Annotated in this window: 102 protein-coding genes, 3 tRNA genes and 1 riboswitch (1 of these 106 running past the window's edge); of the genes, 66 read left to right on the forward strand and 39 right to left on the reverse strand. The window is 73.7% G+C overall.

Translation table 11 applies throughout. The features are described from left to right. The first annotated feature begins 365 nt into the window (after window positions 1-365). From BXY45_RS05470 to BXY45_RS05480, 3 genes are read left to right on the forward strand one after another with little or no spacing between them, the layout of a single operon-like run. Window positions 366-1493, forward strand: a complete 1128-nt coding sequence (locus BXY45_RS05470; protein ID WP_109773325.1) for an SIS domain-containing protein — start codon at window positions 366-368, stop codon at window positions 1491-1493. Window positions 1494-1545: 52 nt separating this feature from the next. Continuing rightward, window positions 1546-1737, forward strand: coding sequence for a type II toxin-antitoxin system prevent-host-death family antitoxin (locus tag BXY45_RS05475; RefSeq protein WP_172601926.1), 192 nt, complete (start codon window positions 1546-1548; stop codon window positions 1735-1737). Next, entirely contained in the window at window positions 1734-2138 is a 405-nt protein-coding gene (locus tag BXY45_RS05480; RefSeq protein ID WP_342799513.1) for a type II toxin-antitoxin system VapC family toxin, read from the forward strand. The genes BXY45_RS05475 and BXY45_RS05480 overlap by 4 nt, the downstream gene beginning before the upstream one ends. 13 nt (window positions 2139-2151) lie before the next feature. Here the strand turns inward: BXY45_RS05480 and BXY45_RS05485 are convergent, their stop codons facing one another. Continuing rightward, entirely contained in the window at window positions 2152-3741 is a 1590-nt protein-coding gene (locus BXY45_RS05485; protein WP_109773327.1) for a methyl-accepting chemotaxis protein, read from the reverse strand. A 310-nt stretch (window positions 3742-4051) separates the two neighbouring features. Here BXY45_RS05485 and ahcY point away from each other — a divergent pair, with 310 nt between their 5' ends. Continuing rightward, window positions 4052-5488, forward strand: a complete 1437-nt coding sequence (gene ahcY / locus BXY45_RS05490; protein ID WP_109773328.1) for an adenosylhomocysteinase — start codon at window positions 4052-4054, stop codon at window positions 5486-5488. A gap of 169 nt (window positions 5489-5657) precedes the next feature. On the opposite strand, the gene BXY45_RS05495 is transcribed toward ahcY, so the two are convergent. Beyond that, entirely contained in the window at window positions 5658-6488 is an 831-nt protein-coding gene (locus BXY45_RS05495) for an RDD family protein (RefSeq protein WP_211319252.1), read from the reverse strand. 67 nt (window positions 6489-6555) lie between these two features. Between BXY45_RS05495 and BXY45_RS05500 the strand changes: the two genes are divergently transcribed. Further along, entirely contained in the window at window positions 6556-7551 is a 996-nt protein-coding gene (locus BXY45_RS05500; RefSeq protein ID WP_109773329.1) for a stage II sporulation protein M, read from the forward strand. A gap of 18 nt (window positions 7552-7569) precedes the next feature. Here BXY45_RS05500 and BXY45_RS05505 read toward each other — a convergent pair whose 3' ends face one another. The 5 genes from BXY45_RS05505 to BXY45_RS05525 are packed head-to-tail and all read right to left on the reverse strand — an operon-like array spanning window position 7570 to window position 13162. Further along, a complete protein-coding gene (locus tag BXY45_RS05505) occupies window positions 7570-8928 on the reverse strand; it encodes a DUF58 domain-containing protein (protein WP_109773330.1) in 1359 nt (452 codons plus the stop codon). Between the two features lie 22 nt (window positions 8929-8950). After that, complete coding sequence (locus BXY45_RS05510; RefSeq protein ID WP_109773331.1) at window positions 8951-9940, reverse strand: AAA family ATPase; 990 nt, start codon at window positions 9938-9940, stop codon at window positions 8951-8953. Further along, the gene (locus BXY45_RS05515) at window positions 9937-11415 is read right to left on the reverse strand and encodes a DUF4350 domain-containing protein (RefSeq protein ID WP_109773332.1); all 1479 of its coding nucleotides are present in this window, start codon (window positions 11413-11415) and stop codon (window positions 9937-9939) included. Before BXY45_RS05515 ends, BXY45_RS05510 begins: the two co-directional genes overlap by 4 nt. Then, window positions 11412-12059: a DUF4129 domain-containing protein gene (locus BXY45_RS05520; RefSeq protein WP_109773333.1), complete on the reverse strand. Its 648-nt coding sequence runs from the start codon at window positions 12057-12059 to the stop codon at window positions 11412-11414. The genes BXY45_RS05515 and BXY45_RS05520 overlap by 4 nt, the downstream gene beginning before the upstream one ends. Further along, a complete protein-coding gene (locus tag BXY45_RS05525) occupies window positions 12056-13162 on the reverse strand; it encodes a DUF7847 domain-containing protein (protein WP_170131327.1) in 1107 nt (368 codons plus the stop codon). The genes BXY45_RS05520 and BXY45_RS05525 overlap by 4 nt, the downstream gene beginning before the upstream one ends. Window positions 13163-13254: 92 nt before the next feature. Here BXY45_RS05525 and mtrA point away from each other — a divergent pair, with 92 nt between their 5' ends. The 8 genes from mtrA (at window position 13255) to BXY45_RS05565 (ending at window position 24756) form a co-directional block, all read left to right on the forward strand. Beyond that, window positions 13255-13932, forward strand: coding sequence for an MtrAB system response regulator MtrA (gene mtrA / locus BXY45_RS05530; protein WP_109773335.1), 678 nt, complete (start codon window positions 13255-13257; stop codon window positions 13930-13932). A gap of 11 nt (window positions 13933-13943) precedes the next feature. After that, complete coding sequence (mtrB, locus tag BXY45_RS05535) at window positions 13944-15629, forward strand: MtrAB system histidine kinase MtrB (RefSeq protein ID WP_211319253.1); 1686 nt, start codon at window positions 13944-13946, stop codon at window positions 15627-15629. Window positions 15630-15653: 24 nt separating this feature from the next. Continuing rightward, on the forward strand, window positions 15654-17477 hold the full coding sequence (locus BXY45_RS05540; RefSeq protein WP_109773337.1) for an LpqB family beta-propeller domain-containing protein: 1824 nt from the start codon (window positions 15654-15656) through the stop codon (window positions 17475-17477). Window positions 17478-17762: 285 nt separating this feature from the next. Then, entirely contained in the window at window positions 17763-18494 is a 732-nt protein-coding gene (locus tag BXY45_RS05545) for a ComF family protein (protein ID WP_146211093.1), read from the forward strand. Window positions 18495-18736: 242 nt separating this feature from the next. Further along, window positions 18737-19513 carry a ribosome hibernation-promoting factor, HPF/YfiA family gene (hpf, locus tag BXY45_RS05550; protein WP_109773339.1) on the forward strand — a complete coding sequence of 259 codons (777 nt, stop codon included), beginning with the start codon at window positions 18737-18739 and terminating at the stop codon, window positions 19511-19513. 294 nt (window positions 19514-19807) lie between these two features. After that, a complete protein-coding gene (locus tag BXY45_RS05555) occupies window positions 19808-20542 on the forward strand; it encodes a response regulator (protein ID WP_425468307.1) in 735 nt (244 codons plus the stop codon). Between the two features lie 92 nt (window positions 20543-20634). Further along, window positions 20635-21897, forward strand: coding sequence for a winged helix-turn-helix domain-containing protein (locus tag BXY45_RS05560; protein WP_109773340.1), 1263 nt, complete (start codon window positions 20635-20637; stop codon window positions 21895-21897). Between the two features lie 90 nt (window positions 21898-21987). Next, window positions 21988-24756, forward strand: coding sequence for a 13E12 repeat family protein (locus tag BXY45_RS05565; RefSeq protein WP_109773341.1), 2769 nt, complete (start codon window positions 21988-21990; stop codon window positions 24754-24756). 42 nt (window positions 24757-24798) lie between these two features. Here the strand turns inward: BXY45_RS05565 and BXY45_RS05570 are convergent, their stop codons facing one another. Beyond that, window positions 24799-25179 carry a hypothetical protein gene (locus BXY45_RS05570; RefSeq protein WP_109773342.1) on the reverse strand — a complete coding sequence of 127 codons (381 nt, stop codon included), beginning with the start codon at window positions 25177-25179 and terminating at the stop codon, window positions 24799-24801. A 75-nt stretch (window positions 25180-25254) separates the two neighbouring features. Next, on the reverse strand, window positions 25255-26445 hold the full coding sequence (locus BXY45_RS05575) for a GNAT family N-acetyltransferase (RefSeq protein WP_109773343.1): 1191 nt from the start codon (window positions 26443-26445) through the stop codon (window positions 25255-25257). A 137-nt stretch (window positions 26446-26582) separates the two neighbouring features. Here BXY45_RS05575 and secA point away from each other — a divergent pair, with 137 nt between their 5' ends. Continuing rightward, complete coding sequence (gene secA / locus BXY45_RS05580; RefSeq protein ID WP_109773344.1) at window positions 26583-29282, forward strand: preprotein translocase subunit SecA; 2700 nt, start codon at window positions 26583-26585, stop codon at window positions 29280-29282. 31 nt (window positions 29283-29313) lie between these two features. Here the strand turns inward: secA and BXY45_RS05585 are convergent, their stop codons facing one another. Then, complete coding sequence (locus BXY45_RS05585) at window positions 29314-29802, reverse strand: Rv3235 family protein (protein WP_146211094.1); 489 nt, start codon at window positions 29800-29802, stop codon at window positions 29314-29316. Between the two features lie 80 nt (window positions 29803-29882). Continuing rightward, on the reverse strand, window positions 29883-30611 hold the full coding sequence (locus BXY45_RS05590; protein ID WP_109773346.1) for a LysM peptidoglycan-binding domain-containing protein: 729 nt from the start codon (window positions 30609-30611) through the stop codon (window positions 29883-29885). 137 nt (window positions 30612-30748) lie between these two features. Between BXY45_RS05590 and BXY45_RS05595 the strand changes: the two genes are divergently transcribed. Beyond that, window positions 30749-31300: a hypothetical protein gene (locus BXY45_RS05595; RefSeq protein ID WP_109773347.1), complete on the forward strand. Its 552-nt coding sequence runs from the start codon at window positions 30749-30751 to the stop codon at window positions 31298-31300. Between the two features lie 12 nt (window positions 31301-31312). On the opposite strand, the gene BXY45_RS05600 is transcribed toward BXY45_RS05595, so the two are convergent. Continuing rightward, complete coding sequence (locus BXY45_RS05600) at window positions 31313-31543, reverse strand: helix-turn-helix domain-containing protein (protein ID WP_109773348.1); 231 nt, start codon at window positions 31541-31543, stop codon at window positions 31313-31315. Between the two features lie 216 nt (window positions 31544-31759). On the opposite strand from BXY45_RS05600, the gene BXY45_RS05605 reads away from it, so the two are divergent. Genes BXY45_RS05605 through BXY45_RS05615 form a run of 3 tightly spaced genes read left to right on the forward strand, consistent with a single transcriptional unit; the run spans window position 31760 to window position 34477 of the window. Next, on the forward strand, window positions 31760-32467 hold the full coding sequence (locus BXY45_RS05605) for an SAF domain-containing protein (protein ID WP_109773349.1): 708 nt from the start codon (window positions 31760-31762) through the stop codon (window positions 32465-32467). A 1-nt stretch (window position 32468) separates the two neighbouring features. Beyond that, a complete protein-coding gene (locus tag BXY45_RS05610; protein WP_109773350.1) occupies window positions 32469-33920 on the forward strand; it encodes a CpaE/TadZ family protein in 1452 nt (483 codons plus the stop codon). Continuing rightward, complete coding sequence (locus BXY45_RS05615; RefSeq protein ID WP_211319254.1) at window positions 33917-34477, forward strand: DUF6912 family protein; 561 nt, start codon at window positions 33917-33919, stop codon at window positions 34475-34477. Before BXY45_RS05610 ends, BXY45_RS05615 begins: the two co-directional genes overlap by 4 nt. Window positions 34478-34490: 13 nt before the next feature. Here the strand turns inward: BXY45_RS05615 and BXY45_RS05620 are convergent, their stop codons facing one another. After that, entirely contained in the window at window positions 34491-35006 is a 516-nt protein-coding gene (locus BXY45_RS05620) for a DUF2505 domain-containing protein (RefSeq protein ID WP_170131330.1), read from the reverse strand. A 91-nt stretch (window positions 35007-35097) separates the two neighbouring features. Here BXY45_RS05620 and BXY45_RS05625 point away from each other — a divergent pair, with 91 nt between their 5' ends. Continuing rightward, window positions 35098-36582 carry a sensor histidine kinase gene (locus BXY45_RS05625; protein WP_109773352.1) on the forward strand — a complete coding sequence of 495 codons (1485 nt, stop codon included), beginning with the start codon at window positions 35098-35100 and terminating at the stop codon, window positions 36580-36582. Between the two features lie 124 nt (window positions 36583-36706). Here the strand turns inward: BXY45_RS05625 and BXY45_RS05630 are convergent, their stop codons facing one another. After that, window positions 36707-36955 (reverse strand): WhiB family transcriptional regulator, encoded by a 249-nt coding sequence (locus tag BXY45_RS05630; RefSeq protein ID WP_109773353.1) that lies wholly within the window; start codon window positions 36953-36955, stop codon window positions 36707-36709. A gap of 352 nt (window positions 36956-37307) precedes the next feature. Between BXY45_RS05630 and BXY45_RS05635 the strand changes: the two genes are divergently transcribed. Continuing rightward, window positions 37308-37712: a hypothetical protein gene (locus tag BXY45_RS05635; RefSeq protein WP_146211095.1), complete on the forward strand. Its 405-nt coding sequence runs from the start codon at window positions 37308-37310 to the stop codon at window positions 37710-37712. A 10-nt stretch (window positions 37713-37722) separates the two neighbouring features. On the opposite strand, the gene BXY45_RS05640 is transcribed toward BXY45_RS05635, so the two are convergent. The 3 genes from BXY45_RS05640 to BXY45_RS05650 form a co-directional block, all read right to left on the reverse strand. Continuing rightward, the gene (locus tag BXY45_RS05640) at window positions 37723-38535 is read right to left on the reverse strand and encodes a SigB/SigF/SigG family RNA polymerase sigma factor (protein WP_109773355.1); all 813 of its coding nucleotides are present in this window, start codon (window positions 38533-38535) and stop codon (window positions 37723-37725) included. A 1-nt stretch (window position 38536) separates the two neighbouring features. Next, complete coding sequence (locus BXY45_RS05645; protein WP_342799516.1) at window positions 38537-38968, reverse strand: ATP-binding protein; 432 nt, start codon at window positions 38966-38968, stop codon at window positions 38537-38539. Between the two features lie 235 nt (window positions 38969-39203). Next, window positions 39204-39794, reverse strand: coding sequence for a GNAT family N-acetyltransferase (locus BXY45_RS05650; protein WP_109773480.1), 591 nt, complete (start codon window positions 39792-39794; stop codon window positions 39204-39206). Window positions 39795-39907: 113 nt separating this feature from the next. On the opposite strand from BXY45_RS05650, the gene BXY45_RS05655 reads away from it, so the two are divergent. Further along, on the forward strand, window positions 39908-40960 hold the full coding sequence (locus BXY45_RS05655; RefSeq protein WP_170131331.1) for an endonuclease/exonuclease/phosphatase family protein: 1053 nt from the start codon (window positions 39908-39910) through the stop codon (window positions 40958-40960). On the opposite strand, the gene BXY45_RS05660 is transcribed toward BXY45_RS05655, so the two are convergent. Further along, complete coding sequence (locus BXY45_RS05660; RefSeq protein WP_109773358.1) at window positions 40947-45293, reverse strand: FtsK/SpoIIIE domain-containing protein; 4347 nt, start codon at window positions 45291-45293, stop codon at window positions 40947-40949. The genes BXY45_RS05655 and BXY45_RS05660 overlap by 14 nt on opposite strands. Window positions 45294-45675: 382 nt before the next feature. On the opposite strand from BXY45_RS05660, the gene BXY45_RS05670 reads away from it, so the two are divergent. From BXY45_RS05670 to BXY45_RS05700, 7 genes are all read left to right on the forward strand, one after another. After that, entirely contained in the window at window positions 45676-46920 is a 1245-nt protein-coding gene (locus tag BXY45_RS05670; protein WP_109773360.1) for a TadA family conjugal transfer-associated ATPase, read from the forward strand. Next, window positions 46921-47793 carry a type II secretion system F family protein gene (locus BXY45_RS05675; RefSeq protein WP_109773361.1) on the forward strand — a complete coding sequence of 291 codons (873 nt, stop codon included), beginning with the start codon at window positions 46921-46923 and terminating at the stop codon, window positions 47791-47793. Beyond that, window positions 47790-48743, forward strand: coding sequence for a type II secretion system F family protein (locus BXY45_RS05680; RefSeq protein ID WP_211319256.1), 954 nt, complete (start codon window positions 47790-47792; stop codon window positions 48741-48743). The genes BXY45_RS05675 and BXY45_RS05680 overlap by 4 nt, the downstream gene beginning before the upstream one ends. Before the next feature lie 61 nt (window positions 48744-48804). Next, entirely contained in the window at window positions 48805-49026 is a 222-nt protein-coding gene (locus BXY45_RS05685; protein ID WP_211319257.1) for a hypothetical protein, read from the forward strand. Further along, window positions 49023-49424 carry a hypothetical protein gene (locus BXY45_RS05690; RefSeq protein WP_211319258.1) on the forward strand — a complete coding sequence of 134 codons (402 nt, stop codon included), beginning with the start codon at window positions 49023-49025 and terminating at the stop codon, window positions 49422-49424. Before BXY45_RS05685 ends, BXY45_RS05690 begins: the two co-directional genes overlap by 4 nt. Then, on the forward strand, window positions 49421-49936 hold the full coding sequence (locus BXY45_RS05695; RefSeq protein ID WP_245961663.1) for a pilus assembly protein: 516 nt from the start codon (window positions 49421-49423) through the stop codon (window positions 49934-49936). The genes BXY45_RS05690 and BXY45_RS05695 overlap by 4 nt, the downstream gene beginning before the upstream one ends. Before the next feature lie 50 nt (window positions 49937-49986). After that, window positions 49987-50415 (forward strand): hypothetical protein, encoded by a 429-nt coding sequence (locus tag BXY45_RS05700; RefSeq protein WP_109773362.1) that lies wholly within the window; start codon window positions 49987-49989, stop codon window positions 50413-50415. 77 nt (window positions 50416-50492) lie between these two features. Here BXY45_RS05700 and BXY45_RS05705 read toward each other — a convergent pair whose 3' ends face one another. The 4 genes from BXY45_RS05705 to BXY45_RS05720 all read right to left on the reverse strand — a co-directional run bounded on the left by BXY45_RS05705 (window position 50493) and on the right by BXY45_RS05720 (window position 53774). Further along, a complete protein-coding gene (locus BXY45_RS05705) occupies window positions 50493-50825 on the reverse strand; it encodes a histone-like nucleoid-structuring protein Lsr2 (RefSeq protein ID WP_109773363.1) in 333 nt (110 codons plus the stop codon). Between the two features lie 157 nt (window positions 50826-50982). Further along, the gene (locus BXY45_RS05710; protein ID WP_218566893.1) at window positions 50983-52359 is read right to left on the reverse strand and encodes an ABC1 kinase family protein; all 1377 of its coding nucleotides are present in this window, start codon (window positions 52357-52359) and stop codon (window positions 50983-50985) included. 118 nt (window positions 52360-52477) lie between these two features. Beyond that, window positions 52478-53458: a hypothetical protein gene (locus BXY45_RS05715; RefSeq protein ID WP_109773364.1), complete on the reverse strand. Its 981-nt coding sequence runs from the start codon at window positions 53456-53458 to the stop codon at window positions 52478-52480. 160 nt (window positions 53459-53618) lie between these two features. After that, window positions 53619-53774: a DUF5679 domain-containing protein gene (locus BXY45_RS05720; RefSeq protein WP_109773365.1), complete on the reverse strand. Its 156-nt coding sequence runs from the start codon at window positions 53772-53774 to the stop codon at window positions 53619-53621. A gap of 451 nt (window positions 53775-54225) precedes the next feature. On the opposite strand from BXY45_RS05720, the gene BXY45_RS05725 reads away from it, so the two are divergent. Together BXY45_RS05725 and BXY45_RS05730 are read left to right on the forward strand one after the other, a co-directional pair. Further along, the gene (locus tag BXY45_RS05725) at window positions 54226-54831 is read left to right on the forward strand and encodes a M48 metallopeptidase family protein (protein ID WP_211319259.1); all 606 of its coding nucleotides are present in this window, start codon (window positions 54226-54228) and stop codon (window positions 54829-54831) included. Between the two features lie 102 nt (window positions 54832-54933). Next, entirely contained in the window at window positions 54934-56379 is a 1446-nt protein-coding gene (locus BXY45_RS05730; RefSeq protein WP_170131332.1) for a serine hydrolase domain-containing protein, read from the forward strand. A gap of 18 nt (window positions 56380-56397) precedes the next feature. Here the strand turns inward: BXY45_RS05730 and BXY45_RS05735 are convergent, their stop codons facing one another. Continuing rightward, window positions 56398-56964, reverse strand: a complete 567-nt coding sequence (locus BXY45_RS05735) for an NUDIX domain-containing protein (RefSeq protein WP_109773368.1) — start codon at window positions 56962-56964, stop codon at window positions 56398-56400. Between the two features lie 30 nt (window positions 56965-56994). Then, window positions 56995-58488, reverse strand: a complete 1494-nt coding sequence (locus tag BXY45_RS05740; RefSeq protein ID WP_211319260.1) for a zinc-dependent metalloprotease — start codon at window positions 58486-58488, stop codon at window positions 56995-56997. Between the two features lie 248 nt (window positions 58489-58736). On the opposite strand from BXY45_RS05740, the gene BXY45_RS05745 reads away from it, so the two are divergent. The 6 genes from BXY45_RS05745 to BXY45_RS05770 all read left to right on the forward strand — a co-directional run bounded on the left by BXY45_RS05745 (window position 58737) and on the right by BXY45_RS05770 (window position 67667). Continuing rightward, on the forward strand, window positions 58737-60005 hold the full coding sequence (locus BXY45_RS05745; RefSeq protein ID WP_109773369.1) for an NAD-dependent epimerase/dehydratase family protein: 1269 nt from the start codon (window positions 58737-58739) through the stop codon (window positions 60003-60005). Then, on the forward strand, window positions 60002-61141 hold the full coding sequence (locus BXY45_RS05750; RefSeq protein ID WP_211319261.1) for a YlbL family protein: 1140 nt from the start codon (window positions 60002-60004) through the stop codon (window positions 61139-61141). The genes BXY45_RS05745 and BXY45_RS05750 overlap by 4 nt, the downstream gene beginning before the upstream one ends. A 214-nt stretch (window positions 61142-61355) precedes the next feature. Further along, entirely contained in the window at window positions 61356-64445 is a 3090-nt protein-coding gene (locus BXY45_RS05755; RefSeq protein WP_211319262.1) for a UPF0182 family membrane protein, read from the forward strand. Window positions 64446-64563: 118 nt separating this feature from the next. Next, window positions 64564-64640 (forward strand) — tRNA-Met (locus BXY45_RS05760). A gap of 58 nt (window positions 64641-64698) precedes the next feature. After that, the gene (locus tag BXY45_RS05765) at window positions 64699-65910 is read left to right on the forward strand and encodes an MFS transporter (RefSeq protein ID WP_211319263.1); all 1212 of its coding nucleotides are present in this window, start codon (window positions 64699-64701) and stop codon (window positions 65908-65910) included. Window positions 65911-65946: 36 nt separating this feature from the next. Further along, window positions 65947-66061: riboswitch (SAM riboswitch) on the forward strand. A gap of 241 nt (window positions 66062-66302) precedes the next feature. Continuing rightward, a complete protein-coding gene (locus BXY45_RS05770; protein WP_109773371.1) occupies window positions 66303-67667 on the forward strand; it encodes an acyl-CoA dehydrogenase family protein in 1365 nt (454 codons plus the stop codon). 88 nt (window positions 67668-67755) lie between these two features. Here BXY45_RS05770 and hisN read toward each other — a convergent pair whose 3' ends face one another. After that, a complete protein-coding gene (hisN, locus tag BXY45_RS05775; RefSeq protein WP_109773372.1) occupies window positions 67756-68553 on the reverse strand; it encodes a histidinol-phosphatase in 798 nt (265 codons plus the stop codon). 28 nt (window positions 68554-68581) lie between these two features. On the opposite strand from hisN, the gene BXY45_RS23710 reads away from it, so the two are divergent. Both BXY45_RS23710 and BXY45_RS05785 read left to right on the forward strand, forming a co-directional pair. Next, window positions 68582-68938, forward strand: coding sequence for a DUF2087 domain-containing protein (locus BXY45_RS23710; RefSeq protein WP_211319264.1), 357 nt, complete (start codon window positions 68582-68584; stop codon window positions 68936-68938). A gap of 98 nt (window positions 68939-69036) precedes the next feature. Next, window positions 69037-69681, forward strand: coding sequence for a hypothetical protein (locus BXY45_RS05785; RefSeq protein WP_109773374.1), 645 nt, complete (start codon window positions 69037-69039; stop codon window positions 69679-69681). A gap of 53 nt (window positions 69682-69734) precedes the next feature. Here the strand turns inward: BXY45_RS05785 and rsgA are convergent, their stop codons facing one another. From rsgA to BXY45_RS05800, 3 genes are all read right to left on the reverse strand, one after another. Then, complete coding sequence (gene rsgA, locus BXY45_RS05790; RefSeq protein ID WP_172601927.1) at window positions 69735-70811, reverse strand: ribosome small subunit-dependent GTPase A; 1077 nt, start codon at window positions 70809-70811, stop codon at window positions 69735-69737. 23 nt (window positions 70812-70834) lie between these two features. Continuing rightward, window positions 70835-72184, reverse strand: a complete 1350-nt coding sequence (gene aroA, locus BXY45_RS05795; RefSeq protein WP_109773375.1) for a 3-phosphoshikimate 1-carboxyvinyltransferase — start codon at window positions 72182-72184, stop codon at window positions 70835-70837. A gap of 131 nt (window positions 72185-72315) precedes the next feature. Continuing rightward, entirely contained in the window at window positions 72316-72882 is a 567-nt protein-coding gene (locus tag BXY45_RS05800; RefSeq protein WP_109773376.1) for a DoxX family protein, read from the reverse strand. 201 nt (window positions 72883-73083) lie between these two features. Between BXY45_RS05800 and BXY45_RS05805 the strand changes: the two genes are divergently transcribed. Together BXY45_RS05805 and rsrA are read left to right on the forward strand one after the other, a co-directional pair. Further along, the gene (locus tag BXY45_RS05805) at window positions 73084-73827 is read left to right on the forward strand and encodes a sigma-70 family RNA polymerase sigma factor (RefSeq protein ID WP_109773490.1); all 744 of its coding nucleotides are present in this window, start codon (window positions 73084-73086) and stop codon (window positions 73825-73827) included. Next, window positions 73824-74177, forward strand: coding sequence for a mycothiol system anti-sigma-R factor (rsrA, locus tag BXY45_RS05810; RefSeq protein WP_109773377.1), 354 nt, complete (start codon window positions 73824-73826; stop codon window positions 74175-74177). Before BXY45_RS05805 ends, rsrA begins: the two co-directional genes overlap by 4 nt. Before the next feature lie 116 nt (window positions 74178-74293). Here the strand turns inward: rsrA and BXY45_RS24815 are convergent, their stop codons facing one another. Further along, window positions 74294-74368 (reverse strand): 50S ribosomal protein bL37, encoded by a 75-nt coding sequence (locus BXY45_RS24815; protein ID WP_370591786.1) that lies wholly within the window; start codon window positions 74366-74368, stop codon window positions 74294-74296. A 113-nt stretch (window positions 74369-74481) separates the two neighbouring features. On the opposite strand from BXY45_RS24815, the gene BXY45_RS05815 reads away from it, so the two are divergent. The 3 genes from BXY45_RS05815 to BXY45_RS05825 all read left to right on the forward strand — a co-directional run bounded on the left by BXY45_RS05815 (window position 74482) and on the right by BXY45_RS05825 (window position 77578). Then, window positions 74482-75585 (forward strand): type IV pilus twitching motility protein PilT, encoded by a 1104-nt coding sequence (locus BXY45_RS05815; RefSeq protein ID WP_211319265.1) that lies wholly within the window; start codon window positions 74482-74484, stop codon window positions 75583-75585. An 81-nt stretch (window positions 75586-75666) separates the two neighbouring features. After that, a complete protein-coding gene (locus BXY45_RS05820) occupies window positions 75667-76581 on the forward strand; it encodes a YhjD/YihY/BrkB family envelope integrity protein (protein WP_170131334.1) in 915 nt (304 codons plus the stop codon). A 16-nt stretch (window positions 76582-76597) separates the two neighbouring features. Next, window positions 76598-77578: a zinc-binding dehydrogenase gene (locus BXY45_RS05825; RefSeq protein ID WP_109773380.1), complete on the forward strand. Its 981-nt coding sequence runs from the start codon at window positions 76598-76600 to the stop codon at window positions 77576-77578. A gap of 102 nt (window positions 77579-77680) precedes the next feature. Here BXY45_RS05825 and BXY45_RS05830 read toward each other — a convergent pair whose 3' ends face one another. Then, complete coding sequence (locus BXY45_RS05830; RefSeq protein WP_245961664.1) at window positions 77681-78259, reverse strand: GDSL-type esterase/lipase family protein; 579 nt, start codon at window positions 78257-78259, stop codon at window positions 77681-77683. A gap of 23 nt (window positions 78260-78282) precedes the next feature. Next, complete coding sequence (locus tag BXY45_RS05835; protein WP_109773382.1) at window positions 78283-82185, reverse strand: multifunctional oxoglutarate decarboxylase/oxoglutarate dehydrogenase thiamine pyrophosphate-binding subunit/dihydrolipoyllysine-residue succinyltransferase subunit; 3903 nt, start codon at window positions 82183-82185, stop codon at window positions 78283-78285. Between the two features lie 127 nt (window positions 82186-82312). Between BXY45_RS05835 and BXY45_RS05840 the strand changes: the two genes are divergently transcribed. From BXY45_RS05840 to BXY45_RS05870, 7 genes are all read left to right on the forward strand, one after another. Next, the gene (locus BXY45_RS05840; protein WP_109773383.1) at window positions 82313-83776 is read left to right on the forward strand and encodes a GuaB1 family IMP dehydrogenase-related protein; all 1464 of its coding nucleotides are present in this window, start codon (window positions 82313-82315) and stop codon (window positions 83774-83776) included. A 321-nt stretch (window positions 83777-84097) separates the two neighbouring features. Then, on the forward strand, window positions 84098-86002 hold the full coding sequence (locus BXY45_RS24685; protein ID WP_109773384.1) for a M15 family metallopeptidase: 1905 nt from the start codon (window positions 84098-84100) through the stop codon (window positions 86000-86002). A 62-nt stretch (window positions 86003-86064) separates the two neighbouring features. Then, a tRNA-Arg gene (locus BXY45_RS05850) sits at window positions 86065-86139 on the forward strand. Between the two features lie 75 nt (window positions 86140-86214). Beyond that, window positions 86215-86619: a hypothetical protein gene (locus tag BXY45_RS05855; protein WP_146211097.1), complete on the forward strand. Its 405-nt coding sequence runs from the start codon at window positions 86215-86217 to the stop codon at window positions 86617-86619. Window positions 86620-86842: 223 nt separating this feature from the next. Beyond that, a complete protein-coding gene (locus BXY45_RS05860) occupies window positions 86843-89380 on the forward strand; it encodes a DUF5724 domain-containing protein (RefSeq protein WP_109773386.1) in 2538 nt (845 codons plus the stop codon). A 113-nt stretch (window positions 89381-89493) separates the two neighbouring features. Further along, window positions 89494-91446 carry a DUF4132 domain-containing protein gene (locus BXY45_RS05865; protein ID WP_146211098.1) on the forward strand — a complete coding sequence of 651 codons (1953 nt, stop codon included), beginning with the start codon at window positions 89494-89496 and terminating at the stop codon, window positions 91444-91446. A gap of 305 nt (window positions 91447-91751) precedes the next feature. Then, window positions 91752-93143, forward strand: a complete 1392-nt coding sequence (locus BXY45_RS05870; RefSeq protein WP_109773388.1) for an NAD-dependent succinate-semialdehyde dehydrogenase — start codon at window positions 91752-91754, stop codon at window positions 93141-93143. A gap of 76 nt (window positions 93144-93219) precedes the next feature. On the opposite strand, the gene BXY45_RS05875 is transcribed toward BXY45_RS05870, so the two are convergent. The 3 genes from BXY45_RS05875 to BXY45_RS05885 form a co-directional block, all read right to left on the reverse strand. After that, window positions 93220-94416: a serine hydrolase domain-containing protein gene (locus BXY45_RS05875; protein WP_109773389.1), complete on the reverse strand. Its 1197-nt coding sequence runs from the start codon at window positions 94414-94416 to the stop codon at window positions 93220-93222. Then, a complete protein-coding gene (locus BXY45_RS05880) occupies window positions 94413-96044 on the reverse strand; it encodes a biotin carboxylase (protein WP_109773390.1) in 1632 nt (543 codons plus the stop codon). Before BXY45_RS05880 ends, BXY45_RS05875 begins: the two co-directional genes overlap by 4 nt. A gap of 111 nt (window positions 96045-96155) precedes the next feature. Continuing rightward, window positions 96156-97046 carry a LysR family transcriptional regulator gene (locus BXY45_RS05885; RefSeq protein ID WP_109773391.1) on the reverse strand — a complete coding sequence of 297 codons (891 nt, stop codon included), beginning with the start codon at window positions 97044-97046 and terminating at the stop codon, window positions 96156-96158. 172 nt (window positions 97047-97218) lie between these two features. Between BXY45_RS05885 and BXY45_RS05890 the strand changes: the two genes are divergently transcribed. The 5 genes from BXY45_RS05890 to BXY45_RS05915 all read left to right on the forward strand — a co-directional run bounded on the left by BXY45_RS05890 (window position 97219) and on the right by BXY45_RS05915 (window position 101909). After that, window positions 97219-97635: a response regulator gene (locus BXY45_RS05890; RefSeq protein WP_211319266.1), complete on the forward strand. Its 417-nt coding sequence runs from the start codon at window positions 97219-97221 to the stop codon at window positions 97633-97635. 9 nt (window positions 97636-97644) lie between these two features. Next, complete coding sequence (argS, locus tag BXY45_RS05895) at window positions 97645-99321, forward strand: arginine--tRNA ligase (protein WP_109773392.1); 1677 nt, start codon at window positions 97645-97647, stop codon at window positions 99319-99321. Further along, window positions 99318-100748 carry a diaminopimelate decarboxylase gene (gene lysA, locus BXY45_RS05900; protein ID WP_109773393.1) on the forward strand — a complete coding sequence of 477 codons (1431 nt, stop codon included), beginning with the start codon at window positions 99318-99320 and terminating at the stop codon, window positions 100746-100748. Before argS ends, lysA begins: the two co-directional genes overlap by 4 nt. A gap of 381 nt (window positions 100749-101129) precedes the next feature. Next, window positions 101130-101462, forward strand: coding sequence for a DUF6338 family protein (locus tag BXY45_RS24945; protein WP_109773395.1), 333 nt, complete (start codon window positions 101130-101132; stop codon window positions 101460-101462). Between the two features lie 204 nt (window positions 101463-101666). Beyond that, window positions 101667-101909, forward strand: a complete 243-nt coding sequence (locus BXY45_RS05915; protein ID WP_109773396.1) for a hypothetical protein — start codon at window positions 101667-101669, stop codon at window positions 101907-101909. A 60-nt stretch (window positions 101910-101969) separates the two neighbouring features. Here BXY45_RS05915 and BXY45_RS05920 read toward each other — a convergent pair whose 3' ends face one another. Continuing rightward, on the reverse strand, window positions 101970-103220 hold the full coding sequence (locus BXY45_RS05920; protein ID WP_109773492.1) for a nicotinate phosphoribosyltransferase: 1251 nt from the start codon (window positions 103218-103220) through the stop codon (window positions 101970-101972). A gap of 170 nt (window positions 103221-103390) precedes the next feature. Here BXY45_RS05920 and clpS point away from each other — a divergent pair, with 170 nt between their 5' ends. The 4 genes from clpS (at window position 103391) to BXY45_RS05940 (ending at window position 106095) form a co-directional block, all read left to right on the forward strand. Then, window positions 103391-103732: an ATP-dependent Clp protease adapter ClpS gene (gene clpS / locus BXY45_RS05925; protein WP_109773397.1), complete on the forward strand. Its 342-nt coding sequence runs from the start codon at window positions 103391-103393 to the stop codon at window positions 103730-103732. 1 nt (window position 103733) lies between these two features. Next, complete coding sequence (locus BXY45_RS05930) at window positions 103734-104300, forward strand: DUF2017 domain-containing protein (protein WP_109773398.1); 567 nt, start codon at window positions 103734-103736, stop codon at window positions 104298-104300. A gap of 66 nt (window positions 104301-104366) precedes the next feature. Beyond that, window positions 104367-105227 carry a glutamate racemase gene (gene murI, locus BXY45_RS05935; protein WP_109773399.1) on the forward strand — a complete coding sequence of 287 codons (861 nt, stop codon included), beginning with the start codon at window positions 104367-104369 and terminating at the stop codon, window positions 105225-105227. Window positions 105228-105282: 55 nt separating this feature from the next. Next, window positions 105283-106095, forward strand: coding sequence for an MBL fold metallo-hydrolase (locus BXY45_RS05940; RefSeq protein WP_109773400.1), 813 nt, complete (start codon window positions 105283-105285; stop codon window positions 106093-106095). A 108-nt stretch (window positions 106096-106203) separates the two neighbouring features. On the opposite strand, the gene BXY45_RS05945 is transcribed toward BXY45_RS05940, so the two are convergent. Both BXY45_RS05945 and BXY45_RS05950 read right to left on the reverse strand, forming a co-directional pair. Further along, window positions 106204-106839, reverse strand: a complete 636-nt coding sequence (locus BXY45_RS05945) for a LuxR C-terminal-related transcriptional regulator (RefSeq protein WP_109773401.1) — start codon at window positions 106837-106839, stop codon at window positions 106204-106206. Next, a complete protein-coding gene (locus BXY45_RS05950) occupies window positions 106827-108785 on the reverse strand; it encodes a sensor histidine kinase (RefSeq protein WP_109773402.1) in 1959 nt (652 codons plus the stop codon). Before BXY45_RS05950 ends, BXY45_RS05945 begins: the two co-directional genes overlap by 13 nt. 86 nt (window positions 108786-108871) lie before the next feature. Between BXY45_RS05950 and BXY45_RS05955 the strand changes: the two genes are divergently transcribed. From BXY45_RS05955 to BXY45_RS05970, 4 genes are all read left to right on the forward strand, one after another. Further along, window positions 108872-109591 carry a hypothetical protein gene (locus tag BXY45_RS05955; protein ID WP_109773403.1) on the forward strand — a complete coding sequence of 240 codons (720 nt, stop codon included), beginning with the start codon at window positions 108872-108874 and terminating at the stop codon, window positions 109589-109591. Between the two features lie 83 nt (window positions 109592-109674). Further along, window positions 109675-110406 carry a ribonuclease PH gene (gene rph / locus BXY45_RS05960; protein WP_109773404.1) on the forward strand — a complete coding sequence of 244 codons (732 nt, stop codon included), beginning with the start codon at window positions 109675-109677 and terminating at the stop codon, window positions 110404-110406. 20 nt (window positions 110407-110426) lie between these two features. Then, window positions 110427-111068 (forward strand): RdgB/HAM1 family non-canonical purine NTP pyrophosphatase, encoded by a 642-nt coding sequence (rdgB, locus tag BXY45_RS05965; RefSeq protein WP_211319267.1) that lies wholly within the window; start codon window positions 110427-110429, stop codon window positions 111066-111068. A 100-nt stretch (window positions 111069-111168) separates the two neighbouring features. Next, window positions 111169-112809 (forward strand): SpoIIE family protein phosphatase, encoded by a 1641-nt coding sequence (locus tag BXY45_RS05970; RefSeq protein ID WP_146211099.1) that lies wholly within the window; start codon window positions 111169-111171, stop codon window positions 112807-112809. A 249-nt stretch (window positions 112810-113058) separates the two neighbouring features. On the opposite strand, the gene BXY45_RS05975 is transcribed toward BXY45_RS05970, so the two are convergent. Together BXY45_RS05975 and BXY45_RS05980 are read right to left on the reverse strand one after the other, a co-directional pair. Then, a tRNA-Leu gene (locus tag BXY45_RS05975) sits at window positions 113059-113143 on the reverse strand. Window positions 113144-113192: 49 nt separating this feature from the next. Further along, window positions 113193-113663 carry a peroxiredoxin gene (locus BXY45_RS05980; RefSeq protein WP_109773407.1) on the reverse strand — a complete coding sequence of 157 codons (471 nt, stop codon included), beginning with the start codon at window positions 113661-113663 and terminating at the stop codon, window positions 113193-113195. Window positions 113664-113764: 101 nt separating this feature from the next. Here BXY45_RS05980 and BXY45_RS05985 point away from each other — a divergent pair, with 101 nt between their 5' ends. The 3 genes from BXY45_RS05985 to BXY45_RS05995 form a co-directional block, all read left to right on the forward strand. Next, entirely contained in the window at window positions 113765-114034 is a 270-nt protein-coding gene (locus BXY45_RS05985; RefSeq protein ID WP_109773408.1) for a DUF3618 domain-containing protein, read from the forward strand. A 164-nt stretch (window positions 114035-114198) separates the two neighbouring features. Continuing rightward, window positions 114199-114495, forward strand: coding sequence for a GroES family chaperonin (locus BXY45_RS05990; RefSeq protein ID WP_109773409.1), 297 nt, complete (start codon window positions 114199-114201; stop codon window positions 114493-114495). A gap of 14 nt (window positions 114496-114509) precedes the next feature. Continuing rightward, window positions 114510-115343, forward strand: partial view of a cytochrome P450 gene (locus BXY45_RS05995; RefSeq protein ID WP_109773410.1) — the 5' portion only. It continues 621 nt past the right edge of the window; the window shows 834 of its 1455 coding nt (coding positions 1-834); its start codon is at window positions 114510-114512; the stop codon falls past the right edge of the window.

The raw sequence follows: 115343 nt of genomic DNA on the forward strand, positions 1-115343 counted from the left end.
TTTGAGCGGACCGATCCATCCTCCGGAGTTCCATCCTCGACCCGCAACCCGAGGTCACGCAGCGTCACCGCAGACGCGCTAGTGGCAAAGGCTCATTGAGCGCCCCGCGGAGATCAGGGGCAGGCCTGTGCGGCGGTCGGTGCTGATGCTCACGGGGCCGGGGGCGCCGAGTGCACTGCGCAGCAGCTGGATCACCGCTTCGCTCAGCGTCGTCCCCGCGTCCCGTGCCACTGCTCTTGCTGCGCGGTGGACGTCGTCCGGCAGATCGATCGTCGTCCTCATGGGTCGAAGGTATGTCGGTGCGCAGTGGTGTCCAGGCGGACCCGAGGGGACGGCGCGCAGCATGATGGGGGCGTGATGGCGCGATGATCGACGAAGCCCTCCTCGACGACCCGGCCGGCCTCGAGGCCGGTGACCCGCTCGGTGTGCTCCGCGCACTGGCTGGCGCCGGTGCTCAGGTGCGCCGCGCGACCGACCACGCCCTCGAATCGGGCATTGCCAAGCTCGACCCGTCCGACCGGCCTCGCGCGGTGCTCGTCGCTGCCCGTGGCGGCTCGGAGGTCGTGGCCGACGCGGTGACGGCGCTCGCCGGGGCAGCCTCGCCGGTGCCGATCATCTCCCGCACCGGCGACGTGCTGCCCGGATGGGTCGGCCCGCTGGACATGGTCGTGTCGGTGTCTCTGTCCGGCTCCCAGAGCCCGGCGATCCCCGTCGTTGCCGAAGCAGGACGACGAGGGGCGCGCGTGCTCACTGTCTCCCGCGAGGGCTCCGCCCTGGCCCGCGTGAGCCAGCAGGTGCGTGGCCTGCACGTGGAGACCCCGTCGCCGGGGCGTGACGCCGTCGCAGTCCCCACCACCCGCACCGCGCTGTGGTCGTTGCTGACGCCGGTGCTGCTGGCCTTCGACCGGCTCGGGCTGCTCAGCGCGGGCCCGTCCGAGCTGACAGCGCTCGCTGACGCTCTCGACGAGGAGGCCCGCGAGAACCGCCCCTCCTCCGACACCTTCGTCAACCCCGCCAAGACCCTCGCGGTCGAGCTCGACGGCTCCGTGCCCGTGGTGCTCGGCGACGGTCCCGTCTCTGCCGTGGCCGCGCGCCGCGCCGCCACCGTGCTGGCTCGCTCAGCGCGCGTGCCGGCCCTCGCCGGGACGCTCCCGGACGACGCCGGCGACGTCGTCGCCACCTTCGGCGGTCCGTTCGCGACCACCCCGGACGACGTGTTTGCAGACCCGTTCCTCGACGGACCCGGCGGGCCCAAGCTGCGGCTCATGCTGCTGCGCGAGCACGAGGCCCCGGCCAGCTCCGCCGTCGTCAGCATTGCCGAGCGCGCCGGGGTGCGCGTCTCGCAGGTGTCCGTGGACGGCGAGACGCCGCTGCAGCGGTTGGGGCTGCTCATCGCCAGGACCGACTTTGCCGCCACCTACCTGGCGCTGGGGTCGGGCACCGACCCGGGTTCCAGCCCGCACGTCGCTGACCTGCGCGACTCCCTGCGCTGATCCTGGATCCAGCGTCTCACCGGTGATGCCGTGAGGGCGTGGAGAAGGTGACGTGCTCGACCGCGTCGCTCGCGGCGCCAGCATGACGATCACCCGCGACGGCGCGGAGGTCGCTGAGCTGCGTCCGCTGCGCAAGCGTGCCGTGCCCGCCGCCGAGCTCGTCGCTGCATGGCGCCTCCTGCCGTCGGTGGACGCCGACGAGCTGCGGCGTGACCTCGACGCTGTCGTCGACCCGTCGTGGTGACCTCGCCGCGGGGACTGCTGGACACCTCCGCGGTAGTCGACCTCGGCAAGCTGTCTGCGGAAGTGCTGCCTGACGAGTCGCTGATCAGCACGATCACGCTCGCCGAACTGTCCGTGGGTCCGCTCGTTGCCCGCACTGACCGGGAGCGCGAGGCCAGGCTGGCCCACGTTCAGCTCGCTGAGTCGATGTTCGACGCGGTGCCCTTCGACGCGGCGGCAGCTAGGGCGTTCGGTCGAGTCGCCGGTTCATTGCGGCGCAGCGGTCGCAAGGTGTCCGCACGTAGCTTCGATGCGCTCATTGCCGCCGTCGCGTTGGCGAATGACGTCCCGGTGTACACCGCACATCCGGACGACTTCCGAGGAATCGATGGTCTCGAGGTCCACGCCGTCGAGGTTGACTAGGCGATTCCGGGCGTCAGTAGCGGAACAGTGCCACCTGGGCGCGCAGCGCCGTCGCCATCGCCGCAAGGCCCTCGATGGAGCTGCTCGCCGCAGACACCGACGTGCTCGTGGTGTCCGCCGCAGAGGTGACCCCGCCGATGGTGGCCGCGATCTGCTGCGCGCCGTCCGCGGCCTCGCCCACCGAGCGGGACATCTCCTGCGTCGTCGCCGACTGTTCCTCCACCGCCGAGGCGATGGTGGTCTGGAAGGTGGAGATCTGCGAGATGACGTCGGTGATCTGAGAGATCGCGGTGGCCGCGCCGGCGGAGTCGGTCTGGATGGTCTCCACACGCCGGGCGATGTCCTCGGTGGCGCGGGCGGTCTCGCGGGCCAGGTCCTTGACCTCCCCGGCGACCACCGCGAAGCCCTTGCCGAGCTCCCCGGCACGAGCCGCTTCGATGGTGGCGTTCAACGCCAGCAGGTTGGTCTGCTCGGCGATGGAGGTGATGACCTTGACGACGTCCCCAATCTCCCGGCTGGACGCCGCCAGCTGGGTCACCGTGCCAGAGGCAGCCTCGGCGGCGCTGACCGCGTCGGAGGCCACCCGCGTCGCCTCCGACGTGGAGCGAGCGATCTCGCGGATCGCCGAGCCCATCTCGTCGGCGCCTGCGGCGACGGTCTGCACGCTCGCGGAGACCTCGTGGGCGGTACGGGCAACCTGACCCGACTGAGTGCTCGTCTGCCCGGCGGCGTCGGTGATGCGCGACGTGCTCGAGGCCAGTTCCGAGGAGGCTGCGGCGACCTGGTCGGCCGAACTCACGACAGACGCCATGACACCCCGCAGCGACTCCAGGGCGGAGGCCAGCGAGCGCGACACGTCGCCGAGCTCGTCACGGTCGTGCACTCGAGGCACCACGGTGAGGTCACCGGCGGCGAGCGCGTCGGTGGCGGTGCGCACGGACGCGAGCGCCCGCACCATGCGTCGCACCACGAGCAGCGCGATGGCCCCCGCGACGAGGATGCCCGCGACCAGTGCCGCCCACAGCGTCCGCTCCGCGGCCATGGCATCGGCGGAGCCGGCACCGGCGATGGTGCCGGCGACGTCACGGTTGTGGTCGGCCTCCGCCTGGATGTCGTCCATGACGGCGTCGACGGCGGCCTGGAGCGGACCGGTGATCACTGCTGACGCGGCACCGGGTTGGCCGTTCGTGGCAGCGGGCACCAGCTGCTGGGTGGCCACGACGTAGTAGGTGCCCAGGTCCTTGGACAGCTTCGTATAGGCAGCCGGGCTCGAGGCGTACGTCTCGAACCCCTTCAGCTGCCCGTCGATCTTGTCCTTCCGCTCGGCGAGCTCCGTGACCAGATCGGCGCGAGCGGCCGCGTCCAGGGAGTCATACGAGGCGTAGCGGGCGCGGTCGCCCTGGTAGGAGCGCTGCAGGTCGTTGAGCTTGCTCATCGGCACCACGGCCTCGGCGTACAGATGCTGCTCGCCCTCGGCCAAGGAGTGCAGCTTTGCGACGGCGAGCACCGTCAGGCCCGTGCTCACCACACCCAGCAGCGCCAGGGAGGTGCCCATCTTGACCGTGAGGGACCTGTCGGTGAAGAAGCGGAGGGCGGAGGGCATCGGTGCTCCTGCTCTGCGGCTGCTGCTCTGCTGCCTGTCGGCTCTCTGCTGAACCGTCCCGTCGTCATCGGCCACCAGCGCCCCGGCTTGAGCGTGAGCGCCGTCCCTGAGGAGAGGGACGACCTGCGCTCGCCTGTCCCGGCTCTCGTGTTCGGGATCGGCCGTCCGGGTGGGCGCGGTTACGATGGGTGTGCTCGGCGTCGGTGCTGACCGAGGCCCAGAGGGGCTGCGCCGGCAGGTCATCGACGGATGCTGCCCCCTTTGCGGCGCTGCAGCGTCCGTTCCTCGCCTACCCTCTGGAGACCCCCTGATGGCAGTGCAGCACCGCGTCCGCGACCTCTCCCTGGCAGAGTCCGGCCGCCACCAGATCCGCCTCGCCGAGCACGAGATGCCGGGCCTCATGGCCCTCCGCGAGCGCTACACCGCGTCTCAGCCGCTGGCCGGCGCCCGGATCGCCGGCTCCATCCACATGACCGTCCAGACGGCCGTCCTCATCGAGACCCTCGTGGCGCTCGGCGCCGAGGTCCGCTGGGCCAGCTGCAACATCTTCTCGACGCAGGACGAGGCCGCGGCCGCCGTCGTCGTCGGTGTCGAGGGAACGCCGGCCGACCCGAAGGGCGTGCCGGTGTTCGCTTGGAAGGGCGAGACCCTCGAGGAGTACTGGGACTGCACCGACGCGATCTTCCAGTGGGAGGGTCACGACGGCCCCAACATGATCCTCGACGACGGCGGCGACGCCACCCTGCTCGTCCACAAGGGTGTCGAGTTCGAGGCGGCTGGCGCGGTGCCGCAGCCCACCGAGGACGACAACGAGGAGTACCGCATCATCCTCGAGGTGCTGCGCCGCTCCCTGGCTGCTGACGGCTCGCGCTTCACGCGCATGGCGCCCGGCATCCGCGGCGTCACCGAGGAGACCACCACCGGCGTGCACCGCCTCTACGAGATGCAGCGCGCCGGCACGCTGCTCTTCCCGGCGATGAACGTCAACGACGCCGTCACCAAGAGCAAGTTCGACAACACCTACGGCTGCCGTCACTCGCTCATCGACGGCATCAACCGCGCCACCGACGTGCTCATCGGCGGCAAGACCGCTGTCGTCTGCGGCTATGGCGACGTCGGCAAGGGCTCCGCGGAGGCGCTGCGCGGGCAGGGGGCCCGCGTGCTCGTCACCGAGGTTGACCCGATCTGCGCGCTGCAGGCCGCCATGGACGGCTACCAGGTGGTGCGCCTGGAGGACGTCCTCGCCGACGCCCACATCGTCATCACGACGACGGGCTGCAAGGACGTGGTGACCGCCGAGCACCTCGCGGGGCTGCGTGACAAGGCGATCGTCGGGAATATCGGCCACTTCGACAACGAGATCGACATGGCTGGCCTCGCACGCATCCCGGGCGTGAAGCGCACCGAGATCAAGCCGCAGGTGCACGAGTGGACCTTCCCCGACGGCCACTCGATCATCATCCTGTCCGAGGGTCGTCTGCTGAACCTCGGCAACGCGACCGGGCACCCGTCGTTCGTCATGTCGAACTCGTTCTCGGACCAGACGATCGCCCAGATCGAGCTGTTCACCAAGCCCGAGGAGTACCCGACGGCCGTGCACCTGCTGCCCAAGCACCTGGACGAGGAGGTCGCACGTCTGCACCTCGACGCTCTTGGCGCGAAGCTCACCGAGCTGACGAAGTCGCAGGCCGAGTACCTCGGCGTCGACGTGGCCGGCCCGTACAAGCCGGACCACTACAAGTACTGAGCCGCTGATCAGCCGCTGGCCGGCTGACGCGCTCCCGGCGGGCCGTCCCCTCACCTCGAGGGGGCGGCCCGTCGTCGTCCCCGCCCCCTCTCTTCCCGCACTTTCCGCGGAAAGTGCGGGAAGAGAGGGGGACGACGACGGCGGAGGTGGGTCCTGCCGAGGGGGTCTCTCAGAGGCCGGTGAGACGGCGCGCCTGGTCGTGCAGGGCGTCCCGGCGGGCGCGCTCGCGCAGCGCACGGGCCGTGTCGCGGTCGCGCCGTTCCGCGAGCACCGCAGCCAGCAGCCGCTCGGGCGGTGTGCCGGGCGGCGGCGGGGGAGCGACCAGCGCGGAGACCTCCGCCGCGAGCGCCCCCAGCACCCGCTCCCGCGAGGACGGGTGCAGGCTCTCGGCGCGCGACAGGGCGGTGCGCGCCGCCACCGCGAGGCGCCCCGGCAGCATGCCGACGTCTGCGCTGCGCGCCCAGGCCGCCAGCTCGGGCGCCTGCGGCAGCGGTGTCGGTCGGGGGCGCGCGACCCTGTCGCGCACCACCACGGTGCCAGCGAGGTGGTCACCGACGCGCTTGCCGCGAGGGGACGCCAGCGACGCGATCGCGGCCACCGACCCGCCCGCGATCCACAGCTCGCCCACCCCCGCCAGCGCGCGCACCAGCGCCTGGCGGGCTCGGATGGGGCCGCCGTCGTCACGGACCACGCGCAACCCTGCGGCGGCCTTGCCGGGGGAGCGGCCGCGGCTGAGGGTCTCCCACGTCAGTGGCAGGACGACGAGCACGAGCACCGAGAGGGCCACGGCGGTGGCGGCCAGGGTCGCCTCGTCGGCGCCGTCGGTCGCGACCGTCACGACGATGATCCCGCCGACGAACGCTGCCAGTTGGATGGCGACGTCGAGCGCGAGTGCGAGCACCCGCGAGAGCAGACCGGCGGTGCGGACCTCCAGCTCCACCGCTTCGCCCGTGACGAGCGCCGGGGGCAGCGCGAGCAGGTCGTCGTCGTGCTCCGCCACGTGAGGCCCCTCCCGAGTGCGATCCCACCGGCAGTCTGACGGGTCGCCGGCACGGCACACTGGGCGGGTGGACGCCGAGGCCTTCGCGGCCGTGCACTCCGACGAGTGGGACGAGCTGGAGCAGCTGCTGCGGCGCCGGCACCTGACCGGTGCCCAGGCCGACCGGTTGGTGCTGCTGTACCAGCGCGCTGCGACGCACCTGTCGCAGGTGCGGTCCTCCGGTGCCGACCCCGCCGTCGTCGCGCACCTGTCCCGCCTCGTGGCCCGCGCCCGCACCCGCCTCGCGGGGGCGCGCGAGCCCGCCTGGCGCGACCTGGCCCGCTTCGTCACGACGTCCTTCCCCGCCGCGCTGTGGCGGGTGCGCTGGTGGACGGCGGGCGCGGCGGCCTTCACGGTGCTCGTGGGCACCGCGACGGCGGTGTGGATCGTGCGCGACCCCGCCGTCCTCGCGTCCCTCGGCACCGACGAGCAGCTGCGCCAGTACGTCGAGTCCGACTTCGCCGGGTACTACTCGGCTGACCCGGCGGCGGCGTTCTCGGCGCGCGTATGGACCAACAACGCGTGGATCGCGGCGCAGTGCGTGATCTTCGGTGTCAGTGGCATCTGGGTGCCGATCGTGCTGTTCCAGAACGCCGTGGGCATCGGCCAGGCCGCCGGCCTCATGATCAGCTACGGGCAGGGGCCGCTGTTCTTCGGGCTGATCATCCCGCACGGCCTGCTGGAGCTGACCTCGGTGTTCGTGGCCGCCGGCGCGGGGCTGAAGCTGTTCTGGGCGCTGGTCGACCCCGGCCCCCGGCCCCGGTCACAAGCACTCGCCGAGGAGGGCCGCGCCCTCGTGACGGTGGCGCTGGGCTTGGTGGTGGTGCTGGCGCTGTCGGGCCTCGTCGAGGGCTTCGTCACACCCAGCGGTCTGCCGACGTGGGCGCGCATCGGCATTGGCGCTCTCGCGCTGGCGGCCTTCCTCGTCTACGGCGGGGTGCTCGGGCGCCGCGCCACCCGTCGCGGTGAGACCGGCGACATCCGCGAGGAGCAGCGCGAAGCCGTGCAGCCCATCGCCGGCTGAGCTACTCCGCGGACCGGCTCACAGGCGTCCGGCGGCCTTGAGCGAGAGATACGCATCGGTGAGCGCAGGCGGTAGCCGTTCGGGGTCGGCGTCGACCACCACTGCGCCGGTGCGCCGTACGAGCGCCGTCAGCGCCGCGCGCTCCAGGCGGGTCCGCTCCGCGGCGGCCGCCGTGTACGCGTCGGTGGCGCTGACACCGGAAACGCCACGCTCGGCGGCCATCGCATCCAGCGCCGGGTCGGCCACCGACGCCACCACCACGGTGTGCAGCTCCGTGAGCGTGGCGAGCACCGGCAGCAGCCCCGCCTCCGCGGCGGGCTCCAGCGGCGTGAGCAGCACGAGCAGCCCGCGGTGCGGCATCCGTCGTCGCACCTGGGCGACCAGCGCCGGCCAGTCCGACTCCACCAGCGCCGGCTCCAGCGGCGCCATGGCCTGCACGAGCGCCGGCATGAGCGCCGGCGGCCGCTGCCCGGACACGGAGGCGCGCACCACCCTGTCGGCGGCGAGTAGGTCCACCCGGTCACCCGCCGTCGCCGCGACCGCCGCCAGCAGCAGCGCCGCGTCCATGGCGGCGTCCAGCCGCGGGGCGTCACCGATGCGCGCCGCCGCCGTCCGGGAGGTGTCGAGCACCACGAGCACCCGCCGGTCGCGCTCGGGCCGCCACGTCCGCACCACCAGCGAGCCGCGGCGCGCGGTGGCGCGCCAGTCGAGCGAGCGGGCGTCGTCGCCGTCCACCCACTCCCGCAGGCTGTCGAACTCCGTGCCCTGTCCGCGCACCTGCACGCTGGCCGATCCGTCCAGCTGCCGCAGCCGCTCCAGCGCCGCGGGCAGGTGCCGCCGCGAGGTGAACGGCGGCAGCACCCGCACCCGCCCCGGCGCGGGCAGCGTCCGCTGCCGCCCCGCGATCCCCAGCGGCCCGAGCGACCTCACCACCACGGACGCCACCTCACGGTCTCCGCGACGTCGCGGCTCCAGCTCGGTCACCAGCTGGCGCCGCTCCCCGGGGGGCACGTCGAGCCGGTGCCTGCCTCGATCGGGGACGACGACGCCCGCCGACGGCCCCCACGCGTCACGCAGCGCTCCGCGCACCCGGCGCCCTCCGGTGCTCTCCACCACGAGCGGCACGGCGGTCCGCTCCCCGAGGCGCACCGAGCCAGGTTCCTCGCGCCGCACGGTCAGCGACCGCGGCGAGCCCGCCAGCAGCAGGTCGAGCACGGTGAGCAGGACGACGACAGCGGCCCAGCCCAGCACGCCCGCCCAGCGCAGCCAGCCGCCCGCACCGTCCGGGGCAGCGGCCGGATCCACCAGGGCGGGCACGAGCGCCGCCGGCAGCACACCCAGCGCCACCAGCAGCACCCACCGGCCGGTCAGCACCACGGCAGGGCCCTCACCGCGCCGATCACCGGGGGACCGGGACGCCGGCCAGCACGCTCTCGAGCACCGCGTCGACGCTGGCGCCGTCCAGCTCGGCCTCCGGGCGCAGCTGCACGCGGTGGCGCAGCACGGGCAGGCTGAACGCCTTGACGTCGTCCGGCACCACGTAGTCGCGACCCGTGAGCCACGCCCAGGCACGCGCGGCGGCCAGCAGCGCGGTGGCCCCGCGGGGCGAGGCACCCAGGCGCAGCGACGGCGCCGTGCGGGTGGCCCGGGCCACGTCGACGACGTACTCCACCACCTCGCGAGCCACATGCACCCGCGCGACGGCCGCACGCGCCGCGGCCAGGTCGTCGGGACCGGCGACGGCCCGCACGCCCGCGGCGGCCAGGTCGCGCGGGTCGAACCCCGCGGCGTGCCGGGCCAGCACCTCCACCTCGGTGTCGCGCGGCGGCAATGGCACCACGAGCTTCAGCAGGAACCTGTCGAGCTGCGCCTCCGGCAGCGGGTAGGTGCCCTCCTGCTCGACGGGGTTCTGCGTGGCGGCCACGAGGAACGGCTCCGGCAGCCGGTGCGCGACGCCGTCGACGGTGACCTGACGCTCCTCCATCGCCTCCAGCAGCGACGCCTGTGTCTTCGGCGGCGTGCGGTTGATCTCGTCAGCCAGCAGCAGCTGAGTGAACACCGGCCCGGGGCGGAAGGTGAACTCCCCGGCGCGCGCGTCGAAGACGAGGGACCCGGTGACGTCACCGGGCATGAGGTCGGGCGTGAACTGCACGCGCTTGCTGTTCATCGACAGCGACGCCGACAGCGCCCTGACCAGCAGGGTCTTGGCAGTGCCGGGCACGCCCTCCAGGAGCACGTGGCCGCCGCACAGCAGGGCGACGACGACGCCGGTCACCACGCCCTCCTGGCCCACGACGGCCTTGCCGACCTCGGCGCGGACGGCGGCGAGCGCCGCTCGGGCGCGCTCGTCCGAGCCCTGGGGCGTCTGCTCGGCGGGGGAGTCGGTCACGGGTGGGCCTCCAGTGTCTGCTGGCTGGTCTGCTGGCTCAACGGCGGGCTCGCTGCCGGGCGGAGCGGTGCGCCGCGGTGGTCGCCGAGTGCGGCGTCGAGGTCGTCGAGGGCGCGCAGCAGCGTGGCCAGCTGCGCGTCGTCAGTGGGTGGGGGACCGGCCAGCAGTCGCTCCACGGCGGGGGCGGTCCAGCGGTCGGCGGTGGCGTGCGATCCGCTGGCGCGCAGGGCGTGGGCCGTTCCCGCGGCAAGCACCGACGCCTCCGTGCCCGGCGGGAGCCCCAGGCGCTGCTGCAGACGCCAGCGGAGGCCGGCGCGCAGGGCATCGCCGGCGGCGGCCGGGTCGCGGGAGGCGCGGTACAGGGCGGCGCGTCCGCGGGCGGTCTCCACCGAGCGCACCACCACGGGCAGCGGCTCGACGACGAGCGCCCCGAACCGCCGCGCCCGCCACACCACCGCGGCCACGGCGACGAGGCCGAGCTGTATCGCTAGGGGCACCACCCACCCGGGCAGCAGCTGCGCGGGGGAGGGCGCGGTGTCCGGTGCCGCGTCGAGGTAGGAGGCCATCAGCCACACCACGCGGGGCTGGGAGCCGGCCGCGCGCAACCCGAGGGCGGCGTCGCCTTCGACGTCGAGCAGTTCGTTGGAGACCAGCGCCGGCTGTGCGAGCACCCGCACGGGCACTCCGCTCGGCGACTCGCCGACGCCGTAGAGGCCGCCGAAGCACACCGCCCCGCCAGCTGTACCAGAGCCAGAGCCAGAGCCAGAGCCAGAGCCAGAGCCAGAGCCAGAGCCAGAGCCGGAGGCGGCCAGCGGTTCAGCGCCGGGGTCGTAGGCGGCGGCGCCGCTGATGTCGTCCGGGCTGGCGACGGTGCCCGCCGCGGCCGCCGCGGCGTCGTCACAGCGGGCGGGCACCGGCTCGTCGCCAGAGGGGGAGGCGTCCTCGGACGCGGCAGACCGCACCCGCGCGCTCGTCGTCGTCGTCGCCGCCGTCGTCGTGATGGTGGTGGTGCTCGTGGTCGCGGTGGCGTTCCCGCTGCCGTCGTCGTCCACCTTCAGCCCGGCGCCGGTGGCCTCCAGCGCCTCGGGCGAAGCCCCCAGCAGCACGACGGCTCCCGCGCGTCCGACGAGGTCGGACAGCAGCGTCGGGTCCAGCAGCTGCGGGTCGGTGACCACGAGCGTCGCCCGTCCGCCGGACCCGCTGTTGGAGCCGCTGCCGGAGTCGAGTGCGTCGGCGGCCCGCGCGGCGGTGGTGACGCGCTCCACCGGCACGCCGTCCTCTGTGAGCAGCGCCGCCAGCGCGCGGGCTCCGTCCGGCGCGGGGTTGTCGGGATCGAGCGCGCGTCCGCTGGAGCGGGTGCCGAACAGGCCCGCCACCACGGGCACCCCGACGAGCAGCACGACGAGCACGGCGACGAGCAACCGCCGGCGGGCGGTGGACATCTCGGGGGCGGTCATGCTGACGGCAGGGGTCACGGGGCGGTCGTCGCGGCGTCACGGGGCGCCGGGCGGGTCGAGGTCGCGGTGGCGTCGAGGGAGGCGATCGTGGCGGCGTCCTCGCGGTCCGCCCGCCGCCCTCCGTAGAGCACCCCGTCGAACAGGACGGCGGCTCCGGTGAGCCGGTCCGCCAGTCCCGGGAGCGACCGCCCGGCTTCCCGGGCCGCTTCGGCGGCGGTCAGGCCGGGGGCGGCGCCCACGAGGTCTCGCTCCTGCAGGGCGCGCACGAGCGCCCGGAAGCCGATGACGACGGCGTCGTCCCACCGCTCCTCCTGGGCGGCGCGCTGCGCGTCGCGGCGCAGGGAGGCCGCATCGACGGGGCCGGTGAGACCGGCTCCGTCGTCGGAGGTGGCGCGACGGGCGGCTGCGCCGGTGCGGCGCACGAGCAGGGCCACGACCACGACGACGGCCAGCACGAGCAGCGCCACCACGACCGCCTGCAGCACCCCGCCGCCGGAGGGCCCCTGGATGCGGGAGAGGGCGTCGAGGAGGGCATCCCACGCGCGCTGGAGCAGGCCGGGCTCGGCGTCGCGGTACACCTGCTTGGCGAGCTCGCGCTCGGCGGCGCGGCGCGCCTCGTCGGCGCTGGGCGCCAGCGGTGCCCCGGCGAGCAGCGGGATCACTGCGCCGCGGAGCGGGCGAGCTCGACGTCCAGGCCCTCCTGGCGCATCCTCTGGTCGACGTAGAGCAGCGCCGTCACCGCCGACTGCAGCGGGTAGACCACCGTGTAGACGAGCGCGCTGCCGACGCCCGTGATCGCCAGGGTGATGGGAAAGTACAGCGGGCTGCCGATCCCGACGACGGCGCCGACCACGGTGGCGATGAGGTTGAACGGCGCCAGCACGATGCTGGCGACGACGCCGATGCAGACGGCGGTGAGCAACCAGATGCCGAGGAGCCGCCAGAAACCCCGCCGCGACAGGGCCCAGGAGCGCTTGATCGCCCCGCCGACGCCCTGGCCCTCGAGCACGAGCGCGCAGGGAGCCAGCAGCAGGCGAACGGTCAGCCACAGCCCCAGCACGACGGCGCCGAGCGAACCCAGCAGTGTCAGGAGGACGCCGACGGTCGCGCCGTCGCCGTTGATCAGACTGACGGTAAGCAGCACGAGGCCTGGCGCCACCAGTGCGGCGACAGCGAGCCCCGGCACCAGGGAGAAGACCAGGGAGACGCCGACGAGGGACCAGAAGCGCTCGCGCACGCGGCGCCACAGCTCACCGCCGGGGGTGCGGCGTCCCAGCACGGCTGTGCTCACCGAGACGGTGACCAGGCCGCTGAGGGCGGCCGTGGCCACAAGCGACAGCACCACGCTGAGCAGCAGGCCACCGAGAAATCCCGGAAGCGAGGAGCCGAAGGAGTCGAGCACCTGGTCCGTGGGCGCCGTGGGGTCCGCCAAGGAGGAGAACAGCTCTCCCGCTGTCAGCCCCTGCACCACCGACTGCACGAGCACGATGGTGACGACGACGGCGGCCGAGCCGCCCAGCAGCGGCTTCGGGTTCGACCTCACCGCGCGGAAGGCGCCGTCCCACAGCTCACCGAGCGACAGCGGACGCAGCGGGATGATCCCCGGTCGTGGAGCCGGAGCCGCCCACGAGCCACCGCCGGGCACCGGCGCGGGCTGTCCCCAACCGCTGACGGGCTGCTGGGGCGCCGACGGCAGTGGCGGCGGAGGCGGCGGGGGCTGCTGACCCCCGGCACCGGGCGCCGTCCAGCCGGGGGACTCACTCATGCGTCCCATCGTGGCATCCCGCTGACGCCGTCCGGGTGCGGTGACGCCGCAGCCACCCGGGTGCACGCGGGGTGGTCGGGCAGACTGGTGGGGTGAAGGGACGCGTCCTCGTCGTGGACGACGACACCGCGCTCGCGGAGATGATCGGCATCGTGCTCGGGGCCGAGGGGCTGGAGGTCTCGTTCTGCGCCACCGGCGGCGGCGCCGTCGCGGCGTTCCGGGAGTCCCGACCCGACCTCGTGCTGCTCGACCTCATGCTCCCAGGCATCGACGGCATCGAAGTGTGCCGGCGCATCCGCGCGGAGTCGGGAGTGCCGATCGTCATGCTCACGGCGCGCACGGACAGCCTCGACGTCGTGGCGGGGCTGGAGTCCGGTGCTGACGACTACGTCGCCAAGCCGTTCAAGCCGAAGGAGCTCGTGGCGCGGGTGCGCGCCCGGCTGCGCCGCAACGACACCCCCGAGCAGGAGGTGCTGCGGATCGGTCCGGTGACCATCGACGTCGCCGGGCACGCCGTGCACCGCGGCGAGGAGCCGGTCAACCTCACCCCGCTGGAGTTCGACCTCCTGCTCGCGCTCGCGCGGCGCCCCTGGCAGGTGTTCAGCCGCGAGACGCTGCTGGAGCAGGTCTGGGGCTACCGGCACGCCGCCGACACCCGCCTGGTCAACGTCCACGTGCAGCGGCTTCGCTCCAAGGTCGAGGCAGACCCCGAGCACCCCGAGGTGGTGCTCACCGTGCGCGGCGTCGGCTACAAGGCCGGCCCGCCCTGACGGGGCTCCAGGTGCTTCCCCCCGCTGAGCCGACGCGGCGGTGGCCGTCCCGGCTGACCACTCGGCTGAGGGTCCGTCTGGCGAGGCTGACGTCGGGGCCGGGCCCGCGTCAGCGGTGGCGCCGCTCGCTGCAGCTGCGGGTGGTCGCCACCACCACGTTGCTGTCGCTGCTGGCGGTCGCGGTCGCGGGGGCCTACCTCGCCGGCCGCATCAGCGACCAGCTCTTCGACAGCCGCCGCGACCAGGCGCTGACCGAGGCCCGTCGGGGCGCGCTCGACGCGCAGACCCGCTTCGACCAGTTCACGGCTTCCAACACCTACGAGGTGCAGCTGCAGGCGCAGACACTGCTGGGCCAGCTGGAGGGCGTCGGCCTCGACCGAGACCGCACGGTGCTGCTGCTGCAACTGCCGCGCACGGATCCGAGCGTGTCGATCGGCACGGCGCTGTCCAGCGCGACCGACGGGCCGTCCACCGTGCCCGACGCCCTCAGGGCGGCGGTCCGCAGGAACGGGACGACGCAGCAGTACCAGTCGATCAGCGTCATCGACGCCGAAGGCCGCGTGCGGCCCTGGCTCGCTGTCGGCTCGCTCGTCAAGGTGCCCATCTCGGGCGACTACGAGCTGTACTTCCTCTTCGACCTCTCGCGCGAGCAAGCAACCCTCGACGCGGTGCAGCGCACCCTGCTCGTCGGGGCGTTCGTCCTGGTCATGCTCGTCGGGGGGGTCACCGCCGCCGTCGTCCACCAGGTGGTGCAGCCGGTGCGCGCCGCGGCTGCGGTCGCTTCGCGGATGGGGGATGGGCACCTGGGCGACCGGATGGAGGTCAAGGGCGAGGACGACCTCGCCCGCCTCGCGGCGTCCTTCAACGCGATGGCGGCGAGCCTGGAGCAGCAGATCACCGAGCTGGAGCAGCTCGGCACGCTGCAACAGCGCTTCGTCTCCGACGTCTCTCACGAGCTGCGGACGCCGCTCACCACCATCCGCATGGCGGGGGAGGTGATCCACGATGCCCGCGAGGACTTCCCCCCGGCGGTGTCGCGCTCCGCGGAGCTGCTGTACACCCAGCTGGACCGGTTCGAGGACCTGCTGGCCGACCTCCTGGAGATCAGCAGGTACGACGCCGGTGCTGCCGCGCTCGACGCGGAGCGCGTCGACGTCGCCCTGCTCGTGCGCCGCGTCGTCGAGGCCGCAGCGCCCCTGGCGGAGCGGCGCGGCAGCGACCTGGTCGTCAGGGTGCACCCCGCCCTGACCGCTGACGACGACGGCGCGGGCGGGTGCACGGCCGAGGTCGACCGTCGCCGCGTCGAGAGGATCCTCCGCAACCTCGTCGTCAACGCCATCGAGCACGGCGAGGGGCAACCCGTGGAGATCGACGTCGCCGTCGACGCCGTCGCCGTCGCCGTCCGGGTGCGTGACCACGGCGTCGGGCTGAGCCCTACAGACGCCGCCCGCGTCTTCGACAGGTTCTGGCGAGCCGACCTGGCCCGTGCGCGCACCACCGGCGGTACGGGGTTGGGACTGGCGATCTCCCGCGAGGACGCGCTGCTGCACGGTGGGCGGTTGGAGGTCTCCGGGCGCCCCGGCCAGGGGGCGACCTTCCTCCTGACGCTGCCCCGCGACCGCGAGGCCCAGCTGGGTGCCGGATCACCGCTCGCCCTGCGGCCCCTGCTGCAGATCACCGCGGTGAACGGTGTTTGAGGTGAACGGTGTTTGAGGTGAACGGTGCCTGAGGGTCCGCGGGCCGCGGGTCCCCGCCGCCGGGTCGTCCTCGTGGCACTCGCAGGTGGGCTGGGAGCGGCGCTCTCCGGGTGCGCGCGCATCCCGACCTCGGGGCCCGTCCGCAGCGGCGGTGTGGTCGAGCCGGACGAGGAACCGGGATACCGCGTCGACCCGGTGGGGCCAGTCCCCGGCGCGACCCCCGAGGACGTGGTGCGCGGATTCCTCCTCGCGGGGGTGGGGGTCGACGACGAGTTCGGGGCCGCCCGTGCCTTCCTCAGCGACCCACGCCGGGCCAGCTGGCGTCCCACGGCGCTCACGGTCGTCCACCCTGCGGGGGCCCTGCAGGTGGTTCAGCAGGGTCAGCCGTCGGCGCAGCCCGGCGAGCAGGAGGAGCAGGTGACCGTGGCGGTCGGGACGCCGGTCACCGCCGAGGTGGACGACACCGGCCGTTACCGCCCCGCCGCCGTCGGACAGCGCCGCGACGTCGTCATGACCCTGGTCAGGGAGCAGGGGCAGTGGCGCATCGACGACGCTCCCGACCTGCTCATGCTCGACGAGTCCCGCTTCTCGCGTGTCTTCACGGAGCGGTCGGTGATGTTCGTCGCCCGCGCTGCCGACGTGCTCGTGCCCGACCCGCGCTGGCTCCTCGACCGCCCCGCCACCGCCACCGCGCTGGTGGAGCAGGTGCTCGACGGGCCGCCCGAGTGGCTCGCGCGTGCGGTGGTCAGCGGGGCCCCCACCGGCACCGCGCTGCCGGACAACAGCGTCAGCGTCAGCCGCGGCGTCGCGACCGTCGACCTGCCCAGCAGCCTGCAGCGGCAACGGTCGGCGCTGCTGCGCCAGCTCCAGCAGCAGACCAGCGCCACGCTGCTGGCCGCCGGGCTGGGGATCACCCAGGTCGACCTCACCCTCGACGGCGGTGAGCTGACGGACGTCGCGCCCCAGTCCCTCCCGGCCGTCGCGGACGACGAGATGCCCGTCGTCGTCTCGCAGGACAGGGTGTGCCGCCTCGTCGGAGCGCAGCTCATGCCCCTCGAGGGCCTGCCCGTGGTGCCCGGGGCCAGTTCGCCCGCGGTACGGGGCGACGTCGTCGTCGTCCTCGTCGGGGGGCGTACCGCTCTGCAACGCCTCGAGCCGGCACCCCTCGACGGGCAGGTGGCCCAGCAGCCCGCCGCCGTGCCGCTGGGGGCCGACCTCACCCCGCCGTCGATCGATCCCCTGGGATGGGTCTGGACCACTCCCGCCGCCTCGGGAGGCACCGTGCTGGCCGTCTCCGCCGCCGGGGCGCCCACCGAGGTGAGCGCCCCGTGGCTCGCCGGGCGGCGGGTGATCGCGATGCGCGCCGCGCCCGACGGGGCCCGGATGCTCGTGACGTCCACGGGCCAGGGGGGACAGCCCGACGCCGTCCGTGTCGACGTCGCGGGCATCGCCCGCGCCGGAGACGGGACCCCCGTGGCGCTCTCCGCCGACACCGCCCCGCCCACGCCCTGGCTCGTCGGCGTCGCGGGCGCCGTCTGGGTCGGGCCGACGAGCGTGGCGGTGCTCGGCACCGTCGCAGCGGACAGCGCCCAGGCCGCCAGCGCCAGCCAGACGGCCGGCGAGGCCGTCAGCGGTGCCGTTCCTACGGTGTGGCTCCTCGAGGGAGGGCGCGCGACTTACCTCGGTGGGCCGCCCGCCGAGGCCGGCGCCGCGACCATCGCCGGCGGTGCGGGACGTCAGTCCATCGTGGTCGGCGGCGCTAACGGGAGCATCTGGCCGCGGGAGGGCTCGCGGTGGCTGGAGCTGATTCTGCAGGCACCGGCCTTCGACCCCGCCTACCCCAGCTGATGGCCAGCTGATGGCCACGTCCCCGCGGCCGGTCCAGCACACCATCCACAGCTCCATCCACAACTCGATCCACAGACCTGTGGGCCACCGCGGTGACGTTGCCCGCCGTCCACAGGCGCAGGACGACGGCGCCCGTCGCGTGCGCCCGCGGGCACGCTGCCGGACATGCGCTGCGTGGGCCCCCTCGAGCCATCCGGGCGGCCGCGCCGCCCACCAGGACCCCTGAGAGCCCTCGCCGGAGCGGTGTGGCCAGTGGCCTGCGGCGGCTGCGGTGCCCTCGACGAGGTGCTCTGCCGCACCTGCGCCACCGCCGTCCGAGGTGGCGGCCTGCCTGCGGCGCTCGCGGGCACCACGGTTCGGGGCGCGCCGCCCACCTGGGCGGCCACCGCCTACGAGGGGGCGGTGCAGCGGGCGGTGGTGGCGTGGAAGGACCGCGACCGGACCGACCTGAGCCGCTGGCTGGGGCCCGCTCTCGCCTCCTCCGTGCTGGCGGCGCTGGAGCAGACCGAGCACCTCGTGCCGGAGCTGCTGGCTCCCGCGTCGTCCCTGTCGCGGGAGGCGAGCGGGCCCGGGCGTCCGGCATCGGTACTGCTGGTACCGGTGCCCTCGCGGCGCGCCGCCGTGGCGCGGCGCGGCCGGGACGCTGTCGCCGATCTCGCCGCGGCTGCCGCACGGGGGCTTCGGCTCCAGGGACTCCCGGTGGTCGCCGCACCGGTGCTGCGCCCGGCGCGGCGTGTGCGTGACCAGTCGGGCCTGGACGCCTCGGGCCGGGCCGGAAACCTCCGGCGCGCCCTCGAGGTCGGCCCTGCCGGCCCGCGCCTGGAGGGGCGAGTCGTCGTCCTCGTCGACGACGTTGTCACCACCGGCGCCACCCTCGCCGAGGCCGCCCGCGTGCTGCGCGAGCACGCCTGCCCGGCGGTCGCCGCGGCCGTCGTGGCGGCCGCGCAACGGCGTGGCGGCGGCGTTGCGAGTGACGAAGGGGACCCGGGTCTGGTCATGGGTGGAGGCGCCGACTAACGTCGATCCATGGCAGCCCGATCGCCCTCCACGCCGGTGTGGAGACGAGCGCTGGGTGCCCCCGCCGAGATCGTGAGGGGGTGGTCGCCGTCGTCCTGAGCGCCGTGCCGAGCGCCTGATGCGTTCGCGCCAGCGCGGCGTGAGCACCGCCGGTGCCCCGACGTTCGCCGCGCACCCCTGCGAGGGGTGCCGCGCCCGGGGTTCCGCCATCCGTCCCCCTGCAGCATCGGAGGAGAGACATCGTGGAGATCGTGGTCACCGCTCGGCACACGGAGGTGCCCGGACGGTTCCGCCGTCACCTGGACGAGAAGCTGGCGAAGGTCGAGCAGCTCGCACCCAAGGTGCAGCGCATCGAGGTCGCCGTCAGCCACGAGGCGAACAAGCGGCAGTCGGAACGATGCGAGCGCATCGAACTGACGCTGCGAGGGCCCGGGCCGGTCGTCCGGGCCGAGGCGTGCGCCTCCGACGCCTACGCGGCGCTCGACATGGCCACCACGAAGCTCATGGAACGCCTCCGACGAGCCAGCGACCGCAAGAAGGTCCACAAGCAGGCGCACGGGGGTAACCACGCACGGGGGAGCGCCGAGCCCGCGCTGCCCGTGCCCGAGGCCGTGCTCGCTCCCCTGACCGCCGCTGCCCCCGCAGCCCCGGTGGTCACCGAGGAGCCGCCACCGACCCCGGACGACCACGTGCACCGCGGCGACGCACAGCAGGTCGGGGACGGCGAGTGGGTGCTGGGGGAGTCGCCCGTCGTCATCCGCGACAAGGTGCACCCGGCCACGCCGATGACGCTCGAGGCCGCCCTGGAGCAGATGGAGCTGGTCGGGCACGACTTCTACCTGTTCGTCGACGCCGACACCGGCCGCCCGAGCGTCGTCTACCGGCGCCGCGGGTGGAGCTACGGCGTCCTGCGTCTGGCCGGCGAGGGGGAAGCGGCTGACGACGGCACGGTCTCGGACGCCCAGCAGGACGGCACGTCCGCCGAGCGCCGTGAGCCCGTGGGGGCCGGCAGTCGTTGAGCCGTTGAGCTGTTGAGTCTCAGCCACCGGCAGGCCCGGCGAGGGCGCACGCCCCCGCCGGGCCTGCTGGCTGCCGGTCGTGCCTGCGGCGCCCGCGCCTCGTACGCCCGGATCCGACGGGTTTCGGCTAGTTCTGCCCCGGATGTCGGCGAGTCGTTCAGGTGGTGCGGCTGCGGCTGGCACGATGCTGGGGGCAGTGCGCCGTGCTGGGGGGTGCGGTGGCGGCCTGAAGGTCGGTGACCCCGGCGGTGGGCGTGTCGACGGTAGCGGTCGGTCGTGAGCGGGGGACGACGGGTGACGGGGTCGGGCAAGGACGTTGACAGTGGCGGCGGCAGGACGGGAGAGGTTGTCGACGTCCGCTCCGCCTATGTGCCGGGTGACACGATCCGGGTCCTCATGGCAGACGACCACGCCCTGTACCGACGCGGCCTGGAGATGGTCCTCGACATCGAGGACGACATCGACATCGTGGGGGAAGCCGGTGACGGCATGGAGGCCATCACCAAGGCCCGCGCGCTGCTGCCCGACATCGTGCTCATGGACCTGCGCATGCCGCGCCGGTCGGGCACGGAGGCGTGCACGGCCATCAAGGCCGTAGCCCCCACCACCAAGATCATCATGTTGACGGTGAGTGACGAAGAGGCCGACCTGTTCGAGGCGGTTCGCGCCGGTGCCAACGGGTACCTGCTCAAGGACGTCCCCGGTGAGGACATCGCCGACGGCCTGCGTGCCGTCATGGGTGGGCAGTCCCTCATCAGTCCCTCGATGGCGGGTGCCCTGCTGTCGGAGTTCGCCGCGCTGTCGCGCGCCAGCGAGGCTCGCCCGTCGCTTCCGGTGCCGCGCCTGACCGACCGCGAGGTGCAGGTGCTCGGTCTTGTCGCGCGCGGCATGGGCAACCGTGAGATCGCCACTGAGCTCTTCATCAGCGAGAACACCGTCAAGAACCACGTGCGCAACATCCTCGAGAAGCTGCAGTTGCACTCGCGGGTCGAAGCTGCCCTGTATGCGGTCAATCAGCGGATGATCTAAGTCGCCTGACCGCCACCGGTCTGGAGCCGCAGTCTGACGAGGCAGCGGCTCGGTCAGCGCCGCCTGTCGGTGGTGGCTGACAGGCTGCGCGGATGGCGGTCGAGACACCCGTGCACCTCCTCCCTGCCCCCGCGGAGCGATGGACGGCGGCCCAGGCGCGTCGCACCGCGATCGCCGCGCAGGGGCTTGCGGCGCCGCGCCCGGTGTCCGTGCTCACTGTGCGCCACCTACAGCGCGTGGTCGACGCCGTCGGACTGCTCCAGATCGACAGCATCCAGGTGCTCGCCCGCAGTCACACGTTGCCGCTGTTCAGCAGGCTCGGCCCGTACGACGTCGACCTCTTGCGCCGTGCCGCCGAGCAGCGACCCCGCCGCCTCGTGGAGTACTGGGCGCACGAGGCGAGTTTCGTGCCCCCGGCCACGCACCGTCTGCTGCGGTGGCGGATGGCGCGAGCAGCCTCCGACGCCTGGGGGAGTGTGCGGAGCGTCGTCGTCGAGCACCCTGGGATCGTCGACGCGGTGCGCGCCGAGGTGGCCGCGGCCGGCCCCATGACGGCGCGGGAACTCGAGGTGGCCCTCGCTCACGACGCGCCGCGTGCCCGCGACCACTGGGGCTGGAACTGGAGCGCCGTGAAGCGCGCTTGCGAACATCTCTTCTTCACCGGTGAGTTGACCGCTGCCGGGCGGACGACGGCGTTCGAGCGCCGTTACGACCTTACCGAGCGCGTGCTCCCGCCCGAGGTGGCGTCAGCGCCGGACCCCGACGAGGCGGATGCCGTGCGCGGGCTCGTCGAGATCTCCGCACGGGCGCTCGGCGTGGCCGACGAGCCGGCGCTGCGCGACTACTTCCGCCTCAAACCGGAGCCCAGCCGCCGTGCGATCGCGGAGCTCGTGGAGGGCGGGTCGCTGGTACCGGTCACCGTCCAGGGCTGGAACCGCCCCGCGTACCGCTGGATCGACGCGCCGCGGCCGCGTCGTGTTGCGGCGCGGGCGCTGCTCTCGCCGTTCGACTCCCTCGTCTTCTTCAGGCCGCGCACCGAGGAGCTGTTCGGGGTGCGGTTGCGGCTGGAGGTTTACACGCCCGCCGCGCAGCGCGTGCACGGCTACTACGTGCTGCCCTTCCTCCTGGGTGACTCGCTGGTCGCCCGCGTCGACCTCAAGGCCGACCGTGCCCGCGGGGTCCTCGTGGTGCTGGCGGCGCACCGCGAGCCGTGGGCGCCGCCGGAGACGGCGGCGGAACTCGCTGCCGAGCTCTCGTCGATGGCGGCCTGGTTGGGTCTGGACGACGTCGAGGTCATGCCGCGCGGTGACCTCGCCGACGACCTCGCCCGCACTGTGGGCGCCACGGCGGGGTAGTTGTCACGCTCCGCGAGGCTCCGATCGCGCTCCTGAGCTGCTGAAACGACTCCGACCGGACTGTCAGTGGTGCCCTCTAGCTTGTGGAACATGAGTTCGAGTGCGCCGCCGGAGTGGGCCGTCGGTGATCCCGACGACGAGCCCGCCCCCTGGCGCGCGCCCGGTTCCCGGGGCGATGCTTTCGATCTCGAGGACGACCTCGGCGACGACGAGCGCGCCCAGGAGTTCAACGGTGACGCGGCTCGTGGCTCTGGCGTGTCGGGGTCGCGATCGACGGCGTGGTGGTCTGAGCAGCTGGCCGATGACCCGCTTCGCGGGGTGGTCGCCGAGCGGCGTCGCATGCGCCCGGTGGTGGAGGCCGCGCTGGCGGGAGTTCCCGAGCCGGGCCAGTTGGCGGACCTGGATGGCCTGTTGGCCGCGGTGGGCCTGTCCCAGGCCCGCGCCGCCGATCTCGCTGACGCCGACGACCTCCTCAGTGACATCGACGACGGCGAGTTCCGCGCCGGCGCTGTTGGGGTGGCGCCGGTGCTGGACCTCAGTGGACGGGAGTGGGCGGAGGTCACCACCGCCCTGCAGCGCACCCAGAGTTTCGTGTTCGCGGCGACCCTGACCGCAATCGGTCATCTGGACCGGGTGAAGCTGGCCGAGCGTCCCGGCCGTGCCCTCGCCAAGGATTCTCACCGTCCGGCGGCTGATGAGTTGGCGGCAGCGTTGCGGACCTCGGTGCGCTCGGCGTCACGCCTGGTCGGGTGGGCTCGTCAGCATGCCCAGATGCCGCGGGCGGCGCAGGCACTGGAGTGCGGAGCGATCACCGTGGAGCAGTGGCAGGTGGTGGCAGCGGCGGTAGCCAAGCTGCCGGGGGCTGCTGCACGGACGGCGGTGGAAGAGGCCGGCGTGCGCGCGGCGGTGACGATGTCGCGGGCGCGGTTGGCGGCGCAGGTGGAGCAGGCAGCGTTGGCTGCTGACCCCGGGTACGCGGCGCGGTCGATGGCAGCCGGGATCGAGCAGCGTGATGTGGTGCTGTCGCGGTCGTCCAAGGCGGGGTGTACCCGGCTGGTGGCCGACCTGGAGACCGGGGACGCCCAGCGGGTGTGGCAGCTGCTGCAGCAGATCGCGGTGGCAGCCAAGGACGGTCCGCCCGCTGAGGAGACCGACCCTGATGGCGGGTCGGTGGAGCGTGACCCGCGGGGGCTGGCGGCGTTTCGCGCCGATGCCTTGGTCTCGATCCTGCTGGGTGACTTCACCCCGACGCCCTCGCAGTGGGCTGAGGCGTTGGCACAGGCAGGGCTGAGCGCGACTTCCGCGCCCACGCCGCCTGCCTCGGCTTCGACCGAGGAGGCGGGTTCCTCCGGTGGGTGTGCTCACTGCGTGCGCTGCGGCCCGTCCGAGGCCGCCACGGCATCGCCCGAACCCAGTGAGCCGAGCAGCGAGTCGGCTCCCGAGCCCGACTCCGACCTGAGCGACGACACCGACGACAGTGAACAGGGTGAGCCGGTGGCGGGTCTGCAGCCGGACACTCGCGCACCGGTGCGTATCCCCACGCCGGAGCAGCGAGCTCGTCTGTCCGAGATCCACATCGTGGTCCTCGCTGACGACCTCATCGATGACGAAAGCGACCCCGAAGACGGACCGGATGACCCAGAGGACGGGCCGAGCGGCTGGCCCGGGGGTAACGATCTCGGCGACGGCGACGGCGACGGCGACGGCGACGGCGACGGCGACGGACCTGACGGCGACGGACCTGACGGATGGCCCGTCGAAGCCGACGACTGGCCCGACGACCTAGGCGCACCAGATGCCTGGCTCGACGCCGACACCGGCAGCCCCGCCCCTGAGTCCAGCAGCCAGGCCCGCGACCAGCGCGACAGCGATCCCGACGGGTCGTCGGGCTCGTCAGCGACCCCACCACCGGCCTCCCGGCCGGGCTCATCGCCACCCTCGCCGGCGGCGAGGGCGACGAGACCACCCGGTGGCCGAGAACGACCCCGCCCCACAACGACACACCCCGCCACCGACCAGCCGGGCCCGTCCCCGGCCCACCGAAGCGACCCCACCCCGTGGCGCCGCGACGCTACCGGGACACCCCGACCTGCCCCGAACCCGAACCCGAACGACTCCACGACAGCCAGTCGCAGCACCGCAAAGACCGACAGCGGCAGCGCTAGCCCTTCGATGGAAACGCGAGGATCGGCTCGGCTGAAAGCTGCCCGCGCCGCTCGCCGTGCCCGCCGGCCCCTTGCAGGATTCGGACCGTTCGGGTACATCCCCGGCGCCGGACGCCTCTCACCGGAGATCACCCGCGCGGCGATCCGCGCTGCCCGCTGGCGACGCCTGGTCGCCGACCCGGCCAGCGGGGTGCTGCTGCACCGCTCCCGCTGGACCCTGCCCGCCCCCAACCGCACAGACCAGACCGACCGCGCAGGCCACCCGGCCAACGCCGTCAGCACCGCCGACCAGCTCGACCTGCTGCTCGCCCAGCCGGCAGCCCCAGATCTGCACGACCCCCGCACCCGGGTGGAGGTTGCCTACCGGCCCTCCACCCTGTTGGCCGCGTTCGTGCGCTCCCGCGACGCGACCTGCATCTCCCCGGTCTGCCACCACCCCGCACGCGCCGGCGCCACCCAGTTGGACCACACCATCGCCTACGGACCGCACACCCCCACCCGGCTACGCGGAGGGCTCACCGAAGCCGGCAACCTCGGCAGCATCTGCGTGCCCTGGCACCAAGCCAAGACCCACGGAGACTGGACCCTGGAACAGCCCAGTCCGGGCACCTTCGTGTGGACCTCAACGACCGGCCTCGTCTACCACCGCCGAGCAACACCCGTGCTGCCGGATCTTGTCCGCGGGTTCGACTGACGCGAGCCGCCCCCTTGCTGTGCCGGGCCGCGATCCTGCGTGTCAGGGCAGGTAGGCGTCTCGCACGACGACCTGGCGGGGGGTGGCGGCGTCCGGCGACAGCCCGGCTGCATCGAGGGCTTCGGTGACGACGGAGACAGCGTCAGCGTCAGCTTCATCCTCCGTGTGCGCCTCGAGCAGGAGCACCACCTCCAGGGAGCGGCTGTCGTCCGCAGCCACCACCGCAGCCTCGCGGGACGCGCTGTCCACCATCGCGGGCAGCCGGTTCCACGGCAGCTTCTCCGCTACGGCGTCAGCTGCGCCCTGGACGCCCCCGGTGGCTCCATCGGCGGGAGCCTGCAACTCGACGACGACGTGAACACGTCGCAGCGACGGGTCGCCGGGGGCCGGAGTGGGCGTAGGTCCGCTGGTCGGCACGGTCACCGAGCCAGTGTGGAGCTCTCCCGCCCGCCTCACCTCCGGAAATTTCGCCGGGGGCACCCCGCACGAGTCCTCGTCCTATGCCTCGCCGACGAGCAAGTCGTAGCGAACGAAGTCGTCGACGGTGCCGTCGCGCAGCTTCTCGGCTCCCCGGTCGACGCCGACCTCCTGGAAACCCACCCTCATGGCGAGCCGCCGGCTCGGCTCGTTCCGGCTGGCGATCCGCATCACCAGCCGCTCCATGCCCAGCCCACCGGACTCCACGGGCGCGAAGGCGTGCGCGACGACGAGGCGGACCGCGGCGGTGGTGACGCCCCGCCCGCGTGCGTCGGGGTGGCACCAGTAGCCGATCTCCCCGGCGCGGACACCCCCTCCGAGCGGGAAGAGCCCTACCTCCGCGACGAGCGGTGCGGGGTCGGGGCGCTCGCCGTCGTCGTCCCCGGAGATCTGGGGCTGATCGGACCGCACGGCCCAGAACACCCCGGCCCCCCGGGCCTGCTCCTCCTCGCGACCGGCCACCCAGCTCGCGGCGTCGAGCACCGTGTAGGGGTTCGGGAGCGACGGCAGCCACGCCTGGGTCGAGGCGGCGGCGCACGCCTCGGCCACCCGCTGCACGTCACCGGCGCGGTGCGGCCCCAGCCTGACGCCGCCTCCGGCGAGCTCGACGGGAACAAGCCAGCGGCTCTCGCGCTGCAGGGGGGAGTCCCAGCGCCAGGTGCCGATCCAGGCGTCGCGGAGGTCTCCCCGGACGGGCACCAGCGTTCGGACCGTTCCGTCGACGTCGCTGCCGCAGGCCCACGCGAGCCGTCGCGCCGGCCACGCCCCCGCTTCGACGCACCAGTGCACGGTCTGCAGTCCCAGCTCCACGAACGCCCAGGTCAGCACAAGCCTGACGGCGCTCGCCGTCGTCCCGCGCCCGCGCGCCTCGGGAAGCGCTGCGGCCGTCAGCCACCCGCCGCCCTCGCCGTCCTCGGCGAGCACCACCACCCCGGCGAACACCCCTGCCCTCTCGATGGCGAGGCGGTGCACGGGCCCGGACGGTCGATGCCCCGGCACTCCCAACCCGGATGTCAGCCCGGATGTCAGCCCGGATGTCAGCCCGGATGTCAGCCCGGACGGCAGGTCGGGCAGCCACCGTTGGACGTCGCGGTCGTCCAAGAGCTCCTGCACCAAAGCAGCGTCGGCGGGCCCGATCGGCCGAACCAGCACTTCGCGATCACCCAGCCGCAGGGTCGCGGGTGCCGGGTCCTCGCGATCGTTCCCGGTCACCGCCGCACAGTGGTGCCTGTGGCCCTCCGAGGCAAGTGGGCCTGAGCGGTCCGGCCCGCGCCTACGATGGCAAGGGCCTTTCGAGTGGCCTTTCGAGCTGTTCTGCGAGTGTGAGCAAGAAGAATCGGGGAGGGACCGTGCCTGGTCTGCTGGAGAAGGTGCTGCGCGCCGGCGAGGGTCGCACGCTGCGCCGCCTGCAGGGGCTCGTGAAGCAGGTGAACGCCCTCGAGGACGATTTCACCCCCCTGTCCGACGCCGAGCTGGCAGAGGAGACGGACAGGTTCCGCTCTCGCTACGCGGACGGCGAGACCCTCGACGACCTGCTGCCGGAGGCGTTCGCGGTGGTCCGCGAGGGCGCCCGCCGGGTGCTGGGGCAGCGCCCGTACGACGTGCAGCTCATGGGCGGCGCCGCCCTGCACCAGGGGAACATCGCCGAGATGAAGACCGGTGAGGGCAAGACCCTGACCGGCGTCTTCGCCGCCTACCTCAACGCGATCCCCGGTAAGGGCACGCACGTCATCACCGTCAACGACTTCCTCGCCAGCTACCAGAGCGACCTCATGGGCCGCGTCTACCGCCACCTGGGCCTCACCAGCGGTTGTGTCCTCGACGGGATGGCCCCGGCCGAGCGCCGCGCCCAGTACGCCTCGGACATCACCTACGGCACCAACACGCAGTTCGGCTTCGACTACCTGCGCGACAACATGGCGTGGAACTCCGGTGACCTTGTGCAGCGCGGTCACCACTTCTGCATCGTCGACGAGGTCGACTCGATCCTCATCGACGAGGCTCGTACCCCGCTGATCATCTCCGGGCCTGCCCAGGGCGACGCCTCGAAGTGGTACGGCGAGTTCGCCCGTATCGTGCGCCGGCTCCAGCGCGACATCGACTACGAGGTCGACGAGAAGAAGCGCACCGTCGGCATCCTCGAGCCGGGTATCGAGAAGGTCGAGGACCAGCTCGGCATCGACAACCTCTACGACTCGGTGAACACGCCCTACGTCGGCTACATCAACAACGCGGTGAAGGCGAAGGAGCTCTTCACGCGCGACAAGGACTACGTCGTCGTCGACGGCGAGGTCATGATCGTCGATGAGCACACCGGTCGCATCCTCGCCGGCCGCCGCTACAACGAGGGCATGCACCAGGCCATCGAGGCCAAGGAGGGTGTGGAGGTCAAGGCCGAGAACCAGACGCTCGCCACGATCACGCTGCAGAACTACTTCCGCCTCTACGACAAGCTCTCGGGGATGACCGGCACGGCCACGACGGAGGCCGCCGAGTTCCACCAGATCTACAAGCTGGGCGTGGTGCCGATCCCCACGAACAAGCCGGTCGCGCGCACCGACCAGCCCGACCTCGTCTACAAGACGGAGGTCGCGAAGTTCAACGCCGTCGTCGAGGACATCGCCGACCGTCACGCGAACGGCCAGCCGATCCTCGTGGGCACCACGAGCGTGGCCAAGAGCGAGTACCTCTCCCAGCAGCTGGTGAAGAAGGGCATCACCCACGAGGTGCTCAACGCCAAGCAGCACGCCAGGGAAGCGGCAATCATCGCGATGGCGGGCCGCGCAGGAGCTGTCACCGTGGCCACCAACATGGCGGGCCGTGGTACGGACATCATGCTCGGCGGCAACGCGGAGTTCCTGGCCGTGGCGGAGCTGTCCGAGCGCGGCCTCGACCCCGCCGAGGACGCCGAGGCGTACGACGCCGCCTGGCCCGAGGCGCTGCAGCGCGCGAAGGACGCCGTCGCCGCCGACGCCGCGAAGGTCACCGAGCTGGGCGGCCTGTACGTGCTGGGCACCGAGCGGCACGAGTCGCGCCGCATCGACAACCAGCTGCGCGGTCGCTCCGGTCGCCAGGGAGACCCGGGCGAGTCGCGGTTCTACCTGTCCATGGCCGACGACCTCATGCGCCTGTTCAACTCCGGCCTGGCCGAGTCGATGCTGACCCGCGCGGGCATCCCCGACGACGTGCCGCTGGAGTCCAAGCTGGTGAGCCGCGCCATCCAGAGCGCGCAGAGCCAGGTGGAGAGCCGCAACTTCGAGATCCGCAAGAACGTCCTCAAGTACGACGACGTCCTGAACCGTCAGCGCGAGGTCATCTACGCCGAGCGCCGCCGCGTGCTCGAGGGGGAGGACCTGCACGAGCAGGTCGGGCACTTCGTGCGCGACGTCGTCACCGGGTACGTCACCGCAGCGACCGCCAACGGCTTCGCCGAGGACTGGGACCTCGACCAGCTGTGGCTGGCTCTCAAGACGCTCTACCCGGTGTCGATCACCGTGGCCGAGGTGGAGGAGGAGGCCGGCGGCCGCTCTGCCATCACCCAGCAGATGCTGCTGGAGGAGCTCGTCTCCGACGCCGAGCAGCAGTTCCTCGAGCGCGAGCGCGCCCTGGGTGGCCCCGTCATCCGCGAGCTGGAGCGTCGCGTGGTGCTCAGCGTGCTCGACCGGAAGTGGCGCGAGCACCTCTACGAGATGGACTACCTCCAGGAGGGCATCTCGCTGCGGGCGATGGCCCAGCGCGACCCGCTGGTGGAGTACCAGCGCGAGGGCTACCAGCTCTTCCAGGCGATGCTCGAGGGCATCAAGGAGGAGTCGGTCGGGTACGTCTTCAACCTCGAGGTGCAGGTACCCACCGAACCGGTCCGCGACGACGACGCCGCTGTCGCGGGGGAGCAGGCCCCGACGCTCGTGGCCCCGGGCCTTGAGGGCGGTGGCGCCCCCCAGCAGCTGCAGTACACGGCGCCGTCCGCTGACGGCGACGTCGAGGTCACCGGTGGTCCCACCGCGGACGGCGGCAGCCGCCGCGAGCGCCGGGCCCGCAAGAAGGCCTGAGTCCAGAACCCGCCGATCATTCGCGGCGGGCTCAGCCGACCTGCAGTGCGGTGACGCGCCACCGACCGTCGAGGCCTTCGAGTCTCACGGCGGCGGCGCGCACCCGCTCGCCGTCCCAGACGACCACCGCGGCTTCGACCACACCGTCGCGGGGCGAGGTGGCGAGAACCCGGCGGACGACGGCGCGGGTGGCGCGGCGGCGGCCGCGCACGCGCTGCGCGAGCGCGGCGCGCTGCTGGAGGCCGGCGTAGACCTCGGCGGTCAGCCACCGCAGGAGCTGCGCGGCGGGCCGCGTGCCCGCGAGGACCTCGACGGCGGCGACGACGAGGCCCCCGCACAGTGGCTCCGGATCGGGCAGCGAGGTGGTCGCTGTCACCCGCGGGGCGACGGCCGGGTCGACACCCTGCGGGGCGCGTCCCTCGAGGACGAGCGGCAGCACCCCCTGAAGGGCGATGACGGGTGGGCGGCGCCGCTCGACGGGAGCGCCCAGCGCCTTGGGCTCCGAGCGCGGTGCGGGCACCACACGGATTACCGGCGGAGCTGGCGGCGCCGGTGGCGGCGAGAGGGACGGGGGAGCTGAGCGAGTCGACGCTGCGGTGCTCACGGGGCGACCAGCCGCTGACCGGGACGGAGCCGGTCGGGGTCGGACCCAATGACAGCGCGGTTGGCGGCGTACCAGCGGGGCCAGGCAGCGGCGACAGCCGCTCGCGTGCTGCCTGCGGGCAGGTGCCGTGCGGTGATCGTCCACAGGGTGTCGCCCGGCTGCACCACCACCGTTGTCGGGCCGGCCGTCGTCGTCGAAGCCCGTGTGGTCGGGGGTGCTGACAGGGGCGCGGGTGCGGGTGCGGGTGCGGTCGTGGGGGTTGGGGTGGCCGCAGGAGCGGCGGGCGTGGAGTGCGCGCTCGACGGCCAGGACAGGCTCGGGGCGGTGCTGGCCGTCGTCGTCGCCTTCGTCATCGTCGTCGCCGTCGTCCGCTCGGCTGCCATCGCGGGGGCTGCCACCCCACCGAGGACCGCGGCGCCCAGCAGACCCGCGAGCAGCCGGCGCAGGAGCAGGGGCGTCGTCGCGGCGGCAACGGCACGCAATGCCGCTCCGGCGCGGCCACCGATGCCGCAGGCGCTCGCCACCACTGCGGCCGCGGCACCGGCGCACCACACGAGCAGCACGGCGCCCAGGGCGAAGCCGGCGATGCCGGCGACGGCCGAGTCGACGTCCAGGGGCGCCTGGCCGAGGCCGCGCACGGCATCCACGGCGAGCGCCACCCCGGCGGTGCCGAGCGATCCGACGGCGACCGTCGCGAGGGCCGACCGCCAGCCGTTGGTGCTCATTGCCTTCGTTTGATGGTGTTTGCTGTCGCTAGATGGCATGTGCGGATGATGCCGTCGCCGCCGTCCGACGCTGCGATCTCGGTGGGTGGCGTGTGGACAGAGGACGCCGTCCGGATCAGCGCGCTTACCGTGGGTCCATGCGCTGGGACGCTCTGTTCGCCGACCTCGAGGCGCAGCTCGACGCCGCCGCCGACGACGTCGCCGCCATGCACGCCGAGCGGGTGCGCGCGGAGGTCGCGGGTGTTGAGCTGCGCGACCGGCTGCGCGCAGCCCCGGGCCAGCGGTTGGTGGTGCGTCTCGACGGCGGAAGCTCGGTGGAGGGTGTCCTGAGCGCCGCCGGGCCGGACTGGCTGCTCGTGCGCGAGGCGACAGGGGAGGCGCTGGTCCCGCTGGCTGCCGTGGCGTTGCTGCAAGGCCTCACGCGGTCGCTGGCAGCTCCGCCGGGGGTCGTCGAGGGCCGCCTCGGTCTGGCGTCCGCGCTGCGGGGCCTCGCCCGCGACAGGTCACCGGTGACGGTGTGGCTGCGGGGTCACCCGCCCCTGGTGCTCACCGGCACGGTCGACAGGGTGGGAGCAGACCACCTCGACCTCGCTCAGCACCCGGTGGACGAACCGCGCCGCCAGGGTGCGGTGCGCGGGGTGGTCGTCGTCCCCGTGGGGGCGCTGGGCTGCGTGCGCCGTTCGGGCTGACGGCCTGAGAGCTCAGTCGGCGAGCTCGGCCTCGAACTCGGAGTTCGAGGCGACGAGGGCGCGCGTCTCGGCGTACTTGCCCTGGATGTAGTCCTCCAGGACGGAGATCTCCACCCGCCACTGCCCGCGACCGCCGACCTTGATGGCGGGCAGCTCGCCGCTGCGCACGAGGGCGTAGGCCTGCGCGGCCGACACCTGGAGGGTCTCGGCCACGTCGGCGAGGGTCATGAAGCGCGCGGCCACGTCCGGATGCTCCCACGCGGACGGCGGATGGTCCTCGCTTGTCCACCGACGATCACCCACTGTGACCAGGTGCTGACGCCCGTGCGCGCGCCGCCCCGACCGACCCAGCTCTCCACCACCCGGACGGGGAGATCCAGCGCGCGGGGGCATCGCGTCGCCGCCACCGGCTGCGACGCTCCGTGACGCCCCGACCAATCCCGTCCCCAGGAGCCCCCCTTGGTCGCCGTCGCCGTCGTGCCCTCGTCACCCCCTGCCGCTCGCCTGCGCGCGCCGTCCTGGCGCGACCCCCGGCTGGTGATCGGCCTGCTCCTCGTGCTTGCCTCGGTGCTGGTCGGGGCCCGTGTCGTCTCGGCGGCGGACGAGACGACACCGGTGTGGGTCGCGGCGCACACGCTCGTCCCCGGAGAGGCCATCACCGCCGACGACGTGCGCGCGGTGCGGGTGCGGCTCGAGGGAGGCACCGCCGGTTACCTCGCCGCGGGGTCCGCGCCTCCCACCGGTGCCGTCGCGCTGCGTCCGGTGGCCGCGGGAGACCTGCTGCCCCGCAGCGCCGTCGGCAGCGCCGCCGCGCTGAGCACCCGGCCCGTGGGCCTTCCCGTCGACGGACCGTTCCCGTCGGGCCTGGTCGCGGGGTCGCTGGTGGATGTCTGGGTCACCCCCGTGCCCTCCCGCACCGGTGCCGTGGCCAGCGCGACGACGGCCACGGCGTCCGCCGGTCAGGACCCCACCGCGCCCCGCCAGCTCGCCGCCTCCGCCGTCGTGCAGGAGGTCGTCACCGACGGTGGCTCCTTCGCCGCGGGCCGCGGCGGCCTCGTCCAGGTGGAACTCCCACCCGCCCAGCTCCAGGAGGCGCTCGTGGCGCTGGCCTCCGACGCCACGGTCTCGCTGGTGCTGGTGCCCGGCTCGACCCCGGCGGGTAGCTGAGATGTCCGCCGCTCCGCGTCGCTCCGGCGTCTCCCCACTGCCCCTGCTCACGGCGGTGCCCGGCCCTGAGGAAGCGCAGCTCGTCGCTGCCCTCGGGCGCGTGCCCGGCGTCGTCGTCGTCCGCCGGTGCGCCGACCTCGGCGAGCTCCTCTCGGCCAGCGCCGCCGGCCACGGCCGGGCGGCACTGCTGTCCGCCGACCTGCACCGGCTCGACCGTGACGCCCTCGCGCGGCTGGCAGTCTCGGGCACCGCGGTGGTCGGCGTGCTCCCTGCCGTCGGGGCCGCGAGCGCCGCCGCACGCCTGCAGGCGATGGGCGTCTCTCACGTCGTCTCCGCGGGGGCGACAGGGGTCGAGGTCGCCGCGGTGGTCACCGCCGCCGTCACTGAGGCGGCCAGTGGGGTCCACGACGACGGCAGCGCCGCAGGCGGTCGCGTCCCGTCCCCGACGCCCGTGCCCTCCGTGGAGCGCGCGCCGCTCTCCGCGCCGAGCGCCAGCCCCCAGGACCCGCGTCTGGACCGTGACGACGACGATGAGGACGACGACGGCGGGACCGTCCCGCTCGACCCGGCGCGCCGCGCGGGCCGCCTCCTCGCCGTCTGGGGCGCTCCCGGCGCTCCCGGACGCACGACCGTCGCGGTGTCGGTCGCTGCCGAGCTCGCCGCCCTCGGCGAGCACGTGCTCCTCGTTGACGCCGACACGTGGGCCGCCAGCACCGCGCAGGCGCTGGGGCTGCTCGACGAGTCCGCGGGCATCGCCGCCGCCTGCCGCGCCGCGGCCGCCGGAACCCTGACCCCGGGCCGCCTGCTGCAGCTCGCGCCCGCTGCCTCACCCCGGCTGTCCGTCCTCACGGGTCTGCCACGCGCCGACCGGTGGCACGAACTCGGCGCGGCCGCCCTGGAGGAGCTGTGGTCGACCTGCCGCACCGCGGCCACCTGGACCGTCATCGACTGCGCAGCACCGCTCGAGCAGGACGAGGAGCTGGTGCTCGACACGGCGGCACCCCGCCGCAACGCCGCCACGACGACCGCGCTGACCTGCGCCGACGAGATGCTCGTCGTGGGCCAGGCGGACCCGGTCGGGCTGCAGCGCCTGGTCCGGGCGCTCGCGGACCTCGCCGAGGCGCTGCCCGAGCTCGCCGGTCCGCCGCGTGCCGTGGTCACCAAGGTGCGCTCGTCGGCGGTGGGGCAGGGCCCGTCGGCGCGGGTGGCCGAGGCGCTGGCGCGCTATGCCGGTGTGCGCGACGCGGTGCTCGTGCCCGACGACCGGGCCGCGTGCGACCTTGCCCTGCTCACCGGCCGGACCCTGCGTGAATGTGCCCCCGGTTCTGCGGCGAGGACGGCCCTCGCGGGCCTGGCGCGTGAGCTGGCTACCCGGGCGTTGGAGGCCGACGGCGAGGGCACACCAGCCCCCGTGCGCACCCGGCGTCGGCGGTGGGTGAGGATGCGCGGGTGAGCCCCTCCCGTGGCGCCTCCGAGCGCGTCTACGCGGCCCTCCTGCCGCACGAGCTCGCGACGAGCCTGCGCGACGGTCATCTGCCGGCCACGGCCCCCGTGCACGCCGTGACGCCCGCACTGCGGGAGCACTACACCGAGGGCGACGCCGAGGAGCTCGAGCTGGCCGCCATGCTCGACGCCGCGGACTCCTGCCTTCGCCTCCTCGCTGCTGGGACTGGGACTGGGACTGGGACTGGGGTGGGGGTGGCGCGGCGTCTGGTGCTGGCGGCCGACGTCCCGGCCGCGCAGGTGCGCGTGCGCACCGTCCGCGACGACGACCCACCCGAGGCGCTGTCCCTCGTGGAGCTCGGCGCCCCGCTGCCCCTGGCCGCCGTCGTCAGCGCCCACGTCGACGAACCGGAGGCGGCGGCCGACGTCGCCGCGGCCGCCGCGGCGCTTCCCGCCGCGGACTCCGGCGACGACGACGCGACGTTCACCGTCGACGGAGCGCAGGGCCACGACCTGCTCTGGTACGACTCCTCCGAGCTCGCGCAGCTCGCCGACGAACTGGGCTGATCGGCTCATCGGCTCAGCTGAGCAGCTGGGCGAGGTCGCGCTCCTGGTCGCGCAGCGCCCGCACGAGGGGCTCCTCGGCGGCGCGCTCGATCTTGCCGCCGACCAGCGGTACCGACGCTGTGAGGGTGCCGCTCACGGAGTGCTCGGTGTGCACGCGGCTGCCGGGCAGCACCCCGGTGCGGACGGGACGCAGCGCCGTCCTCGCGGTGGCGGTGACGGGGGCCCCGGGCACCTTCAGCTCCGTGGTGCCGGTGCGTGATCCGTCGGGGGCAGGGGCCTCCCACGTGTCGACCTGCGACAGTCGCATCGAGCTCCCCACGAAGCGGCGGGCGATGTCGGGCAGTTCGTCGGTGGGCAGCACCCGTTCGATCCTCACGAGGAAGCGACCCGCGGGGTCGCCCTCGACGGCCACCTCGTGGGACAGGGAGTCACTGGCGTCCAGGAGCCGGTCCAGCACGGCGGGGTCTGCCAGGAGCTGCGCCACCCGGTGCGGGTCGCCGGGGTAGCGGAGCAGGACGTCGAGGCGCACGGACCCACCGTAGGACCGCTCCCGGCGCAGCCCCTCCGGAGGACAGCTCCCGGCTCCCTGCCTCCGCCAGGGCTACCCCTAGGGTGGCGGCGTGCCGACGCTGAGCTCCCTCGTGCGCAGGCTGGGCGTTCTCGACCCTGCGGATGAAGAGTGGCTGCACCTGCTGGTCGGTGACTGGCAGATGCTCTCCGACCTCTCCTTCGCCGACCTGCTGCTGTGGGTGCCCGTCCGCGAGGGCGGCTTCGTCGTCGTCGCCCACTGCCGTCCCAGCACGGGCGTGACCGTCCACGACGAGGACGTCGTCGGTACGCACATCGCCCCCGGCCAGCGCGAGCAGGTCGACAGGGCCTACGCCGAGGCGCGCATCTGCCGCGACCACGACCCGGAATGGCTCGACGGCTCCCCGGTGCGCGAGGAGACGGTGCCGGTGGTCCGGCAGGGCCGCGTCATCGCCGTGATGTCCCGCGACACGAGCCTGTCGGTGCCGCGCGCACCCTCCCGGTTGGAGCGCAACTACCTGCAGTGCGCCGACGCGCTGGCCCGGATGGTCTCCGAGGGCACCTTCCCGCACCAGGGCGCGCCCACCGGCGCCCGCCGCGGCGCTCCGCGCGTGGGTGACGGGCTGGTGCGGCTCGACGTCGAGGGTGTCGTCGTCTACGCCAGCCCCAACGCCCGTTCCGACTACCGGCGTCTCGGCTTCACCGGTGACCTCGTGGGGCGTTCCCTCGCGGAGGTCACCGCGAGCTGCCTGGACAGCGCCCACCAGGTCGACGAGACGCTGCCGCTGGTGGTCACCGGCCGGGCACCGTGGCGCTGTGACGTGGAGTCGCGGCAGGCGGCGCTGTCGCTGCGCGCGGTGCCGCTCGTGGAGGAGGGGGTCCGTAACGGCGCGCTGGTGCTGTGCCGCGACGTCACCGAGCTCCACCGGCGCGAGCAGGAGCTGCTCACCAAGGACGCCACCATCCGGGAGATCCACCACCGGGTGAAGAACAACCTCCAGACGGTGTCGGCGCTGCTGCGCCTGCAGACGCGCCGGATCGGGTCCGAGGAGGGGCGCGCGGCGCTGGAGGAGGCGATGCGACGCGTCAGCACCATCGCCCTCGTGCACGAGACGCTCTCGGCGGGCTTCGAGGAGGTCGTTGAGTTCGACGACGTCATGGACCGTGGCCTGCGCCTCATCGCCAGCCTCGCGGCGAGCTCCGGTGCGGCCAGCGCCAAGCGCATCGGCACCTTCGGGCAGGTCGGCGCCGAAGATGCCACCGCCCTGGCGCTCGTGCTCACGGAGCTGGTCACCAACGCCGTCGAGCACGGCCTGCGCGGTGGTGACGGTCGGGTGGAGGTGCGTGCCGAGCGCGACGGGACGAGCCTCACGGCCACGGTTGCCGACGACGGCAGGGGCCTTCCTGACGACTTCTCCCCGAACACCGGCGGCCTCGGCAGCCAGATCGTGCAGGCGCTGGTGCAGGGGGAGCTGCGCGGCAGCATCGAGTGGCGCGACCGGCCCGGCGGCGGCGCGGAGGCCGTGGTGCGTGCGCAGCTGCGCGAGCCTCGAGGAGACCGCTCCTCGTCGTCGTGATCTGCTCGATGATCTCGCGTTTGAGGCTGGATACGCCGCAGGGCCGCCCCGGCGTGCGGGACGGCCCTGTCGGAGACCTGGCGCTCAGCTCTCGCTGTCGGAGCAGAGTGCGGTCGGTGTGGTGTCAGCCGGCGCGACGAGCGCGAGCGGTGCGACGCTTCAGCGCGCGGCGCTCGTCTTCGGAGAGGCCGCCCCAGACGCCGGAGTCCTGTCCGTTCTCCAGCGCCCACTTCAAGCAGGTCTCCACGACGTCGCAACGCCGGCAGATCGCCTTCGCCTCCTCGATCTGCAGCAGGGCAGGGCCCGTGTTGCCGATCGGGAAGAACAGCTCGGGGTCTTCCTCGAGGCACGCTGAGCGGTGCCGCCAGTCCATCAGTGAGCTCCTCGGTGCATCGGGGTCCGTCCGGTCGTCCCGCTCCTTGTGAAGCGATTCACGAGTCCGAACACGTATATGGGGCGCTCAGTGGCGCCCCCTCCGCAGGTATCGTCACAGAGTCCGTTGCGTTGCACAAGGGTCAACTGCGGCGAGTCACTCGCGGGGTGTCGGGGGTGCAGGGAGTCCTCCTGCAGGTCTTGACGTGCTCTGATCTGACCAACGGTGGAACAGGTCAGGGTGTTCCGCCAATCGGGAACGAATCCCGCCAGGCAGTGTCCCGCGACCGTCAGACGCAGCGTGGACACAGCCCGGAGCCGGCCCGGAGATCGCAGAGGAGCGGAAGCGCGTGATGAGCAGGAGCCGCCCGCCCGCGCTGGTAGCGGCCGTCTCGGTGGTCGTCGTGGAGGTCCTCGCGCTGCTCGGGGTACTGGCGCTCTACGGCGTGGAGCTGCTCCGAGGCGCCGCAGCCGACGCGGTGGGCGCCACGGCCACCGCAGCCCTCGCCGCCGCCCTCGCGACGGGACTGACGCTGTGCGCCCGCGCTCTCCTGACCGGGAGGCGCTGGGCGCGCGCGCCGCTGCTCACCTGGCAGCTGTTCCAGGTGGTGCTCACCGCGCCGCTCGTCACCGGACCCCTGTGGCCGCTGGCTGTGGTCTTCGTGCTGCTGGCCGTCGCCGCGGGCGTCTGCCTGGCGTCCCGGCCCGTGTCGGTGTGGGTCGGCGACGACGAGGCGGCGGGTCCGCCGGTCAGCTGACTCAGCTGACTCAGCTGACGTTGTCTCCCAGTTCCGCGCGCAGGGAAGCCAGCGTCCGCGAGAGCAGGCGGGAGACGTGCATCTGCGAGATACCCACCTCCTCGGCGATCTGCGACTGCGACATCCCCCGCACGAAGCGCAGCGCGATGATGCGCCGCTCCCGCGCGGGCAGGCGCGCCAGCAAGGGGCGCAGCGCCTCTCGGTCTTCCACGATGCGCAGCGCTTCGTCGTCGGTGGCCAGCCACGCGCCGGGCGCGTCGATGTCGCCGACGTCGAGGGGCACGGTGGTGTACGCCCCCGCGGACTCCATGCCCTCCAGGACGGCGTCCTCGTCGACCTGGGCGCGCTCGGCCAGCTCCGCGACCGTGGGGGAGCGCCCCAGCTCCTGAGTGAGTTCGGTGCGGGCGTCCGCGAGAGTGCGCGAGAGCTCCTGGAGCCGCCGCGGCACCCGCACCGCCCAGCCGCGGTCGCGGAAGTGGCGGCGAATCTCCCCGAGCACCGTCGGGACGGCGAACGCCGAGAACGGGACGCCGCGGTCGGCGTCGTACCTGTCGACAGCTTTGAGCAGCCCGATCGTGCCGACCTGCACCAGGTCGTCCATAGGCTCGCCGCGGTCGGCGTAGCGCCGGGCCAGGTGCCGCACCAGCGGCAGGTGGGCCTCCACGACGCGGTGGCGCAGCGCAGTGCGCCGCGGATCGCCCTCGGGCAGCTGCGCCAGCTCGAGCAGGTCAGGGGGAACGTCGGCGTGCGGACCCGAACCCTGCTCGGGCACGCCAGTCCGGACCAGCGACGACGGCGAGCCCTCCGGCCCCTGCGCGGTCACGCTATCCGCGCCCGGGACCGTCGTGACGCAGCCGGATCCAGTGCCGGCCCTCCTCGTCGCGCCCCGTCTCCAGGCCGTCGACCAGGGCCTCCAGCACGGCCCACGCGAAGCTGTCGCGACTCGGCAACGTCTGGGAGGGGCCGCTGACGCGGACGAGCAGGCCGGCGCCGACCAGCTCGAAGCGGGCGTGCAGCACCGGCTGCGCCGGCACTGCCGATCGGGCCGGCACTGCCGGCGTTCCGGGCTCGACGGCGTGCAGCTCCGGGGAGCCGTCCAGGGCCTGCGGGCCGAGCACGAGAGCGCAGGCCTCGTCGACGGCGATCCGCAGGTCTTCGATCTCGTCGATCGTGAGGTCCAGCCGCGCGGCCAGCCCGGCGGTCGCCGTTCGCAGCACGGACAGGTACTCCGGCGCGGCCGGCACCACGAGCTCCACCCGGTCACCCGAGCCGTCCGCCGGTCCCTCCGCTGCGAGGGCCGCCGACGGGACCGCGGGGGGAGCCGCTGAGGCGCCGGCGGGCTCGTCGACCGCTGCGCTCACGCCGTCGCCTCCTCGTGCTCTGCCGGCCGTGCCGGACGTCGTGACGGCCATCGTCCCACTCCTGCCGGACACCGACGCAGGCGCGGGCCCATCGCCACCCGGGGCCGACCGCGGTGGACCTGGGAGCGGATCAGTGGTTCCCGGCGTTACCGGCAGCGTCAGCAGCAGCATCACCAGCAGGGTCCTCGGGAGGTACGGCGCCGGTGGCCGCGAGGGCGCGCAGCTCCTCGTCGGCCAGGCGCCACCGGGTCCACTCGTCGAGGGGGTGGGCGCCGATGGCGCGGTACACCGCCTGAGCGGGCGTGTTCCAGTCGAGCACGGACCACTCCAGGCGGCGGTGTCCCTTCGCGACGGCGTCCGCGGCCAGCGCTGCGAGCAGCGCGCGCCCCAGACCCAGCCCGCGGTGCTCGGGCCTGACGAACAGGTCTTCCAGCCAGGTGCCGTGGCGGCCGGTCCACGTGGAGTAGGTCGTGAAGGAGATGGCGGTGCCAGCCACCACCCACCCAGCCTCCGCTGCGTCGTTGTCTGCGTCGCCGGCGTCGGTGCGCACCTCCGCGACGAGCGCCCGCACCCGAGACCCCGGCGCGAACAGCGCCGCGCGCAGGTCCTCCGGTGTGGCCTCGACGGCGTCGGGCTCGCGCTCGTAGACGGCCAGCTCGCGCACCAGCGCGTCGATCGCCTCCACGTCGTCCGGGGACGCCCAGCGGATCCTGGTGCTCATGCTGGTGCCGGGGGCCACGCGCGCTCCTCCATCTGCTCGAACCTGACCGGCGGCCCGCGCGGAGATGACTGCCGCTCGACCACTGCTGGGACCGCGGGTGCCACCGTAGGGGCGTGCACCAGCAGCAGGCGGACCCGGTCGCCTCGCCCCGGCGTCGAGCCGGCCGCGTGATCGCGGCGCTGGTGGCGTTGCCTGCGGTGGTCACAGCCTTGCCCGGCGCGGGGGGACTCGCGGGGTGGGGCCCTGTGGTGCAGGTGATTCCCTTCCGTGGCGTCCTGGTGGTCGCGCTCCTGCTCACCGCCGTGGGTGTGCTCTGCGTGGCTGAGGTCGCTGCTCTGCTGCGCCGGTCCAGGGCCCAGTCCACGAGCCCGTCGAGGTCGCGTGCAAGGAACGGGCCCGCAGCCGTCCTGGCGGGTGGGCTGGCCCTCGCCGCGGCGCTCCACGGAGCTGTCCTGGTGGCACGCGGGGTGGCACCCGCTGCAGACGTTCCGCGGGTCGCAGGCGACGTCGTCGTCGTGAGCCTCAACACCGAGTTCGGTGGATCGAGCGGGGCGCAGATCGCGGCGGCCGTGTCCGCCGCGGACGCCGACGTCGTCGTCCTCCCGGAGACCCCGCAGATGCTGGCGCAGCGGGCGGCCGACGCGCTGCCGCGGTCCTACCAGGTCTTCACGGCCACCACCTCACCGCAACCGAACCACGCGACGAGCCTGCTGGTGGCCGCCGACCTCGGTACCGCTGCGCCGGCGGCGGCCCCGCGCGTCACCCTCGCCGCGGTGGCGGCCACGGTGCCGTCCCTGCCCGGACCGGTCGTGGCCGTGCATCCGCTCGCCCCCGTCCCCGTCGGGGGCGCCGTCGAGCAGTGGCGCGTCGAGGTGCCGCGCGCCGTCGCTGCCTGTGCGGATGCTCCCGGGGCGATCGTCGCCGGTGACTTCAACACCACTCTCGACCACCCGGGCCTGCGCGACCTGGGACCGTGCGTCGACGCCGCCGCGAGCAGCGGCGCCGGCGGGCTGGGTACCTGGCCGTCGATCGCGCCTGCGCTGCTGGCGGCCCCGATCGACCACGTGCTCGTTGACGACCGCACCTGGAGGGTGCTGTCCACCCGCGTGGTGGTCGTGGGGGACAGCGACCACCGCGGCCTCGTCGTTCACCTCAGGCGGCGCTGACCCGGTCTTCAGCGGGCCGTCCGCCCGTGGAGCACACCTCGGCGAGCTGGACGACGACGAGCGCCCCCGCTCGCACGAGGCTCGCCCGCCCCGGCGGCCCGCCCCGCACCGCGGGGGTGCGCGCGCCGAGCAGCTCGGCGTCACCAGGGGTCAACGGGTGCAGCAGCAGCCCCGTGCGGTGGCGGCGCAGCGCCACCGCGAGACCCCGATGGGTCGGCAGCGAGCCGCTGGTGCCCGCCGCGACCACCGTGCACGCCGGTCCGCTGCCCTCGACGAGGTCGAGCAGCAGCGCCTCGACGGGCGTGCCGAGCAGCAGCTCGACGTCGTCGACGAGCACCAGCGGCGCCTCCGCGTCCTCCGTGCTGCCGCTGACCGCTGCGAGCAGCGCCTGCGCGGTCGCGGTGTCGGTGCCCTCCAGAACCAGCCGTCCAACACCACCCTCGTGAGCCACCGGCCGCTGCGCCGACGAGCGCAGCGGCGCTCGCGGCCTCAGCAGCACCACGGCACGCCCGCGCCGTCGAGCCTGCTCGGCCAGGACCGCCAGAGCCGTGCTCCGGCCGGATCCTGCGGGGCCGACCACCAGAGCTCCGGTCCCGGCGGGTAGCTCGAGCCCCGTCGGCGCGGCGTGCACGCCGCCGACACCCAGGACCAGCTCCGTCGGCGGGGCGGACGAGGCGTGGTGCTCCCGGCTGGCGGCGACGACGTCCAGCTGAGCCAGCGGGAGGTGGTGCGGCAGTGCGGGCGTCCGGGTCGCAGCGCACGCGCCGCGCTCCCGTGGGGCGCCGGTGAGCTCTGTGCTGACGTCGAGGAAGGGGAGCTGGCACTCCCGGACCGGCCCCGGGCGCAGCCGCAGCGCCCGGCCCGGTGGCCAGTGAACGGGGATCGCGGTGGCGGGAACCCCCGCGAGCACCGCGGCCGTGCGGTCGGCAGGGGCGAGCAGCAGCGCGTCGCGCACTCCGGCGAGGGCCCGGGTGGACAGCGCCACGGGGTCACCCGCGAGCACCACCGGTGCGCCCGCGGCGACGAGGTCGGCGAGCAGGTCGGCGGCAGCCTCGGCCTCGTGCCGCTGCCCGCGGGCCGCGCGGCCCGCCAGCACCCGGTCGGCGCCGTCCACGAGCAGCAGCGGCGGGTCGCCACGCCTCGCGCAGAGGCTGTCGGTGACGTGCCGGAGCACGCGCACGAGGTGCTCACCGTCATCGGGGTCCACGGTGCTGGCGACCTGCGGCCAGCCTCTGACAGTCGCCAGCTCGGCGGGGTCGCCCACGACGTGCACCTCCCGGTGCTCGGCCGCGGCGGCCAGCCAGCGCAGCAGGGCCGTCCGTCCCGATCCTGGTCCGCCGCACACCGCCAGCGGTCCCTCCGCGGCCCAGTGCACCGGTCGCTGCGCCGGAACGGCCGGCTCGTCGAGAAGCCCCAGCGGCAGCAGCCCGCCGTGCGTCCAGGCGTCGGATGGCTCGTCCGGCGGGGCAGCCGCGGACGGAACGTCGCGGGGGTGGCGCCACGGCAGGAGATCGGGCAACGGCGGCAGCCATGGGGTGCGCGGCAGCTCCCGGTGAGCGGCGGCCTCCCGCAGCGCTGCCACCAGCAGCCGCGCTTCGTCCTCGCCGTCGAACGCAACAGTGTCCGCATCTGCGTCCACCGGGGCGGCGGTGCCCTGCAGCGACGCGACCCCGCCGGGCGCCGCTGGCTCCCACGGCTGCGCTGGCTCCCATGGCTGCGATGGCTCCCACGGCTGCGCTGGCTCCCACGGCTGCGCGATGTCCAGGCGCGGCGCTGACCGTCGTCGTCGCACCAGTGACGCCACCTGCACCGGCTCCAGTTCCCGCCCGCCCCGCCGCACCAGCGCCGCTCCCGGCCGGTCCGGGGGGAGGGCGGCGGCGCGCACGTCGTCGAGGACATCCAGGGAGTCGGGGGCGTCACGCACCCGCAGCGCGATCCGCAGGTTGGTGTTGGCGCGCGCGTCGGCGCTGACCGCGCCCGCTGGCCGCTGGGTCGCGAGCACCAGGTGGATCCCCAGCGAGCGTCCCACTGCGGCCAGGCGCACCAGCCCTGGCACGAGGTCGGGCACCTCGTCGGCCAGGACGCGCACCTCGTCGACGACGACGAGCAGTCGCGGCAGCAACCGGGCACTGTCGGGGCGGTGCCGCAGCAGCTCCGCGCGGTCACTGGCGCCACGCGCGGCGAGTACCCGCTCGCGGCGACGGACCTCGGCGGTCAGCGACGTCAGCGCGCGGTGGGCCAGGTGCTCGTCGAGGTCGGTGACGGAACCCACGAGGTGCGGCAGGTCGCGCAGTCGCCCCGCCGTCGCGCCGCCCTTGTAGTCGACCAGTACGACCGCCAGCTCCTCCGGTGGCGCCGCCACCGCGAGCGACAGCACCCACGCCACGAGCAGTGATGACTTGCCCGCGCCGGTGGTCCCGGCGACCAGCGCGTGCGGGCCGTCGGCGTCGAGGTCCACCCGCCAGGGACGGCCGTCGGTGTGGACCCCCAGCGGCACGACGAGGCCGGGACCGTGCGGCGTGTCCCACCCCGCGGCGACGGCGTCAGCGTCGAGACGGTCCTCTGTCCCGACGGCCGCGCCGGCGCAGCGCGCCAGGAGCTCACCGAGGGCGGGGGCTTCGGTGAACGCGCTGCCGGCGGAGCCGGTGTCACCGCGTCGCAGCGGCGCCAGGCGGCGGGCGACATCTTCCGCCCAGGCGACCGTGACGAGGTCGGCCACGAGCGCGCGGTGCCCCAGGCCTCCTCCGAGCCGCGCCCGACCATCGCCCGACCATGACGCGGTACCCCCGACCGCCACACGCAGCACCGCGGGTTCTCCCTCGCTGTGCTCCGTCCGGTGCAGCACCAGGTCAGCGCCGCCGGTAGCCACGCGGTCGTCGTCGTCGAGATCGACCACGACGACGACCCGACGCGCAGCATCCGACGACCGTCGACCGGTGTGCGGCAGCCACCGCACCCAGCTCCACTGGTCCGGGCGGTCGGTGACCACGCGCAGTTCCAGCTGCTCCGGCGGTTGGAGCACCGCCAGCTGGCACACCAGGGCGCGGAGAGCGGCGCGCGCCGCCGACGGGTCGCCGCTCACCGCGACCCGGGGCCACCGGGCGAGGTCCGTCACCACCGGGGCCGCGTCGTGCTCCAGCGGCTGCGACTCCTCGCCGCCGTCCGCCTCCTGACCGGAGTCGCGGACGACGACGGCGGAGCGCGCCGGGCCCATCCCGAGCCGCACCACCCACCCGTCCCCTGGCGACAGGTCCGGTGGCGACGGGTCCGCGCCGTACGACGACGCCCACAGCAGCGCGCCCCGCTGCTCCACCAGTTCCCGCAGCACCGCCGGTCCCGGGTGTAGCGCCTCCAGCGCTGCGCGCTCGCGAGTCAGTGCGGCCCGTGCCCGACCCCGGACGCGTTGGGTCTCGGCGTCGTGCTCCAGCAGGGCTGCCGCGTGGCTGCGGGCGCGTCGGCGGCGGTCTCCGAAGGCCGTGAGCAGCGCCACGAGCGGACCGGTCGCCGCCAGCAGCAGGGCCACCGGAGACCACAGCAGTGCCAGGGGCACCGCCACGAGCGCCGGAGCCAGCACAGCTGCCCAGGCCATGGGTGCGGCGGCAGGCACGTCGGGACGTGCCGGCAGCTCGAGCTCCACGCACTCGGGGGCCGGGGGTGGCGTGGGCGGCGCTCCGTCGAGCACCACCCCGCCTCGCTTGTCGGCGGTGGTCGTCCAGCAGTCCCGCCCGGCTACCGGTACGCCCGTCGTCGCACGAAGATCCGCAAGCTCGAGTTCGCCGGCGCCTACGCGCAACCGGGCGCCGGGCAGGAGCGGGGTCCACGCGTCGGTGAGGGGGCGCCCGTCCAGGAGAGCCCCGTTGGCCGACCCGGCGTCCCGCACGCGCGTGCCCGCCGGGGCGGTGTCCAGTTCGATGTGGCGTCGGGACGCCGACGGGTCGCTGAGGGGCACCACCGACGACGTCCCGCGGCCCAGGACCGACCTGCCGAGGGGCACGGTGCCCCGTGCCCCGGCGTCCGGTCCGGACAGCACGCGGAGCTCGGCGGTCCCACCGCAGAGCGTGGGGCCGTGGCCGCCGTCGGGCTCCGGCTCACCGATCTCGAGCACCGCGCCGCGCAGCAGCGGTGGGGTGCCGAGCGCCGTGGTGAGCGGCACCGGGCGCCCGTCGACCCGGACGAGCACGGTGGCCGATCCGACATCGGGCGGCCCGGTCTCGGCGAGGCGCGCGAGGTCGGGCAGGACGTCCGCCAGCGGGGTAGCGGACGGCGCGGTGACGACGACGTCGGTGCCGGGACCACGGTTCCCGGCACCGACCACGGTGAGCTCCAGACGCACCCCCCGAGACTGCCCGGGCGGGGCCTTGCCGCGCTGGCCCGCGGACGCGCCTGTGGATAGCGCGGGCTGCTTCGCCGGACGTGACCCATCTCGTGCCGCGATGTCGGGATCTGATGCGTTCTGTCGCGATCACAACACTCTGCGTAGTCACCGTCAGTAACCGTCTGTCACCGTAGCGTCGGGCTTCGACCGGCTCGGATCACCCGCTCACCCGCTCGCCAGCGGGGTCCGGAACCTGAGGCCTAGCTTCGAGAACACCCCGCCGCGCCTGACAGCGCGGAGGGGGACAGCCGCGCCGCCCCGGCGATCGCGCGCCATGACACCGGCTGGAGTCCCGCTGAACGGCGGGGTGCCCGCCATGACGCTCGGAGCGAGGAGGGGGATGAGCGTGGAGGCCACCGCGATCGTCGAGGACGAGGTCCGTGAGCTGGTGCGACGCCGCTCGCTCGACCCTACGGCCGACGCGGAGGTGGTCCGCCGCCTCGTCGAGGAGGTCGTCGCCGACTACGACGAGCGGTCCCTGCTCGGAGTGCTGCCGGCCCTGTCCGACCGTCCGGCCACCGTGCGCGCCGTCGTCGACGCCGTCGCCGGTTTCGGCGCCCTTCAGGTGCACCTCGACGACCCTGAGATCGAAGAAATTTGGATCAATGAGCCCGGAAAGGTGTTCGTCGCGCGCGGCGGCCGCTCCGAACTGACGACCACCATTCTCACCGAGAGTGATGTCCACGACCTCGTCGAGCGGATGCTGCGGACCAGTGGTCGCCGGCTCGACCTCAGCTCGCCGTTCGTCGACGCGGCCCTGCCCTCCGGGGCACGCCTGCACGTCGCCATCCCCGACGTCACCCGCCGCCACTGGGCGGTGAACATCCGCAAGTTCGTCGTCAAGGCCTCCCGCACCGAGCACCTCGTACAACTGGGCGCCATGACCGCCGCGTGCGCGGCGTTCCTCGACGCCGCGGTGGCCTCCGGGCTCAACGTCCTTGTAGCCGGGGGAACCCAGGCGGGCAAGACGACCCTGCTCAACTGCCTCTCGGCCGCCATCCCCTCCCGCGAGCGCGTCATCACCGTCGAGGAAGTCTTCGAGTTGGCTTTCGCGGGCCGGGACGTCGTGGGCCTGCAGTGCCGCCAGCCGAGCCTGGAGGGCACCGGGGAGATCACCATGCGCCGCCTCGTCAAGGAGGCGCTGCGCATGAGGCCCGACCGGCTCGTCGTCGGCGAGGTGCGTCAGGCGGAGAGCCTTGACCTGCTCATCGCGCTGAACTCCGGCTTGCCGGGCATGGCGACAGTGCACGCCAACAGCGCCCGCGAGGCGGTCACCAAGCTGTGCACGCTGCCGCTGCTCGCCGGCCCGAACGTCACCGCGGACTTCGTCGTCCCGACCGTGGCCTCCGCCGTCGACCTCGTGGTGCACGTGGCGCTGGAGGCCGACGGCAGGCGCCGCGTCCGTGAGGTGCTCGCGGTGCCCGGGCGCGTCGAGGCCGGGGTCATCGAGACGGGCACGGTGTTCGGCACCGTTCTGGACGGCGGGGCCCCACGCCTGGTGCGCGGCAGTGGCACCGCGCCGCACGAGGAGCGCTTCGCCCGCGCCGGCTTCGACCTCGCGGCGCTGCTGCGCGCGGAGGCGTGAGTGGGTGCCCTCGTGGGTCTGCTCCTCGGAGCGGGTCTCTTCTGCTGGTGGTGGGCCTGCTGGGCCGGTGAGACGCAGGACGGCGGCGCTCGTGTCGACGCCCGTCCCTCGCTACGCGCCCGCGCGGAAGACCTCCTGGCGAACGCCGGACTCGCGGGTGTCCCCGTGGCAGCGCTGGGTGCTGCGTGTGGAGCCTGTGTCCTGGTTGTCGGGCTGCTGGCGCTGCTCGTCTCTGGGTCCCCGGTGCTTGCTCTCCTGCTGGGCGGTGGGGCCTCCTGGGGACCGGTCGCGTTCCTCAAGGGCCGTGCCCGTAGCCGCGCTGCCGCCGTGCGGGAGCTGTGGCCCGACGCCGTCGACCACCTCGCCTCCGGTGTGCGCGCGGGACTGTCGCTGCCCGAGGCCCTCGCGGCCCTCGCCGTGCACGGGCCGGAGCCGCTGCGCCTGGCGTTCGCGGACTTCGCCGACGACCACCGCGCCACCGGCCGCTTCCTCCCGGCGCTCGACCGGCTCAAGGACTCCCTGGCCGACCCCGTGGCGGACCGGGTGGTCGAGGCCCTGCGGCTGACCCGCGAGGTCGGCGGCAGCGATCTCGGCCGAGTGCTGCGCGCGCTGTCCTCGTTCCTGCGCGACGACGCCCGCACCCGCGGGGAGCTGCTCGCGCGGCAGAGCTGGACCGTGGCCACGGCCCGCCTCGCCGTCGCCGCGCCCTGGGTGGTGCTGCTCCTCCTGTGCACTCGGCCCGGCACCGTGAGCGCCTTCCGTGAACCCGCCGGCGCTCTCGTCCTCGGCGGCGGCGCGGTCTGCTGCGTGCTCGCGTACGCGATCATGCGTCGCGTCGGGCGGCTCCCCGAGGACCAGCGGGTGCTGCGGTGAACCTCGTCGACGCCGGGCTGAGCCCGCTGGGTGCCGGACTGGGCCTGCTCGCGGGCACCGGTACATGGCTGGCCCTCCGGGGCGTGCCGACCTTCGCGCGTCCTTCGCTGGACGCTCGCCTCGCTCCCCACCTGGCCGACCGGCCCCGCGGGTCGCGGCTCCTCGCCCCTGGCCGGGCGCCTGCAGGTGTGGTGGCCAGGGTGCTCGGCACCGCCCCCGGTGGACTGCTGGCGCCGCTGGCCCGCGCCGCGGCGCGCCGCTCTCCCAGCACGACCGCGGTCGCCCTGCGCCTGCAGCAGGCGGGCAGCGCGACCACGGTCGAGCACTACCGCGCCGAGCAGGTGGTGTGGGGAGCGCTGGGCGCCGCCGCGGCGCTGCTGCTGGCGCTCGTCGTCGTCGCCCGGGGCGGACCGCTGCTCGCCGCGGTGCTCCTCGTGCCCGCCGGCGCCGCGGCAGGCGTGCTGGCGCGCGACCAGGTTCTCGGTCGGGCGGTGCGCCTGCGCGAGGAGCGCCTCCTTGCGGAGCTGCCCACCGTCGCCGAGCTGCTGGCCCTGGCGGTCGGCGCCGGTGAAGGGGCCGTCGGAGCCCTCGACAGGGTCTCGCGGACCTGCCGCGGCGAACTGGCCGGAGAGCTGCGCACCACCCTCGCCGACGCCCGCGCCGGCACGCCCCTCGTCACCGCCCTGGCCCGGATGGGTCAGCGAACCTCCGCGGCCCCGCTGGCGCGGTTCGTCGACGGCGTGGCCGTGGCCGTCGACATGGGCTCACCGCTCGCCGACGTGCTCACCGCCCAGGCCCAGGACGTGCGTCAGCTGGCCCGCCGCCGCCTCGTCGAGGCGGGAGGCCGCAAGGAGCTGGCGATGCTCGTGCCGGTGGTGTTCCTGATCCTGCCGGTGACCGTCGTCTTCGCCGTCTACCCCGGGCTGGCTGTTCTCAGCCTCACCCCCTGAGTCCGACCTTCCACACCAGCACTAGCCCGCTTCGCCACCACGAGGAACCCCGGAGGATCCGATGCACCAGCTCCACGCTCTCCTGCTCACCACTCTCACCGCGCTCAGCGACCTCACCTCCCCGGCGGAGCGGTCGGACCGCGAGCGCGGTGACGTGCCGGGATGGGTGCTCGTGACGGTCATGTCGGCGGGCATCGTGGTCGGTCTGGCTGCGATCGCCGCCCCCACTCTCACCACCATGTTCGAGCAGTCCATCAAGGCCGTGAAGGTGGCCGCCCCGTGACAGCCCCCGCGACGGCGCGCGCAGCGGGCAGTGACGCCGGTGCCGCCGTCGCGGAGAGCGTCATGGTCATGGCGCTCGTCTCGGTGCTGTTCGCGAGCCTGCTGCAGCTGGGGCTCGCGCTGCACCTGCGCGGAACCCTCGTCGACTGTGTCGGTGAGGGCGCGCGCTTCGGTGCCCTGGCCGACAGGACCCCCGAGGACGGCGCCGAGCGGGCCCGGGAGCTGGTACGAGCGTCCCTGCCCGCGACCTATGCCGACCACATCACCGCCGCTGAGGTGCGCCGTGACGGGCTGGACGTCGTCGAGGTCACGGCCTCGGTGCCGCTGCCGCTCGTGGGGTACTTCGGAGGAGGGGAGATGACGGTGCGGGGGCACGGGCTGGTCGAGGTGCTCCCGTGACGTCGCTGATGTCGCTGAGGTCGTTGCGGTCGTTGCGGTCGCTGACGTCACGGCTGCGGCTGACCGAGCGGGGTCGCGCCGGCGATGCCGGCAGCGCGTCGGTGGAGTTCATCGTGCTGGCGGTTCTGCTGCTCGTCCCCGTGGTCTACCTCGTGGTCACGCTCTCCCGGCTACAGGCGGGCGCGTACGCCGCGTCTGCCGGTGCGCGCGCCGCGGCCCGCGCCTACGTCACGTCCGCGCAGGCCGCCGATGCGCCCAGTCGCGCCGAGGCGGCGCTCGCGCTTGCACTGGACGACCAGGGCTTCACCCCTGAGGACGCCACCGCGGCCACGCGCTGCGAAGCTGCTGGGTGCTTCGCGCCCGACGCCGTCGTCGTCATGACGGTCCGGGTAGACGTCCCGCTGCCGTTCGTGCCGCCGCTGCTGCGCGACGCGGTGCCCACGCGGGTGCCGGTGGAGGCATCAGGCTCCGCTGTCATCGACAGGTTCGCCACGCTGCGATCCACCCGATGAACCATGTGGGGAGCTGTCCTGTGAACGGTCCAGGACGCGACGACGGGTCCGTGACCCCGCTCATCATCATCGACGCTGTCGTCGCCATCGCCCTGGTCCTCGTGGGGGCTGCGGCCACCGAGCTGCACCTGGCGCGCACGCACCTGCGCTCGGTGGCCGACTCCGCAGCGCTCGACGCCGCCGACGCCCTCGACGAGGCCGCCTACTACCGCGACGGCGTGCTGCCCGGCCAGGGGGTGCCCCTGGACGACGACGGTGTCCGCCGCAGCGCCACCGCCCTGCTCGCGCGCACGCCGCAACCTGCTGACCTCATCGGCCTGGGCGTCGTCGCACCGACGGGCAGCTCCGATGGGATGACCGCCGAGGTGACCCTGGCCGCCGCAGTGCGCCCCGCGTTGCTGCCTGCGTGGATTGGAGACGGCGTCACCATTCCGCTCGAAGTGACCTCGCGTGCTCGTGAGGGCCTCGTCCTCCCGTGAGACGACTCCTCCCGTGAGACGACGCAGCGCCCGTCTCCCGGAACCGGGGGCGGGCGCTGCGTGAGGTCGTCAGCTGGTCAGTGGGCGGCCTGGTACTGCTCGAGAACCTTGCCGGGGATGCGGCCACGAGCCGGCACCGTGACACCGTTCGAGGCAGCCCAGGCGCGGACGGCCTTGGCGTCGTAGTCAGACGAGGTGCTGCGGGCAGCGCTGGTTCGGCGCGCAGCTGCGGGAGCTGTCGACTTGCGCGCCACGGCCAGGAAGGGCTCCAGGGCGGCCTCGAGCTTCTTCTGGTTCTCGTCGGAAAGGTCGATCTCGTAGGTGGCGCCCCACAGACCGAACTTCACGGTCTCGGCGTCGGAAACTCCGTCGAGGTCGTCGGTGATGTGGGTGATGGTCTTGGTGGCCATGCCGTCTCTCTCACGATGAAGGGGGAACTGCGCTGACGCCCGGAAGCGCACGCGCACCCCATTTATCGCACACTCTCGATATCTTCTGCAATGCGGCCGGCGCGCTGCACCGGATCGGCCCACGTGTTTTCTCAGCCAACGGCCATTCTGGGCTGATTTACTCCTCGGCGAACTCCGGGAGGAAGTCGGATAGCACCTGAACTGCCGGCACCACACCGCCGAGCTGGCACAGCACCCCGATCCCCCCGAACCACACGCGGTGGATCAGCACGTACTCCGGCGGCAGGTTCACCTTGAGGTTGATGGTCCACTCCGGGCGCTCCCGGTCGTTCACATGACGGAACAGCGACTGCAGCCACGCCCTGTCGAACCTGAACTCCTCGTGCCGCAGCGGTTCCAGGAAAGGATTGAGGTAGTCGAGGAGCTGGTCAGGATCCACCTGGATGCGCTCGCGGATGAAACCCTCTTCCCGAAGACCTTCGGCCACGGTCTGGGAATCTCCGTCGAGGGCCGCGCCGAGGAGTCTTCCGATGGCGAGCGGCATTCCGTGTGGTAGGCGGTTCACCGCACCGAAGTCGAGGATGCCGAAGCGGCCGTCGGGGGTGAGGCGGAAGTTCCCCGGGTGGGGGTCGGCGTGCAGGAGCCCCGCGCGAGCCGGTCCCAGCAGCAGCACCTCCAGGTAGCGCCGCGCGGCGAGGTCACGCTGCTCCTGCGTGCCCTCGGCGATGACCTTCGACAGCGGCACACCGTCCAGCCACTCGCTGACGAGCACCCGGCCGGTGGCCATGACCACCTGCGGCACGACCACCTCGTCGTCCCCGGCGAACGCATCGGCGAAGGCCTGCTGAGCGGCGCCTTCGGCGCGGTAGTCGAGCTCCTCGGCCACCCGCTCGCGCAGCTCGGCGATGATCGGCCCGACCTCCATACCGGGGATCCACCCCGCCGCGATCCGCACGAGGCGGCCCACCTGGTCCAGGTCGCCCAGGAGCGCGTCGCCGGCGCCCGGGTACTGCACCTTCACGGCCACCGGGCGCCCGTCGGACCAGACGGCCCGGTGCACCTGGCCCACGGAGGCCGCGGCCGAGGGCTTCTCCTCGAAGCTCGCGAACAGCGAACGCCAGCGTGGCCCCAGCTCGGCGGCGAGCACGGCGCGGACCGTGGCAGCCGGCATCGGGGGAGCGGCGTCCTGCAGCTTGGTCAGGGCTGCGCGGTAGGGGCCTGCCTGCTCCTCCGGCAATGCCGCCTCGAGCACCGACAGCGCCTGCCCGACCTTCATGGCCCCGCCCTTGAGCTGGCCGAGCACCTTGAAGATCTGCTCGGCCGTCGCCTGCTGCACCGAGGCGGCCACCTCCGCCTGCGAACGGCCGCCGAGCCTGCGCCCCAGGCCCACCGCCTGCCGGCCCGCGAACGCCGCCGGCAGCCCGGCCAGGCGTAGCCCTCGGCTCAGGGAACCCCGCGGGATGGCGCCGCCGCGCCGTGCGGCGCGCTCGTCGTCCTCGAGTGCTTCCAGCTCGTCCAGGTCCTCCGTTCCCACTGGGTCCTCGCGGAGGGGTCCGTCGGTCTGTGCATCCTGTGCACTCAGGGGGTGCTCGGCCGGCGCGTCCACCCCGCCATCCTGCGACGGCTCGCGCTCCGCCGCAGCGGGGGATCGATCACGCTGCCTCCAGTCCGGCCCAGCTGCACCCGCACCCGGGGTGGGCCGACCATGGGCGCACCCCGAACCCGCCTGCCGTGTCGATCTCGACGGTGGCGTCGAGGGCCGCCGGCTCGTGGCCGAGCAGGTGCGCCACCACCTGCTGGACCGCCACCGCGGCGGTCAGGCCGACGAGGACGGGTGGCTCCGGGCGCCGCGGCCCACCGGCGGGAGCGCTGAGCTGCGGCAGCAGGCGGGGCCACTCCGGGTCGCGGTCGGTGCGGTGAAGGTCCAGGCAGCGCAGGCACGCGGTGGCGCCCGGCCGCACGAGTGGTCCCACCACCGCGGACGCGCCGAGCTGCAGCACCCCCAGGTGCACCACCTCCTCGCGCACGAGGGGTTCGGAGGTGCGCGCGTCGTGAGCGCCCGAGGCGAGCAGGACGACGACGTCGGGCCGGACCAGCTCACGCGCCTGCGTCGTCGTCGACGGGTGGTGCCGGGCAACGGCGCGCGCCGCAGCGACGCCGCGGGGTAGCCCCAGGTCGGTCAGGCCGAAGGCGCCTGGGCCGACGTCGGCCCGCGTCACGGGCGCCTCATCCTCGACGAGCACGGTGCCGGTACCCGCGGCCGCAAGCCCCAGCGCGACCGCCCGGCCTGTGGGGGAGGCACCGAGCACCGCGACGCAGGCACCACGCAGCGACCCCCCACCGGGCTGGCCCGCCGGTGCTGGGGAGGGCGGCACCTCCTCGAGCGCGCCGATGGCCGCCAGCGCCTCCACCAGGGCCACCGTCCGCCCGGGCGGACTGCCGTGGAGCGAGGCCAGGTGCTCCAGCGAGGGCACGTCGGCACCCGTACCCAGCGCATCGACGACAAGTTCGTCGGCGCTGGTCAGCCCCTCGAGCACATGCGCGCTCGCGCCCACCCCGAGCTGGAGGCGGCCGGGGGAGCGCCAGGCGGTCAGCAGCCCCGGGCGCAGCCTCACGGCGAGTGGTGCGGTCATGGGCTGAGCCTGGCACCGCGGGCCCGACCCGCGCTGGCGCTGTCCACAGGGTCAGCGACGGCCCGCAGCCCCGGGGTGTTCGCGGCGGGAGCGCCGCGGACGCCCCGGGGATGCCGGGGCGTCGCGGCGAGCTGCTTCGCGAGAGGTGGCGAGCGGCGGATCAGGCCTTGCCGAGGATGCGGTTGAGGTTGGTGCCGCAGACAGGGCACTTGGCCTTGGCCATGCGGCGGCCGTTGGTCTCGACGACGCCGCCCTCCGCGTCGCGCTTCTCCTTGCACTTCACGCAGTAGAAGGATCCGGAGTAGGTCTCGGCCACGGGGGCCTCCTCAGGTCTTGACCGGGGCGAACCCCGGACTGGTGGGTCGATCCGCGCCACCGTAGCGTCTGGCCCCGACACTGGAGCCGAACGCAGATCGTCCCCCGATCGGTGAGCCGTACCGCCTTCCCCTGCGGTGGCCCACCGACCGGAGGACTGGACACGAAGGTAGGCCCGTCGCCGGGCACCGTCAACGCGTAGCGGCCCGACTGGCCCCTTCGTCGCCCCCTCGGCCCAATGTCGCCCTGGGTGCGCGACTCGTCGCGCCGGGTGCTCGCGTGGTCCGTCCGCCCGCCCGGAGCCCCCCTCGGCGGCGCTGCGGCGGACCTCAGGGGCGCCCGGGTGGGTGTTGTGACCGGTGCAGATGCCCTGGTGGCAGTAGCGTTCCTCCATGGCGGCGCAGGGGGCGCGAGCGGTCGGGGGAGATCTTCCGCCCCGAGCGAGGTCCGGCATGTCCAGCATCTCGAGCGTTCCGCCGGTCGAGGTGAGGCGTAGCGCGCGACGCCGCCGCACCGTCACCGCCTTCCGCGAGGCGGGAACCGTCGTCGTCTGCATCCCCGCCGGGTTCACCCGCGACCAGGAGCGTCTCTGGGTCGACAGGATGGTCACCCGGCTCGCCGCGCAGGAGCAGCGCCGCCGCCCCAGCGATGACGCCCTCGCCCGCCGCGCGGCAGAGCTGAGTGCCCGCTACCTCGGCGGCCGGGCCCGCCCCTCCAGCGTGCGGTGGGTCGCCAACCAGACCACCCGGTGGGGCTCCACCACCACCGGCGACGGCACCATCCGCCTGTCGGACAGGCTGCAGGTCATGCCCTCGTGGGTGGTCGACTACGTCCTCGTCCACGAGCTGGCGCACCTGCTCGAGCACGGCCACGGCGAGGCTTTCTGGGAGCTCGTCGAGGCCTACCCGCGCACCGAGCGGGCCCGCGGCTACCTGGAGGGCTTCGCTACCGCGCGCGACCTCCCCATCGACGTCGACGACATCGATGACGTCGACGAGGTCGATGAGGTCGATGAGGTCGACGAGGGAACCGATCCCGCCGAACGCCTCTCCAGCTAGGAGCTGCCGCTGCCGGTAGCTGCCGGCAGCAGTCCAGGAGCCGTCCAGGAGTCGCCGGTCGAGTGGCAGGGTGGGCCGGTGGCGCCCTCCGATCATCTCCCGGTGACCTCCGTGCGCACTGCGGCCACGGCCGCAGCGGACTGGTTGGCCTTCCGCAGGGAGTACCTGCGCGTGCCTGGCGTCCAGGCGGCGCTCTCTCTGCGCGGTGAGCTGCTGATGAGCACCGCCGTCGGCGTCGCCGACGAGGGCACGGGTGAGCCGCTGCGCACGGACCACCTCTTCCGGGTCGCCTCGCACTCCAAGACCTTCGCCGCGACCCTCGTGCTGCGGCTGGTGCACGCCGGGGTGCTGTCCCTGGAGGACCACCCCGGCCGGTGGGTGCCCGAGCTCGCCGCCGCGGGCAGCCCCGTGGCGGGCGTGCCGCTGCGGGCGCTGCTGGAGCACACCGCGGGGCTGGCCCGTGACAGCGTGGAGGGCGCGGGCGGCGGCGACGCCGACTTCTGGCAGGGCGAGCGGCCCTTCCCCGACCGTGCGGAGCTGCTGGCGGTGCTGTCCGCGCCGGGCGTCGCCGTCCTGGGGGTGTCCGAGCGGTTCAAGTATTCCAACCTCGGCTACGCCGCGCTCGGCCTGGTGCTCGAGGCGGCCAGCGGCCGCTCGTGGGCGGAGCTGGTGCGCGCCGAGCTCCTGGAGCCGCTGGAGCTGCACGGCACGGAGCCGTCGTGGGTGCCGGAGCGTGCCGCCGAGCACGCCAACGGCCACACGTCCCTGGCCATGGGCGGCCCCCGCCGCCCCGTGGTGTGGGACGCGCTCACCGCCGATACCCGCGCGATGGACGCCGCCACCGGTGTCTCGAGCACCGCCGAGGACCTCGTGCGCTGGGCAGGCGCCCACTGCGACGCCCCGGCCCTCGGCAGCGGAGGAGAACAGCTGAAGCAGGACGACGACGAGCGCCGGCTCCTGCCGGCGCACCTGCGGCGCCTCGCCCGGCACGGCGCGTGGTCCTCCGACGACCCCAGCGGCACCGGCCCCGCCCCCAGCGGCGACGAGTACGGCCTGGGCTGGCAGCGGCTCACCGCCGGCGGTCTGCGCACCGTCGGTCACGGCGGGGGCTTCCCCGGGCACGCGACGCGCACCGCCTTCGACCCGACCACCGGCCTGGCGGTGGCCGTCTGCACCAACGCCGTCGACGGACCGGCGCTCGCCCTGGCGCGCGGCGTGCTGCGGCTGGTGGAGCTGGCCACCACCGGAATCCCCGACCCGGCCGCCGACCGGCCTGGCGCGCTGGAGCGGTTCACCGGGCGGTTCGCCTCGATGTGGGGCGTGCTCGACGTCGTCCGTCTCGGCGACCGGCTCGTGGCGCTCGACCCCGTCGCCGACGTCCCCGGTCCCAGCGCCGAGCTGCGGGTGGCCTCCGACGACGCGCTGCTCGCGACCGCCGCACCCGGCTACGCCGCCCCGGGGGAGCAGCTGCGGTACTTCTTCGACGACGACGGGCGCGCCGCGTCCGTGCGCGCCTCCGGCGGCATCACGCACCGCCGCGTGACCTGACCGGCCAGGTCCCGAGCGTCAGCCGCGCAGCAGCGACGACGCCAGCGCGAGTCGCGGCGGCAGGTCGGGTGCTGCGCCGGGGGGCAGGTCGTCCACGTCGAACCACGCCAGTCGGTCGCTCTCGGCCGACCCGACCAGCGGCGCACCGTCCGGCACCACGAAGAGGTGGGCGACGTCGAGGTGCGCCGTGCACCGCCCGTACGTCGTCGCCAGCTCGTGCCGCTGCAGGTCCAGCGGAGCACCGTCCAGCGCCAGCCGCAGCAGCGGGCCCAGCCCGGTCTCCTCGGCCGCCTCACGCAGGGCGGCCTCGGTGAAGGAGGCGTCGCCGACCTCGAGGTGACCGCCCGGCTGCAGCCACATCCCCAGCTTTCGGTGCGCCACGAGCACCGTGCGCCGTCCCGACTCGTCGACCACGAACGCCGTCGTCGTCAGGTGCTCCGGTGTCCCGTCGCGGTCCAGGGCACTGCCCTCGAACGCCCCCGACGAGAGCGCCAGGCGCTCGCGGAACAGGTCCCGCAGTTGTGCCTGGCCGGCGTCGCGCGGGTGCAGCGCCGCGAGCTCGGCATCCGCCTGCGCAGGAGTCACCTCAGCGTCACGAGCAGCGTCACTCCAGCATCACTGGGCCTCGCCGTCGCCGTCGTCGTCGTTCGTTCCCCGGCGCTCCTCGCCGCGCAGCAGCGCCTCGAGGGCCGCGTCGACGTCCGCGTCCGCCGCCTCCGCGTCACGGCGACGCGCGGCGAAGCCGTCGGGGTCGTCCAGGTCGGCAGCTGTCGGCAGCAGGTCGGGGTGGGCCCACACGGCGTCGCGGCCGTCGGTGCCGCGCGAGGCCTCGACGGCCTCCCACAGCCGCGAGGCCTCGCGCAGCCGCCGCGGGCGCAGCTCCAGGCCCACCAGACCCGCCATGACGTGCTCGGCAGGCCCACCCACGGCCCGGCGCCGGCGGACCGCCTCGCGCAGCGCGGCGGCGCTGGGCAGGGTCGAGCGGGTGGCGGCGTCGACGACATGGTCGACCCAGCCCTCCACCAGCGCCAGCGCCGTCTCCAGCCGCTCCAGCGCAGCCTGCTGCGCGGGGGTCTTCTCCGGCTCGAACATCCCCGAGGCCAGGGCGCCCTGCAGCGCCGACGGGTCGGAGGGGTCCAGTCCGCGGACAGCCTCCTCGATGCGGCTCATGTCGAGCGTGATGCCGCGGGCGTAGCTCTCCACGGTGCCGAGCAGGTGCCCGCGTAGCCACGGCACCCCGGCGAACAGGCGGGCGTGCGCTGCCTCGCGGGCGGCGAGGAACAGCCGCACCTCACCGGCCGGCACGCCCAGGCCGTCGGCGAAGGCCGCGACACCGCCCGGCAGCAGCGCCGTGGTGCTGCCCGCCACGAGCGGGATGCCGACGTCGGTGGCCGAGACCACCTCGCGGCTCAGACCGCCGACCGCCTGCCCCAGCTGCGCACCGAAGACCGTGCCGCCGATCGAGCGCATCATCGTGTTCGCGCCCGCGACCATGCCGCGGGCCTCCTCGGGGATCTGCTCGGCCATCGCCGAGGCGACGGCGTCCGCCACGCTGCTCGCCACTGGCTCGGCCAGTCGCTTCCACGTGGGCAGGGTCGCTTCGACCCACTCCGCGCGCGACCAGGCCCGGCCTGCGGCGGAGGCCGACGGCAGGTCGGTGACCGGGTCGAGCCACAGGTCGGCCAGCCGCAGCGCCTCGGCGACCTCGCGCTCCTCGGAGGAGCTGGGCGCCGGGTCCGGCTCGGCCAGCGCGCCCTGGCGGGCGACGTCGTGCGCGAGCTGCCAGTTCACCGGGCCGTCTCCGGAGGTGGCCATGAGCTGCTGCACGGCGGCCATCACCTGGGCCATGGCCTGCGGGTCCTTCTGGAGCTGCTCGAAGAGCTGCGCCGGGTCAACGCCTCCGGGGCCGCCGAGGCCTCCCAGGCCGCCGGGCAGGCCTCCCAGACCGCCCAGGCCTCCGAGGGCGCCGGGCGGACCACCGGGTGCTGCGCCGCCGAGCGCGGAGAACAGCTGGGACAGCGGGTCCTGGGGGGTACCGCCGTCTCGGGCGGAGCGGTCTGCGTCCTCCGGGTCCTCGTCGGGACGGGGGGGCGTCGGTGTGTCGGGCACCGTTCCTCCAGCCGCGCATCGTGAGGTGCCGAGGCGGTGCGGCGGCCGCCGCCGGGGCGAGGCGGCAGGATGTACCTCCTGCCCTCGGTGTCCACGGTACCCAGCAGCGGCGGGTGGCGACCGCCCCGGAGTGGCGCTCGCAGCGAACACCCGGCCAATCCGCACGGGACCGACGCCGGCGGGGGCGGGGCGTCATCCGCAGGGGAGCGGCTGGTTGCCGGACTGACGAGCTGACGAGAAGAGGACGTGTGGCGGACCTGGCCGACGGTGGGACGGCCGTGCTGCCCCTGGACGGCCACGTCGTGGTCACGGGCGCCGGCTCGCCCGCGGGGCGCGCTGTCGCGCAGTGGCTGGCGGCCGCCGGCGTGGAGGTGGTGGCCCTCGAGGACGCCCCCGCCGCGCCGACCGCGTCCGCGACGGCTCGGTCGGACTCGGCCACTGCCGGCAAGGAGACAGCTCAGGAGACGGATCAGGACGACGGCGACGCTCCCGACGCCGGGGCCGCGTGGCACCACGTCGACATCGTCAGGGTCGACCTGACCTCTCCGGACGTGCTCGCGGCCATGGTCAGTGGCTCGCGGTTCGGCTCAGGTGCGCCTGGTGGCCGTGCTCCCGGTGGTGGTGCGCCCGCCGCGGTCGTGCACGTCGCCCTCGACAGCGACCTGCGCGCCGCGCTCGCCCAGACCCCGGCCCGTCGGCGCGAGCGCGCCGAGGCGTCGGTGCGTGCGGTGGTGACCGCCGCGGCCGCCGCGGGGGCGCAACAGCTCGTGCTCGTGAGCAGCGCCATGGTCCACGGGGCCCTGCCCGACGCTCCCGTGCCGCTGCCCGACGACGCCCCGCTGCTGGCCGCCCCCGACGACGGCCTGGTCGGTGACCTGCTCGCGGTGGAGGAGGTGTGGGCGCACGCGGCGCAGGCCCTGCCCGGCGTCCGCACGGCGGTGCTGCGCCCGGCCGCGGTGGTGGGATCCGACGTCGACACCGTTGTCACTCGCTCCTTCGAGGTACCGCGCCTGCTGGCCCTGCGCGAGCGGGCGCCGGTGTGGCAGTTCTGCCACGTCGACGACCTGGCCGCCGCCGTCGCCGTCGTCCTGCGGGAAGGGCTGACCGGAGCCATGGGGGCGGGCGCGGACGGCGTGCTCGTCCACGAGGCGCTGGAGAAGTCTTCCGGGTTGCGTTCGGTCGAGCTGCCCGCGCGCCTGGCGCAGGCGACGGCGGAGCGCCTCGCCCGGCTGGGCCTGCTGCCGACGCCCGCCGGAGACCTGGCCTACGTCGTCCACCCCTGGGCGGTCTCTTCTGCGCGGCTGCGCGCCGCGGGCTGGGAGCCGCAGCACACCAACGAGGACTGCCTGGCCGTGCTGCTCGCCGACGTGCAGGCCCGCCGCGCCTTCCGGCGCAGTCCTACCGGTCGGCTGGGGCGTGAGGCGGCGCTGGGCGCGGCAGGCGCCGCCGGTGCGGCGGTGGCCGTCGTCGCGACCGCGGCGGTGCTCCGGCAGGCCCGGGCGCGGCGGGGCCGGTGAACGAGCTGCCTCCTGACGACGAGCCCCGGCCCGACACGCTCGAGGACGACCCCCGCGACGATGCCGGGGAGCCCTCCCCGGCGCGGGTGCGGGCATCCGACCGAGCCGTGGCGGCGCTGGTGTGCGGTGCCGTCTCCGTGGCGCTCGTGTCCGTGGTGGCACTGCTGCCCGTGCCGTTCGCGGTCGAGGGACCGGGGCCCGTGCGCGACGTCCTCTCCGGCGAGGGAGACCAGCGCCTCATCACGATCTCGGGCGCGCCGACCTACCCGACGTCGGGCTCGCTGGACCTCACCACGGTCCGCGTCAGCGGTGGCCCGGGCCGTTCCCTCGACCTCGGCGGGCAGGTGGCGGCCTGGCTGGACGACGACAGCGCCGTGCTCCCCGAGGCCGCGGTGTTCCCGCCCGGCGCCACCGAGAAGCAGGTGGACGACAGCAACGCCGCGGCCCTGACCGACTCCCAGCAGGCGGCCACGGTCGCCGCGCTGACCGAGCTCGGCTACGACGTGCCGGTCCAGGTGGTGGTGTCCGACGTCGTCGACGGGGCCGGTGCCGCGGGGGTGCTGCGCGACGGTGACGTGGTCGTCGCCGTCGGCGGCGCTGCCGTCGCCGACGCCTCCGCCCTGCGCGAAGCGGTCCGTGCGGCCGGGGTGGGCGCGGATGTCCGCGTTCAGGTGGAGCGCAACGGGCAGCGCCAGGACCTCACCGTGCCGGTCCGGGCCGGCGACGGCGGCGCGCCCGTGCTCGGCGTGCTCGTGCGCGAGCGCGCCGATCCGCCCGTGGACGTGACGATCGCCGTCGACCAGATCGGGGGACCCAGCGCCGGTTTGATGTTCGCGCTCGGCGTCGTCGACCTCATGACCCCGGGGGAGATGACCGGGGGCAAGCGGTTCGCGGGCACGGGCACCATCGACTCGGCCGGGGAGGTCGGCCCCATCGGGGGGATCCGCCAGAAGATGCTCGGCGCCCGGGCTGCGGGGGCGGAGGTGTTCCTCGCGCCGCAGGCCAACTGCGACGAGGTGGTCGGTCATGTGCCGGAGGGCTTGCGCGTGGTGGCCGTGTCGACGCTGGCGCAGGCGCGTGACGCTGTGGAGGCGGCGGGCCGGGGGGAGGCCGGGGGCCTTCCCGGCTGTGTCTGATCCCGGAGCCGAAGGCTCGTTCGGGTCAAGCGCAGGTCAAGAGTTCACCAAGGGAAAGTCATGGAACATTCAGTGGTGTCCCAGCGAGCCGTGACCCTCTCGTGATTGGGTCAGGCCCTCCCGGGGAGGTCGGGCACGGGAAGGCCGTGCGACGATTCGAGCTCAGACCGACCCCACCGCCGTACGTCGGCGGTCGTGATGGAGGAAGAGTCCGGTGACGTCGCCACCGCCCCGCCCCCCGCGCCCGGGTGCGCCCGGCCCCGTCCGGGGAGGTCCCCAGCGTCGGCGCCCGCTCGTGCCGGTGCTCGTCGGTGCCGCCGTGCTGGTGCTTCTGGTCAGCCTGGTCGCCTCGGTGGCCACCGAGGTGCTCTGGTACCGCCAGCTCGGCTTCGGTCGGGTCTACTTCACCCAGCTCGCGATGAGGTCGGGCCTGTTCATCGTCGCGGGGGCGCTCATGGCGGCTGCCGTGGCCGTCAGCATGGTCCTGGCCTACCGCAACCGGCCCATCTACGCGCCCGTGCCGGGCTCCGCGGCCAGCCTCGACAGGTACCGCGAGGGCCTGGAGCCGCTGCGCCGTGTGCTCACCGTGGTGCTGCCGCTGCTCCTGGGCCTGTTCGCCGGGTCCGCGGCGTCCAGCCGATGGGAAACCGTGCTGCTGTGGCTGCACCGCACGAGCTTCGGCCAGGTCGACCCGATCTTCAATCACGACATCGGCCTGTACGTCTTCACCATCCCGTTCCTGCGCTTCCTGGCGGGCTTGCTGACCGCCGTCGTCCTGCTGGCGGGCATCGCCGGAGCAGTGACGCTCTACCTCTACGGAGCGCTGCGGGTCTCTGGTCCGGGCGCCCGCACCACGGTCGCCGCGCGCGTCCAGCTGGCCGTCACGGCCGCGGTGCTCGTGGCGCTGCAAGCGGTGAGCTACTGGCTGGACAGGTACTCCACCCTCACCAACGTCCACGACAAGTTCGCGGGGGCCAGCTACACCGACGTCGCCGTCATCGTCCCTGCCCGCGGCATCCTCGCCATCGCAGCGCTCATCTGCGCCGTGCTCTTCATCGTCACCGCCGTCCGCGGCGGATGGCGGTTCCCGGCGGTGGGCGTCGGTCTGCTCGTCGTCGTCGCCGTGGTGGCCGCGGGCATCGTGCCGGCCGTCGTGCAGCGCCTGCAGGTCGCCCCGAACGAGCCTCAGGCCGAGGCCCCCTACATCCAGCACAACATCGCGGCGACGCGTGCAGCCTTCGGGCTGGACAAGACCCTCGTCGAGCCCTACACGCCGAACACCGAGGGCGAGGCGGGCGCCCTGCGCTCCGACGCCGTCACCACGGCGAGCACGCGCATCCTCGACCCGGCCGTCGTCAGCCCGACCTTCGCGCAGAACCAGCAGGTCCGTGGCTTCTACCAGTTCCCTGCCCCGCTCGACGTCGACAGGTACACCATCAACGGGCAGAGCCAGGACGTCGTCGTCGCCGTCCGCGAGCTGCGGGCCTCCGGCATCAGCAACACCTCGTGGGTCAACACGCGCACCGCGTACACCCACGGCTACGGCCTGGTGGCCGCCGCCGGCAACGACAAGCAGTCCAACGGCGAGCCCGTCTACCTCGAGGGTGGCATCCCGGCGTCCGGGTCGCTGCCCGACTACGAGCCGCGGATCTACTTCGGCGAGAAGAGCCCGGAGTACTCCATCGTGGGCGGGCCTCCCGGCTCGAACCAGGAGATCGACTACCCCGACGACACCCAGCCGAACGGCGTGGCCCGGTACACCTACACCGGTGACGGCGGCCCGAGCGTCGGCAACATCGTCGAGCGGGCGCTGTACGCCATCAAGTTCCGCGACGCGAACATCCTGCTGTCCTCCGCGGTCAACCCGCAGAGCCAGATCCTCTACGACCGGTCCCCCCGCGAGCGTGTGCAGAAGGTGGCTCCCTTCCTCACCCTCGACGGAGACCCGTTCCCGACCATCGTCAACGGGCGCGTGCTGTGGGTCGTCGACGGGTACACCACCTCGGCGGAGTACCCGTACTCGCAGCCGCAGGTGCTGCAGGAGGCCACGGCCGACACGCTGACCACGCCCGCCGGCACCGTGGCGGCGCTGCCGCCGAACCAGGTGAACTACCTGCGGAACTCGGTCAAGGCCACCGTCGATGCCTACAGCGGTGAGGTGGTGCTGTACGCCTGGGACGAGAGCGACCCGGTGCTGCGCGCCTGGGACGGAGCCTTCCCCGGTGCGGTGAAGCCCTTGGCCGACATGAGCGGCGAGCTGATGTCGCACGTGCGCTACCCGGAGGACCTCTTCAAGGTCCAGCGCACCGTGATGGCCAGCTACCACGTGACCGACCCGGGCGCTTTCTACTCCCAGAACGACTTCTGGCGTGTCCCGGCCGACCCGACGTCCGGCCCCCAGGCCGCCGCGGGGACAGCGACGGCGACGGCGGCGGCAGCCTCCCCGCAGAGCCCGGCGCAGCCGCCGTACTACCTGACGCTGCAGATGCCGAACCAGCCTCAGGCTTCGTTCTCGCTGACCTCGACGTTCATCCCCAGCAACAGGCAGGGTGAAGCGGCGCGGAACATCCTCACAGGCTTCCTCGCGGTGGACGCCGACGCCGGGAGCGCCGCGGGACAGAAGCGCGACGGCTACGGGCAGCTGCGCCTGCTGCAGCTGCCGACGGAGGGCACGGTCAACGGCCCCGGCCAGATCCAGAACGAGTTCAACACGAACCCGGAGGTCGGCTCCTTCCTCAACCTGCTCCGCCAGGGCGGGTCCTCGGTCCGCTACGGCAACCTCCTCACGCTGCCCGTCGGCGGCGGTCTGCTGTACGTCGAACCGGTCTACGTCCAGAGCACCGGTGAGACGGCCTACCCGACGCTGCGGAAGGTTCTCGTAGCCTTCGGCGACAACATCGGCTTCGCTGACACCCTCGACCAGGCGCTCGACCAGGTGTTCGGCGGTGACTCCGGCGTGGAGGCCCCGGACGCCGGGACGGGCGGAGAGAGCGTGCCAGGCACACCCGGCGCAGGCGGCACACCGGGCCAGACGCCGTCGCAGAGCCCCAGTGCGTCGTCGGGGCAGTCGCCCTCGTCGTCGTCCTCGTCGCCGCCGACGGGTGGCGCGACGACGGCGCCGCTGCCGGAGTCCGTCCGGCAGGCCCTCGAGCAGGCGGTGGCGGCCGAGGCCGACGCCCAGCGTGCGCTCCAGCAGGGCGACTTCGCCGCGTACGGCCAGGCGCAGGACCGGCTCAAGCAGGCGCTGGACCAGGCGGTGAAGGCCGAGCAGGCCACCACGGCGTCGCCGACGCCCACCGGCTGACCGGCTCACCGACAGCGCCCGGAGTTCCGGGCGTGCACCCGAACGGGGTCCCCACCGCACGCGGTGGGGACCCCGTTTTGGTGCCACGGCGCAGGTCGGGTAATGTTCTGTTCACCGACGCGGGGTGGAGCAGCTCGGTAGCTCGCTGGGCTCATAACCCAGAGGCCGCAGGTTCAAATCCTGCCCCCGCTACCACTGACGAAGGCCGTCGATCCTCACGGATCGGCGGCCTTCGTGCTGTTCGGGAGGTGTCGTGGTCGCTGACCAGGGCTGGCGGCGGCGGACCGCCGCGGCGGCTTTCGCCTTCTGGGCCACGATGCTCGGCACCACGTTGCCGACGCCCCTGTACGGGCTCTACACGCAGCGCCTGGGCCTGACGGCCCTGCTGCAGACCACCGTGTTCGCCACCTACGCCGTCGGCGTCATCGTCGCGCTGATCAGCGCAGGGCAGGCCAGCGACAGGTTCGGCCGGCGCCCGGTGCTGGCCGTCGGCCTGGGGGCCGCCGCGGCGTCCGCCGTCGTCTTCCTCCTGCCGGTCTCGGTGCCCGGCCTGCTCACGGGGCGGGTGCTGTCGGGGCTGTCCGCGGGCCTGTTCACCGGTGCGGCCACCGCCCTCGTCGCCGAACTGGTGCCCCACAGTGCGGCGGGGAATCCAGCGGGGCGTTCGACGCGGACGGCGTCGCTCGTGGCCACCGCTGCGAACATCGGCGGACTCGGCTCGGGGCCGTTGCTCGCGGGCGCTGTCGCGCAGCTCGGGTGGGCGCCCCTGGTGGTGCCCTACGTGCTGCACCTGGTGCTGCTGGCGCTGGCCGGAGCGGCCCTCGCCGTCGTCCCCGAAACCGTGACCACCCCGCGGGCGCAGCGACCCCCGTGGCGGCCGCTGCGTCCGGCGGTGCCGCCGCAGACCCGTGCTGCCTTCGTGCCCGCGGCCGTGAGCGGCTTCGCGGGGTTCGCCTGCCTGGGGCTGTACTCCGCCGCCGAACCGCGCGTGCTGAGCCAGCTGCTGGGCGTCTCGGCGCCGCTGGCCGCCGGGGCGGTCGCCGCACTGATCTTCGCGGCCTCGGTCTCTGGTCAGGTGGTCACGGCCTCCCTGCCGCCGGCGCGCGTGCTGCCCGCTGGGTGTGCGGCACTGCTCGTGGGCACCGGACTGCTCGCCGCGAGCCTCGAGCTCGCGTCCCTGCCGCTGCTGCTGCTCGCCACGGTCGTGCTGGGCGCCGCGCAGGGGGCGTGCTTCCGTGCCGGGGTGGCCGAGGTCGGCGCCTCCGCCCCGCCGCAGCGGCGAGCCGAGGTGGTCTCCACGCTCTTCGTCGTCTTCTACGTGGCGATCTCCCTGCCCGTCGTCGGCGTCGGTGCGCTCGCCGACACCGCGGGCCTGCGCACCGCCGTCCTCGCCCTGGCGGGGCTGGTGAGCGTGCTCGCCGTGGCCGCGCTCGTGGTGCTCCTCACGCGTCGCCGCAGGGCTTGACCCGCGCGGGGCGTTGTCCCTACGGTGATCCTCGTCGGTCATGAGTGGCAGCGACAAGCCCTGGCTCGCTGTCCAGCAACCCCCCATTCGCGGCGGGGTGCTCCAGGTGAAGACCGGGCAGGACGCAGCCGTGATCCTGTCAGCGCGAGACCCCACAGGGGTCGGACAGGAGCTCTCATGAGCCTTCCGCAGTGCACGCACGAGGCCTTCACCCGGCGTCTCGTGGTCGACCTCGCCCGGACGGCGTCGGCGCGCTGTCGCGCCTGACGCACTCCAGCGGGCAGCCCCGCTGGTAGCCCGCTGGTGATTCCGCTCTCGCGGAGCCAGCCGCACGTTCACCGTCGACCACCCCGTGGCGCACGCCTGCGCCCTTGACGACCCCGGAGCACGAGATGACCCTCCTCAGCGACCCCACGACCACCCCTGACACCCGTTCTGACACCGGTCCGGCCGCCCGGCCTGCCGCCCGGTCGGACCTCGCCGACGGCAGCCGCCGCGACGGTGCCGGCGGCCCCCGGCCCGCCATCGGCCACCTGCTCGCCGGTGCCGAGCACTGGCGGAAGACCGGCCGTCCCCGCGACGCCGCCGGCTGGCTGCTGCGTGCCGAGGACGTCGCGGCCCAGTTGCGCCGCGGCGCCGTCGAGAGGGACCGCGCCGGCGGTCACCCCCGCGAGGAGGTCGATCTGCTCAAGGCTTCCGGCCTGGTGACCCTGCTCGGACCCCAAGAGCACGGTGGCGCCGGTCAGACCTGGGACACCGCGCTGCGCGTCGTACGGACCGTGGCCCGCGGCGACGGCTCGATCGGCCAGCTCCTCGGCTACCACTACCTGTGGGCGTGGGCCGCGCGCCTGGTCGGCACAGAAGAGCAGATCGCCGCCGTCGAAGAGCTCTACACCCGCGGCGAGCTGTTCTTCGGCGGCGCGGTCAACCCCCGCGACGGCGACCTCGTCATCACCGAGGACGGCGACGAGCTGGTCTTCCACGGCCGCAAGTCGTTCTCCACGGGCGGGGTCGTCTCCGACCTCACCGTGCTGGAGGGCGTCATCGACGGCACGGACACCCACGTCTTCGCCATCGTCCCCACCGACCAGCCCGGCATCGCCTTCGCCGACGACTGGGACAACCTCGGCCAGCGGCTCACCGAGAGCGGCTCGGTGCGCATCGACGGGGTGCGCGTGCCCTGGGCCGCGGCGGCGGGCTTCGTGAACCGGGCGTTCCAGCCGCTCACCTACAACACCCTGAACGTGCCGACCATCCAGATCGTCTTCGCCAACTTCTACCTGGGCATCGCCCAGGGGGCGCTCGACCGCGCCGCGGAGTACACCCGCACCACCACCCGCGCGTGGCCCTACGGCGGTGACAACAAGGACCACGCCACCGAGGAGTGGTACGTGCTCGAGGGCTACGGCGAGCTCGCCACCAAGCTGTGGGCCGACGAGGCGCTGCTGGACGCCGTCGGCGCCGAGGCCAGCGCGGTGCTCCACGCACCGCGCGACGAGCTCACCGAGCGCCGGCGCGGGGAACTCGCAGTACGGATCGCGGCGGCCAAGGTCCGCGCCGTCGAGGACGGGCTGGACGTCGCCACGAAGGTGTTCGAGCTGACGGGTGCCCGGGCCAGCGCCAACCACGTCGGCCTGGACGTCCACTGGCGCAACCTGCGCACCCACAGCCTCCACGACCCGCTGCCGTACAAGAAGCGGGAGGTCGGCAGCTTCGCGCTGCTCGACGAGGTGCCCGAGCCCACCTGGTACACGTGATCAGCTGAGGGCATCGGGCGCCGATCTGGCGGATCCGCGGCGGGCGGGCTCGTACCGAGCCTGCCCGCCGCGGCGCGCGCGGAGGACGTCAGCGGCGCTGCAGCAGTCCCAGCACCTCGTCGTGCAGCAGGCCGTTCGTGGCCACCGCGTTGCCCCCGTGCGGGCCGTCCACGCCGTCCAACGAGGTGAACCGGCCGCCCGCCTCGGTGACCACCGGCACGAGGGCGGCCATGTCGTAGAGCTCCAGCTCGGGCTCGCACGCGATGTCGGCGGCGCCCTCGGCGACCAGCACGTAGCTCCAGAAGTCGCCGTAGCCGCGGGTGCGCCACACCTTCTTCGTGAGGTCGAGGAAGCCCTCCAGGCGCCCCGCCTCCTCCCACTCCCAGATCTCGGAGTGGCTCAGGCTGGCGTCGCCGAGGGCGGAGACCTGGGAGACCTGCAGTCGCTTCGCGGAGGACAGTCGCGGGCCCGTGTAGGCCCCGGTGCCCTGCGCCGCCCACCAGCGGCGGTTCAGCGCCGGCGCGGAGACCACGCCGAGCACGGGCACGCCGTCGTCCAGGAGGGCGATGAGGGTGGCCCACACCGGAACGCCGCGCACGAAGTTCTTCGTCCCGTCGATCGGGTCGACCACCCACTGCCGCCCCGAGGAGCCGCGGTTGGTGCCGCTCTCCTCCCCGACGAAGCCGTCGCGGCTGCGTGTGCGGCTCAGCTGAGACCTGACGATCTCCTCCGCGGCACGGTCCGCGTCGGTCACGGGCGTCAGGTCGGGCTTCGTGTCGACCACGAGGTCGCGGGCCTTGAAGCGGGTGGAGGTGAGGTTGTCCACGGCGTCGGCGATGACGTGCGCGAGCCTCAGGTCGTCGTCATAACCGGGCACATCTCGCACCGTAGCGGTCGCTCCTACCCTGGGAGGCGTGGTCTGGGCACCTCGCGGCAGTGAGAGCGGGAGCAGCAGCGGCAGCACCGACGGCGCTATTGGCGAGCCGTTGCAGCAGGCGCTGGAGCGGCGCGACAAGGTGCTGCGGGCCTTCCTCGGCGACGACGGGCGCCTCACCGCGATCCCCGCCAAGCGCGCGAAGCGCCTCGTGGTGCTCGACCTCATCGCCAGGGTCTTCGAGCCGGGGGAGCGGTACCCGGAGCTCGAGGTCAACGCGCTGCTGCGGGCCTTCCACAACGACGTCGCCGCGCTGCGCCGCTACCTCGTCGACGAGGGCTTCCTCGACAGGGCCGAGGGCGTCTACTGGCGCACCGGCGGTTCCGTCGACCTCTGACATCCCGCTGGCAACCCTGGGGTCAACCCCTGCGGCGATCATGGACTTCCCGAGCAGTTTCAGGCCGTGATCATGGACTTCCGGAACAGGATCGGACGGTGCCGCTGCAGCCCTACGCCGCCAGCCCCGCCCGTCGGGCTCGCCAGCTGACTGCTGACGTCGCCGTCCTGCTCTGGGCGGTGGCCTGCGCGGTGACCGGAGTGGTGGTGCACGGCGCCGTCGTGGCCCTCGCCGACCCGGCTCGTTCGCTCGCGCAGGGCGCCGGCGGGTTGCGCGACCAGCTCGGCGGCGCGGCCGATGCCGCCGGCAAGGTGCCGCTGGTCGGAGACCGTCTGTCCGCCCCGCTCGACGGCGCCAGCGGCTCCGCGGACGACCTCGCCACCGCCGGACTGGACCTGGCGACGACGATCGGCCACCTCGCCGCCGTGCTCGGGCTCGCCGTGGCAGTGCTGCCGGTCCTGCTCGTGGTGGCCCTCTGGCTGCCGGCGCGGTGGCGCTTCGCCCGGCGTGCCGGTGCGGCGAGAGCCTGGCTGGACGACGCCACTGCGACCCCCGGCCCCACCGCGCGCAGTCGCACCGAGCTGCTGGCTTGGCGCGCCCTGGTGAACCAGCCCCTCGGCACGCTGGCGTCCGTCAGCTCCGACCCGCTGGCCGACCTGCGCGGCGGTGATCCTCGGATCACGGCGGCGCTGGCCGCACTCGAACGCCGCTCCCTGGGACTGCCCCCGTACCCCCGGCCGTGATCATGGGCCTCCGCCACCCCGGGAGGTGGCGGAGGCCCATGATCACGGAGGGGTCAGTGGGAGTCGGCCTCCCCGGAACGGCTGCGCAGCAGCCGCCGCAGCGAGTCGAGGCGCGCCGGACCGGCGTCGCCGGCGCCACCCGAGGCGACGAACGCGTCCAGGGCGCACTCGGTCGTCTCGGCGTCGTCGTGGGTGCAGCCGCGTGGGCAGCCCTCCGTGCCCGGCTCGAGGTCACTGAAGGCGCGCAGCAGCCGCTCGGGCGTCAGGTGCGCCAGGCCGAAGCTGCGCACGCCCGGGGTGTCCACCACCCAGCCGATCCGAGCACCGTCGGCATCGCGCAACGACAGCGCCACTGCCGAGCTGGAGGTGTGCCGACCACGCCCGGTGTTCTCGTTCACGGTGCCGGTGGCTCGGCCGGCCCCCGGCACGAGTGCGTTGACCAGCGTCGACTTGCCCACGCCCGACGGCCCCACGAGCACGCTCTCGTGGCCGGTGAGCCGTTCGCGGACGGCGTCCACACCGTCGAGCACGCGTGTGCCGTCGTCCAGCACCCGGCGTCGCACCACGAGCACCGGCACATCCAGCGCCGCCCATGCCGCGAGTGCCTCGGCCGGATCGCCGAGGTCGGCCTTGGTGAGCACGAGCACCGGCTGCAGGCCACCGTCGTAGGCGGCCGCCAGGCACCTGTCGACCATGCGCTGCACCGGCGCGGGGTCAGCCACGGCCGTCACCACGAGCAGCTGGTCGGCGTTGCCGACGAGCACGCGCTCGACGGGGTCGGTGTCGTCGGCGGTGCGCCGCAGCACCGAGCTGCGCTCCTCGATCCTCACGATGCGCGCGAGGGTGTCGACGGCGCCGCTCGTGTCACCGACCAGGCCCACCCGGTCTCCGACGGCGATGCCCGCTCGGCCCAGCTCACGGGCGCGCATGGCGACCACCTCGCGCTCGTCGTCCTGGCCCTCGTGGACCAGCGTCGTGAGGCGACCCCTGTCGATGGTGAGCACACGCCCGGGCACGGCGTCGGCGTGGTCGGGGCGGTCCTTGGTGCGGGGCCGTGAGCCGCGGCGGTTGGGCCTGACGCGGACGTCGCGCTCGTCGTAACCGGTGGTGCGGCGGCGCTGGTCTTCCATCCGACGATCCGACGGTCCGCTCATCAGCGCGCGAGCATCCCCGTCCACAGCCCGGTGAAGTCGGGCATGGTCTTGGCGGTGGTGCCGACGTCGACGACGACGACGCCGGGCACGGCCAGCCCGAGCACGGCGGCCGCCGTCGCCATCCTGTGGTCTCCATAGGTGGCGAACCTGCCGCCGTGCAGCGGCCGCGGCCTGATGAGCAGGCCGTCCTCGGTCTCGGACACCTCTCCGCCGAGGGCGTTCAGTTCGGTGGCCAGCGCCGCGAGGCGGTCGGTCTCGTGGCCACGCAGGTGCGCGATGCCCCGCAGCCGGGTGGGGGTGTCTGCCAGCGCCGCGACCGCCGCGATGACGGGGGTGAGCTCGCCGACGTCGTGGAGGTCGGCGTCGATGCCGGAGACGCCGTCGCCGCCGCGCACCGTGAGGCCCTCGGGGGTGAGGTCGACGTCGGCGCCCATCTCGTCCAGCAGGTAGCGCAGCGCGTCACCGGCCTGGGTGGTGCGCTGCGGCCAGCCCGGCACGGTGACCCGTCCGCCGGTGACCAGGGCGGCGGCGAGGAACGGCGCGGCGTTGGACAGGTCGGGCTCGACGTCGACGTCGAGGGCGCCCACCCGGCCGGGCGCCACCCGCCAGTGCGTGCCCGAGGCGCCACCGGTGGCAGCAAGGTCTGACTCAACCTCCACCCCGGCGTCGCGCAGTACCTGCTGGGTCATCACGAGGTGCGGAGCGCTGGGCACCGGTGCCCCCTCGTGGACCACCTCGATGCCGGCGTCGCTGCGAGCGCCCGCCAGGAGCAGCGCCGAGACGAACTGGCTGGAGGCGCTGGCGTCCATGACGGTGCGACCGCCCGGCAGGCGGCCCGCGCCGTGCACGGTGAAGGGCATGAGGCCGCGGCCGCCGTCGTCGACAGCGGCCCCCAGCTCCCGCAGCGCCCCCAGCAGCGGTGCCATGGGGCGGGTGCGGGCGTGCGCGTCACCGTCGAAGGTCGTGGTGCCGCTGGCCAGCGCGGCCACCGGCGGCAGGAAGCGCATGACCGTGCCGGCCAGGCCGCAGTCGAGCTGACCGGCGCCGCGCAGCGCGCCCGGCTCCACGCGCCAGCTCGCGACCTCGCTGCCGGTGCCCGTCCCATCGACCGGGACATCGGTGACGCGGGCGCCCAGGGAGGCGACGGCGGCAGCCATGAGCAGCGTGTCGCGCGAGCGCAGCGGTGCGCGCAGCTCCGAAGGACCGTCCGCGAGGGCCGCGAGCACGAGGTAGCGGTTGGTCAGCGACTTCGAGCCCGGCAGACGCACCTCGGCGTCGACGGGTGCTTCACCGAGGGGAGCCGCCCAGTCGAGGGGGGAAGCGGTGGCCGTGCTCGTCGAGGCGCTCATCGAGGACGAGCCTACGGCGCGCGGGCAGGCACGACGACGGGCCGGGCACCCGGCTGGGCGACCGGCCCGGCGGCCGTGCTGAAACCCTGTGGAGAACCTTGCGGAGACCGTCGTGGAGCGGGAAACGGAACTCAGTCGAGCGCCTTCTCCAGCTTCTTCTGGGCACGCTTGGCGCTCTTGCGGGCCTTCCTCGCGGCCCGCTTCGCCACGGCGGAGCCGGCCACGGACGCGACCTTGGCGGTGCGCTGGGTCTGCTTGGCAGCGTGCTCCGCGCGCCAGGCCAGGCCGGGCTTGCCCTGCGTGTCGACAGTGGCGATGAGCAGCCCGCCGAACAGCGCCGCGTTCTTCAGCGCCTGCACCAGCTGCTGCTGGCGGGTCTTGGCGTCGGGCGCCTCCCAGAAGCGGTGCCCGGTCAGCGTGGTGGGCACGAGGGACGCCGCCAGCACCGCCGAGGACACCCGGGGCGCCTTGCCGACGGCCAGCGCCAGCCCGGCGGTGGTCATGAGGGCACCGTTGAGGCGCACCAGGCCGGCGTCGTCGCTGGGGAGCGTGACCGGACCGACCGACAGGCCCTTGAGGGCGGGGATGATCGGGCCGCCGCCGTCGGTCTTGCGGTCAGGCTTGCGCAGCTGGTCGACGCCGCCGTAGACGAACGGGGCCGCGAGGAGCGGTCGGGCGAAACGACGGACGAGACTCATGGAGATCGGTCTACCGCACCCGACTACGGCGCGCCACCACGGGTGCCAGAGCCGGTGGGTCACCGTGCGGAACAAGGCCCCGGCGCGTGGCGTTGCACGCCGTGGCGGACACCTGACCCGCCGGAGCTGGAGGAAGGCGTGCTCGTCGCCGAACCGCGTGGAGAGACCCTCGTGCCGCCCCCGCCACTACTGTGGGGGGCGATGAGCGACCACCCGGACTCCCGTGCTGACCACAGCGAGGGGATCAGCGACGCCCAGAGCGTCGCGGGTGACGCAGCTGACGTGGCCGTCGAGCCCGATGAGGCTGATGAGACGGTGCGCGCCCCGCAGGAGACCACCGCAGAGCGCACCGCCCGCTTCGAGGCTGAGGCGCTGCAGCACCTCGACCAGCTGTACTCCGCCGCGCTGCGCATGACGCGCAACCCGGCCGACGCCGAGGACCTGGTCCAGGAGGCGTTCGCCAAGGCATTCGCGAGCTTCCACCAGTACCGGCCGGGCACCAACCTCAAGGCCTGGCTGTACCGGATCCTCACCAACACCTACATCAACACCTACCGCAAGAAGCAGCGCCAGCCGCAGCAGGCGGGCACCGACGAGATCGAGGACTGGCAGCTCGCGCGCGCTGAGGCGCACAGCTCCACCGGCCTGCGTTCGGCGGAGACGGAAGCGCTGGACCACCTGCCCGACACCGACGTCAAGCGTGCCCTGCAGGCCGTTCCGGAAGATTTCCGGATGGCGGTCTACTACGCGGACGTCGAGGGCTTCGCGTACAAGGAGATCGCAGAGATCATGGGGACGCCGATCGGCACCGTGATGTCGCGCCTCCACCGAGGGCGCCGCATCCTGCGCACTCAACTCGAGGACTACGCCCGAGAGCGCGGGCTCATCCCCGCGGCCACCGCCACCGCTGCATCCGGCGGCTCGGGTGCGGGTAACCCGTCATGAGCGCGGAGTGCGACGGCGTCCTCGCGCGCATCTACGACGCCCTCGACGGCGAAACGACGGTCGCCGAGCTTGCCGAGATCCATCGCCACCTCGAAGCGTGCCCTCCGTGCTTGGAGGAGTACGAGGTGGAGGCGGCCCTCAAGGCGCTCGTGCGCCGTTGCTGCAGCGAACGGGCCCCGGCCGACCTCCGCGCCAAGATCCTCGCATCCATCACGCACGTGGAGACGGTCACGACATCGACGACGTCACGGTCCTCCTCCGTCTCGACGGTGACCGGGCTCAGCCACGACGGCAGCACCGTGGTCGCCCGTGTCACGAGGACGACGACGACGACCACGCGCGAGGCCTGACCTCTCATCGCCTCTCGCCGCACCCCGTGCGCACGACGAAGGCCGCGACCCGGACAGGTCGCGGCCTTCGTCGATCTAGCCTTCGTGCATCCAGCAGCACATCGCTGCCGGCTCCCTCAGGAGTTGGGGCGCTTGCCGTGGTTGGCGCCGCCCTTCTTGCGGTCGCGGCGCTTGCGGGCTCGCTTGCTCATGGGGGACCTCCTCTCGAGACTCAGCTGACGGAACACATGTCGTCACGCTTGCCTCGATGGTCCCACAGGCTCAGGTACGGCCCGAGCCGAGCCGATGGGCGAGGGTGACCCCGGTGAGCGACGGCGCGACGGCGCCCGCATCCAACGACCTGCAGCAGTACCTGCGCGCCCTCGTCGAGCTGTCGGGGTCGGACCTGCACTGCAAGGTGGGGTCGCCGCCACGGGTCCGCGTGAACGGGCGTCTGATCAGGCTCGACGTCCCCGAGCTCACCTCCGCCGACACCGAGCAGATGGTCGCCGCGGTGCTGCGGGCCGACCTCGCGGAGGAGTTCGCGAAGACCAACGAGGCGGACTTCGCGCACTCGCTGCCCGGAGTGGGCCGCTTCCGCGTCAACGCCTACCGCCAGCGCGGCAGCGCGGGCCTGGTGTTCCGCAGGGTCTCCACGCAGCCGGTGCCGCTGGAGCACCTGGGACTGCCGCCGGTGGTCGCATCGCTCGCGCTGGAGCCCCGCGGACTGGTGCTCGTCACCGGCCCCACCGGCTCGGGCAAGACCACGACGCTCTCGAGCATGATCGACCACATCAACAGCACCCGTGAATGCCACATCGTGACCCTGGAAGACCCCATCGAGGTCCTTCACCCCGACAAGCTCGGCATGGTCAACCAGCGCGAGGTCCGCGTCGACACCCGCGACTTCGCCGCGGCGCTGCGCGCCGCCATGCGTCAGGATCCCGACGTCATCCTCGTCGGCGAGATGCGCGACGCCGAGACGGTGCGGGCGGCGCTGTCCGCCGCCGAGACCGGCCACCTGGTGCTCTCCACCCTGCACACCTCCGACGCCGCCGAGACCGTGGCCCGCATCGTCGACTTCTTCCCCCCGCACGAGCAGCAGCAGGTGCGGCTGGGGCTGGCCGGGTCGCTGCGCGGCATCATCTGCCAGCGGTTGGTGCCTCGCGCCGACCAGGTCGGGCGGGTCGCCGTCCTCGAACTGGCCGTCGCCACCCCGCGCGTCGTCCAGGCCGTGGCAGACCCCGCCCTCACGGCGGGCATGCACGACGTCATCGCCGACGGCGCCTTCTACGGCATGCAGACCTTCGACCAGGCCCTGTTCGGCCTGGTGCGCGACGGCGTCGTCTCCGAGGAGCACGCGCTCGCGGCGGCCACCCACCCGCACGACCTGTCCGTCGAGCTGCGCCGGGCCGGCATCGGCGCCTGACGATCGGCGCCTGAAGCTCGCCAGCTGACGATCGGCGTTCCCCCGCCGCGCCCGACCGCCGGACGCGGCAGCATGACCTGCGTGAGCAGGGTGGAGCGCCAGGGGGCTAGCCGGTCTCAGCGCCGGTCGGAGCTCACCGCGGCGACCCCCGCCTGGCGCCTCGTGCTGAGGGCGCTGCCATGGGCCGTTCGCTCGCAGCTGAGCCGGCAGGACCTGCTGCTGCACGGCGCGGCCGTGACGTTCTACGCCGCCATCGCCGGGGTCCCCATGCTCATGCTCGCCGTGAGACTGGCGACTCTGGTGGTGGGGGAGGAGCGGCTCCGTTACCTGGCGACGACGCTCGAGGCCGCCCTGCCACGTGGCACCGGAGCCGGCGCGGTGGCGCGCACCGTCATCGAGCAGGCCGCGTCCACCAGTTGGTTCGTCGCGCTGTTCGCGGCGTTTGCCGCGAGCCTGTACGGCGAGGGGTTGCGGCGTGCGTACGGCTCGCTGGACCGGGTCACCGAGAGCCGCACCGGGTGGCGCGGACGCATCGCCGTCCTGCCGGTGCTCGCCGCGGCCCCCCTGCTGCTGCTGGCGGTGCTCGGGATCACCCCGCTGCTGGCGACGCTGTTCTCCGAGGGCCGCCCCGCCGCCACCGCCCTCGGGGTGTACGTGGCGCTCAACGTCGACTGGATCGCCGTGTCGGTGCCGCTGGCGTGGTCGTTCCGCGTGGTGGCGCCCGACCCGCCGTCCTGGCGCCTGGCGATCGTCGGTGGCTTCACTACCGGGGCGTTCATCTCCGGCTTCCTGCAGGGCTTCACGTTGTTCCTGTGGCTGCCCATCGACCTGGGCGCGCCGTTCGGCGGCAACCAGGCCGTCGGTGGGTGGACCGCCGTCCTGCTCTGGGTGTGGTTGCTGCACCTCGTGGCGCTCCTCGGGTACGTGGCTACCCAGCAGGCGGGCAGGCTGCTCGCCACCCGCCGCGAGATAGCCGGGCTCGAGCTCGCCACCTGACGGTTAGCGTGAGCGGATGCTGGCAGCCCGCGCCGTCCGCACCCCGCAGGACCCCTCGGGGCTCGATGCCGATCCGTTGGCGTTCCTCGAGGTCGCCGAGCGTGACCCGTCACCGGTGCCCGACGGGTGGGTGCCGGTGACCGTGCGCGCCGCGGCCCTCAACCGGCACGACCTGTGGACCCTGCGCGGTGTCGGCGTCCACCCCGACGCGCTGCCTGTGGTGCTCGGCTGCGATGCCTCCGGGACCACCGAGGACGGCCGGGAGGTGGTGGTGCACGCCGTCCTGTCCGATCCCGACTGGGCCGGGGAGGAGACGCTCGACCCGCGCCGCACGCTCCTGTCCGAGCGGTGGCCCGGCACCCTCGCGCCCGTGGTGCGGGTGCCGGCGCGCAACCTCGTCGACAAGCCCGCCGAGCTGACCTTCGAGGAGGCCGCCTGCCTGCCGACGGCATGGCTGACCGCCTACCGGATGCTCTTCACCAACTCGGGGACGGCGCCCGGCGACACCGTGCTCGTGCAGGGCGCCGGCGGCGGCGTCTCGACCGCCCTCGTGGCGCTGGCCGCGTCAGCGGGGTTGCGGGTGTGGGTGACGAGCCGCTCGGAGGAACGTCGGGCCCGCGCGCTTGACCTCGGGGCGCATGCCGCGTTCGCGCCGGGGGAGCGGCTGCCCGAACGGGTCGACGCGGTGTTGGAGAGCGTGGGGAAGGCCACCTGGGGGCACTCGCTGCGTTCGCTCAAGCCCGGCGGGACCGTGGTGGTCTGTGGCGCGACCACCGGTGACGCCCCGGCCGAGCTGAACCGGGTGTTCTTCACACAGCTGCGGGTGGTCGGCTCGACGATGGGCAGCCGCGAGGAGCTGGGCCGGCTCGCACGCCTCTGCGCGACGACGGGCGTGCGCCCTCTCATCGACGACGTGCTGCCGCTGGCCGACGCGGCTGACGGCCTGCTGCGGCTCGAGGCCGGCGAGGCGTTCGGCAAGATCGTCGTCCGTCCCTGATCCGCTACCCACCCTTCCCACCCTTCTCGCACTTTCCGCGGCAAGTGCGCATCCCGGGGCGTGGGTGCCGCACTTGCCGAGGAAAGTGCGGAATGGGGGGCGTCAGGGGGTGAGGGGCAGACCCAGCCAGGCGTGCCAGCCACCGTGCAGCACCAGCCACGCGAGCAAGCCGTACCCGACCTGACCCGGGTGTACGCCGTCGCCGGCTTCCAGATCGGCGATCCACTGCTCGTGCGCGACGAGCGGGCCGAAGCAATCGACGTAGGGCACGCCGCGACGGCTCGCCACCTCGGCCCAACCACCGGCGAGCTCCGCCACCGCAGCCCGCAGCGACGGGTCCAGCGGTGGCGGCGGCCCGACGACGAACGCCGGGACGTCGTCAGCCGCCGCGGAGTCGAGCACGTCGGCGAGGTTGAGACGGCTGCGGGCCAGCGACGAGCCGAGCGCCGCATCGACGTGGCCGAGCCCGACGACCAGCCGGTCGTCACTGCCGCCCCAACGCCGCGCCGCCTCGCCCTGCCACCGTTCCCGCAGCGCGGTTGTGGACTCCCCGGGCACCCCGAGGGCCATCACCGTGGCGGCGACCGCGTCGTGCTCGGTGCGGGTGCGGGCGGCGACCCGCCCGGCCCACCCCAGCGCGCGCGGGTCGCCCACCCCGGCGACGAGGTCGTCACCGACCACGCAGACCCGCGTGGCCGGCGCCCTCAACGGTCGAGGGCTTCCGCGACCAGGGCCTTCTGCTCGACGGCGTGCGCCTTCGAGCGACCCGTGGCCGGCGAGGCCGACGCGGGCCGGCTCACGCGGCGCACCGCCCTGTCGGCCAGCGCCTCGGCGAACGCGTAGCCGAGGAACGGCCACGCACCCTGGTTGGCCGGCTCCTCCTGGACCCAGACCAGCTCCGCGGAGGCCGGGAACGCCGACAGCACCTCGCGCAGCACGCGCCCGTCGAGCGGGTACAGCTGCTCCAGGCGGACGACGGCGGTACGGCGGTCTCCGCGGCGCTCGCGCTCGGCCAGCAGGTCGTAGGTGACCTTGCCCGAGCACAGCAGCACCCTGTCGACCGAGGCCGCGTCGATGGCGCGCGGGTCGTCACCGAGCACCGTCTGGAAGCCGCCCTCGGTGAACGCCGACACCGGCGAGCTGGCGGCCTTGAGCCGCAGCATGGACTTCGGTGTGAAGACCACGAGCGGGCGGCGCGGCCGCTGGTATGCCTGGCGGCGCAGCAGGTGGAAGTGCGACGCGGGCGTCGACGGCATCGCGACGGTCATGTTCTCCTCCGCGCACAGCTGGAGGAACCTCTCGATGCGCGCCGAGGAGTGGTCGGGCCCCTGGCCCTCGTAGCCGTGCGGCAGCAGCAGCACCACGGAGGAGCGCTGCGACCACTTCTGCTGGGAGGAGGAGATGAACTCGTCGATGATCGTCTGGGCGCCGCCGGCGAAGTCGCCGAACTGGGCCTCCCACATGACCAGCGCGTCGGGCCGCTCGACGGAGTAGCCGTACTCGAAGCCCATCGCGGCGTACTCGGACAGGAGCGAGTCGTACACCCAGAAGCGTGCGTCGCCGGTGGCGAACTTCTGCAGCGGGGTCCACTCCTCGCCGGTCACCCTGTCGATGAGCACGGCGTGACGCTGCGCGAACGTGCCGCGGCGGCTGTCCTGACCGGCCAGGCGCACGCCGGTGCCCTCGGACAGCAGGGAGCCGATGGCGAGCAGCTCGCCCATCGCCCAGTCGACCCCACCTTCGCGGGTCATCTGGGCGCGCTTGTCGAGCATCGGCTTGAGCTTCGGGTGCACCGTGAAGCCGTCCGGCATCTCGACGTGCGCCTCCCCGATGGCGCGGAACAGCTGCTCGTCGATCTCGGTGCGGGAGGGGTCCGCCACCGACTCGTCGCGCTGGGACGCGGGCCTGTCGAGACCGGCGGTGGTGGAGGAGCTGTCGCTGGCCTCGCCCGAGGTGACTGCACGCGGCTCGGCGCCGTCCTTGGTCTCCTCGAAGGCGCGCTCGAGCTGCTGGCGGTAGTCGTCCAGGACCTTCTCGGCCTCTTCGACGGTGATGTCGCCGCGGCCGATGAGCGCCTCGGTGTAGAGCTTGCGGGTGCTCCGCTTGGCCTCGATGAGGCCGTACATGAGCGGCTGCGTCATCGACGGGTCGTCCCCCTCGTTGTGACCGCGGCGGCGGTAGCACACCATGTCGATGACGACGTCCTTGGCGAACTCCTCGCGGAACGCGAACGCCAGCTTGGCCACGCGCACGCAGGCCTCGGGGTCGTCTCCGTTGACGTGGAAGATCGGCGCCTGGACCATCCGCGCCACGTCGGTGCAGTAGAACGACGACCGCGAGCTGGCCGGCGCCGTCGTGAACCCGACCTGGTTGTTGATGACCACGTGCACCGTGCCGCCGGTGCGGTAACCACGCAGCTGGGACAGGTTCAGCGTCTCCGCGACCACGCCCTGACCCGCGAAGGCGGCGTCACCGTGGACGAGCACCGGCAGCACCGGGAAGCGGGAACCGCCGAGGTTGATGCGGTCCTGCTTGGCACGCACGATGCCCTCGAGCACCGGGTCGACAGCTTCCAGGTGGGAGGGGTTGGCCGCCAGGTAGACCTTGGTCTGCGTGCCGTCCTGGGAGGTGAAGACGCCCTCGGTGCCGAGGTGGTACTTCACGTCACCGGAACCCTGCACGGAGCGCGGATCCTGCACACCCTCGAACTCGCGGAAGATCTGCGAGTAGCTCTTGCCGGCGATGTTGGCCAGGACGTTGAGGCGGCCGCGGTGGGCCATCCCGATCCCGACCTCCTCGATGCCCGCGTGCGCGGCCTCGGAGAGCACGGCGTCGAGCAGCGGGATGACGGACTCCGCGCCCTCGAGGCTGAACCGCTTCTGCCCGACGTACTTGGTCTGCAGGAAGGTCTCGAAGGCCTCGGCGTCGTTGAGGCGCTTGAGCACCCGCAGGTGGCCCTCACGGCTCAGCGGCGTGTAGGGACGCTCCACGCGGTCCTGGATCCAGCGACGCTGGGCCGGGTCCTGGATGTGCATGTACTCCAGGCCGACGGTGCGGCAGTAGGAGTCACGCAGCACGCCGAGGATGTCGCGCAGCTTCATGAGCGGCTTGCCGCCGAAGCCACCGGTGGGGAACTCGCGGTCCAGGTCCCACAGCGTCAGGCCGTGGTTGCGGATGTCGAGGTCGTAGTGGCGGCGCTGGCGGTACTCCAGCGGGTCGGTGTCGGCCATGAGGTGGCCGCGGACCCGGTAGGCGTGCACGAGCTCGACCACGCGCGCGGTCTTGCCGATCTCGTCGTCGTGGGAGATCGAGATGTCCTGCACCCAGCGGACCGGCTCGTAGGGGATCCGCAGCGCGGTGAAGATCCCGTCCCAGAAGTCGTCGCCGAGGAGCTTGCCGTGGATCAGCCGCAGGAACTCACCGGACTGCGCGCCCTGGATGATGCGGTGGTCGTACGTGCTGGTCAGCGTCAGCGTCTTGCTGACCGCCAGCCGCGCCAGCGTCTCGGCGGAGGCACCGGAGTACTCGGCCGGGTAGTCCATGGCGCCGACGCCGATGATCGTCCCCTGACCCTGCACCAGGCGCGGCACCGAGTGGACCGTGCCGATGGTGCCCGGGTTGGTGAGGCTGATGGTGGTACCGGCGAAGTCGGGTACGCCCAGCCCACCGGAGCGGGCGCGGCGCACCAGGTCTTCATAGGCGGCCCAGAAGTGCGCGAAGTCGAGCGTCTCCGCCTTCTTGATGGACGGCACGAGCAGCTGGCGCGAGCCGTCCTTGGCGGGAAGGTCGATCGCCAGGCCGAAGTTCACGTGCGGCGGCTGGAGGATGCCGGGCTTGCCGTCGACCTCGGTGTACGCCCAGTTCATCTCGGGCATCTCGCGCAGCGCCTCGACCACGGCGTACCCGATGAGGTGCGTAAAGGAGACCTTCCCGCCGCGGGCCCGCTTGAGGTGGTTGTTGATGACGATGCGATTGTCGATAAGCAGCTTCGCCGGGACCGTCCGCACGCTGGTGGCGGTGGGGACGGAGAGGGAGGCCTCCATGTTGGTGACCACGCGCGCTGCGGGACCACGCAGGCGCACCGAGGTGGGCTGCTCGTCCGCGGACGTCGGCGCCGGGGCGGGCGTCTTCGGTGCCGCCTGGGCCGGTGTCGGCGTGCCACTGCGCGGCGCCGGGCGCTCGGCGGGGCGCGACGGACCCGGGGCGCCGGGGACGGCGGGCGCGTCGGTGCTGGAGGCGGGTGCCTTGGCCGGCGCGGTCTTCGCGGCGGCGGCAGGCTGCGGCGGCTTCACCGGTGCCGCGGGAGCCGCGGGAGCGGCCTTCGCGGCGGGTGCGGCGGCGGAGCTACTGCTCGAGCCGTTCCCGGAGCCGTTGCTCGACGTCCCGTTGCTCGGGCTGCTCGAGCCGTTGCCGGTGCCGGACCCGTTGCCCGCGCCGTTGTCGGCGTAGCCGGCGAAGAAATCCCACCAGGCCGGGTCGACCGCGGTGCGGTCGCGGAGGTACTGCTGGTAGAGGTCTTCAACCAGCCATTCGTTGGCGCCGAACGCGGCCGCGGGGTCGAACCCCGGCCCGTCCTGGCGTCCACCGGTAGTCGGTGTCTGCGTCACGGCGAGGATCGCCCACTTCCACGTTTCGGCGCTGGCGCGGTTCGTAGACCAACCCTACCCGCACTCAGCGTCCACTCCTCAGCACGCCTCGGAGGGCGTGTCCTCTTCTGGGCTACCCTGGGTTCACGTGCGATTCCTCCCCGGCCAGCAGCCCACAACGGACCTGACCTACAACGACGTGTTCCTGGTGCCGTCCCGGTCGGGGGTGACTTCACGGCTCGACGTCGACCTCACCGCTGACGACGCGACAGGCACCACCGTCCCGGTGGTCGTGGCCAACATGACCGCCGTCTCCGGGCGGCGCATGGCCGAGACGGTGGCGCGCCGCGGAGCGGTGGCGGTGCTCCCGCAGGACCTGCCCCTCGACGTCGTCAGCGACGTCATCACCTGGGTCAAGGGCCGCCACCCCGTGCTGGAGACCCCCGTCGAACTGACTCCGACGGACACCGTCACCGACGCGCTGCACCTGCTGCCGAAGCGGTCCCACGGCGCCGCCGTCGTCCTTGACCCGCAGCGCGTGGTGGTCGGCGTGGTCACCGCGTCGGACTGCACCGGTGTCGACAGGTTCACCCAGGTCGGCGAGGTCATGACACGCGAGCCGTTCGTGCTGCGCGCTGACGACGTCCTCGGCGAGGGCGGCCTCGAGGTGGCCTTCACCGCGCTCGACTCGGCCCGGCGCACCTTCGCCCCGGTCGTCGACGACGACGGCGCGCTGCGGGGCGTGCTCACCCGCACGGGCTGCCTGCGCTCGCGCATCTACGCGCCGGCTCTGGACGCCTCCGGGCGGCTGCGCATCGGCGTGGCGATCGGTCTGGGTGGAGACGTCGCGGCCACCGCAGCCGCGGTCCTCGAGGCGGGCGCCGACGTGCTCGTCGTCGACACCGCCCACGGCCACCAGGAGCGGATGATCTCGGCGCTGCGCGCCGTCTCCTCCGTGCGGGGCGCGTTCCCCGACGTCCCCGTGGTCGCCGGGAACATCGTCACCGCCGACGGCGTGCGCGACCTGGTGGAGGCCGGCGCCGACGTCATCAAGGTCGGCGTGGGACCGGGCGCCATGTGCACCACGCGCATGATGACCGGCGTCGGGAGGCCGCAGTTCTCCGCCGTCCTGGAGTGCTCCGCCGCCGCGCGCGAGCTGGGAGCCCGGGTCTGGGCCGACGGCGGCGTGCGCCACCCGCGCGACGTCGCGCTCGCACTCGCCGCCGGGGCCAGCCAGGTCATGGTCGGCTCCTGGTTCGCCGGGACCCACGAGAGCCCCGGCGACCTCATGGTCGGTGCGGACGGCCGCGCCTACAAGGAGAGCTTCGGGATGGCGTCGGCCCGCGCCGTCGCCGCCCGCACGCGCACCGACAGCCCCTTCGAGCGGGCGCGCAAGGCGCTCTTCGAGGAGGGCATCTCCAGCTCCCGCATGCACCTGGACCCGCGCCGTCCGGGCGTGGAGGACCTGCTGGACCAGATCACCTCGGGCGTGCGCAGCGCCTGCACCTACGCCGGTGCGCGCGACCTCGCGGAGCTGCGCGAGCGGGCCGTGGTGGGCGTGCAGTCCGACGCCGGGTACCAGGAGGGCCGTCCGCTCCCGACCGGCTGGTGAGCTTCCCCGCGGGGTGTCGAGACGCCGCGCTATTCGACGCTGACCTCGGTCAGAGCCCGATCTGACCGGGCTCTGACCTAGGTCTGGCTCGGTGTCGCGGCGCGTCGGCGTGGCGTGTCGCGCCGTGATGAGCCTGTGACCTGCGAAAGAACGACAGCCGTGCAACTCCTTTTCCACAGAACCGCGCAAGTCCCAGACCGCGCGGCGCCCTTCACCTAGTCTCGCTCACGTCGAAGCCTCGGCTCAGATGCTCCGCCGCACGTCAGGGGCAGGGCATCGCCCGTGCGCCCACCGCCGCCCGAACTCCCTGGAGGTCCCGCTGTGCCGTCACACCGCGGAGCCGAGCAAGGCTTCGGTGACTCCTCCGGGGTCGCGGTGGACGTGCGCGAGCGCACCGAGGCAGGGCCGCGTCCGGCGTCCTGGCCCAACAGCCGCGCTGACAGGGCCGGCCGGGGTGGCACCCCCGAGGCAGCCGTGCCGGCTGCTCGCGGCGGACGCCGCGCCACCGCGGTAGCCACCCCGCCGGACGGATTCCGTGAGCTTGCGGCGTTGCTCGGTGTTCCCGAGCAACGCACCGCGCCGCCGGCCTGGGCCGCGGGGCTGCCGGTCGCGCACCCTTCGGCCCCCGTGCCGCTCCCCGTGCCGGACGGGCTCGCCGGCCGCAGGTCGTCCGCGCCGCCGGCGCCGTCGGAGCCGACCTGGGACGCCGGGTGGCCTACTACTGACGAGCTCACCGCCGTCGAGGCGCCGCTGCGCCGCCGCCGGCGTGTCGCGCAGCCGTCAGCCGCCGTCGCCGCGCCGGTGGTCGCTCCCGCTCCCGTTCCGGTTCCGACGGTCGTTCCCGAGCTGCCGACCCGTCGTTCCCGGCGCGCCGCCACCGGCCCGGTCGACGCACCCGCCCGACCTGTCGAGCCAGCCCGCCCCGGCAGCCGCCGGGCGCTGCGCGAGCAGGCGGCCCGCGCGGCCGGTCACGCGGCCACTCCGGCTGCCTCCGGGTACGCGCCGATGCTGCCCTCGCGCTCGGACACCGATGTGCTGGCCCAGCTCGAGGCGCTGCTCGCCGAGACCGCGCCGGCGCCGTCGCCGGCCCCGTCGCCCGTCACCCCGGCTGCGCCTGACGCCCGTCCGTTCGCCGAGGACGACCTCGACCTGCGCACGGATCCCCTGTTCCCCGGCGTGGGCTGGTCGCGTCGCGACGTCGAGCACGCACAGTCGGCCCCTGCGGTCGAGGCGCCGACCACCCCCGCCGCCGGCTGGGTCGTGGAGACGACCCCCGTGGTGCTGGCGCCCGCGCCGACGGCAGCGGCAGTCCACGAGGCTCTCCTCTCCGAGGACGACGTCGCGCAGCCCGTCTTCGCCCCGCGCCGTGGACCGGCCGCCCACCGTCTGCCCCGCCGGGCGCGGGTCGCGCTGCCCCACTTCGCCGTCGTGGGGGCCCTCGGGGTCGCCACCCTCGTCGCCCCTCTCGTGGGCACCCACCTGCGCGCCGAGGCGGACACCACCACGGGCACCACCGCCGACGCCGGGGCCAGCACCGCGCGCGCCGCCGCAGCCTCCGGGGTGGCCGACGTCGCCGACCTCGTGGCCGAGCGTGCTGCGCAGGCTCTGACCGTCTCCCGCGCCGCCGCTCGTGAGAGCGCGCTGCAGGCCACCACGCAGCGCGCCGCCGCCGCCCAGGTCGCCGCGGACGCCGCCGCACAGGCCGCCGCCGAGGAAGCCGCGCGGGTTCAGGCCGAGAAGGAGGCTGCGGAGCGGGCTGCCGCGGCACACCAGGCCGCGCTCCAGTCCCTCGTGGGTGACTGCAGCGGCGCCCGCCCCGACATCTCCGGCAACAAGAACGGTCGCCTCGACGACGACCAGATGTGCGGACTGTGGCAGGACAAGCACCGGCTCCGCGCCGACGCAGCCGTCGCTTTCGCGGAGCTGAACCTCGCCTACCGCGACCACTTCGGCAAGGACATCGTCATCACCGACTCCTACCGCTCCTACCAGGCGCAGGTGCAGGTGCGCCGCAAGAAGCCGGGCCTCGCCGCGGTGCCGGGCACCAGCGAGCACGGGTGGGGTCTCGCCGTCGACCTCGGCGACGGTGTCCAGACCAGCGACGAGCACTACGACTGGCTCATCGAGAACGCCCCGAAGTTCGGCTGGGACCACCCGGCTTGGGCCCGCAAGGGCGGCGGCGGTCCCTACGAGCCGTGGCACTGGGAGTACGTCGCCGGGGAGTGAGCCCCGTCAGCGGCCGGCAGGCGCGCTGGTAGTCTCATCGGGCCGCGTCCAGCGTGGCAGCTGCCCCCGTAGCTCAGGGGATAGAGCACCGCCCTCCGGAGGCGGGGGCGCAGGTTCGAATCCTGCCGGGGGCACCAGTGCGAGGCCCGGTCAGACCGCGAGGTCAGGCCGGGCCTCGCGCGTGTGTCAGACCCTTCGTGAAGACTTCCCTCGTGATCGTCGAGGTGCGAGCGGCGGGACGTCCCGGTGAGGTCGTCGACAGAGAGGTCCCGGCGCCGATCGGGACGACCACCCTGCGACGCCTGCTGACGGCGCTCGTGCAGTCCGAGGTGGAGGCGTACGAGGCGCGCCGGAGCGAGCAGCTCGTGCTGCGCGTGCTGACTCCGGCGGACCTCGCCCTGGGGCACGCAGACGGCCGGTTCCGCGGCGGTGGGAGGTCGGTCCCGGCGGCGCCCGCCCTCGCGACGGCGGTCGCGCGGGCGCTGGAGGCCTTCGAGGACGGCCTCGTGCTCGCCCTCCTCGACGGGGAGCCCGTGGACGACCTCGACGCCGACGTGCACGTGGACGTTCGGACGCGGCTGCGTCTGGTGCGCCTGGTCGCGCTGACGGGCGGCTGAGCGGTGCTGACGCGGGAGCAGGCGCAGGAACACCTCAAGGCCTTCGCCGCGAGCACGGAGAGCCCTCTGGGGGGGGGGTGGAGCACTGCGGCCTCCGACCGGCGGACCGCTGGCCCAGCGGCTGCAGCGCTGGGCCGACGACGTCTGCGCTGACGACGGCGTCGACGTCGCCGAGCTGCTCGACGCCCTCGACGCCGAGCAGCTGCGGCAGACCTTCTGCGAGGTGCGTCCGGAGCTCGGTGAGGCGCTGGCCCGGTGGTGGTCGTGGGCGCGCTCGGCGCCCTACCAGGTGGGCTGGGAGCGCCGGGGCTTCCGCAGCAGTTGTCCGAGCGACACGCTGCTGGCGCGCAGCGAGACCCTCCGCCAGCTGCTCGTGCTGGCCGGGAACTGGCCCTGCGACGCCGCGTGGTTCGCCACATGGCTGTCCCACCTCCCGGTCCCTGGGGGTGCCCTCGCCGGGCTGCTCGCCTCGGAGGTCACCGCCGGGAACGACGCTGTCACGGAAGCCCTCCTCGCCAGCGCCTTCGGGCGCCACCCGGTCAGTGGCACCACGCGCGACGGGCTGGCCGCCCTGCTGGGCAGCGACCGGCCGGACCTGTGGGAGCAGGTCGTGGTGCTGCTGCGGGCCGCCGGACGGCAGGAAGGTCTGCGGTCGGTGATCCTCGAAGCGGTCGACCTGGCCCACCCGAGTGCCTTCGCCGCGCTCCTGGACGTGGTGGTCAGCGAAGACCTCGTGAGGTTCGCGGGCACGGTCCGTGCTGTGGGGGTGTGGTTCGGTGAGGAGCTGGCCGCCAGGCGCACCGGGCAGCTGCCCGGACTGCTCGCGGAGCTGGCCCGCGCCCTCGTGGACCCTGCGCCGCTCGCCCGGGAGCGCGTGCAGCCGGGCGCACCGGAGGAGACCTTCGTCCGCCTCTTCGCCCTCGCCCAGCGCGACGCCCACGCGGCGGTCGCGGCCGCGGCGGATCTGCTCGCAGGTCCTTCCGGCGGGGACGCCGGCCCGGGTGTGCGCCGTGCCGCTGTCCGCCTCCTCGCGGAGCTGGGGCTGCCGCAGGCCAGGGCGGCGCTGCGCCCGTGCCTGGCAGACCCCGACCTCGCGGTGTACGCCACCGCCGTCTCCGCGTGGCCGACCGGTCCGTACGCCCGTGACCGGCACGCCCAGCTCGACGACGACGACGTCGAGGTGCTGCTGGAGCGGGTGCGGACGCTGGGCGCGCCCACCAAGGTCGAGACGGGGGTCGTGGGGAGCCGGTTGCTCCAGGTCGGCTCGGCCCACGCCGCCGACGTCGTCCTCGCCCACCGGCCGGTGGCCGCTGCTCCGCCGGAGGCCCTCGCCGCGGCCTCCGCCGACGGTCGCTCGGGTGCGGTGCAGGGGCTCGCCGAAGACCCGGTCGCCCACCGCGCGGCGCTGTTCGGCTATGTCACCGACCCGTCCTCCTGGGTGCGGTCCCAGGCGCACCGGGCGCTGGAGGCGCTGCCTGAGATCACTCCGGCCGAGGCCGCGCTGCTCCAGGACGCGCTGCGGCGCAAGGCCGGCGACGTGCGACGGACCGCTCTGACGCTGCTGCAGCGCCAGTCACCGGAGGCGGTGGCCGCATCGGTCGCCGCGCTGGCGGCGGGCACACCGGAGCAGTCGGCTGCTGCGGGCGAGCTCGAGCAGCGCGCCGGCCTGGGAGGTGCTGAGGCCGCGGGAGCGCCCCCGCCGACGCAGCTCCCGCAGCACCTGCGCCACCGTCCCGAGAAGCGCACCCCGGCCGAGCGGCCCGTGGCGCCGCCCGGGGACGGGTTCGCCCGGTTCCACGCCACCTGTCTGCGCGTGGTCACGTCGCTGCGGGCGTGGTTGTCGGAGCACCGCGACGTGGAGTTGCGCACCTGGTACGGGGAGGTGGCCCTCCTGGCGGACCTGCGGTGGCTGCCTGACGCGGCGCCCGGCGCGCCGCTGCCGCTGGAGGAGGTGCTGGGGCCGTGGTGGGAGCGCACCGCGCCCGAGTTCACCGACGGCGGGCTCGAGCTGGCGCTGCTGCGGGCAGCGCTGCCGCGACAGGACGCGCCGTGGGCGGCGAGCGTCTCCGCCCGGGTCGTCGGCCCCGTCCCCGAAGACCCGCACGCGTCGGCCCTGGTGCTGCCGGTCATCGACAGCCTCGCGGGCTCGCGGTGGCGCAGCTCGTGGGCCGACGTCGTGCTGGACGCCTTCGAGGTCCTCTTCGCCGAGCTGCCTCTCTCCACGCTGGCCGGTCCGACGGCCACGGCGGAGCGGCTGGGGTCGCGGCGGGTGCTCGTCGAGCCCGGGTACGAGGTCTGGTGCGACGGCCGCGAGGCTTTCGCGCCACCGGAGTCCGTGCTGCCGCTGGAGACCCTGACCCCGGGGCAGGTGGCCCGGCTATGGCGCCTGGCCCGCTTCCTCGACGAGCCGGAGGGCGCGCTGGACGTGCTCGACGGGCCGCGGGTCCGCCATCACGAGCTCTACGAGCTGGGCTCCGGTGAGGGGCGGCTCGTGCCCGACCAGCCCTGGCGCCACCGCCCCGGTGAGGAGCTGCTGTGCCGGGCCGTCGAGGCGGGGGGCGGCCACGCGCGCCGACCTCCTGGACGCCCTGCTCCTCGTCGACGGCCGGGGGCAGCCACTGGAGGGCCTCGGCGCCACCACCGGCGCCCTCGAGGAGCTGACGTCGCAGCGGCCGCCGGCCTGGGCACGCACCGCTGCTGTCACCGCGGTGGTCGACGAGGTGCGGGCCGCCGCGATTGGCGGGGAGCTCTCGCGCGGTGACCTGCCGGGCCGCTCTCCGACGTGGCGAGGCGCGTGCGCTCGGTGACGGGCGTCGACCTCGTGGTGTCGCTCCTGGTGGCGCTGGGCCAGCGGCCCTTCGCCCGCGGGTACGTGTGGGCGACAGCCGGGAGGGGTCGCTCTCGAGGCTCGTGCGGGCCTGCTCCCCGGCGCCCGGGGAGTCGGCGGAGCAGCTCACCGCCGCGCTGCGCGCTGCTGACGTCCCGCAGCCCCGCGTGCTGGAGCTGGGCTTCTACGCCCCGCAGTGGGCGGGGTTCGTGGAGTCCCACCTCGGCTGGCCGGGGTTCGAGTCCGCCGTCTGGTGGGTGCACGCCCACACCAAGGACGACGAATGGTCGCTGGACCGCGACCTGCGCGAGGCGTGGACCTCCGCCGTCGCCCAGCGCACCCCGCTGGACGCCGCCGACCTCGTGCGTGGTGCTGCGGACGTCTCCTGGTTCCAGCGCGTGCTCCACGAGCTGGGGGAGGAGCGCTTCGACGCGGTGCTGGCGGCGGCCAGGTACGCCGCGTCCTCTGGCGGGCACAAGCGCGCCCAGCTGTTCGCCGACGCGCTGCTGGGGCGGGTGGAGGAGGGGGCGCTGCTCGAGCGGATCCGCTCCAAGCGGCACCAGGACGCCGTGCGGGCGCTCGGGCTCCTCCCCGTCAGCGGCCCGCGTGATCCGGCGGTGCTGGGGCGCTACGAGGTGCTGGTCGGCTTCGTGGCCTCCGACCGCACGTCGGGCTCGCAGCGGCGGGCGTCGGAGAGCACCGCTGTGGAGGTCGCCCTGGAGAACCTGGCGCGCTCGGCGGGTTACCGAGACCCGGCCAGGCTCACGTGGGCGGTGGAGGCCGAGGCGGTGCGAGACGTGGTCGACGGCCAGCTCACCGCCACCCACGGGGACCTCACCGTGACGCTCTCGCTCGAGGCCGACGGGTCGCCCCAGCTCGCGGTGGACCGAGGCGGCCGCGCGCTGAAGGCCGTTCCGGCAGCAGCGGCCAAGGTCCCGGCGGTGGCCGCTCTGAAGCACCGGGCGGCCGCGCTGCGCCAGCAGGCTTCGCGGATGCGCCGCTCGCTGGAGGCCTCGTGCGTGGTGGGGGAGGTCTTCGCCCCGGACGAGGTGGCCGAGCTGCTGCGCCACCCGGTGCTGGCGGTCGCGCTGCGCACCCTGGTGCTCGTCTCCGCCGAAGGGGTGGCAGGTTTAGCCACCGACGACCCGCGCGTGCTGCGCGGTCCCGAGGGGCAGGACAGGCCCGTGGACGGGTCGGGGCTCTGCATCGCCCACCCCGTCGACCTGCTCGCCGGGGGCGAGTGGCCCCAGCTGCAGCACGCCCTGTTCACCTCGGGCCAGCGGCAGCCCTTTCGGCAGCTGTTCCGGGAGCTCTACGTGCTCACGGCCACGGAGACTGGCGACGGGCTGCTCTCGCGCCGGTACGCGGGGCACCAGGTGGAGCGGCGTCGCGCCGGGGCGCTCCTGTCCGCTCGGGGCTGGGTGGCGGACCACGAGGCCGGCTGGGCGCGGACCTTCCACGCCCAGAGGATCACGGCGTGGTGCACGCTCGACGGCGGGTGGCTGTCTGCTGCGGAGGTGGAGGACCCCGCGCTTGGTGAGGTGCACTTCGTGCGCACGGGCACCTGGGACGCGGTGCCCGTGGGGGAGGTGCCGCCGCGGATCTTCAGCGAGGTGATGCGAGACCTGGACCTCGTGGTGTCGGTGGCGCACTCCAGCGGGGTCGACCCCGAGACCAGCGAGTCGTCGGTGCAGGTGCGACGACGCCTCGTGGAGGAGACGGCCCAGGCGCTGGGGCTGCCCAACGTCGAGACCACGGAGCACCACGCGCGCGTGCACGGCCGGCTGGGCACGTACTCCGTCCAGCTGGGCTCGGGGGTGGTGCACCGCCAGCCGGGTGGCGCGCTGCTGCTCGTCCCGGTGGGGGCCCAGCACCGGGGCCGGGTGTTCCTTCCCTTTGCCGACGACGACCCGCGGACGGCGGAGGTGGTCAGCAAGGTGGTGCTGCTGGCGCGGGACCACCGCATCCAGGACCCGACGGTCCTCGAGCAGCTCACCTGACGTCGTCGCGGTGAGCGCCGGGACACCGGCGGTGGGTCGCCCATGCCCTGGGGGCATCGGTGGCGTCGTCGTCGATCATTGCTTGGGCGCCGCTGCCCCCGCACGCTGCCGGGTAGCGACCAGACCATCGAGCGAGACGTTGTTGTCGTCGTCGTGGCAGCCGGTGCCGCCGGGTGAGCCGTCCTGACGATCATCCGGCGCCTGGTTTCCCCGGCGTCCTCCCGTTCTGAGACGCTGCGCCGCAGCGACAGCACTCCCGATCCTCCGCCGTGAACTCCGTCCTGCCCCACCGAGAAGGAGCATGCATGAGCAGCACCAGCGAGTACCGGATCGTCAACCCCGCCACCGGTGAGGAGCTGACCTCCTACCCGACCGCCACCGACGCCGAGGTCGAGGCCGCCATCGCCGCTGCCGCCGCCGCGCACAGCGGCTGGTCGCGCAGCAGCACCGCCGCGCAGCGCGGCGAGCTCGTGCGCCGCGTGGCGGCGCTGCACCGTGAGCGCCGCGAGGAGCTGGCCGACGCGATCGTGCGGGAGATGGGCAAGCCCAAGGAGGCCGCGCTCGGCGAGGTCGACTTCTCCGCGGACATCTACGAGTTCTATGCCGACCGCGCCGAGCAGCTCACGGCGGACCAGCCGATCGAGCTGCTGGGCGGCGAGGGCAGCGCGGTCATCCGTCGGGTGTCGCTGGGCCCGCTGCTGGGGATCATGCCGTGGAACTTCCCGTACTACCAGGTGGCCCGGTTCGCTGGCCCCAACCTCGTGGTGGGCAACACGATCCTCCTCAAGCACGCCCCGCAGTGCCCGCTCTCGGCCGAGCTGATCCAGAAGACCTTCGACGACGCCGCGGCCGAGCTCGGGGCCCCGGCGGGCACCTACGTCAACGTGCGCCTGACCAACGACCAGGCCGCCGCCGTCATCGGCGATCCGCGCGTTGCCGGCGTCTCCCTGACCGGTTCGGAGCGCGCCGGTGCTGCCGTCGCTGAGATCGCCGGGCGCCACCTCAAGAAGGTGGCCCTGGAGCTGGGCGGCTCCGACCCGTTCGTGCTGCTGTCCACCGACGACCTCGACTCCGTGGTCGAGTCCGCCGTCGCCGCGCGCCTGGACAACACCGGGCAGTCGTGCAACGCCGCCAAGCGGTTCATCGTGGTGGACGACCTCTACGAGCCGTTCGTGGAGAAGTTCACCGCCAAGATGGCCGCCGCCACGACGGGAGACCCGTTCGCCGACGGCACCGACCTGGGGCCGCTGAGCTCTCTGGCCGCGGCCGAGCGCCTGGCCGACCAGGTCGAGCGCGCCGTCGCCGCAGGCGCCACGCTCGTCACGGGGGGCACCCGCGACGGCGCCTTCTACGCGCCGACCGTCCTCACCGACGTGGTGCCGGGCAACCCGGCCTACTCCGAGGAGCTGTTCGGCCCGGTGGCGGTGGTGTACCGCGTCGCGGACGAGGACGACGCCGTGGAGCTGGCCAACGACACCGCCTACGGCCTGGGCTCGTACGTCTTCACCACCGACGAGGCGCAGGCCGCGCGGGTGGCGGACAAGATCGAAGCCGGCATGGTGTTCGTCAACTGCGTGCTCGCCGACTCCCCGGAGCTGCCGTTCGGCGGCGTGAAGCGCAGCGGTACCTCCCGTGAGATGGGCACGCTGGCCGCTGACGAGTTCGTCAACAAGAAGCTCATCCGCATCGCCGGCTGATCCACCCCGGACGTGATCATGGGCGTCCGCCACCCGTCGAGGGTGGCGGACGCCCATGATCACGTCGGGAGGGTGCTCACGGTTGCAGGTGCGCGCCGATCGCGTCGAAGGCGTCGACGGTGCTGAACAGCCGCCAGGCGTCCTGCGGGTAGGGCCATGCGGAAAGCTTGGCGGCCACCAGGCCCGTGCTGCGGTTGACGTAGACCATCTGCCCGTGGATGCCCAGGCACAGCAGCAACCCGGGGCGGGGGACCCACACCTGGTTGCGGTAGGCCCCGCCGGGCATGCGGTTGTCGCCCGGGCTCGCCGCGAATGCGTCGCGGGAGTCCGGGTCGCCGATGACGGTGTCGTGGACCCAGCTGGCGCTGACCACCTGCTGCCCGCTCACCGACACGCCGTCCTGCAGTAGCACCAGGCCCATCCGGGCCAGGTCGCCGAGGGTGGCCGAGATGCCGCCGTCGAACATCGAGCTGCCCTCGATGTCCACGCCGACGGAGGCGTCGAACTGGGCGCCCATCGGGGCCCAGACCAGCTGCGAGACCAGCTCCGGGAAGCGCTGGCCGGTCACGGCCTCGCACACCCAGCCCAGGATGTCGGTCTCGCAGCTGCGGTACTCGAACGGCCCGCCGTGTGCGCTCTTGGCGGTCAGACCCGCCAGGAAGCCGCGCAGGGTGTAGGGGACGTCGTCGGACAGTCGTGGGGCCCAGCCGAAGGCCTGCTCGAGCACCCTGACCTCGGCGGTCGGGTCGAGGTAGTCCTCCGAGAACCGGATGCCCGAGCGCATGTCGAGGAGGTGGCGCACGGTGGCGCCGCTGTACCCCGACAGCCTCAACTCCGGCACCACATCAGCCACGAGGGTCTGCGGGTGCAGAACGCCTCTGTCGACGAGGGCGCCGACGAGCAGGCCGACCACCGTCTTGCTCACGGACATGAGTAGGTGCGGGGAGGCGGGCCCCATCCCGGTGTCGTAGTGCTCGGCGAGCACGCGGCCCCCGTGAAGGACCATCCAGCCGGCTGTCTCGGTGCTCGACAGGACGTCACTGACGGTCCGCCCGTCGGGCAGCCTCACGTCTCCGAGTGGCTGCGGGTGGGCGGGCACCTGCGGCGCCGGTCCCTCTCCGCGGGCGATGACTGCGCTGGGGAACAGCTGCGACATGTGCCGGAACGTCCAGGAGACCTGGTCGGGCGCCTGCCAGTTTGACAGCGTGACCGGGACGTCGGGGCGATCTGTGCGCTCCCCGATCACCCGGTCACCTCCGTGCAGCGTGCTCATGCCCCCTCAGTGACGCCGACCGCAGCCAGCGGGACTCCCGCGTACTGCTGCCGCACGGCGTCGACGAGGTGCTTGGCGCGGATGGTCAGCTTCTCCGAACCGTCCGAGGCCTGCCGCTGGAGCCTGCCCTTGGTCAGCACGACGCCGAGGTCGGCGCCCTTCCAACGATACTCACCGACACCGCTGATTCGCAGGAAGTACACCTCGTTTTCATCCTGCAGCGGGTGCCAGTCCCAGGCGTCGTCGCGGTGGACGAGCGACCCGGCGGCATCGATGGAGTACAGACCGGTGCGCGGGGCGGTGGTGATCAGCTCGACAGCGGGGGAGGTCTCCTTGATGACCATCTGGCTCCACAGGTCGTCGGCGGCCAGGCGGCGCCAGCGCTCGTTGATCTCGGCGATGTCCAGCTCCAGCTCCACGTCGAGGTGCTCGAGGAGGTGGAAGGCGAACAGGGGGACGTCGGCGTAGGCGCCGGCGGTGACGTTGGTGATGGACGTCGCGCCGCTGATGCGGGGGTTGAGCTCACCCAGGTAGGGGTCTCCGGTGGCGCGGTCGACCAGGACGTCGACCTCGAAGAAGCCGCGGTAGCCCTCCTGGCCCAGCCGGTCGCCGAGCTTGCTGACCATGTCGGCAGCGCGCTCGCGCACCTCGCCCTCGAGGACTCCGGGGAAGGTCTCGTTGCCGCACCAGCCACCGCGGTAGGGGGTCAGCTCGGGGTGGCCGGTGAGCTCTGACATGAACGGACCGACCACGGTGCCCCGGCGGGTGATGACGGCTTCGACGGCGACGGGCTGAGCGTCGATGCGCTTCATGACCTTCACCTCGACGCCGCTGATCTGGTGGGCGTGCTGCTTCCAGTCCGCCTCCTCGTCGATGAAGAAGGTGGTCTTGCCGGAGTCGCCATAGGCGGTCTGGACGACGAGGTCGGCTCCCAGCCCAGCGGCCTCGGCTGCGGCCAGCAGTTCGGTGTAGTCGGCGACGGTGGTCAGCGTGTTGGGGACGCTGGCTACGCCGACCTCCGCAGCCAGGCGCGTGGTGACGAGCTTGGAGTCGAGCCTGTCGCGCAGTGCGGCGGGGGGAAGGATGACGTCGTATCCGAGCTCGGCGCAGATGCTCTCGGTCTGCTCGTTGAAGAAGACCATGGCGATCTTGGGTCGCACCCCGGGCGCGGTGGCCGCGGCGATATGCGCTCGCACCTCGGGGTTGACCAGCAGCCAGTTGTTGATCTCCTCGCCGCTCTGGAACTCGATGTAGGGCTTGTGGCGCGGCGTGAAGACGCGGGGGTGCGCGCCGTCCCAGGCGTCGTAGTACGTGATGTAGGAGAAGTTGCGGACGAAGCGGTCCAGTCCGAGCAGGTTGAACGGCGTCGCCCCGACGAAGAAGACGGGCACGGTGTTCATGCGCAGGAAGTGGCGCACCTCCGACATGCTGCGCAGGGGAGCGGCGCCGCCCTGTGCGGCAGTCGTCGTCGCGGCCTGGGAGTCGGACGTGGTGGGCTTCGTCCGCGCGGCCGGCACGGTCGCCGTGCGCGTCGTCTTGCGACGCGGGGCCTTCGGCGGGGTGGCGGTGGTCTCAGCGGCTGCCGCGGAGGCGGCGGCGCTGCTGGTGGCGGTGCTCGGCTTCGACATGCCCGTAGTGGATCAGGTTGGGATCATGCTCCACAAGCAGTTGAAGGGCATGGTCATCATGTCTGCAATGCATGAAAGTCTGGGGATTTCAGGCCTGTCTCGGTGAGGTCGTCACGCGGGGTCCGGTGCCGTCACGTATCGCTCCACGACCCAGGCGCTGATGCGGGCTGCGAGATCCGCCAGGACGGGAGCGGCGGGGTGCGTGGGGTCCCAGGCGCAGTGCAGGCGCACGCTGAGGTGTTCCGACCCCAGGAGGAGGCCTACTCGATCCAGTCCGAAGCGGGCGTCGTCGGACAGGACGGCTACGCCGCGCCCTGCTGCGCACAGCGCCTGGGCCACCGTGCCGTTGGCGGTCTCCAGCAGCGGCGGTGCCGCCAACCCGGTGGTCACCACCGCCGCGTCCAGTGCGCGGCGTGCCGAGTGGCTGGGCGGCAGTGAGATGAGCGACTCCGTGAGCAACTCCTCCACCGTGACCTCCTCGCGTCCCGACCATGCATGGCCGGGGGGTAGGTAGGCCCAGATCGGCAGGGGGGGCATGGCCCGCGAGGCCACCGTCCGCGGGGGGCGACCGGCGACGATGGCCAGGTCAGCCCCGCGTCGCAGGGACTCCTCGGCGGTGGCGCCGCCCGACTCGACCACCGAGGGCACGGGATCCTCAGGGGCCAGCGTGGCGAGGAACGGCGACACGATGTCCGTCAGGGTGGTGGCGGGCGCGGCCAGGGTCACCTGCTCCAGTGCTCCACAGGCGTGGAGCTGGGCAGCTGCGCGCAGCGCCTCGGCATCGGTCAGGAGGGCGCGCGCCCTCGGCAGGAGGGTGCGCCCCACCGGCGTGATCTCCAGGCGACGACCGCTTCTGTCGAAGAGTTCCACGCCCAGCTGCTCCTCCAGTCCGCGCAGCTGCCGGGACAGGGATGGCTGGGTGACGTGTACCCGCTCGGCGGCAGCACTGACCGTCCCACAGTCTGCCGTGGCCACGAAGTAGGCGAGGGTCCTGAGCTCCACCGGCCGAAGGTATGCCTCGAGGGCATCAGTGATCAAGGTGACTGGCATTGGACGGTATGGCCCAGTAGTCCGACGGTGTGGCGACCGCGGCGCACCTGCCCTGCCGAGCTGGTCGCCGCGGAGGGCAAGCGGTGCACGGGCGCGCGCCGAGGGCCACTCCTATCCTGGAGGGGTGGCTCTGGTGCTGGTCGTCGACGACACCTCGCAGATCCGCATGCTCATCCGCCTCAACCTCGAGCTCGAAGGACACGAGGTAGACGAGGCCGCTGACGGCGACGAGTGCCTCGCTCGCCTGCGCGATCCCGATGCGCCGCGCCCCAACGTCGTCACCATGGACGCCGTCATGGAGCCCCGCGACGGGTGGAGCGCCGTCGCCGAGATCCGACGCGACCCGGCCCTGTCCGACATCCCCGTGGTCATGGTCACCGCGAGCGTGCAGGCCCACCAGCGTGCCCGTGCCGTGCAGGTGGGCGTCGACGCGCTGGTGGCCAAGCCGTTCGAGCCGACCGCTCTCGTCGACGTCGTCGAAGACCTCGCCGCTGCGGGCCGCCCCCCGCGCGGCGCCAGCGCCTCACCGGCGCGCCAGTAACCTGGGGGAGTGACCCCCGAGGAGCTGTCGGCAGCCATTCGCGCCTGCCTCACCGGCGCCGTCGACGCCGGTGAGCTGAGCCTCCCGACGGGCGCCGTCCCGCAGGCCGTCAAGGTCGAGAGGCCGCGCAACCGCGACCACGGAGACTGGGCCACCTCGGTGGCGCTGCAGCTGTCCAAGCCTGCCGGCGTGCCGCCCCGGAAGGTCGCCGAGGTGCTGGCCGCCCGCCTGTCCGACGTCGCCGGTGTCAAGAGCGTCGACGTGGCGGGCCCGGGCTTCGTCAACGTCGTCCTCGACGCCGCCGCCGCCGGTGAGCTCGCCCGCACCGTGGTGGAGGCGGGCGCCGCCTTCGGCCGCACCGAAGCCCTGGCCGGGCGCAAGGTCAACCTCGAGTTCGTCTCCGCCAACCCCACCGGACCGGTGCACCTGGGTGGCACGCGGTGGGCCGCCGTCGGAGACTCCCTGGCCCGCGTCCTCGAGGCCGTCGGCGCCGACGTCACCCGCGAGTACTACTTCAACGACCACGGCGCCCAGATCGACAGGTTCGCTCGTTCGTTGTTGGCCCGTGCCCTCGGCCAGGACGCCCCCGAGGACGGCTACGGCGGCGCCTACATCGAGGAGATCGCCACCCGGATCACCGCGGACGCGCGCGCCGCGGGCGAGCCTGACCCCGCCGGCCTGCCCGAGGCGGAGGCGCTGGAGGCGTTCCGCAGCCGCGGCGTGGCGCTGATGTTCGACGAGGTCAAGCAGAGCCTCCACGACTTCCGGGTCGACTTCGACGTCTACTTCCACGAGGACTCCCTGCACTCCTCCGGTGCTGTGGGCACGGTGGTCCAGCAGCTCAAGGACTCCGGGCGCCTCTTCGAGTCCGACGGCGCCTGGTGGCTGCGCTCCACGGAGTTCGGCGACGACAAGGACCGCGTGGTCATCAAGTCCGACGGCAACCCAGCCTACGTCGCCGGTGACCTGGCCTACCTGCGTGACAAGCGCGCCCGCGGCTTCGACCTGTGCATCTACCTGCTGGGTGCCGACCACCACGGCTACGTGGCCCGCCTCAAGGCCGCTGCCGCGGCGTTCGGCGACGACCCCGCCGTCGTCGAGGTGCTCATCGGCCAGATGGTCAACCTCGTCAAGGACGGCGTGCCTGTCCGTATGAGCAAGCGCGCGGGCACCGTGGTGACCATGGAGGACCTCGTCGAGGCCGTCGGTGTCGACGCCGCCCGCTACGCCCTGGTGCGCTCCAGCGTCGACTCCCAGATCGACGTCGACCTCGACCTGCTGACCAAGCGCACCAACGACAACCCCGTCTTCTACGTGCAGTACGCCCACGCGCGGACCTCCGGGGTGAGCCGCAACGCCCGCGACCTGGGGGTGCGGACCGAGGACGGCTTCGACCCGGCCGTGCTCGACCACGCCACCGAGTCGACGCTGCTCGCCGCCATCGGCGACTTCCCCCGCGTGGTCGCCCAGGCTGCTGAGCTGCGCGAACCGCACCGTGTGGCCCGCTACCTGGAGTCCCTCGCCGGCAGCTACCACAAGTGGTACGACGAGCGCCGCGTCACGCCCATGGGCGAGGAGGCCGTCACCGACGTGCACCGCACCCGCCTGTGGCTCAACGACGCCACCCGCACGGTGCTGGCCAACGGCCTGGCGCTGCTGGGTGTCTCTGCTCCGGAGCGGATGTGAGAGCGCACCCGGCAGGCCCGCAGCATGCTGCCGGACTGGGTGGTCCCGGCTGGCTGAGCGAGCCGGACGACCCCAATGACCTCCTGCCTGCGCTGTGGCCGAGCACCGCGCGCCGGCTGTCCGGCGGCAGCGCCGACGGTGTGGTCAGCGTCGGGGGTGTCCCCGTCACGGAGCTGGCGGCCGAGCACGGAACCCCGGCGTACATCGTGGACGAGGCCGACTTCCGCGCCCGCGCCACGGCCTTCCGCGACGCGTTCGCCGAGGCCTTCGCCGACGCGTGCGGCGGCGCCGACGTCTACTACGCCGCCAAGGCCTTCACGTGCACGGCGGTGGCCCGCTGGCTCGCCGAGGACGGCCTGCGCTACGACGCGTGCACCGGCGGTGAGCTGGCGGTGGCGCTGCGCGGCGGCACCGACCCGGCGCACGTGCTGCTGCACGGCAACAACAAGTCCGACGAGGAGATCGTCCGCGCGGTGCGGGCGGGCGTGGGCAAGGTCGTCGTCGACGGCTTCCACGACATCGACAGGACAGCCGACGCCGCCCGCGAGGCGGGCGTGCGCCAGGGCGTGCTCATCAGGACGACGGTGGGCGTCGAGGCGCACACGCACGACTACATCGCCACCGCCCACGAGGACCAGAAGTTCGGTCTCTCGCTGGCCTCCGGGCAGGCCGCCGAGGCGGTCCGCCGGGTGCTCGCACGCCCCGAGCTGGAGCTCCGCGGGCTGCACAGCCACATCGGCAGCCAGATCTTCGACGTCTCCGGCTTCGAGGTGGCCGCGCGCCGCCTGCTGGGCCTGCACGCCCAGGTGCTCGCCGAGCACGGGGTGGAGATGCCCGAGATCGACCTGGGCGGTGGCTTCGGCATCGCCTACACCACGCAGGACGCCCCGCTGAGCCCCGCCGACCTGGCACGCGGCATGGCCGAGGTGGTCACGGCGGCGTGCGCGCAGCTCGGCGTCGCCGTCCCCAAGGTCTCCATCGAGCCCGGCCGTGCCATCGCCGGCCCGGCTGGCGTGACCCTGTACCGCGTGGGATCGACCAAGGACGTCGCGCTGGATGGCGGGTTGCAGCGCCGCTACGTGGCTGTCGACGGCGGCATGAGCGACAACATCCGCACCGCCCTCTACGACGCCGACTACTCCGCCACGCTCGGGGGCCGGCGCTCGACAGCCAGCCCCGTGCTGAGCCGCGTGGTCGGCAAGCACTGCGAAAGCGGCGACGTCGTGGTCAAGGACGAGTTCCTCCCTGACGACCTCGCCGCCGGTGACCTGCTCGTGGTGCCCGCCACCGGCGCGTACTGCCACAGCATGGCCAGCCAGTACAACCACGTGCCGCGCCCGCCCGTGGTGGCCGTCAAGGACGGCGTGAGCCGGGTGCTCGTGCGCCGCGAGACCGAGGACGATCTGCTGGCTCTCGACGTCGGCTGACGGACAGCTCGGACTGTCGGTGGTGCCGATCATGCTGACCGAGAGCCCACGACAGCCGAGGCCCTGGTCATCGCTCTCATCGCCGTGCTTCCGGGAGCGATGTACCTCTGGGGCTTCGAACGAGAGGACGGCCCCTGGTCGGTCGGTCTCGCCGATCGGACCCTGCGTTTCGTGGGTGCCTCGGGTCTCCTCTCCCCGATCACGCTGCCGCTTGTCTGGCTCGGGTACCGAGAGCTCGTTCTCCTGGATGGGCTCCGCGACATCAACGGCCCCGACCCTCGCGTGTGGGCCTTGCCTCCCCTCCTCTTCGTGGTGCCCGCGGCCGTGGGGGTCCTCGTGGGGCGATCGGCGCGCCGTGGATGACGGTGGGTTCGTCCCCTGGTGGGGGCTACTCCGGCGCCACGCGGCTGGGACCAGCTCTTTCGCACCCCTGGGCTCTCGGGGCTCCTGCAACTGAAGCTCACCGATGGGCAGTGGCTGGTCGGGCTCTGGGACCGAGCCAGTCCCCTCAACGGTCTTCCTGGGAGCTACGCCGCGGGCTTCCCCCACCCGCAGGACCTGTACCTGGTGGACACCTGTGTCATCGATGGCGATGGAGCAGTGATCACTGACGACTCTGGCCATCCGAAGCTGACGGGAGTCGCGGTGCTGGTTCGCTGGGAGCAGGTCGTCTACGCTGGTTTCCTCCAAGTGTCGACAGAGGGAGAGCCGTGAGCAGCGCGAACCCTGATCGACGGACCAATGCCCCCAGCGGAGTCGAGACACGTGGGGGCTATCCCGCAGGGGGCTCGGGCAAGGTGGCTCTACGGCCCCTCCCGCGCAACTTCCCCAAGCGGCCCACCAGTGGTGCCAACGGCGCCGGGCCGAAGGCCGCGCCGCGCGAGCGTTGAGGCGGGCGTACCTGGCAGGATCACCTCCGTGGCGATCCCCTTCTTCCTCATGGCCGTCGGCTCCCTGATGATCTTCCTCGGGCTGCTCAACGGCGACATCACGACGGCGCACGACATCTCCAAGTTCGGCGGCATCGTGCTGGTCGCGATCGGCATTCTGGCGTCGGCGCGCACCGCGGCCAAGCGTCGTCAGGACGCTCGTCTGGTGCGCATCCAGGCCGGCCTGCCGCAGTCCGAGCCGCTCGGGCGTGAGGGCGGCGCCCACTACTGAGCCCAGTTGGGCGCCCCCGCCGTCGTCCATGTCCTTCCGACGGTCTGAGGCAGACGACCTTCAGACCGGCGGCAGGACGCGGGTGGGCACGGCCGGGTCTCCCTTGGAGAGGGCCAACCCCTCCCAGGGCAGGGTGACCAGCACACCCGCGAGGTGCTCGCGGGCTGCGCGCAGGCCGGCACCGCTCGATGGCGGCCCGACACGCTCGCCGGCGCGGACCAGCGGCACCTGCAGCGGCCGGTCGCCCGGCTCGGCGGGCGGAGGCCCGCCCGCGCTGACGACCTCCTCGGTCGCGGTGCCGGAGCTGCGGTGACGCCGTACGGCGATCTTGCGACCACCGTGGCTTGCCTTGGACTCCGACCGCTTGGCCACCGGACGCCCATCGACCTCGACGAGCTTGTAGACCATCCCCGCCGTCGGTGACCCGGAGCCCTGCACCACGGAGGTGCCGACGCCGTACGCGTCGACCGGTGCGGCAGCCAGGGCGGCGATGCCGAACTCGTCCAGGTCACCGGACAGCACGATGCGCGTGCCGATGGCTCCCAGGGAGTCGAGCTGCTGGCGCACCTGCACCGCGAGGACGGCGAGGTCGCCGGAGTCGATGCGCACCGCACCCAGCTCCGGACCGGCCACGCGCACCGCCGTCTCGACGCCGGCGTGGATGTCGTAGGTGTCCACCAGCAGCGTCGTGCCGGTGCCGAGCGCGGCTACCTGCGCGCGGAAGGCCTCCTCCTCGGAGTCGTGCAGCAGCGTGAAGGCGTGCGCCGAGGTGCCGGAGGTCGGCACGCCGTAACGACGCCCCGCCTCGAGGTTGGACGTCGAGGCGAACCCCGCCAGGTAGGCCGCCCGCGCCGAGGCCACCGCAGCCTCCTCGTGGGTGCGCCGGCTGCCCATCTCGATGATCGGACGGTCGCCGGCGGCCTTCGCCATGCGCGCGGCCGCCGACGCGACGGCGGAGTCGTGGTTGAGGATCGCGAGGACGAGCGTCTCCAGCACCACGGCCTCGCCGAAGGATCCGGTGACCGTGAGCACGGGGGAGCCGGGGAAGTAGATCTCGCCCTCGGCGTAGCCGTCGACGTCGCCGGTGAACCGCCACTGCGCCAGGTGGGCCAGCGTCTGCTCCGACAGGCGACCCGTCACACGCAGCGCCTCCAGCACCGGCTCGTCGAAGCGGAACCGCTCCAGCGCATCGAGCACGCGCGCCGTCCCGGCGACCACCCCGTAGCGGCGTCCGTCCGGCAGCCGCCGGGCGAACACCTCGAAGGTGCAGTGGCGATCGGCTGCGCCGCTGCGCAGCGCCGACTCCAGCATGGTCAGCTCGTAGGCGTCGGTGAGCAGCGCAGTGCTCGGGTCCAGGCTCGGGTTGAAACTCGGGTGGGGGCTCGGCGTCTCGGAGGACACCGACGACTGCAGCAGGGTCGACTCCACAGGCTCACCGTAGGATGAGCCCGCGTGAGCACCCACCGGACGGACGCACGGTGATGACCAAACTACGAGCCGTACCGGTCGCGGCGGTCCGCGGAGCTGCCGTCGTGGATTCGGCCCCCGCGGAGGCCGAGGAGCGCGTCGAGGCGCTCGACGGTGAGGTCGCCAAGCCGTGGGTCACCATCGTCTGGAACGACCCGGTGAACCTGATGTCCTACGTCACCTACGTGTTCCAGACGTATTTCGGGCATTCGAAGGAGAAGGCGGAGAAGCTCATGCGGGACGTGCACGAGGCGGGGCGCGCCGTCGTCTCCTCCGGCACCCGCGAGGAGATGGAGCGCGACACCGAGGCCATGCACGGGTACGGCCTGTGGGCGACGTTCGCAAAGGACAACTGACGTGGCCCGCCGCTTCGAGAGCGCCCGCCGCGGGGTGACCGCCACCCTCGACGACGACGAGCGCGCCCTCCTCGGAGGCCTGCTCGCAGAGGTCTCCGAGCTCCTGGACGACGGGTCCGTCCCCTCCACCGACCCGCTGGAGGCCCTGGTGGGCGCGGGCGGGCCGACCACACCCCCGGCTGACCCGGCGGTGGCGCGGCTGCTGCCGCAGGGCGCCAAGGACGATCCCGACGCCGCACGGGAGTTCCGCCGCCTCACCGAGAAGGGGCTGCGGGCACGCAAGCGCGAGACCCTCGAGCGGGCCCGCGCCACGCTGGAGCGCCCCGGCGCCCTCGTGCTGGACGCCGAGGAGGCCCACGCCTGGCTGGTCTCCCTCACCGACGTGCGCCTCGTGCTGGCGGAGCGGCTCGGGCTGCGCACCGACGAAGACGCCGACGCCGTCCTCGCCGAAGCGGCGACCAGCACCCCGGAAGACCCGCGCGTGTGGATGGCGTCGGTGTACGACTTCCTCACCTGGCTCCAGGAGTCGCTCGTCGCCGCGCTGATGGAGCGGCAGGGGCGGCGCTGACGTTGTCCCTTCACGGATGCCGTCCCCGGACGACGCCGCCTCTCAACAGGGCCTAGCCTGGCGCTCGTGGCTGACGCCCCGATCGGGATCTTCGACTCCGGCGTCGGCGGGCTCACCGTGGCGCGCGCTGTCCTCGACCAGCTGCCTGGTGAGGCGGTGGTCTACCTCGGTGACACGGCCCGCGCCCCGTACGGCCCCCGACCGCTGGCGCACGTACGGGCCTACGCGCTGGAGTGCCTCGACGAGCTGGTCTCCTCCGGGGTGAAGCTGCTGGTCATCGCCTGCAACACCGCCAGCGCGGCCATGCTGCACGACGCGCGCGAGCGGTACAGCGTCCCCGTCATCGAGGTGATCCGCCCCGCGGTGCGCCGTGCGGTGGCGAGCACGCGCACGGGGCGCGTCGGGGTGATCTGCACCGCCGCGACGGCGACGTCCGGCGCGTACGCCGACGCGTTCGCCGCTGCCCCGGGGATCACGACGACGACGACGGCCTGCCCGCGCTTCGTGGACTTCGTCGAGGCGGGCGTGACGTCGGGCCCGGAGGTGGTGGAGGCTGCGCGCGAGCAGCTCGCGCCCGTCGTGGCCGCCGGCGTGGACACGCTGGTGCTGGGCTGCACCCACTACCCGCTGCTCACCGGCGTCATCTCCTACGTCATGGGTGATGGCGTCACGCTGGTCTCCAGCGCGGAGGAGACGGCCCAGGCGGTGTACCGCGAGCTGACGGCGCGTGACGCGTTGCGCCCCCGGGGCCTGCCGGAACCGGAGCACCGCTGGCTCGCCACGGGTGACCCGGAGCGGTTCGCGGTGCTGGCGCGGCGGTTCCTGGGGACGGCGGCTCCGGCGCAGCTGCACGCCGAGCGCCACCCCACGGTGCTGCACACGGGGCTGCTGCCCAAGATCACCGCGCCTCTGGCGCGGAGGAGCTAGAGCGCCGCTGGCGCGTGGGCGGTAGCGCGGTCGTGACGGGAGAGGGAGGCGTGGCGTGAGGCTGACGGTCATCGGGTGCTCGGGGTCCGTGCCGGGGCCGGACTCGCCGTCGTCGTGCTACCTGCTGGAGGCGGAGGACCCGGCCGACCCCACAGGCAGGACCTGGCGCGTGGTGCTGGACCTCGGCAGCGGTGCCTCGGGTCCGCTGCAGCGTTACCTGCCCGGCGGTGACCTCACCACGCTCGACGGGGTGCTCCTCTCGCACCTGCACGCCGACCACTGCCTCGATACGACGGCGCTGTACGTGGCGCTGAAGTACGGACCGGCCGCCTACCGCGGGCAGCCTGTGCCTCCCGTGCCGCTGTGGGCGCCGGCGGACGCGCCGGGGCGCCTGGCCCGTGCGTACGACCTTCCCGCCGACGGCCCGGGGATGACGGAGCAGTTCACCTTCGGTGCCTGGACCGACGGGGTGCCGGTCCGTGTGGGTCCGTTCACCGTGGAGCCCTCGCTCGTGGCGCATCCGGTGGAGGCGTACGGCCTGCGCATCACCGGTCCCTCCGACGGCGGCGGCACGGCCGTACTCGCCTACACCGGCGACACCGACGAGTGCCCCGCCCTGGACCACCTCGCGGCCGACGTCGACCTGTTCCTCACGGAGGCGACCTTCACCGACGACGTCGTCGTCGAGCCGGGGGTGCACCTGTCGGGCGTGCGCGCCGGGGTCGCTGCGGCGCGGGCCGGTGCTCGGTCGGTGCTGGTGACGCACCTGCCGCCGTGGGCCGACGCGCCCGCGGTGCTCGCGGAGGTCCGCTCCCGCTACGACGGCCCCGCCGAGCTCGCGCGCCCGGGCACCACGCACACCCTCTGATCGCCCTGCCCCGCCCCGCCCCTTCTCGCACTTTCCGGGGCAAGTGCGGTTCCCGGCGCCTCTATGTCGCACTTTCCGCGGCAAGTGCGCTGGGGGCCGGAGGGACGGTCAGTGCTGGGAGGCCAGCCATGTCAGGACAGCCAGCACGCGCACGTTGTCGTCGCTGCCCGGCTCCAGCCCGAGCTTGCTGAACACCGAGCGCAGGTGGGCGTCGACGGTCCTCACGGCGATGCACAGATCGGCGGCCACTCCGGCGTTGCTCCGCCCCGCCGCCACGCGCGCCAGTACTTCCGCCTCGCGCTCGGTGAGCACCCCTGCCGCAGGCGCGGTCGAGCGCTCGAGGACCGCCGGGTCCAGCACCGTCGCGCCCGCGCCGACTGCCTCCACCTGGGCCAGGAACGCCTCGGTCTCCATCACCGAGTCCTTCAGCACGAAGCCGAGCGCGCGCGGGTGGCCCGCGGTGAGCAGCGCCACGACGCCCGGGTCGACCTGCTGGGTGAGGACGACGGTGGCTAGCTCCGGCAGGCGCTCCCGCAGGAAGGCCACCGCCCGCGCGCCGTCGTCGACCATCCGCGGGGGCATCCGCACGTCCGCGAGCACGAGGTCGGGCCGGGTGCTGTTGACTGCCTCCACGAGCGCCACCGCGTCACCGACGGCCGCCGTCACCCGGTGACCGCCCTCGGTGAGCAGCCTCACGAGCCCGTCGCGCAGGAGCACCTGGTCTTCCGCGATCACGACCCGCACGGCAGCACCGCCTCCACGACCGTCCCGCGTGCCCGCTCGGGCCCGCTGCCGTCCCTGACGACGAGCAGCCCGTCCGCGGAGCGCACCCGTTCGGCCAGCCCCCGCAGCCCCGAGCCGGTGCGCGGGTCGGCGCCGCCCGTGCCGTCGTCGTCGACGGTCACCACGACCCGTCCGCCGCTCGGCTCGCTCACGCGCACCACCACCCTGGAGGCCTGCGCGTGCTTGAGCGCGTTGGCGACGGCCTCGCTCACCACGAAGTAGGCGGTCGCCTCCGCCGGCGCGGCCAGGCGGGTGGCGGGCACGTCGAGGACGACGGCCGGTCGCTCCTCGACCCGCGTGCGCAGCTGCCCGAACAACGACGTCAGCGCCGGGCCGAGGCCTTGCTCCACCAGCAGCTGCGGCAGCCTGTCGTCGGCGACGGCGCGGACGTCGTCCACCGCGCGGCGCAGCACGTCCACCGCCTGCTCGAGCAGCAGCCGGGACGTCGGGTCGTCCACGTCGCGGCTCGACAGCTGCAGGTGCAGCGCCAGCCCGAGCAGCCGGCCCTGGAGGCCGTCGTGGAGGTCCTGGCTGAGCCGGCGCCGCTCCAGGCTCGCTGCCAGCCGCGCCAGCTGGTCGGCCTGGTCCAGCTGCGCCTCGAGCACCGCTGGCCGCAGGAGGTCGCTGCAGTCGCCGAGACGCCGCAGCCGCGCCCGCGCTGCCGGTGAGCTGCTGAGCACGACGACGGCGGGGGCGCCCGCGCTGTGCGCCAGCACCACGCCGTCGCCGTCGTCGTCCTCGTCCTCTGCGGTGTGCGGAGCGTCAGCGGTGGGGTAGCGCACGGCGAGGTTGGGGTCGCCCACCACCCGACGCAGAACCCGCTCCAGCGAGCGCCGCTGCTCTCCGCCGGTGTCGGCCGCCAGCTCGTGGCGCAGCTCTGCTGCCGGGTCCACCACCCGCGCCACCCACCCGTGCCAGCGCAGCCACGGGAGGCCGAGGGCCGCGACCGCTGCTCCTCCGACGACGACGGCCCACCCTGTGGGCAGGTCCCTCGACACCGCCAGGGCCAGCCAAGCGAACACCACAGCGCCGACCAGCCCCAACAGCAGGTCCAGCACCCCGACGACCACCCGCGTCCGCACCAGCGCGTCACGGGCCTGCACCGCCCCGACCGAGAGCACCGCCGAGGCGAGGACGCCGCCACTGAAGCCGAGGTAGAGAAGGGTGATCGTCGTGTCGTCCGCACCGAGCGCGGCCCCCACCGCCCCGAGCACCCAGCAGGCGGTGATCACCAGCACGGGCGCCAGCGCCGCGACCGCAGCGACGACGGCGCGCCGCCGGACCTCCCCGGCGGTGCCGCGCACCGCCGCCCACGTCACCACCGACGGGACGGCGAAGGACGACACCCACAGCAGTGACCCGGCGACGCCTGCCGCGGCAGCGCCCGGCCCTCCGCGCAAGCCGTACCCCGAGAGCCCGTTGCTGGCCACGACGAGGGCGAGCACGAGGAGCACGCCCGTCCCGGTCCGCGTCCCACGCCGGGGCGAGCGTGTGCCGATCGCCGGAGTGTTGGTCACGGCGCCGCTGGCGACGACGGGCAGCAGCTGGAAGAGCACCAGCGGCACGACGTGGCCGCCCATCGCCAGCACCTCGAGCACGCCTGCTGCACCGGGACCTCCGAGGCCGGCCCCCCACAGCGACAGCGACGTGGGGTAGAGCAGGACCGCCGCACCGAGCACCCCGGTGAGCTGTGCCGTGGTCCGCGGCACCGGTGGGTCGCGCAGTGGCCTCCAGGCGGCGACCAGCAGCACCGCGACACCGCTGGCCACCATCGCAGCCCGCGCGACGAGGCCGACGTGCAGCTCGTCCTGGCGCCACGGCAGCGCCATGGCGATGCCGGCGGCCGCTGCACCGACCCCGGCGACGATGGGCCACCCCCACCGCCATCCACGGACCGCAGGACCCATCCGTCCATGCTGGCGCAGCCCGTGGCCTGCGGGAATAGGCGATCGCACCGATGCCGGGGCGGCACCGGGGTCCCTAGCGTCCGGCCATGACCACAGACTCGGCACAGACCGGCACCACCCCACCTGCCCTGGCGCCGCGAGCACGCTCGCCCATCCCCGGGGGGCTGCTCGTCGCCGTCGCGGGGGCGGTGCTGCTCACGGTCACCAACGCCCTCGTGAACTTCGGCGCGTACTCCCGGGCGACGACCACCGCCGACGTCATCACCTCCATGGGGGAGCACCAGGGGCTCTACGAGGTGACCATCGCCGTCGGACTCGTTTCGGTGGTCCTGCTCGTGCCGGGGATCTGGGCGGTGGGTGCCGTCCTGGCCGTCCGCACCCCTGTCCTGGCGGGGATCGGGGCGTGGCTCGGGGCCACCGGCTACCTGCTCTCGACGGTGCTGTCGCTGGAGTCTGCCGCCGCGCTCGGCGTGGCGCGGGCTGTGTTGGAGGACGGCGCCGACCCCGCCGCGTACGTCGCCGGTGTCGACCAGTACGCGCCCGTGGCCATGATCGGCGTCTACACGCTCTTCGGGCTGGGAGGGCTGTTCGGATTCGTCGTCCTGGGCGTCGCGGTGCTGAGGCAGGCGGGCAGCCGCGGCCCGCTGCCCCGGTGGGCCGGGTGGGCGCTGATCCTGTCGGCGCCGGTGCGGATGGGTGGGCTCATCTTCGGGGTGGCTGCCGGGCCGCCGCTGGCGTCGCTGCTCATCACGGCGGCCCTGCTCGCGATCCTCCTGGCAGCCCGCCGTCCTGCCGTCAGTCGCTGACACGGCCCCCGCCTCTGTCGCACTTTCCGCGGCAAGTGCAGGAGGGGGAGGGGGCGTCGGAGGCGGGTCCTAGGCTCGGCGGCATGGCTGAGAGCACCAGCAGGCCCGGTGGACGGCGTCCCGACCAGCTCCGCGACGTGACAATCACGCGCCGCTACCTCGAGGCGGGCGAAGGCAGCGTCCTCGTGGAGTTCGGCCGCACGAAGGTCCTCTGCGTCGCCTCGCTCACCGAGGGCGTGCCGCGCTGGAAGAAGGGCAGCGGCTCCGGCTGGGTCACCGCCGAGTACGCGATGCTGCCGCGCGCCACCAACACCCGCAGCGACCGCGAGTCGGTCAAGGGCAAGGTCGGCGGCCGCACCCAGGAGATCAGCCGCCTCGTCGGCCGCTCGCTGCGCGCCGCCGTCGACGTCACCAAGCTGGGCGAGAACACCGTCGTCCTCGACTGCGACGTGCTCCAGGCCGACGGCGGCACCCGCACCGCCGCCATCACCGGGGCCTACGTGGCCCTCCACGACGCCGTGACGTGGGCCCGCGAGAAGGGCATCGTCAAGAAGGACCCCCTGCGCGGCTCCGTGGCCGCTGTCAGCGTGGGCATCGACAGGGGTGTCCCGGTGCTCGATTTGGAGTACGTCGAGGACGTCCGCGCCGAGACCGACATGAACGTCGTCATGACCGGTGACGGCAGGTTCGTGGAGGTGCAGGGCACCGCCGAGGGCCAGCCGTTCGACAGGGCGGAGCTCGACGCCCTGCTCGAGCTGGCCGCCAGCGGCTGCGCCGAGCTGACCCGGCTTCAGCGCGAGTCCCTCGGCCTGTGAGCGACCTTGGGAGTGGCCAGGTGAACCAGCCGGTCCGAGTGGTGCTCGCCACCCGCAACGCCCACAAGGTGGGGGAGCTGCGCGCCATCCTCGCCCCTCACCTGCCCGACGACGTCGTCGTCGAGTTCCTGGCCGTGGGAGACCCGTCGCTGCCGGACGTGCCCGAGGTCGCCGAGACGGAGGTGACCTTCGCCGGCAACGCCCTCCTCAAGGCCCGCGCGGTCGCCGCTGCCACCGGCCTGCTCGCTATTGCCGACGACTCGGGCATCGCCGTCGACGTCCTCGGTGGGGCCCCAGGGATCTTCTCGGCGCGCTGGTCGGGCCGTCACGGCGACGACGCCGCCAACCTGGCCCTGCTCCTGGCGCAGGTGGCCGACGTCCCCGACGAGCACCGCGGAGCCGCCTTCGTGTGCGCCGCCGCGCTGGTCACCCCCGACGGCCACGAGCACGTGGAGCTGGGCGAGCTGCGCGGCACCCTGGCGCGCGAGCCCCGCGGCGAAGGTGGCTTCGGATACGACCCGGTGCTCGTGCCGCAGGGCTCGCAGGTCAGCTGCGCGGAGTTGACGCCGCAGGAGAAGGACGCGGTCAGCCACCGCGGTCAGGCGTTCCGGGCGCTCGCGCCGCACCTCGTCGCCCGCGTCCGGGGGCACGGCCTGCCCTGACGGGTGCCGGTGGGCGCATCGGGCACCGGTCGGCTGGCAGGATGGCGCGGCCTCATCCGCCGCGACTGGCGCGCCACGGGGCGCCGTCGGAGGGGGCCAGGTGCCGGACCAGCACGGACTTCCCCTCGCGGCAGCTCCCTCGTGGGTGTCGCTCGACAGGGACGACCGCGTCGTCGCCATGAATCGGCCTGCGGAGGCGCTGTTCGGCCTGCGGCACGAGGAGGTGGTCGGCAGGTCGCTGTGGGAGATCTTCCCGTACTCGCGCGACCACGACTTCGGCCCCCGCTACGCCGAGGCCCGGCGGACCGGTGCGCCCCTCGCCTTCGAGGCGTGGGGCACCACCGTCGAGCGATGGCTCTCGGTGCACGTGGTGCCGGACGGGGAGCTGCTGCACGTCCACCTGCTCGACGTCACGGACCGCCGCCGCGCCGAGGACGCCCTGCAGGCGACCGTCCGCCGGCTGGAGCTCCTGGGCACCGTCAGCGAGCTGCTCACACGCAGGTCCGATCAGGGGATCGCCGTCGGCGAGCTGGCCCGCCTCGTCGTGCCGGAGCTGGCCGACTGGTGCACGGTCACCCTCGTGCAGACAGGCCGCCTGCGTCGGACGCTGGGCTGGGCCCACCGTGACCCGGAGCTCGACCCCGTGCTCGAGCGGTACGCCGGCTACCAGGCCGCCACCATGAGTCGCGAGGCCGCGATCGCCGTGTGCCTGCGTACGGGGCGCGAGGTCTTCGTGCCCGCTCTGCCTCCCCTGGGCGACTGGGTGGGTGACTCCGAGGCGCGTGCGCTCCTCGAGGTGCTTGCCCCAGCGTCCGTGCTGGTGGTGCCCCTCAGCTCCGGTGGCCGCACCCTCGGTGCGATGGCGCTTGTGCGCACCACGCCCGGGGTAGAACGCTCGCCCGCGGAGGTGGAGACCGCTCGCGAGGTCGCGCGGCGTGCCGGGCTGGCGCTCGACAACGCCCGTCTCTACGGCGAGCAGGCGGAGCTCAGCTCGGCTCTGCAGCGCAGCCTGCTCACGGCGCCCCCGAACCTGCCGGGCGCTGAGCTGGCCGTCCGCTACGTCAGCGCCGCCGTCGAGGCGCGCATCGGCGGCGACTGGTACGACGCGTTCCGCCAGCGAGACGGCAGCACGGCGCTCGTCATCGGCGACGTCATCGGTCACGACTCCCGCGCGGCTGCCGCGATGGGGCAGGTCCGAGGTCTGCTGCGGGGCATCGCCCACGCCACAGGGCACCGCCCGGCCGGGGTGCTCACGGCCGTGGACGAGGCCGTCGAGGACCTGGAGCTCGCGACAACGGCCACGGCCGTGGTGGCGCGGCTCGAGCAGGACGGCGACGGCGACCGTCACGGCCACGTCACTGCGCTGATCCCCGCGCAGCGGCGCCTGGTCTGGTCGAACGCGGGACACCCGCCGCCGCTCCTGCGCCACCCGGACGGCACCGTCGTCGTGCTCGAGGACGACGAGACCGACCTGCTGCTGGGCATCGACCCTGCGACGACACGGCGCGAACACAGCACGGTGCTGGCGGCTGGCAGCACCGTGCTGCTCTACACCGACGGGCTCGTCGAGCGGCGTGGTTTGTCGCTCGACGCCGGCATCGAGCGTCTCCGCGCCACCGTGGAGGCGGTGGGCCACCTGCCGCTGGAGCAGCTGTGCGACACCGTGCTCGACCGGATGCTCCCCGAGGAGCCTGAGGACGACATCGCCGTGCTCACGCTGCGCGTGCTCGCCCACCCCTGAGCCGCAAGCACCGCTGCCTCGGCCTCACCCAGAGAGGGATCATGTCCGCCGATCTCCAGCAGCCCAGCTTTCCTAATCCCCAGCCGGGCCCGGGAGGCACTGACACCCGACCTACCTCCGTGGCAGCAACCTTCCCGAAGAGATGGAGTGCTATGTGGACAGCGTGATGCGCCTGCCGAGCTGACACGTCACGCCCGTCGGACGGCTCCCCCCGAGGTGCAGTGAGGGGCCGTCCGATAGTGCGTTGTCTGGTGCGCGAGGCGGGACTTGAACCCGCACGCCCGAAGGCACAGGAACCTAAATCCTGCGTGGCTGCCAATTTCACCACTCGCGCTGGTCCGGCCGGGCGCTCCCGGCCAGTGATCTTCAGGTGGTTGAGCGCGTCAGTCGACCCCGAGCTCCTTGCGCAGTCGCGCGACGTGGCCGGTGGCCTTGACGTTGTAGGAGGCATGCGTGACGACGCCCTCCGGGTCGACCACGATGGTCGAGCGCAACAGCCCGGTGGTGGTGCGTCCGTACATGGTCTTCTCGCCCCAGGCGCCCCACCGCTGGATGACACCGCGCTCGGTGTCGCTGGCGAGCGGGAACGGCAGGTGCTCCTCGGCGACCCACGCCTCGAGCTTGGGCAGCGGGTCGGGGGAGATGCCCACGACGTCGTACCCGGCGGCGGACAGGGACGCGAGGTTGTCGCGGAAGTCGCACGCCTGCGTGGTGCAGCCGGGCGTGCCCGCGGCGGGGTAGAAGTAGACGACGACGGAACGGCCGCGGTGCTCGGAGAGCTGCCAGCTGCCGCCGTGCGTCGCGGGAAGTGTGAAGTCCGGGGCGAGGTCACCCGGCTCGAGGCGGTCACCCACGGGCCGAAGGGTAGCGGAACCGCGCAGAAGGGCGACCACGGGCGCCCGAGCAGGTGGGTCGGGGCTGCCGCGGGCCCCGGTTGGCACTAGCGTCCGGGAGCATGAGCGTCCCGCCCGACGAGCCGGCGCGCCTCGAGCGCGAGATCAGCCTCCACCAGCAGCACCTCGCCGCCACCGTCGACGAGCTCGCCGCACGTGTCGCCCCGAAGGCGCTCGCGCAGCAGGGCGTAGAGAGCGCAAAGGGCAAGGCCAAGGAGCTGGTGCTCGACGAGGACGGCGCCCTGCGCGTCGAGCGCATCGCCGCCGTCGGTGGTGCCGTGGTCGCGGCGGTCGGTCTGCTCGCGGGTCTGGCCGTCAAGCGACGCGGCTGACACCTGCCGCTGCCACTGTGCATCGCCATCGGTGATGTGCGTCGTCAGCGTCGGAGGCGTCGTCAGCGGTTCCGTCAAGGGTCGGCGGTAGCGTCGACTGGGTGAGCACCGCCCCGTCGATCCCCCCTGCGACCCCCGGCGACGGTGGCCGCCTTCCTATCCGCATGCTGCACGACCGCGTGCTCGTCGCCCTCGACCGCGAGGCGGGGGAGCGACGCTCCGGCGCGGGCATCGTCATCCCCGCCACCGCCGCAGTCGGCAAGCGCCTGTCCTGGGGTGAGGTGTCAGCGGTCGGGCAGCACGTGCGGCAGGTCCAGCTCGGAGACCGCGTGCTGTTCGACCCGGAAGACCGTGCCGAGGTGGAGCTGTCCGGGCGCGACTACGTGCTGCTGCGCGAGCGCGACCTGCACGCCGTCGCCGCGCCGCGTGTCGAGTCGGGTTCCACCGGGCTGTACCTCTGAGACGGAGCACTCCCGTGCCTCCGCCGGTGCCGCCGGACCTGCCGAAGGATGAGGCGCAGCAGGCGCGCACCCCGCGTCCCAATGCGCGCTACACCGTGCTGGACGCCCCCGGGCCGCTCCCGCGCGACATGCTGCGCGACCTGCTGGCCATCCGCCGCGACCCCCTGGAGTACCTGCGGAGCGCGGCGGGGCGCTGGGGCGACCACATCGCCTTTCCCCTGCCGCGCAGCCCGGTGCTCTTCGTCAACACGGTGGCCGGAGCGCGGCGCGTGCTCGTGGAGAACGCCGGCGCCTGGTCCAAGCGCACCGTCCAGTACGGCGCGCTCTCGCTGGTGACCGGCAGCGGTCTGCTCACCAGCGACGGGAGCGCCTGGCGCGAGGCACGGCGCGTGGCGCAGCCGGCGTTCCACCGCTCCGGGCTCGTCGCCGTCGCCGAGCAGTCCGTCGCGGCGGCCGAGCGCCTGCGCGCCCGCTGGGACGCCACGGCGAGTGAAGGCGTCGTCGATGTCGACGCCGCCGCGCTCCAGGCCACCCTCGAGGTCGTCGGACGCACGCTGTTCGGCGGTGACGTCACCGCCGAGAGTGCCGGCGACGGCGAACGCGTGGTCGCGGCGGTGCTGGAGGCGCTGGGCGTGGTGATCTCCCGCGCCCGCACCCCCGTGCCGGGGTGGCTCCCCACGCCGTCGCGCGCGCGGCTGCGCCGGGCGAACCGCGTCATGGACGAGGTGGTCGAGCGTGTGGTCGCGCGTCGGCGGGCCAGTGATGAGCTCGGCGACGACCTGCTCGGGCTGCTCCTCGCCGCCGTCGACGAAGGGCGTCTGCCCCCGGAGGCCGTCCGCGGTGAGCTC

The organism is Quadrisphaera granulorum (assembly GCF_003149145.1).
Lineage (GTDB): Bacteria > Actinomycetota > Actinomycetes > Actinomycetales > Quadrisphaeraceae > Quadrisphaera > Quadrisphaera granulorum.

Coding starts and splice junctions, on each gene's coding strand:
- BXY45_RS05470 (WP_109773325.1), top strand. CDS start 366: ATGATCGACGAAGCCCTCCTCGACGACCCGGCCGGCCTCGAGGCCGGT.
- BXY45_RS05485 (WP_109773327.1), bottom strand. CDS start 3,741: ATGCCCTCCGCCCTCCGCTTCTTCACCGACAGGTCCCTCACGGTCAAG.
- ahcY (WP_109773328.1), top strand. CDS start 4,052: ATGGCAGTGCAGCACCGCGTCCGCGACCTCTCCCTGGCAGAGTCCGGC.
- BXY45_RS05525 (WP_170131327.1), bottom strand. CDS start 13,162: ATGAGTGAGTCCCCCGGCTGGACGGCGCCCGGTGCCGGGGGTCAGCAG.
- BXY45_RS05560 (WP_109773340.1), top strand. CDS start 20,635: ATGGCGGTCGAGACACCCGTGCACCTCCTCCCTGCCCCCGCGGAGCGA.
- BXY45_RS05565 (WP_109773341.1), top strand. CDS start 21,988: ATGAGTTCGAGTGCGCCGCCGGAGTGGGCCGTCGGTGATCCCGACGAC.
- BXY45_RS05590 (WP_109773346.1), bottom strand. CDS start 30,611: ATGAGCACCAACGGCTGGCGGTCGGCCCTCGCGACGGTCGCCGTCGGA.
- BXY45_RS05595 (WP_109773347.1), top strand. CDS start 30,749: ATGCGCTGGGACGCTCTGTTCGCCGACCTCGAGGCGCAGCTCGACGCC.
- BXY45_RS05610 (WP_109773350.1), top strand. CDS start 32,469: ATGTCCGCCGCTCCGCGTCGCTCCGGCGTCTCCCCACTGCCCCTGCTC.
- BXY45_RS05630 (WP_109773353.1), bottom strand. CDS start 36,955: ATGGACTGGCGGCACCGCTCAGCGTGCCTCGAGGAAGACCCCGAGCTG.
- BXY45_RS05635 (WP_146211095.1), top strand. CDS start 37,308: ATGAGCAGGAGCCGCCCGCCCGCGCTGGTAGCGGCCGTCTCGGTGGTC.
- BXY45_RS05650 (WP_109773480.1), bottom strand. CDS start 39,794: ATGAGCACCAGGATCCGCTGGGCGTCCCCGGACGACGTGGAGGCGATC.
- BXY45_RS05670 (WP_109773360.1), top strand. CDS start 45,676: ATGAGCGTGGAGGCCACCGCGATCGTCGAGGACGAGGTCCGTGAGCTG.
- BXY45_RS05685 (WP_211319257.1), top strand. CDS start 48,805: ATGCACCAGCTCCACGCTCTCCTGCTCACCACTCTCACCGCGCTCAGC.
- BXY45_RS05705 (WP_109773363.1), bottom strand. CDS start 50,825: ATGGCCACCAAGACCATCACCCACATCACCGACGACCTCGACGGAGTT.
- BXY45_RS05715 (WP_109773364.1), bottom strand. CDS start 53,458: ATGACCGCACCACTCGCCGTGAGGCTGCGCCCGGGGCTGCTGACCGCC.
- BXY45_RS05725 (WP_211319259.1), top strand. CDS start 54,226: ATGTCCAGCATCTCGAGCGTTCCGCCGGTCGAGGTGAGGCGTAGCGCG.
- BXY45_RS05770 (WP_109773371.1), top strand. CDS start 66,303: ATGACCCTCCTCAGCGACCCCACGACCACCCCTGACACCCGTTCTGAC.
- rsgA (WP_172601927.1), bottom strand. CDS start 70,811: ATGGAAGACCAGCGCCGCCGCACCACCGGTTACGACGAGCGCGACGTC.
- aroA (WP_109773375.1), bottom strand. CDS start 72,184: ATGAGCGCCTCGACGAGCACGGCCACCGCTTCCCCCCTCGACTGGGCG.
- BXY45_RS05800 (WP_109773376.1), bottom strand. CDS start 72,882: ATGAGTCTCGTCCGTCGTTTCGCCCGACCGCTCCTCGCGGCCCCGTTC.
- BXY45_RS05805 (WP_109773490.1), top strand. CDS start 73,084: ATGAGCGACCACCCGGACTCCCGTGCTGACCACAGCGAGGGGATCAGC.
- rsrA (WP_109773377.1), top strand. CDS start 73,824: ATGAGCGCGGAGTGCGACGGCGTCCTCGCGCGCATCTACGACGCCCTC.
- BXY45_RS05825 (WP_109773380.1), top strand. CDS start 76,598: ATGCTGGCAGCCCGCGCCGTCCGCACCCCGCAGGACCCCTCGGGGCTC.
- BXY45_RS05870 (WP_109773388.1), top strand. CDS start 91,752: ATGAGCAGCACCAGCGAGTACCGGATCGTCAACCCCGCCACCGGTGAG.
- BXY45_RS05875 (WP_109773389.1), bottom strand. CDS start 94,416: ATGAGCACGCTGCACGGAGGTGACCGGGTGATCGGGGAGCGCACAGAT.
- BXY45_RS05880 (WP_109773390.1), bottom strand. CDS start 96,044: ATGTCGAAGCCGAGCACCGCCACCAGCAGCGCCGCCGCCTCCGCGGCA.
- BXY45_RS05920 (WP_109773492.1), bottom strand. CDS start 103,220: ATGCTGGAGTCGGCGCTGCGCAGCGGCGCAGCCGATCGCCACTGCACC.
- clpS (WP_109773397.1), top strand. CDS start 103,391: ATGACCAAACTACGAGCCGTACCGGTCGCGGCGGTCCGCGGAGCTGCC.
- BXY45_RS05950 (WP_109773402.1), bottom strand. CDS start 108,785: ATGGGTCCTGCGGTCCGTGGATGGCGGTGGGGGTGGCCCATCGTCGCC.
- BXY45_RS05955 (WP_109773403.1), top strand. CDS start 108,872: ATGACCACAGACTCGGCACAGACCGGCACCACCCCACCTGCCCTGGCG.
- rph (WP_109773404.1), top strand. CDS start 109,675: ATGGCTGAGAGCACCAGCAGGCCCGGTGGACGGCGTCCCGACCAGCTC.
- BXY45_RS05985 (WP_109773408.1), top strand. CDS start 113,765: ATGAGCGTCCCGCCCGACGAGCCGGCGCGCCTCGAGCGCGAGATCAGC.
- BXY45_RS05990 (WP_109773409.1), top strand. CDS start 114,199: ATGCTGCACGACCGCGTGCTCGTCGCCCTCGACCGCGAGGCGGGGGAG.